Annotated in this window: 86 protein-coding genes (1 of these 86 cut by a window edge); 44 read left to right on the top strand and 42 right to left on the bottom strand. The window is 57.3% G+C overall.

Going from position 1 to position 115,343, the window contains the following annotated elements:
* The 20 genes from EC9_RS12105 to EC9_RS12010 all read left to right on the top strand — a co-directional run.
* Positions 1-514: the 3' end of a glycosyltransferase family 4 protein gene (locus EC9_RS12105; RefSeq protein ID WP_145345498.1), read on the top strand. It extends 617 nt beyond the left edge of the window; the window shows 514 of its 1,131 coding nt (coding positions 618-1,131); the start codon falls outside the window, past its left edge; its stop codon occupies positions 512-514.
* Between the two features lie 138 nt (positions 515-652).
* Positions 653-1,258 carry a polysaccharide pyruvyl transferase family protein gene (locus tag EC9_RS12100; RefSeq protein ID WP_218934755.1) on the top strand — a complete coding sequence of 202 codons (606 nt, stop codon included), beginning with the start codon at positions 653-655 and terminating at the stop codon, positions 1,256-1,258.
* Between the two features lie 445 nt (positions 1,259-1,703).
* On the top strand, positions 1,704-2,876 hold the full coding sequence (locus EC9_RS12095; RefSeq protein ID WP_145345494.1) for a glycosyltransferase: 1,173 nt from the start codon (positions 1,704-1,706) through the stop codon (positions 2,874-2,876).
* A 72-nt stretch (positions 2,877-2,948) separates the two neighbouring features.
* Positions 2,949-3,806, top strand: coding sequence for a hypothetical protein (locus EC9_RS12090; RefSeq protein ID WP_218934754.1), 858 nt, complete (start codon positions 2,949-2,951; stop codon positions 3,804-3,806).
* Between the two features lie 295 nt (positions 3,807-4,101).
* A complete protein-coding gene (locus EC9_RS12085) occupies positions 4,102-5,136 on the top strand; it encodes an O-antigen ligase family protein (protein WP_218934753.1) in 1,035 nt (344 codons plus the stop codon).
* Positions 5,129-6,280, top strand: coding sequence for a glycosyltransferase family 4 protein (locus EC9_RS12080; protein ID WP_145345490.1), 1,152 nt, complete (start codon positions 5,129-5,131; stop codon positions 6,278-6,280). The genes EC9_RS12085 and EC9_RS12080 overlap by 8 nt, the downstream gene beginning before the upstream one ends.
* On the top strand, positions 6,273-7,421 hold the full coding sequence (locus EC9_RS12075; protein WP_218934752.1) for a glycosyltransferase: 1,149 nt from the start codon (positions 6,273-6,275) through the stop codon (positions 7,419-7,421). Before EC9_RS12080 ends, EC9_RS12075 begins: the two co-directional genes overlap by 8 nt.
* A gap of 312 nt (positions 7,422-7,733) precedes the next feature.
* Positions 7,734-7,952, top strand: a complete 219-nt coding sequence (locus EC9_RS12070; RefSeq protein ID WP_145345486.1) for a hypothetical protein — start codon at positions 7,734-7,736, stop codon at positions 7,950-7,952.
* Positions 7,945-8,346 (top strand): hypothetical protein, encoded by a 402-nt coding sequence (locus EC9_RS12065; protein WP_145345484.1) that lies wholly within the window; start codon positions 7,945-7,947, stop codon positions 8,344-8,346. The genes EC9_RS12070 and EC9_RS12065 overlap by 8 nt, the downstream gene beginning before the upstream one ends.
* Positions 8,343-10,523, top strand: coding sequence for a nucleotidyltransferase family protein (locus tag EC9_RS12060; protein WP_145345482.1), 2,181 nt, complete (start codon positions 8,343-8,345; stop codon positions 10,521-10,523). Before EC9_RS12065 ends, EC9_RS12060 begins: the two co-directional genes overlap by 4 nt.
* A gap of 6 nt (positions 10,524-10,529) precedes the next feature.
* Complete coding sequence (locus tag EC9_RS12055) at positions 10,530-11,969, top strand: VanZ family protein (protein WP_145345480.1); 1,440 nt, start codon at positions 10,530-10,532, stop codon at positions 11,967-11,969.
* A 50-nt stretch (positions 11,970-12,019) separates the two neighbouring features.
* Positions 12,020-13,252 (top strand): glycosyltransferase family 4 protein, encoded by a 1,233-nt coding sequence (locus tag EC9_RS12050; protein WP_246106092.1) that lies wholly within the window; start codon positions 12,020-12,022, stop codon positions 13,250-13,252.
* Positions 13,253-13,403: 151 nt separating this feature from the next.
* Positions 13,404-14,147, top strand: a complete 744-nt coding sequence (locus EC9_RS12045) for a YdcF family protein (protein ID WP_218934751.1) — start codon at positions 13,404-13,406, stop codon at positions 14,145-14,147.
* A gap of 896 nt (positions 14,148-15,043) precedes the next feature.
* Positions 15,044-15,307, top strand: coding sequence for a hypothetical protein (locus tag EC9_RS12040; protein ID WP_145345476.1), 264 nt, complete (start codon positions 15,044-15,046; stop codon positions 15,305-15,307).
* A gap of 16 nt (positions 15,308-15,323) precedes the next feature.
* Positions 15,324-16,259: a hypothetical protein gene (locus tag EC9_RS12035; protein ID WP_145345474.1), complete on the top strand. Its 936-nt coding sequence runs from the start codon at positions 15,324-15,326 to the stop codon at positions 16,257-16,259.
* Between the two features lie 136 nt (positions 16,260-16,395).
* Entirely contained in the window at positions 16,396-17,454 is a 1,059-nt protein-coding gene (locus EC9_RS12030; RefSeq protein WP_246106091.1) for a FemAB family XrtA/PEP-CTERM system-associated protein, read from the top strand.
* A 408-nt stretch (positions 17,455-17,862) separates the two neighbouring features.
* On the top strand, positions 17,863-18,861 hold the full coding sequence (locus tag EC9_RS12025) for a hypothetical protein (RefSeq protein ID WP_145345472.1): 999 nt from the start codon (positions 17,863-17,865) through the stop codon (positions 18,859-18,861).
* A 354-nt stretch (positions 18,862-19,215) separates the two neighbouring features.
* A complete protein-coding gene (locus tag EC9_RS12020; protein ID WP_246106090.1) occupies positions 19,216-19,956 on the top strand; it encodes a UvrB/UvrC motif-containing protein in 741 nt (246 codons plus the stop codon).
* Between the two features lie 14 nt (positions 19,957-19,970).
* A complete protein-coding gene (locus EC9_RS12015) occupies positions 19,971-21,362 on the top strand; it encodes a sensor histidine kinase (RefSeq protein WP_246106089.1) in 1,392 nt (463 codons plus the stop codon).
* A gap of 60 nt (positions 21,363-21,422) precedes the next feature.
* Positions 21,423-22,052: a response regulator transcription factor gene (locus EC9_RS12010; protein ID WP_145345470.1), complete on the top strand. Its 630-nt coding sequence runs from the start codon at positions 21,423-21,425 to the stop codon at positions 22,050-22,052.
* 96 nt (positions 22,053-22,148) lie between these two features.
* On the opposite strand, the gene EC9_RS12005 is transcribed toward EC9_RS12010, so the two are convergent.
* Both EC9_RS12005 and EC9_RS12000 read right to left on the bottom strand, forming a co-directional pair.
* Positions 22,149-23,396 carry a cell surface protein gene (locus tag EC9_RS12005; protein WP_145345468.1) on the bottom strand — a complete coding sequence of 416 codons (1,248 nt, stop codon included), beginning with the start codon at positions 23,394-23,396 and terminating at the stop codon, positions 22,149-22,151.
* 208 nt (positions 23,397-23,604) lie between these two features.
* Positions 23,605-25,347: a hypothetical protein gene (locus EC9_RS12000; RefSeq protein ID WP_145345466.1), complete on the bottom strand. Its 1,743-nt coding sequence runs from the start codon at positions 25,345-25,347 to the stop codon at positions 23,605-23,607.
* A 509-nt stretch (positions 25,348-25,856) separates the two neighbouring features.
* Between EC9_RS12000 and EC9_RS11995 the strand changes: the two genes are divergently transcribed.
* Positions 25,857-27,878, top strand: coding sequence for a dockerin type I domain-containing protein (locus EC9_RS11995; RefSeq protein WP_218934750.1), 2,022 nt, complete (start codon positions 25,857-25,859; stop codon positions 27,876-27,878).
* Positions 27,879-27,891: 13 nt separating this feature from the next.
* Here the strand turns inward: EC9_RS11995 and EC9_RS11990 are convergent, their stop codons facing one another.
* The 4 genes from EC9_RS11990 to EC9_RS26960 form a co-directional block, all read right to left on the bottom strand.
* Positions 27,892-28,440 carry a hypothetical protein gene (locus tag EC9_RS11990; RefSeq protein WP_145345462.1) on the bottom strand — a complete coding sequence of 183 codons (549 nt, stop codon included), beginning with the start codon at positions 28,438-28,440 and terminating at the stop codon, positions 27,892-27,894.
* Positions 28,440-29,021, bottom strand: a complete 582-nt coding sequence (locus EC9_RS11985) for an alpha-ketoglutarate-dependent dioxygenase AlkB family protein (RefSeq protein ID WP_145345460.1) — start codon at positions 29,019-29,021, stop codon at positions 28,440-28,442. The genes EC9_RS11990 and EC9_RS11985 overlap by 1 nt, the downstream gene beginning before the upstream one ends.
* A 42-nt stretch (positions 29,022-29,063) precedes the next feature.
* Positions 29,064-29,705: a DNA-3-methyladenine glycosylase family protein gene (locus EC9_RS11980; RefSeq protein ID WP_145345458.1), complete on the bottom strand. Its 642-nt coding sequence runs from the start codon at positions 29,703-29,705 to the stop codon at positions 29,064-29,066.
* Positions 29,706-29,780: 75 nt separating this feature from the next.
* Positions 29,781-30,119: a GIY-YIG nuclease family protein gene (locus EC9_RS26960; protein ID WP_246106088.1), complete on the bottom strand. Its 339-nt coding sequence runs from the start codon at positions 30,117-30,119 to the stop codon at positions 29,781-29,783.
* 334 nt (positions 30,120-30,453) lie between these two features.
* On the opposite strand from EC9_RS26960, the gene pyrF reads away from it, so the two are divergent.
* Positions 30,454-31,362, top strand: coding sequence for an orotidine-5'-phosphate decarboxylase (gene pyrF / locus EC9_RS11970; RefSeq protein ID WP_145345454.1), 909 nt, complete (start codon positions 30,454-30,456; stop codon positions 31,360-31,362).
* A gap of 21 nt (positions 31,363-31,383) precedes the next feature.
* On the top strand, positions 31,384-31,854 hold the full coding sequence (locus tag EC9_RS11965) for a 23S rRNA (pseudouridine(1915)-N(3))-methyltransferase RlmH (protein ID WP_145345452.1): 471 nt from the start codon (positions 31,384-31,386) through the stop codon (positions 31,852-31,854).
* A gap of 150 nt (positions 31,855-32,004) precedes the next feature.
* Here the strand turns inward: EC9_RS11965 and csrA are convergent, their stop codons facing one another.
* The 4 genes from csrA to EC9_RS11945 all read right to left on the bottom strand — a co-directional run bounded on the left by csrA (position 32,005) and on the right by EC9_RS11945 (position 35,042).
* The gene (gene csrA, locus EC9_RS11960) at positions 32,005-32,226 is read right to left on the bottom strand and encodes a carbon storage regulator CsrA (RefSeq protein WP_145097590.1); all 222 of its coding nucleotides are present in this window, start codon (positions 32,224-32,226) and stop codon (positions 32,005-32,007) included.
* 376 nt (positions 32,227-32,602) lie between these two features.
* On the bottom strand, positions 32,603-33,514 hold the full coding sequence (locus EC9_RS11955; protein WP_145345450.1) for an HvfC/BufC N-terminal domain-containing protein: 912 nt from the start codon (positions 33,512-33,514) through the stop codon (positions 32,603-32,605).
* Entirely contained in the window at positions 33,515-34,507 is a 993-nt protein-coding gene (gene bufB / locus EC9_RS11950) for an MNIO family bufferin maturase (protein WP_145345448.1), read from the bottom strand.
* Positions 34,508-34,613: 106 nt separating this feature from the next.
* The gene (locus EC9_RS11945; protein WP_145122016.1) at positions 34,614-35,042 is read right to left on the bottom strand and encodes a hypothetical protein; all 429 of its coding nucleotides are present in this window, start codon (positions 35,040-35,042) and stop codon (positions 34,614-34,616) included.
* 1,039 nt (positions 35,043-36,081) lie between these two features.
* Here EC9_RS11945 and EC9_RS11940 point away from each other — a divergent pair.
* Complete coding sequence (locus EC9_RS11940; protein ID WP_449314242.1) at positions 36,082-38,316, top strand: hypothetical protein; 2,235 nt, start codon at positions 36,082-36,084, stop codon at positions 38,314-38,316.
* 73 nt (positions 38,317-38,389) lie between these two features.
* Positions 38,390-39,199: a hypothetical protein gene (locus tag EC9_RS11935; RefSeq protein WP_145345444.1), complete on the top strand. Its 810-nt coding sequence runs from the start codon at positions 38,390-38,392 to the stop codon at positions 39,197-39,199.
* Between the two features lie 97 nt (positions 39,200-39,296).
* On the opposite strand, the gene EC9_RS27255 is transcribed toward EC9_RS11935, so the two are convergent.
* The 3 genes from EC9_RS27255 to EC9_RS11920 all read right to left on the bottom strand — a co-directional run bounded on the left by EC9_RS27255 (position 39,297) and on the right by EC9_RS11920 (position 43,418).
* Complete coding sequence (locus tag EC9_RS27255; RefSeq protein ID WP_315852326.1) at positions 39,297-39,422, bottom strand: hypothetical protein; 126 nt, start codon at positions 39,420-39,422, stop codon at positions 39,297-39,299.
* A gap of 241 nt (positions 39,423-39,663) precedes the next feature.
* Entirely contained in the window at positions 39,664-41,118 is a 1,455-nt protein-coding gene (locus tag EC9_RS11925) for a catalase (protein ID WP_145345442.1), read from the bottom strand.
* 455 nt (positions 41,119-41,573) lie between these two features.
* A complete protein-coding gene (locus EC9_RS11920; protein WP_145345440.1) occupies positions 41,574-43,418 on the bottom strand; it encodes an SLC13 family permease in 1,845 nt (614 codons plus the stop codon).
* A 738-nt stretch (positions 43,419-44,156) separates the two neighbouring features.
* On the opposite strand from EC9_RS11920, the gene EC9_RS11915 reads away from it, so the two are divergent.
* Positions 44,157-45,878, top strand: coding sequence for an arylsulfatase (locus EC9_RS11915; protein ID WP_145345438.1), 1,722 nt, complete (start codon positions 44,157-44,159; stop codon positions 45,876-45,878).
* Between the two features lie 54 nt (positions 45,879-45,932).
* On the opposite strand, the gene EC9_RS11910 is transcribed toward EC9_RS11915, so the two are convergent.
* The 5 genes from EC9_RS11910 to EC9_RS11890 all read right to left on the bottom strand — a co-directional run bounded on the left by EC9_RS11910 (position 45,933) and on the right by EC9_RS11890 (position 58,777).
* The gene (locus EC9_RS11910) at positions 45,933-51,818 is read right to left on the bottom strand and encodes a hypothetical protein (protein ID WP_145345436.1); all 5,886 of its coding nucleotides are present in this window, start codon (positions 51,816-51,818) and stop codon (positions 45,933-45,935) included.
* A 27-nt stretch (positions 51,819-51,845) separates the two neighbouring features.
* Positions 51,846-54,629, bottom strand: a complete 2,784-nt coding sequence (locus tag EC9_RS11905; RefSeq protein ID WP_145345434.1) for a hypothetical protein — start codon at positions 54,627-54,629, stop codon at positions 51,846-51,848.
* Positions 54,626-56,848 carry a BatA domain-containing protein gene (locus EC9_RS11900; RefSeq protein WP_218934748.1) on the bottom strand — a complete coding sequence of 741 codons (2,223 nt, stop codon included), beginning with the start codon at positions 56,846-56,848 and terminating at the stop codon, positions 54,626-54,628. The genes EC9_RS11905 and EC9_RS11900 overlap by 4 nt, the downstream gene beginning before the upstream one ends.
* A complete protein-coding gene (locus EC9_RS11895; RefSeq protein ID WP_246106087.1) occupies positions 56,845-57,651 on the bottom strand; it encodes a DUF58 domain-containing protein in 807 nt (268 codons plus the stop codon). The genes EC9_RS11900 and EC9_RS11895 overlap by 4 nt, the downstream gene beginning before the upstream one ends.
* Positions 57,652-57,766: 115 nt before the next feature.
* Positions 57,767-58,777 (bottom strand): AAA family ATPase, encoded by a 1,011-nt coding sequence (locus tag EC9_RS11890; protein WP_246106086.1) that lies wholly within the window; start codon positions 58,775-58,777, stop codon positions 57,767-57,769.
* 401 nt (positions 58,778-59,178) lie between these two features.
* Between EC9_RS11890 and EC9_RS11885 the strand changes: the two genes are divergently transcribed.
* Positions 59,179-60,450: a PQQ-binding-like beta-propeller repeat protein gene (locus tag EC9_RS11885; RefSeq protein WP_145345426.1), complete on the top strand. Its 1,272-nt coding sequence runs from the start codon at positions 59,179-59,181 to the stop codon at positions 60,448-60,450.
* 368 nt (positions 60,451-60,818) lie between these two features.
* Positions 60,819-63,212, top strand: a complete 2,394-nt coding sequence (locus tag EC9_RS11880) for an FG-GAP-like repeat-containing protein (protein WP_145345424.1) — start codon at positions 60,819-60,821, stop codon at positions 63,210-63,212.
* A 117-nt stretch (positions 63,213-63,329) separates the two neighbouring features.
* On the opposite strand, the gene EC9_RS11875 is transcribed toward EC9_RS11880, so the two are convergent.
* The 6 genes from EC9_RS11875 to EC9_RS11845 all read right to left on the bottom strand — a co-directional run bounded on the left by EC9_RS11875 (position 63,330) and on the right by EC9_RS11845 (position 70,978).
* A complete protein-coding gene (locus tag EC9_RS11875) occupies positions 63,330-64,844 on the bottom strand; it encodes a hypothetical protein (RefSeq protein WP_145345422.1) in 1,515 nt (504 codons plus the stop codon).
* Between the two features lie 19 nt (positions 64,845-64,863).
* Positions 64,864-65,424, bottom strand: coding sequence for a ribosome recycling factor (gene frr, locus EC9_RS11870; RefSeq protein ID WP_145345420.1), 561 nt, complete (start codon positions 65,422-65,424; stop codon positions 64,864-64,866).
* Between the two features lie 1,191 nt (positions 65,425-66,615).
* The gene (locus EC9_RS11860) at positions 66,616-66,930 is read right to left on the bottom strand and encodes a hypothetical protein (protein ID WP_145345414.1); all 315 of its coding nucleotides are present in this window, start codon (positions 66,928-66,930) and stop codon (positions 66,616-66,618) included.
* Positions 66,931-67,205: 275 nt separating this feature from the next.
* On the bottom strand, positions 67,206-68,126 hold the full coding sequence (locus EC9_RS11855; protein WP_145349116.1) for a DUF1559 family PulG-like putative transporter: 921 nt from the start codon (positions 68,124-68,126) through the stop codon (positions 67,206-67,208).
* Positions 68,127-68,296: 170 nt separating this feature from the next.
* Complete coding sequence (locus tag EC9_RS11850; RefSeq protein ID WP_145345412.1) at positions 68,297-69,646, bottom strand: NAD(P)/FAD-dependent oxidoreductase; 1,350 nt, start codon at positions 69,644-69,646, stop codon at positions 68,297-68,299.
* Positions 69,647-69,712: 66 nt separating this feature from the next.
* Complete coding sequence (locus tag EC9_RS11845; RefSeq protein ID WP_145345410.1) at positions 69,713-70,978, bottom strand: hypothetical protein; 1,266 nt, start codon at positions 70,976-70,978, stop codon at positions 69,713-69,715.
* 558 nt (positions 70,979-71,536) lie between these two features.
* Here EC9_RS11845 and EC9_RS11840 point away from each other — a divergent pair.
* The 5 genes from EC9_RS11840 to ndk all read left to right on the top strand — a co-directional run bounded on the left by EC9_RS11840 (position 71,537) and on the right by ndk (position 75,231).
* Positions 71,537-72,769, top strand: coding sequence for a trans-sulfuration enzyme family protein (locus EC9_RS11840; RefSeq protein WP_145345408.1), 1,233 nt, complete (start codon positions 71,537-71,539; stop codon positions 72,767-72,769).
* A gap of 298 nt (positions 72,770-73,067) precedes the next feature.
* Positions 73,068-73,871, top strand: a complete 804-nt coding sequence (locus EC9_RS11835) for a tetratricopeptide repeat protein (RefSeq protein WP_145345406.1) — start codon at positions 73,068-73,070, stop codon at positions 73,869-73,871.
* Positions 73,852-74,121 (top strand): WXG100 family type VII secretion target, encoded by a 270-nt coding sequence (locus tag EC9_RS11830; RefSeq protein WP_145097372.1) that lies wholly within the window; start codon positions 73,852-73,854, stop codon positions 74,119-74,121. Before EC9_RS11835 ends, EC9_RS11830 begins: the two co-directional genes overlap by 20 nt.
* A 5-nt stretch (positions 74,122-74,126) precedes the next feature.
* The gene (locus tag EC9_RS11825) at positions 74,127-74,624 is read left to right on the top strand and encodes a hypothetical protein (protein WP_145345404.1); all 498 of its coding nucleotides are present in this window, start codon (positions 74,127-74,129) and stop codon (positions 74,622-74,624) included.
* A 148-nt stretch (positions 74,625-74,772) separates the two neighbouring features.
* Complete coding sequence (gene ndk, locus EC9_RS11820; RefSeq protein WP_145345402.1) at positions 74,773-75,231, top strand: nucleoside-diphosphate kinase; 459 nt, start codon at positions 74,773-74,775, stop codon at positions 75,229-75,231.
* A gap of 211 nt (positions 75,232-75,442) precedes the next feature.
* Here the strand turns inward: ndk and EC9_RS11815 are convergent, their stop codons facing one another.
* The 3 genes from EC9_RS11815 to EC9_RS11805 form a co-directional block, all read right to left on the bottom strand.
* Positions 75,443-76,465: a DUF1559 domain-containing protein gene (locus EC9_RS11815; RefSeq protein WP_145345400.1), complete on the bottom strand. Its 1,023-nt coding sequence runs from the start codon at positions 76,463-76,465 to the stop codon at positions 75,443-75,445.
* Positions 76,466-76,952: 487 nt separating this feature from the next.
* The gene (locus EC9_RS11810) at positions 76,953-77,579 is read right to left on the bottom strand and encodes a hypothetical protein (RefSeq protein WP_246106085.1); all 627 of its coding nucleotides are present in this window, start codon (positions 77,577-77,579) and stop codon (positions 76,953-76,955) included.
* 165 nt (positions 77,580-77,744) lie between these two features.
* Positions 77,745-78,638: a phosphoribosylaminoimidazolesuccinocarboxamide synthase gene (locus EC9_RS11805; RefSeq protein ID WP_145345398.1), complete on the bottom strand. Its 894-nt coding sequence runs from the start codon at positions 78,636-78,638 to the stop codon at positions 77,745-77,747.
* A 175-nt stretch (positions 78,639-78,813) separates the two neighbouring features.
* Here EC9_RS11805 and EC9_RS11800 point away from each other — a divergent pair, with 175 nt between their 5' ends.
* The gene (locus EC9_RS11800) at positions 78,814-80,304 is read left to right on the top strand and encodes an endo-1,4-beta-xylanase (protein ID WP_197451214.1); all 1,491 of its coding nucleotides are present in this window, start codon (positions 78,814-78,816) and stop codon (positions 80,302-80,304) included.
* A gap of 137 nt (positions 80,305-80,441) precedes the next feature.
* Here EC9_RS11800 and EC9_RS11795 read toward each other — a convergent pair whose 3' ends face one another.
* The gene (locus EC9_RS11795) at positions 80,442-81,749 is read right to left on the bottom strand and encodes a Gfo/Idh/MocA family protein (RefSeq protein ID WP_145345397.1); all 1,308 of its coding nucleotides are present in this window, start codon (positions 81,747-81,749) and stop codon (positions 80,442-80,444) included.
* A 308-nt stretch (positions 81,750-82,057) separates the two neighbouring features.
* Here EC9_RS11795 and EC9_RS11790 point away from each other — a divergent pair, with 308 nt between their 5' ends.
* A complete protein-coding gene (locus tag EC9_RS11790) occupies positions 82,058-82,783 on the top strand; it encodes an endonuclease/exonuclease/phosphatase family protein (protein WP_218934746.1) in 726 nt (241 codons plus the stop codon).
* A 33-nt stretch (positions 82,784-82,816) separates the two neighbouring features.
* Here EC9_RS11790 and EC9_RS11785 read toward each other — a convergent pair whose 3' ends face one another.
* Together EC9_RS11785 and EC9_RS11780 are read right to left on the bottom strand one after the other, a co-directional pair.
* Positions 82,817-83,932: a hypothetical protein gene (locus EC9_RS11785; protein ID WP_145345393.1), complete on the bottom strand. Its 1,116-nt coding sequence runs from the start codon at positions 83,930-83,932 to the stop codon at positions 82,817-82,819.
* Between the two features lie 100 nt (positions 83,933-84,032).
* Positions 84,033-84,470: a YkgJ family cysteine cluster protein gene (locus EC9_RS11780; protein ID WP_145345391.1), complete on the bottom strand. Its 438-nt coding sequence runs from the start codon at positions 84,468-84,470 to the stop codon at positions 84,033-84,035.
* A gap of 399 nt (positions 84,471-84,869) precedes the next feature.
* Here EC9_RS11780 and EC9_RS11775 point away from each other — a divergent pair, with 399 nt between their 5' ends.
* The 4 genes from EC9_RS11775 (at position 84,870) to EC9_RS11760 (ending at position 89,514) form a co-directional block, all read left to right on the top strand.
* Positions 84,870-85,721 (top strand): formyltetrahydrofolate deformylase, encoded by an 852-nt coding sequence (locus tag EC9_RS11775; protein ID WP_145097338.1) that lies wholly within the window; start codon positions 84,870-84,872, stop codon positions 85,719-85,721.
* A 181-nt stretch (positions 85,722-85,902) separates the two neighbouring features.
* Positions 85,903-86,913, top strand: coding sequence for an endonuclease/exonuclease/phosphatase family protein (locus tag EC9_RS11770; RefSeq protein ID WP_145345389.1), 1,011 nt, complete (start codon positions 85,903-85,905; stop codon positions 86,911-86,913).
* 8 nt (positions 86,914-86,921) lie between these two features.
* Positions 86,922-87,152, top strand: coding sequence for an RNA-binding S4 domain-containing protein (locus EC9_RS11765; protein ID WP_145345387.1), 231 nt, complete (start codon positions 86,922-86,924; stop codon positions 87,150-87,152).
* Between the two features lie 121 nt (positions 87,153-87,273).
* Positions 87,274-89,514 carry a TRAP transporter permease gene (locus EC9_RS11760; RefSeq protein WP_218934745.1) on the top strand — a complete coding sequence of 747 codons (2,241 nt, stop codon included), beginning with the start codon at positions 87,274-87,276 and terminating at the stop codon, positions 89,512-89,514.
* 12 nt (positions 89,515-89,526) lie between these two features.
* Here EC9_RS11760 and EC9_RS11755 read toward each other — a convergent pair whose 3' ends face one another.
* From EC9_RS11755 to EC9_RS11740, 4 genes are all read right to left on the bottom strand, one after another.
* The gene (locus tag EC9_RS11755; RefSeq protein WP_145345383.1) at positions 89,527-89,976 is read right to left on the bottom strand and encodes a helix-turn-helix domain-containing protein; all 450 of its coding nucleotides are present in this window, start codon (positions 89,974-89,976) and stop codon (positions 89,527-89,529) included.
* Positions 89,973-90,545 (bottom strand): DUF6932 family protein, encoded by a 573-nt coding sequence (locus tag EC9_RS11750; RefSeq protein ID WP_145345381.1) that lies wholly within the window; start codon positions 90,543-90,545, stop codon positions 89,973-89,975. Before EC9_RS11750 ends, EC9_RS11755 begins: the two co-directional genes overlap by 4 nt.
* 418 nt (positions 90,546-90,963) lie before the next feature.
* Entirely contained in the window at positions 90,964-94,209 is a 3,246-nt protein-coding gene (gene carB, locus EC9_RS11745) for a carbamoyl-phosphate synthase large subunit (protein ID WP_145345379.1), read from the bottom strand.
* Positions 94,210-94,456: 247 nt separating this feature from the next.
* Positions 94,457-95,773, bottom strand: coding sequence for an MATE family efflux transporter (locus tag EC9_RS11740; protein ID WP_145345377.1), 1,317 nt, complete (start codon positions 95,771-95,773; stop codon positions 94,457-94,459).
* Positions 95,774-95,920: 147 nt separating this feature from the next.
* On the opposite strand from EC9_RS11740, the gene EC9_RS11735 reads away from it, so the two are divergent.
* Positions 95,921-97,006, top strand: a complete 1,086-nt coding sequence (locus EC9_RS11735; protein ID WP_145345375.1) for an acyltransferase family protein — start codon at positions 95,921-95,923, stop codon at positions 97,004-97,006.
* 57 nt (positions 97,007-97,063) lie between these two features.
* Here EC9_RS11735 and tkt read toward each other — a convergent pair whose 3' ends face one another.
* Positions 97,064-99,118, bottom strand: coding sequence for a transketolase (gene tkt, locus EC9_RS11730; RefSeq protein ID WP_145345373.1), 2,055 nt, complete (start codon positions 99,116-99,118; stop codon positions 97,064-97,066).
* Positions 99,119-99,691: 573 nt separating this feature from the next.
* Here tkt and EC9_RS11725 point away from each other — a divergent pair.
* A complete protein-coding gene (locus tag EC9_RS11725) occupies positions 99,692-100,084 on the top strand; it encodes a hypothetical protein (protein WP_145345371.1) in 393 nt (130 codons plus the stop codon).
* Between the two features lie 131 nt (positions 100,085-100,215).
* Here EC9_RS11725 and EC9_RS11720 read toward each other — a convergent pair whose 3' ends face one another.
* Genes EC9_RS11720 through EC9_RS11700 form a run of 5 tightly spaced genes read right to left on the bottom strand, consistent with a single transcriptional unit; the run spans position 100,216 to position 105,354 of the window.
* Positions 100,216-101,349 (bottom strand): ABC transporter permease, encoded by a 1,134-nt coding sequence (locus tag EC9_RS11720; RefSeq protein WP_145345369.1) that lies wholly within the window; start codon positions 101,347-101,349, stop codon positions 100,216-100,218.
* A 16-nt stretch (positions 101,350-101,365) separates the two neighbouring features.
* The gene (locus EC9_RS11715; RefSeq protein ID WP_145349114.1) at positions 101,366-102,055 is read right to left on the bottom strand and encodes an ABC transporter ATP-binding protein; all 690 of its coding nucleotides are present in this window, start codon (positions 102,053-102,055) and stop codon (positions 101,366-101,368) included.
* A 22-nt stretch (positions 102,056-102,077) separates the two neighbouring features.
* Positions 102,078-103,637, bottom strand: a complete 1,560-nt coding sequence (locus EC9_RS11710; protein ID WP_145345367.1) for an HlyD family efflux transporter periplasmic adaptor subunit — start codon at positions 103,635-103,637, stop codon at positions 102,078-102,080.
* Between the two features lie 12 nt (positions 103,638-103,649).
* Positions 103,650-104,168 (bottom strand): hypothetical protein, encoded by a 519-nt coding sequence (locus EC9_RS11705; RefSeq protein ID WP_145345365.1) that lies wholly within the window; start codon positions 104,166-104,168, stop codon positions 103,650-103,652.
* A gap of 31 nt (positions 104,169-104,199) precedes the next feature.
* Positions 104,200-105,354, bottom strand: a complete 1,155-nt coding sequence (locus EC9_RS11700; protein ID WP_145345363.1) for an ABC transporter permease — start codon at positions 105,352-105,354, stop codon at positions 104,200-104,202.
* 882 nt (positions 105,355-106,236) lie between these two features.
* Here EC9_RS11700 and hmpA point away from each other — a divergent pair.
* From hmpA to EC9_RS11685, 3 genes are all read left to right on the top strand, one after another.
* On the top strand, positions 106,237-107,463 hold the full coding sequence (gene hmpA / locus EC9_RS11695; protein WP_145345361.1) for an NO-inducible flavohemoprotein: 1,227 nt from the start codon (positions 106,237-106,239) through the stop codon (positions 107,461-107,463).
* Positions 107,464-108,404: 941 nt separating this feature from the next.
* Positions 108,405-109,868 (top strand): hypothetical protein, encoded by a 1,464-nt coding sequence (locus EC9_RS11690; RefSeq protein ID WP_145345359.1) that lies wholly within the window; start codon positions 108,405-108,407, stop codon positions 109,866-109,868.
* A 75-nt stretch (positions 109,869-109,943) separates the two neighbouring features.
* A complete protein-coding gene (locus tag EC9_RS11685; RefSeq protein ID WP_145345357.1) occupies positions 109,944-111,236 on the top strand; it encodes a hypothetical protein in 1,293 nt (430 codons plus the stop codon).
* A 539-nt stretch (positions 111,237-111,775) separates the two neighbouring features.
* Here EC9_RS11685 and EC9_RS11680 read toward each other — a convergent pair.
* Positions 111,776-113,221: a Gfo/Idh/MocA family protein gene (locus EC9_RS11680; RefSeq protein ID WP_145345355.1), complete on the bottom strand. Its 1,446-nt coding sequence runs from the start codon at positions 113,219-113,221 to the stop codon at positions 111,776-111,778.
* Positions 113,222-113,285: 64 nt separating this feature from the next.
* The gene (locus tag EC9_RS11675) at positions 113,286-114,386 is read right to left on the bottom strand and encodes a dihydrodipicolinate synthase family protein (RefSeq protein WP_145345353.1); all 1,101 of its coding nucleotides are present in this window, start codon (positions 114,384-114,386) and stop codon (positions 113,286-113,288) included.
* Between the last annotated feature and the right edge of the window lie 957 nt (positions 114,387-115,343).

The following is a 115,343-nucleotide window of genomic DNA, read 5'->3' as shown; positions in this document are numbered from 1 at the left end:
GGTTTCCGATTTGATCAAGGCTTGGTCGTTGTTGGCGCATCCTGTACGTGAAATGGCCGAATTGTTGATTGTGGGCGACGACATTCAGCATGCCGGCGCCTACCGACAGGCCATGGAGCAACTGGCTGCCGAACTTGGGGTCGTGGCGCAATTCAAAGGTTTTCGCAAAGATGTACCTGCGTGGCTGACCGCATCCGATCTAGCGGTTGTGCCTTCGCGTATCGAACCGCTTGGCAATGCCACGTTGGAGGCGATGGCTTATGGACTGCCTGTAATCGGCGGCGATACTGGAGGGATACCTGAAATGATTGTTGACAACGAAACCGGATGGTTGTCGCCAGTCGCAGACTCTCCTGCGTTGGCCGCTCTCCTGACAACTGCCATAAAGAACCGTGCGGAACGGGAAAAGATGGGACGGAATGGACGTCAGCGTTGCGAAACGCTTTTCAGCCTACAAGCCCATGTACGGTCCGCGGTCGAAGTTTATAGCAGCGTTAGAGTAAGAGTTGAATGATTGTGCTAAATGACTCTGTCGCAGACTGCGTGTCGATCGTAAAGACCAATCGCAAGGTGAACTCCGGGCGCGGCGAGAACTCCGCCGATCATGTGTTGCAGAACAATAGTGTTGGGTGAGCAAAGCAAGGTGGATTCAGTGAAGTTATTCTATTATTGCAACAAAAAGTTTCCAAACTTCGGCGACGAGATCAATTCATTTTTGTGGCCACAACTATTCGGTGATGTATTTGACGAACGGGACGAAGATCTCTTTATTGGAATTGGTACGATTCTGGATCAGCGCATTCCGGCGCTCGATAAAAAAATTGTTTTCGGAGCCGGAGTTCGAAGTATTGCATGCTTACCAGCAATAGACGAAACGTGGGACATTCGCTTTGTGAGAGGGGAAAGGTCCGCTGCGGCACTTGGAAATTGTGAATCGATCTGTGATGGTGCATATTGTTTGCGGCTATTGCCTTGGCCGGTTTTGAAAAAAAGACACAAAGTCTCTTTTGTACCGTGGTTTCTTAACCGGGGACTAGAGTGGAAGCTTGCCTGTCGGAAAGCTGGTTTTCACTACATTGATCCATGTAGATCCGTCTGTGATATCATAGATGAGATTCGGTCGAGCGAGTGTATCATTGCAGAAGCGATGCATGGCGCCATCGTTGCTGATTGTTTTCGTGTCCCATGGATACGTATCAAATCATTGCAGCACCAAATTGAGGCAGAAGGTGTCACGGAGTGGAAGTGGGCAGACTGAGCAAGCGGCGTTGGGGTGTCAAGTGAAGTTGAGTCGCCTGTAATCTCGCCTCGAATCCGTAAACGTGCTTGGGTGAATCCCTTGTGCGTTCAGGACGCTGTAGTTGAAAAAGCCACCGCGCTCAAGCTGGCGATTCGAAGCCGTCCACAACTTAGCACGGACTTTCGTCTAGACGAAATTTTGGAAAAGCTCGACGCAGAGGTCGTAAAGTTGCGAGCCGACTGGAATTGACCGTGGACATCGGTTATGAGATTTCACGCGTTTGATTGGTGGCTGCATACAATAGTATTATCACTTGTTATGTAAGTTGCTTCAAGTTCTGAATAATATTTGCGGACTTTGCACAGGCAAGTATTTTCTTTTCACTGCGAAATGTGAAGCGACTGAGCCAGGCCGGAAATGGCATTTACGCGTTGGCTCAAAGTTCTCACAAGACTTTGTTTGCATGGACAACCTTAGCGAAAATCGATCCGTACGGGCGGTAGAATCCGATAGCGACATGCAGGTATTTCTGATCACTTCCTGGAAACGCAACGAGCCTCCACGAAACGGTTCGGACTTGCGGTTGCTATGTCTTGAACAGGCTTGCATGTCTTCCGATCGGATTGACACGCAAGTCGTAGATCATTTTCCCTATGCTGCTAACGGTGGACGAGCGTCCGAGTTGGCGGCGCGTTGGGGGTGGTTGTTCTTCCCCAATTCGCGGTTCGCGGCAAAGGTTGCCGCAGCCCAACGAGACAGTGATGTAGTGGTATTGCATCGCTTGGGAGCCGCGTGGGCATCGGCTCCATCTGACCTGGCGAAGTGTATCGTGGATGTCGATGATATTCCGTCGCAGATTTGCGAACAGGGACTCTGTCGTGGCCCCAGGATCCTTGCGCCGCTTAAGTGGTTACGTTTCTGCTGGGTCCGGCAAGCCGAAAAACAAAGCCTCAAGCGGTTTGGGGCAGTTCTCGTTTGCAGTGAGGACGATGCGCGGTATTTAGGGCTTGATAACGTTCACGTCGTACACAACGCGTTCCCGCGTGAAGCAATTGTAAGTGACGATTCAACTGCGATTGAACCCTCCGATTTGCTGTTTGTGGGCGAACTAGCGTACAAGCCCAATGAGCAGGGATTGCGTTGGTTTATAGAGCATGTGTTCCCGAAGATTCGACGGAAGCGACCTGGGACGACGCTGCGTGTCGTGGGGCGAGTACCTGCCAAAATACCGGATGCTTGGGACTGGCGGTTCGCTGATGGAGTGGAGTTCGTCGGCTCAGTTCCCTCGATTCCCCCCTACCTCGATTCAACGACCCTCAGTATTTGCCCGCTGTTGGAGGGCCGTGGAACGCGTATCAAAATATTGGAATCATTGGCGCTGAAACGATGTGTGGTGAGCACGACCATCGGGGCATACGGCCTAGCACTTGGGAAGGATTCGGGAGTTTGTCGTGCTGACGCAATAGAAGACTTTGCTGAGTGTTGCGATCGACTCCTATCCGACCCGGAAACTCGCATTCGAGCCGCGGAACAAGGACAACGTATCGTGCGTGAACTATATTCGCCGGAGTCAGCGATGCGTTCGTTTTTGTCCGTTGTTAAAACTGTGGGCAGAAATCGAGAGGCGTTGCAATGACAGTGTGCGTTACATCTCAGGGAGATCTCCTACGGCAGGGTTTTATTTTTAGACCGTCCTGCTCCTTAATTCATGGCTGAGCAAGCAATCGACCACCACACCGGAATCGGCAATTGGCATGCCTTTCCGTTCCCGCTCGAACGTCTCTACCACGCCGCTGCGGATTGGCAGGCGGCAGTACGGGGCATCGAACGGCCCTGGTTGTGCTGGCACGTCAACGACCACTGGACGATGCTGCAAACCCGCCTCGTCCAAGCCGTTGGCTGGACGCCTGTCGTCGGCTTCGACCCTCGGTTTGGTGCCCCGTCGGCAGCGCTCGATGCCGTGGTCGTGGACTTCAATCGTGGCTTCGACCTGCCACTGATGTACATGCATTTTCCGCTGGAATTTGCCTTTCTCTGGACCCCGCGGCTTGCGTTCTGGCATTCAGATCTACTGTGCCGCATGGATGTGATGGAAAGACTCGCCAGAACGTTTGAAGCTCTGACCGATGGACAGATCGCCGCCGTGCGAGATCTGGGGGGGCGACGAAATTGGCTGAATTTTCGAAAGCATCGGTATTGGGAGCTGGCAGCGTGCACGACGGCGGCGGCCAGCGAAGATCAATTTCGCCACGGTACCGGTTGGTGGCAACGTTTTGATTGCCATCCGAATTGCCCCAGCGACCGTGAACGCCGACGGAGGGCGAAACACTACTACGACCACGGTACCGGAATCATGTACTGGCGCCGGCACTGCGGTGGGGACGTTGTGCCGCTCGATCGCCCCTCCTTGGAAGAAGGGCACTGTACGTCGATCAACCATCCGGATTATAAACGTTTGGAACACGTTAGCCGTAAATTATTGGGCAAGGAGCTGACACTGAATTTTGACCTGCAGGAAACGGCCCAACGGTTAGATATCGGCCACCTGGTTGACTCACCGCGATAGCTTTTCCAATCCTATGCTTGGTCTCCTCTTCATCTATCCCGCCTTCCTGGGAATCTGCCTGGCCGCAATCTTCCGCCCATGGATCGGAGTGGTAGGGTTTTATGGATTTGTCCTTCTAGAACCGAATTGGAACTGGCGATGGTCGATTCCTCAGGACCAGCAATTTCAACCCTACATCGCCGCTGCCACGTTGATTGGATTCATGTTGTCTGGCATGCAAGGGAACCGCCTCTGGGGCAAATCGCAGTCCGCGTGCCTGTGCCTCGTTGCGTTCCTCGCATTAGCCTTTGTCAGTATGAACCAGTCGATCGCCCCCGAGGCGAGTGCGTTTTACATGAGCAATTTTTGGAAGATCGTGCTGATGGCCCTCATGGCCGTCGTATTGCTCGATTCACCAAAAAAGATCTACATCATGTTGTGGGTTATGATCCTGGCGCAGGGGTATAGCGCATTTCGAATCAATGAACAGTATTTCCAAGACGGGTTTTCCATGTACGCAAACCGGCCATGGGGGACCAAGGGGGACAACAATCTGTACACGATTATGACGGTTCCGATTGCCGGTTGTTCCGCGGCGATCGCCTTGTTTGCGACGGGATGGTGGATGCGAGGGATCGCAGGTGGAATCTTCCTTCTGCAAATTCATCAGATCATGTTGATGGAATCTCGCGGCGGCATGTTGGCTACGGTTGGCATGATGGGCATTGTGGCCGTTAAGATGCCACGCAATCGCTATACGTTGAGCGCCGCTGGGCTCGGCGTGGCGGCAGCCATGGTGTTGGCGGGACCGCCGGTTGTCAAAGAATTCATGTCCAGTTTTGAATCAACCGAAGATCGTGATGGATCGGCAGAGAGTCGGTTTAAATTGTGGAAGGCTGGGGCTGCGATCACGTTAGACCATCCCCTGCTGGGCGTGGGGCCCTACGCAGGAAGTCGTCTGGTGCCTAAATACTACGAAGGTGGACTCAAGACGGAAAACAAGGGGCTGCATAATCTGCTGTTCGAGATTTCCACGGGTTGTGGCATACCAGCGGCGATATTGTATTTCTCCTTTTTTGGGATCGCCTGGTTCGCGGCCTTAAGTCTCTCAAAGACGCTGGTCTTCGATGGCGAAGAGGGGATATGGATCGGCACGGCAATCCTAGCGGTTGTGGCGGGATTGCCTGGTTACCTTGCCGCCAGCATGTTTTCCAGTGGCGCGATGTTGGAGTCGTCCTATCTATTGGGTTCGGTTGGCCTCGCGACTTGGATTGTCGCAAACCGCATGGCCGTTGAACCCGCTCTAACCGATTTCGGCGACCAGCCTGCCACAGAAACGCTTGATGCATAGGGTTTATTTGTCGGAGATTTTTCCGCCGACGCATGGCGGAAGTGGACGCTGGTTGTATGAGCTAGCTCGACGTCAGCCGCGCGATTCGACCCTTGCGATCGTCGATCGGTTAGCGTCTGGAGCGGACGAACTTGTGGACGCAGATAGCTGGATTCGGCGAATTGTTTTTTCACTTGCAGACACCGGCGGATTGTCACCGCGCGGCGTTTGGGGGTATTGGCGTCTGCTACGACGTATTGCAGCCGAACTGCCATCCCAAGAGAATGTCGTGCTCCACGCCGCTCGTGTGCTCCCCGAGGGTTGGTTAGCCTATCTGCATTCGATGCGAACCGGAACTCCGTACCATTGTTACGCGCATGGCGAGGAATTGAACCTCCAGGGAAGCGAGGACGGAGGGGTGATGGCCAGTCGGCAACATCGCTGGATGGCGCGCAAGGTACTCTGCCGGGCTCAAGGGATGATCGCAAACAGCGAAAACACGCGACGGATACTGACCGAGCAATGGAACGTTCCTGCGGGTAAAATCACCGTTCTAAATCCGGGCGTTGATACGCAAACATTTTGTCCCTCCGTTCGAAACTTGAGCGTCCGGTATGCTTTAGGCTGGAACGATGCTCCCGTCGTCCTGACGGTGGGGCGATTACAGAAACGCAAGGGGCACGATCAAATGATTCGTGCCTTGCCTGAAATCCTTTCTGCGATTCCCAAGTTGAAATATGCGATCGCGGGCGATGGCGAAGAACGCCAAGCACTTCACGCTTTGGCAGCGGAAACGGGAGTATCGACGTCGATCTGTTGGCACCCCAAGGTGTCCGACAGCAGCTTATTGCAGATGTATCAGCAATGCGATTTGTTTGCGTTACCGAATCGCCAGATCGGAAGCGACGTGGAGGGCTTTGGGATGGTATTGCTGGAGGCCGCGGCCTGTGGCAAAGCAACGATTGCAGGCCGTTCGGGAGGAACCTACGAAGCGATCGAAGATGGCGTGACCGGCCGGTTGGTCGATGCACGTTCGCCTCATGAAATCGCCTCCGCAACCGTTCAGTTACTCCAAGATTCGACGGTCAAAGACTCGATGGGCCGTGCCGGCCGGCAACGGGCCAAGCGAGAATTCGATTGGTCGGTGCTGGCGAACCGTGTCTGAAACGACGAACCAGTTGCTGGTCTTTTCCGATGATTGGGGGCGGCACCCGAGCAGCTGTCAGCATCTCGTCGGCGAGCTGTTGCCCGAGCTCTCGGCGACCTGGGTCAACACGGTTGGGATGCGCCCGCCGCGATGGGACCGAATGACGGTTGCACGTGGCGCTGAAAAGCTGCATCAATGGTTGTCGGCCGCAGACCAAGTCTCTGCCGCCCCGCTCCCCGCCGCCCTGGCAATTCGCAATCCAACGATGTGGCCCTGGATGTCGCACCGCTGGGACCAGGCGTTGAACGCACAACTGTTGACACGGCAGTTGCACGATGTCTCCGATGGGGCGATCGCGGTGACGACAATCCCAATCGTTGCCGATCTCGTCGGCCGGCTGCCGGTCCGGCGTTGGGTCTATTACTGCGTCGATGATTTTTCCGTCTGGCCCGGGCTCTCCGCCAATGCGATGCGGATGATGGAACGCTCGCTTTTAGAAAAAGTCGATTGTGTCGTCGCCGCTTCTGAAAATCTCGCCGATGCGATTCGTCCTCTGCATCCCAACGTCTCGATCTTGACCCACGGGGTCGATTGCGATTTCTGGGCGAAACCAACCGGGGAACCGCCGGCGGAGATCGCTTCATTGCCGGGTCCGCTGGCTGTTTTTTGGGGTGTCGTCGACCGGCGGATGAATGCCGAATGGGTCCTCGCTCTGGCCGATCGGATCAACTCGGGGACGATCGTATTGGCGGGACCTCAACAGGATCCCGATCCGCGGCTCCTTTTGCATCCGCGGATCGCCGCGATCGGTCCCGTCCCATTTGCTCAATTGCCCGCGTTGGCTCGTCAGGCGTCGGTGTTGATCATGCCTTATGCCGACCTGCCGGTCACCCGCGCGATGCAGCCATTGAAACTGAAAGAATACCTGGCGACAGGTGTTCCCGTCGTGGCGGCCTCGCTGCCAGCGGTCAGCGATTGGCGAGATTGTCTGGAGATGGTCACCAATAAACAAGAATTTGTCGCCGCTACGATTCAGGCGATGCAACAGCGCGAAGCGGGATCGTCAAAACGAATTGAGCGGCTTGCTGCGCGGCTCGCCAGCGAGAGTTGGCAAGCGAAGGCGGCACAGTTTCGAACTCGGATACTGCCCACCAGTTAAGTTGCGTTTGCAGTGTCGCATACGCAGTGGCCCCGGGGGGATGGCGATGACTCGACTCTACTTTCATGTGGCTTCCGGCCGCCTGCAATCGTCTCTTCGTTCCTACCGGTTGCTGTTTGCGAATGCCAACACCGTTTTGTCGAACATGGAGAACGGGGGCGCCCAGCCAATCGCCTACTTCCAATTGGGCGTTATCTCATCCATTTTTGTTGTAAGTGGCTGACAGGTTGCCCCTCTTGTGGTATGCTGCTGCAACGCCGCTTCGCCGACCGATCTACCGTTTCCTTTCCGTCTTCTGCAAAGTGTGATGCTATGAACGTGAAAAAAGAGAATCTACCGATCAAATCGGAAGACGAATGTCTGTTTGCGGACTCCGACAACATCAAATCGATGAAGCAACGCCGGCGGATGTTGCTCACCGCCGCGATGGCGGGCGGACCTTTGATCGTGGCTGGATCGGCTCAAAAGGCCTACGCCGACGGAGGCGGTTCAGGCGTATCGGGCGGCACGATCACCGACACGGATGACTAGTCGATCCGTTTCTCAGCTTCTTCAACATTCAAAACCACTGATGCTCTCCGAACAGGAAGCTTCACAGGGTCCACCGTTGGACTTAAAGTCATCGACAGCGTCCTTTCGCTGGCGAATTCTGGTCGACGACTTGGTCGTTGAAGCACTCTCGGAGCATGAATTTGCCGTTTATAATCCGCGTTTTGCGGATGCCTTCTTGCTCAACGCCATCGATGCCGAAATCCTTCGTATTCTGAACAGGGTCCCCTCTTCCGCTGCCAACCAGCAAACGTTGGTCGGCGAAGTATCTGTGGCGCTCGACCTGCCGATTGACCATCAGCTGTCGCAGTATGTGGAGTTGTCGTTGGGCCAGATGGCGGAAATCGGAATTGTTTATGTGGAAGTGACAAATTGAGCATTGGTGAGGCGACGCTTCGTGAAGTCCGGCGGCGATTGAGAGGCAACGGGATCGGATTGACCCTGGGGCTCTATGAGTTTCGATTGCAGTCTCCCATTGCTGAAATTGCCGTTGGCGTGCACCGGTTGTATCCCCACCATCCGCTGAGGGATCCGGCCGATTTCTCAACGTTCCAAGTGCGACACGATCCGACAATCGTTCGTGGAAAACGAGGGGTGATATCAACGGTCAATGGTAAAGTTTGGCACCAATGGCCAGCGCGGCTGACCGTCGGTGCGATCGAGTGGATATTCAGCCACTGCATATTTCGCGGTGCGGATGATGCATTGGCGGTACATGCAGCTGCAGCGGTGCGTCCCGGTGGAAACGGCGGCGCGATCGTTTTTCCGGGGCAATCGGGAGCGGGGAAAAGTACGCTGGCGTCGACGCTAATGATGTCGGGCTGGGGCCTGTTGAGCGACGAGATCTCGCTGTTCGATCTCGCTGACTTTCGAATAACCGGCCTCGGTCGCCCGACGATATTGAAGGGGCATTCATTGGAGATGATGTCCCAGCGTTATGGAGAAAGGGCCGTCTTTGGTCCCTCGGGAAGGATTCTCGATCCACCAGTGCGGGTCGCCCATCTATTGCCCACCGAGGAGACGCGGAAGCTCTCGGGTCAACGTTTTGCGCCCGTCGCGATCGTCTTTCCACACCGTTCTCCAAATGTCGAACTGCAACTGAGTCGCGTTGAACGGGGGACGTTGTTTTCCAGGCTATTGCAACATGGATTGAACTTCCGCTTGCTCGGGAAGCGAGGGTTTGAATTTGCTGTTGAACTTGCCAAGCACTTGCCCGCTTACGATTTGGTCTACGACGACGCCGCCGATGCAGAAAAATTCCTGCGTGACAACTCTCTATTCGATGACATTCCATCCTTGGGCTTGACCGAGTCTTCAACGGGTCGTGCTGCACCGCGGAAAGGGCCAGCATCATCTAATATTCGCAAGCCGCAGACGCGTGAAACGCCGTCGCAAAGCGTTCCAAAGTTGCATCGATCGGCGAGTCCTCCACACGGTCCGGCGATTCGCGATGTTGGCGGAGTGGCCGATGGTTTGCAATTGTTGGTCGAAGCTCTACATACGCCGGATTTACTTGCAGAGCTGACACTTAAGCAATGGAATCATTTGATATTAATCGCCAATCACACCGAGTTGTTGCCTCGGATTGCCCGGCGGCTCTCCGATCCTGAACTTTTCTCTTTACCTGAGGTGGTTCAACACGTTTTGCTGCGAGTGAATCAGCGAGAGGAATTGATTCGCAAGACGGTCGAATTCGAATTGCTTCATCTGCGGCAATTTCTACTTGCGGTTTGTGACCGGGTCGTCTTGTTGAAGGGAGCTGCCTATATCGCCGCCGATCTTCCGTGGGCACGGGGACGAAACACCAACGATCTCGACCTGCTGGTTCCCGAGGAATCGGTTGCTTGCGTCGAGCGTGCTTTGGTCGATGCGGGATATCAATCGGACGAAAAGATATCCGACGCGGATGCTCGGTACTATCGACGCTGGCTTCACGAAACGCCACCACTGCACCATCCCTATCGACGATTAGAACTCGACGTTCACTTCCGTTTGTTGCCCCGCGCTGACCCAAACAGTTTTTGTGCGGACGAATTCATCGAACGCTCGGTCCCGATCGCTGGAAGTCCATTTCGGATGCTCGATCCGATCGATCGAACACTGCATGCGATCATCAATATTGCTCACATCGGCGATTACCGACGCGCTTATCGGGATCTATGGGACATCTATTGCTTGATCGAAGGTGGACCAGGAAATCCGCACGGGAACTCCGCGACGCCGTTCGATTGGGACATTTTCGCAAAGCGAACCACCCAGCTTGGCATTGGTCGCGCTGTGGCGACGATATTGCTTTTGGTCGCTGACCTAGTCGGACGTGGTCGGCCCCAGCACGTCTGTCAGCTGTTGCTACAGGAAAGACCAGAGAGGATGCGGCGCCGGCGATTATACAAAGACATGCGGCGAGCCGCCGTACCCGACGGACCCACATTGCGTTCCAGGGGCCGCCGGTTCGCGATGTGGAAGATGGAGCACTACCCGTTGCCTCGCTTCCAAACCTGGTTGGATCCTTTGACTTGGACAAAACGCATCCAATTTACCAAAGACGTTTGATCCACCTTGGCTACCAGCACAAGCGACCGCCAGACCAACATGCTTTCACCAGCACCCGTCGCTGTTCATCGACTCCGCTGTTGGCTCGGCTGGGGCGGGATGTTTGCTGTTTTGGGATTGATCTACGCGTCGATTGTCCCGCTGGAATTCCAGCCCCTTTCGTTTGCCGAGGCGATCAAACGGTTCCCGGAAATCCCTTGGTTGAACCTGGGTGTCTACCGAAGGGCGGATTGGGTCGCCAACGGTTTGGTGGCATTTCCGTTCGGTTTCCTGCTGGCTGGAGCTGCCGATCGCGATTCCCGCACGACGGGCCGGTATGCGTTGGCGCTGTTGGCGATCATCGTTTTTGGCAATGCGCTCGTCGTGGCGATCGAATTCCTGCAACTGTGGTATCCACGGCGGACCGTTTCCCAAAACGATATCGCAGCCGGCTGTATCGGGGCCACGATCGGTCCACTGGCCTGGATGTTTGTTGGACGCCCGGCTGTCGCCGCATGGCGGCAAGTCCGTCGACTGACCTGGGACGGTCCTTCATCGCGACGGATCACGGGTTGGTTGTTGCTGATGTATCTATCTCTGTTGATCGCGTATTCGGTGTTGCCTTTGGACATCATGTTTTCGGGGAACGAATGGCAAGCAAAGTGGCAGGCAGGCCGTTTTGCTTGGGTTCCGGAACTGAATTTGGTTTCGATCGATCTGCAGCGAGGCACATTGCATCTCGCGCTAAGCCTAGTACTCTCCGCGGCTCGCATGTTACCTGTCGGTTTGTTGTTGGTCGTGTCGGGCTGGCGACAACGTGGCTTAGCGCTGTTGATAGGAGTTCCGATCCTGATCGAACTGTTGCAGGCTCCCATCTTCACACGTTTTACAACCTTTGCAGACGCGTTGTGCGGTTGGGGTGGAGGTCTGTTGGGGATGGTTGTCGGGCTGCAATTGGAACCGATCGCGCGTTTCAATGACCGGCTGGCCGTGCGTGTGGCTGCCGTTGTTACCGCATTAGCGGCCGTTGTGATGGCATTTCTTGGCCGCTACGAACGGATCGCCAGCGATGCGGAAGTCGCCTACGCGTGGTCCCAATTTTGGACGCCGCCATTCGTAAAATATTATTACACAAGCGAGTTTATGGCAGGTTCAAATCTGATGGGCAAATTGATCGCGTTTAGTATATTGGGGGGGGCGTTGTGCAACGCGTTCTCGCGACCAGGTCAGCGCGTTTCACCTCCCCGACTTGCTTCCTGTTGCGTGTCGCTTGCGATTGTCGTTGGGGCCGGGGTTGCCATCGAAATCTCGCAAATCTACCTGGTACCGTTTTACGGCGACGCCGCGGATGTATTGATCTATGCCGTGGGCGCCTTCTGCGGATGGGGCTTCTATCGATCGATAGTGACCTGGGGTTTGACACCCGATCCATCCAGTAACGGCTCTTATTCTAGACTTTATCAGTAGTCGGCGCGACGATACTATTTTCCGTGTCGATTGACTTGAATGTTTTCCCAGTGACCAACGATACCCTGCCGACCGATTTGCAACTGCCAGCGGGCGTGTCGTTGAATTCTCGCGCCGCTGCGTTGATCGCGACGCCCGGTTCGTGGCCGTTGGTGCTGCATACGCGGGTCGTCAATGGTACCGGAGGTGGTCCGGAGAAGACGATCCTCCATTCGCCTCGCTTCCTGAACGATCTGGGGTACGACTGCTTGTGCGTCTACTTCCGTGATCCCGCCGATAGCGGGTTTGAATCGATCGAAGCGCGAGCCCAAGAGGCGGATGCGCCGCTGGTGGCGATCGATGATTTTGGACCTACCGATCGCGGTATCTTGCGACGCGCCAAGGGGCTGCTCTCCTTGGTCGGCAACAGGCCGTTGATTTGGCACGGCCACGACTACAAAAGCAATCTCGTTGGGATCTGGTTGCGCAGAACCCATCGAATGCGGATCGTCTCGACAGTCCACGGATGGGTGCTCAAGACATGGAAGACGCCCCTTTATTACGCGATCGATCGCTGGTCTCTGCGACGCTGCGAGGCGGTGATCTGCGTTTCCACCGACCTGTTGGAGACGTGCCAGGGGATGGGAGTGAAGTCGAAGTCGTTGATGCTTGTCGACAATGCAATCGATCTAATGCAAACGCGGCGCAGCCAATCGATAGCCCAGGCCAAGGGGGAACTCGGCTGGCCTGAGTCCCGATTGCTGGTCGGAGCGGTGGGGCGATTGTCGCCCGAAAAAGGTTTCCATCTGTTGATCGATGCGGTCGCCCAGCAGATCCGCGCTGGAATCGATGTCGGCTTGAGCATCGTGGGGGAGGGGCCGGCGCGGGGCGAGCTGGAACAACAGATCGCCGACCTGGAGCTGGGGGATAGGATCCATTTGGCTGGATTTGTCGCCGACCCCGCCATGCACTACCAAGCGATGGACATCTACGCGCTCAGTAGTCTACGGGAGGGATTGCCAAACGTTTTGTTAGAAGCGATGGCGTACGAAGTGCCGGTCGTTTCCACGCGTGTCGCCGGTGTCCCTCGGCTTATCGATGGCCAGACCAACGGCCGTCTGGTCGATTGTGGCGATCGTGAAAAGTTATCGGCGGCGATCGGCGAGTTGCTGTGCCAGCCCGAGTTGCGGCTGCAACTGGGGCAAGCGGCTCGCGCGACGGTGGAACAACGTTTTTGTTTTGCAAAACGGATGCAAATGATGGCGGCCGTTTATGATGGCCTGCAGCAACCGGTCTCAGTTTAACTTTGCTATGAATTTGGAGACACTCGCTGCCGTGAACGAACAATCCAAAACTTCAATTTTCATACGGCGCCGTTGGTGGGTCCTGCTGGTCGCGGGTGGACTCTGGCTCGGGTTGCCCGGTTGGGGATGGTTCCAACAAGGTTGGCAGGCCGTGGAAAAAATCCTCACCCATTTTGTCATGCCGGTGGGGCTGATCTGGAATCTCGCCATCGCCGGCTGTCTGGTTGCCTTTTGGCGGCGACAAGACCGGCTTGCCTGGCACTATTTGGCGTTTGTCGTGCTATTGGGGGTTGCGGGAAACAGCTGGGTGGCGGCGCGGATGAACTACTTGCTGGAACGCCCCGTGTTGCCGTTTAAGCACTCCGCAGATCAGTCGTTTGACACGGTCGTTTTGCTGGGGGGAAGCACAAAGATGGGGCTCAGTGGGCAGCCGGAGCTATTGTGGGACGGTCAGCGCCTGATCTTGGCCGCTCAAATGTATCACAGTGGCCGCACATCGCGGATTCTTGTAACCGGCGGTAACCCAGCATTCTCCGACGGGGAAATATCGCATGCGCAACAAGCTCGGATCCTCCTTGAATCGATCGGCGTGCCAGCTGCGTCGATCGAGTCTCTTGAGGGAAACAACACCCGGGAAGAGATTGCGCTTCTGACAACACGGTTTGATGCAACCGATGAAGAGCAGCGTTGGGGGATGATCACCAATGCGGGTCATATGCCGAGAGTTTTGAGACTGACAAAGCGAGCGGGACTGTCAATCGAACCGCTGCCGATCGTTTTCCTTGGTCGGGGCGAGGGATCATTGGGACCGGTCGGTATTGTGCCGAAGGCGTTCGCTGTGCACCAGACAACCGTTGCCGCCTACGAAATCCTGGCCGGGATGGTCGGGCAATAGACGCGGCGCAAATCCGGTCCGCGAGTGCGACCTAGCGGTTTGTCCAACTTTGATTTTAGGCGTGATGGTAGTGGACGAGGTCACGAGCTGTCGATTACCCACAAGTCGCAACTACGCCTCAGGCGCCCGCAGCCATTCGCCAGTGGCTGAGCGTACGCGATACCACCGGAATGTAGCGAGTCGCGACGTTTCGCCCCCGCAGGCGGTCGCAGCGCACCTGCATATGATTCTGTGACCGGCTTCGCGGTCACAGAGGCGATGGATTTAGGAACCGTAGGTGGCGTTTGCGCCTACCTACGGCTAATTGCCCCAATCCCTTCGAGGCTGTGATTCTTTTCAAATGAGCGGCGAGACGCTAGCCGCCGGTTCGGAACTCAATGCATTCATCAGGGAAAAACCGGCGGCTAGCGCCTCGCCGCTCACGGATCTCGAATACGGCTACTCACTAAGTCACAGCCTCTTGGGGATATTTGTGGGTAATCGACAGGAGGTCACGAGTCCCAATAATCTATGGCGCGAAAGGACTCGTGACCTCGTCCACTACCCCAAAATGCAAATGTGGATGAAGCGCTAGGTAGGAAGAGTTCTCAGAGAGGTTGAGCGTCAAAATTTTCAAGAGCAAGCTGCGGCTGGACCGGGTGATGGCGCTCGGTCGGGCGATTCGAGGGAACGCACTTTTGCGGAGCGAAAGGCCACAAGCGAGCGGGCAACGAAGAATTTCCGGCAGATGCAAAATTTAACGATGAAAACGATTGCACCCACCTCCTCTGGGGGTTAATGTTTGGCATATGGAACTCCTTCGAACTCGAATCGTCTCCCGCACCCTGTGGATCGCTGTTGCGCTCTTCTGCAGCGCAGCGGGGAGTTCGTCTGCGCATGCTGCGATCGATGTGGGGTTGGATTCCAATTTGCCCGACGTGGTTTCGATGGCTCCTGCGGCGGACGACGCGCCGAATGTTATCGAAGAGGCGCCGATCGATTTTGGGTTTCAGATGGTCGACGGTTCGACGCCAAGCGGCCCCTTGTTCGGATTGGCGGCCGGTCGAACGAACGTTGTCAAGGATCACGACGGTCGTTGGATTCGCTGGCGTCGTGAGCGGGTCGACGAGCTTCGCAGAGTGCAACTGTTAGACGACATACCTCGGCTCATTCTTGTTTGACACAAGACCAAACAGAATGACTTTCTTTACTAACGAAATGACGAGGATTCTTCTTATGACTAAATATTTTGCTTTACTAGCCCTACTGCTGGCGTCGACATCCGCCAATGCTGCGAGTCTTTTTCCTTCAATTGTGGATCCTGGTGGGTATGACGGAGTTCAAGATGACTTAACTTTTGCGGGAGTTAAGGGAACATACGTGCATGGACCAGCAACCCAGCCATTTTTGAACAGCTTAGCCGTTCATGGTGATACGCTTCTTGGCCTATATTCGCTTTCAACGATTGGTGGGGATCCACTTGCTCCTGGAAGCTATGCTGCACTGATTGTATCGGCAGACTTTATAGGAATCGGACCTGGGGAGGTTGCTGGTTTGCTGGAGGCAACCACCCGTTCCGGCTACTCTATTGGCGATGTACTTCCAAACGCCCAGCTTTCTCCGCTCTTCACTAACGGTGATATAGCAGCGTCCTCTGCTGCCTTGCTGACAAGCACGACGTTAGACTTTGGTTCGATTGATGCAGCTAATTTGGATACTCTCGGCGAATTTGTGTCTACTTTCGATAGCACTGATTATCAAGTTGAGGGGCTTTTTGACCTGGCAGCAGGTGTTGGTGGTGGCGTGTTGACGACATTGAATGCTGAGTTTGGCTTTACTAAATTGGCCACAACTTTTGAGCCTGTTACATTCTTGCCGGCAACAATGCCCGGTAGCGGTTTGCCCGGATCGTACGATCTTTTCGTAGGGTCAAGCGGATCATTGCCAGGACCGCCAGGTACGTCGCTGTTTACTACAGCGCCCGCTTTAGGCGGGGTTGGTTCGCTATCCGGTGCGGCTGTGGGGGCTGTTAATCCCATTCCCGAACCCGCTTCGATGCTGACTCTTTTGGGTTGCGTTGGTGGAGCTTGTGCGATGGGACGTCGTCGTCGCAAAGCTGCACGCGCCGCTTAAGGCTTCCGATGATTCGGGGCCTCCTTGGATGAGGAGGCGTTGATCGAGTTTTGAAGGCAGGTTCTCGCATCGAGGACCTGCCTTTTTTTGTTCCGAGGTTTCTAAGTTTTGCGATGGTTTTGAGGTGGTTGTGTCTGTGTCGGTGACCGAGCTGATCGTCGAGGTTGAAGACCTGAAAGACTGCGATCGGCTGCGGCTCGATCTATCGTCCGATGACGACGCGTCGTGGCCTCGCTTGGCAGCCCATAATCCCGCCTGGTGGGATGCAATTCGGTTGGGGCTGGGGCACTCGGGATACCTGATCACGGACCGCGATGGCGATCGGATCGCCGGCATGCTGCCGCTGGTGCTCGTCAAAGGGCCGATCTTTGGCAGCTTTTTGGTCTCGCTCCCCTACATCAATACCGGCGGCGTCTGGGCGAGCGATACTGATGCGGCGACGCGGTTGATCGATCGAGCGTGCCAGTTGGCCGACGATCTGGATGTCAAATACCTGGAACTCCGACACGAGCTGCCTGTTGAACATCCGCGGCTGAACTTTCAACGGACCGAGAAGGTCCACATGCGGTTGCCCTTGCCCGCCACCGATGATCTGCTCGACAAATCGTTTAAATCGAAGCTCCGCAGCCAGGTTCGCAAGGCGGACCAATCGAATCATCGCATCGCTTGGGGAGGCCGCGAATTGTTGGACCACTTCTACAACGTCTTCGCCGTCAACATGCGCGATCTCGGGACGCCTGTCTTCTCCAAAGGGCTGTTCGCCAAGATCCTCGACGCCTTTGCCGGCGATGCGGAGCTGTGTGTTGTCAGCGGCGATCGACAGCCCCGCGCTGCCGCATTGTTGGTGCACGCCGACGGTGTGACCGAGGTCCCCAGTGCGAGCTGCCTGCGATCACAAAATCATACGGGAGCCAATATGTGGATGTACCGGCATCTGCTGCGCCGAGCGATCGAGCGTGGCAGCCACACATTCGACTTTGGCCGCAGCAGCCTCGACAGCGGCACGCACAGGTTCAAAGCGCAATGGGGAGCTGTGCCGACGCCCGCGATTTGGCAGTACTACGTCCGCAATGGGGATGTCGATGCGATGCGTCCCAATTCGCAAGCGAATCAGCGGCGGATCAAGATCTGGCAGAAGCTACCCGTTTGGCTGACAAAATCGATTGGACCGAGCATCGTTCGCGGGATCCCCTAGCCGTCCGAGGAGAGGGGCTTTCGCGCGGTCGTGAGACGGCGCCGAATCGTCCGCAAAATCGAATCGGTCGGCCGCTGCACCCCAGTCAATCTGCAGCCCTTCCCTCACCAGGTGTATGGGATCTTTCACTGGGAGGTTAACATACGCGAGGGCTCTATCGTTTTTGTGTTTTGGCGAACTCGCCGCGTCCTAGCGGATTGTCGTTTTCGTTGCCTCATCGCGATTGGCCTGACGCGTTCAGGCCCCACACGAAAGTGCTGGGTTCGGATCAGTCACTCACTGACGCTTCGGATTGCGAAACCGACAAACCGGTGGCGTCTGCTGGCCGATCGAACCGAAGCATTGTTTTTCCCCGGGGCGTTCAAATAGTCGATGTGATTTGCTGTGCCGTTGATGGAACCACCACGCTTGAAACTCATACGGTCGCAATCGCATGATTTCAGCCGATTTTGGCCTGTCGAGCCTTGGGGGGTGCAAATCGCCACCGCCAGCGGTGCACGACGGGTTTCGCAAGCCTTCCCCTTTCCGTTTGCGTTGGTTGGTTCCCATCCTGGTTGCCAGATCCATCTGGCCGACAGTTCGCTGCCCGATGTCGTCGGTTTGGTCTGCGTTTTCGGAAGCCAAGTGGAAATCACTCCGCTGGTGCCGAAGCTGCAAATCAGCGTCGAAGCGTTTAACGGCGGGGTGAGCTTTCATGTTGGCAAAAATCGAATCACGGTTCGCGTTGAAACGCCCCCCAACGGTTCGCGCCCCGCGGTCGCGTTCCAGCCGCCCGATCTGGAACTCACCTACCTGCATCGTCGTCGTCGGTTGCGCTTGCACCGTCGGGTGACTCTGATCGGCGCCGATCACCCCAGTTCGCTGCGGCTGCGTTCGGTCGGCTTGCAACCGTGCCAGGGGGCGTTGATCGTCGTCGAAGACCAACTTTGGTACCTATCGCTGTGCCCCGCAGACCACGCTGTCCCACGTGCCGGCGCGACATGGCAAAATTTGACCGATGTAATGTTTCAAGTCGGCGCTGTCGGAATCGGTCGATTCCATCGTCCTGCCGACCCGTTTGTCGTACGCCCATGGGCAGTAGCGCGTCGACACCGTTCCGCACCTCGTACGCAGGAGGGAGATTTAGTCTTGGCAAAGTCGAAGAAAAAAGGGCGTCCAACACCGCCTCGGCAATCGATCGACCCCGATCTGTTGACAGCCCAAATTATGCGACGGACCCAATCGCTGGGCCGCTGGCGTTGGCTGAAGCAACGCTTCCTCTGGGGGATCATCATCACGCTCACAACAGCGCTGTCGACCTATACGATCGTCGAGATCTGGAAGGCGGTGCGGCGACGGAACATGGACATCGAATTGGAACTGCCCGCCCTGGAGATGATCAAGGAGTGGATCGCCAGCCACCTCTAAGAACCGAATCGTACGTGGCAACGACCTGACATGTCGTCGCCCATCGACTCTTGGCGGATCACGTGCGTGGATCCCCATTGTGGCTGCCCCTTCATTTGCGATCTCCCTTTGCCGGCCCAGGGCATTTTGCCGGCAACCTCGCGTTCGGTTAGCGATATCGGCCGCCGTGGGATGGCGGTTTGACCGATTGCTATTTTCACCGACGCTTCCGTTTGAAGCCCTTGAGAGCCCCGGGGATCCAACGGTCCTTCTTTGAACCAGGCAATCGGTTATATTTTATATTAGCGTAGGGCGATTCGAAGGGTCGCCAGGATATGGAACGCCGGGCCGCTTGGACACAGATTGGATATCATCTTGGGGACAAATCAAAAGCAACATCTCGATCCGCTGTTACGCAAATGGCCTTTCGACTCGCAAAATCTGAGCGTTCGGATGGTCAAAGGAGAGGATGGCCGCGATGTCATCCAAATGCGGGTCGACATGGGGATCTTGCAGCTGGAAACGACCGACCGCCCCGATGGTGAACATCCCGAGGGTTGCAGTTCGATTCTCGAGGCGATTCGCAAGCAGGAACTCGATGAAGTCGGCTTTACGCTCAGCGACGAACAATGCAATCAGGTCGATCGCGAGTTCATGCAGTTCTACCATCGCCGCATCTGCTGGCTGCGTCTGCAACACTATCGCCGCGCCGTCCTGGACGCCGACCACACGTTGCAATTGATGGATGCGGCTCGCTTGCATTCGCCCGACGAGGATTGGTCGACGACACACGAACAGTACCGTCCTTTTGTCTGGTTCCATCGCACCCAGGCCCACGCCCTCGCCGAACTCGAAGACGACGGGGCGGAACAGGCGGTTTCAGCGATCAATGCGGGACTGGAATCGATCCAAGAGATATTCGACCAACACGACGCCGAAGAGCATTTTGAAACCGACGAATTGGTCGTTCGATTGCGTGAGCTGCGGGAGTCGTTGCGGCGCGAGTATTCGGTCGGCCGCACCTTGCAAGAACGATTGCAAGAGGCAGTCGAGAGCGAACAATACGAATTGGCCGCGCGATTGCGCGACGAATTGGCCAAGCGATCGATGAATTAGGGCGGATTCCAATCATGCCGTTCGCCGCCCTCACCCGGCTGTTTCATCCTAGCGTGATGCTTCGGTCTCCGCTGGGGACATCGACCTGGCTGTTGCAGCTGAGATGGTTTGCTGTCGTGGGCCAATTGGTCACGATCACTGCCGTCGCCCGATTTTTCCCGATCGAATTGCCGCTGGAGCCGTTGTTCGCGCTGATCGGCTTCACCGCCGCGTCGAACTTGGCCTACACGATCTGGCTGGGAACGCGCGAACCGACCGAACCGCAAGCGACCGACGATGCGCTCTATCGCACCGAAGTCGCCTCGCTGTTGATGACGCTGGATCTGTTGACCTTGGCGGCGATGCTCTACTTCTCCGGCGGCGTCGACAATCCCTTTGTCTTCTTCTTTTTTGTCAATCTTGCCGTCGCTGGCGTCGTCTTGCGGCCCGTCTGGGCGTGGATCTTGACCAGCATGTCGATCGCCAGCTTTGCCCTGTTGACCTATTACCGAACGCCGATCGAATTGCTTTCGATCGATTCGCACGCGGCCGGATATCGGATCCGCGAGCATGGAATGTTGATAGCGTTTTCGACCTGCGCTGCGGTCGTGACCTATTTTGTCTCTCGGATCGCCGAAGAACTGACCGTTCGCCAAACGCAACTGCGGACCGCGCTGCAACAACAATCGCGCAGCCAACGCTTGGAAGCGCTGACGACGCTCGCCGCCGGCGCCGCCCACGAACTCGCCTCACCACTTTCAACGATCGCCGTGGTCGTTCACGAAATGCAGCGGCACGCGGCCGATGCAGATGTTCCCGCGGCGGTCCGCCAGGATCTCAGCCTGATCGAATCGGAAGTCAATCACTGCAAGGCGATCCTGTCGCGGATGCGAAACGCTGCCGGCGATCAAGCGGCAGAGCATTGGGATCGGATCACGCTGGTCGATCTGGTCGATGCGATTCTCGAAGGCGTTCGCGATCCGCACCGTGTGGAGGTCTCCGACGACGTCGACAGCTTCGAAAACTACACGCTCTGGATTCCGATGGAAGCTGTCGCCCAAGCGATTCGGAATTTGATCGGCAACGCGTTGGATGCCAGCCCTGCAGAAGCCTCCGTTGCGATGGAAGTCAGCGCCGAGGAGGAGCACTTCATTTTGGAGGTGATCGATTCGGGAGAAGGGATGCCGGACGAAGTCGCCCAACGCGCCGTCGAACCTTTCTTCACGACGAAGCAACCGGGCAGCGGAATGGGGTTGGGGTTGTTCCTGACTCGCAACGTGATCACGCGACTGGGCGGCACCTTGGAATTCGACACCCAGATCGGCCGCGGTACCCGCGCAATCGTTCGTCTGCCTCGCCGCCAGCAGATCAACCCCGAAATCCATGGCGACGACGCATCGCAAATAACGCACAATGGTTTAGAATAGGAAAAGCCTTGCGAATCGCGTCGGTTCGCCCTACATCAGCCCAAGGATCACTGCAGCGACATGACCGAGCCAACGAGTTCCGCAAGTCTCGAATCCAATGCGGATCCCATCACGCGTGGGCTGGATGCCGAAGCCTTGGGGGCGTCGAGCATCATTGTTGTCGACGATACCTTTGTGCTTCGCGATCGACTGAGCCTGGCATTCCAGCAGCGTGGGTTTCGCGTCGAACAAGCGGGCGATTACGACGAAGCAATCGCTAGATTCAGTTCACGGCCAACCGATCTGGCGGTCATCGATTTGCGGATGCCCGGCCGCAGCGGTTTGGACCTGTTGATCTCGATCAAACGAATCCACCCCGAGACCAAAGTTGTGATCCTATCGGGATTTGGCAGCATCGCCGCGGCGATCGACGCCGTCCGCATGGGAGCGACCAATTTCCTTTCCAAACCGGCCGATGTCGATGACATTCTGAACGCCTTTGTCCGGGGCGATCAACCGCAAACCCACGGCTTGGATGGTTCGGAATTCCCGGTCCCCTCGCTGGCTCGTGCCGAATGGGAACACATCCATCGCGTTCTTTCGGATTGCAGCGGCAACATCTCCGAAGCGGCACGCCGCTTGGGGATCCACCGCCGATCGCTGCAACGCAAATTGCGAAAACGAGCCCCAGATGATCCGACCAGCGAGTGATCGTGTCGGCACTTCCATCGGTCGTTCCATGAAGGTCTCGATAAAAAGACGCGACGGCCAATCGGCCGCCGCGGTCTGAATCTGCCGCGGGGCGGTTTACAGCTTCTGGGCTTCTTTCTCTTGAGCGTGTCGGGCGACCGTTTCCTGGAAACGCTTCTTCCCCTTCTCGACAACCGCGCGAATCTGTCGCGTACTCTCTTCGCTCTCTTTCCGCAGTTCGGTGATCATCGTCAGCGATTCGATTTGGAAGTCGCTGATCGCATCGACAAGTTTCTGAACCGATTCGGGGTCGACAGTCGAACCGTAACCGGCACGCAGCGCGGCGCGTTCGAGTTCACGGCCAAGATCCGCGACATCTTCGAGCCCCTTGTTGACTCCTTCTTTCATCGCCTCGGTCGCCTGTGTGACTTCGTGCAGTCCCTGTTGCGACGTGTAGACGGTTCCCAAGATCGTGAAGACGTGTTCGTTGGTCGTGAAGAAGGTGACCGAACGCCGGAAGACACGGTCTTTGACGTCGTGTGTCTGTTTCAGTTTCGTGATCAATGTCTCGCCGACGTCGTAACCGATCGATAGGTTCTCGGTAATGTCTTTCAGCAATTGGAACGTCCGATCCTCTTCCTCGAACTTCTGCCGCGCTTCGTCGCGAGCCAATTCAAGCCGCGAGCGCGACCCTTCGTCCTCTCCTTGGAAATCATCGATCGCCGATTGCGCTTCGGCCAGGCTCTGTTGCGCCGCGGCTAACGTGGGACCATGTTTGTCCAACAGTTCGCTAGCCAACACCTCCGCTTCCTTCAGGGCAAAGCGAAAATCGATGTAGCCATCCATGATCGCTTCTTCGCGGCTCAATTGGTCCTTCGTGTCGGCCGTTACATCCCGGTAGACATCGATGATTTGATCGAACCGATCCGAAGGGGTTCCACGACGGATCTTCATCCACCAGTTCTGCCACTTTTCAGTGAATCCTATCCGCCCATCGTCCAATTGGGCGATCAACATCTTGCTGTCCTCGCGGACCGAATCGAACATCTGCGTGATCTCCAGATAGCGATTGCCGACCTGGATGTTTTCGACGTTCTCGCGAACCAATTGGTTGAACGTGCTCATGTGTTGGATCACTTCGGCGATCGCCAACACGCGGGCTTCGTCGACATGTTTGACGCTCTCCAACAAATGGATCATCTCTTGCGGCGTATCTTCCCGTTTCGACAATCCAAATTTGTCGAGCACGTTCAACGCTCGATCGAGATATTTATGCATCGATCCGCTGGTCGCCGACGCAGGACTGGTGGACGCTTCCGCACCGGCCGTCGTGGGTGCCTGGGCTTGTTGGTTTGCTTCGCTCATATCCGCTTTCTCAACTAAAATTGTTTCAGTAAAAAGACAAAAGACGCCTCGCCCGTCTGCCGGCCGCCCCAATGCGACAGGCACTCGATTGAGGTTAACATTTCCGACCGCCGAAACAAAGCGCCGGCGCGAACGGTTCAGGGGAAATCCCTGTTCAGAAAAGATGAAATTGCGCGGACAGCGTTCGACGCAACCGAACCGGGTTCGATTAATAAGAAGTCAGCTTGGGCGCAAACGGTTCGATCAACAGCACCCGTTCTTCCATCGGTCCGGAAGCCAAGATCAGCCCATCATCCCCCATGATCAGATCGAATGCCAAATAGACCTGATCTTCGGTCATCAGACCTTGGGATGCGTACAATCGCACCTCAGCCAAGGCGACCAATGGATTTTCGGGAGGACTCATGATCAACGAACCGACCCGCGCGGTGACCATTTCGGGTGTCAACGCTGGCAGCGGTTTGAGTCGCAGATCCTCGCTCCCCCCTTTGAAGACACCTTGCAAATCGTCGAGGACCAATTCGCGTGGATCCAACTCGCGGCTCTCCATCGCTTGGTGGATCGATTTGTTGTTGATCTTCTTCGACGCACGTCCGATCGGCCGGCCCGTGGAGACCAAGATCCAGCGGACGCTCGAATCGTTGTTGACCCAACCGTTGACTTCGTTCTTGTTCACCGAAACATCGATCTGCAAGTAGGCGTCCAATCCCGCCTGCTTCGCCTTTTCCAACAGCTCTTTCGGCCGCGCGGCGCCCAGATAGACCAACCCCGGGCTAACGCGAGGGGGCCCCGCGGCCATCCCCAGCATTCCTGCCATCCCCCCCGGCGCAGCGGCCGCGTCACCAGCGGGCCCTTCCGCCGACATCTCTGCCGCCATGTTCTCCAACCCCCCTTCGGCCATCATCTCCGCCGCCATGGCACTTTCCATTCCCTCTTCCATCCCCCGCTGCTCGGCCGACCGTCCCTTCGGTTCCTCTTTGTCGGGAGCGATTGCCGTGACCGACGAAAAGATGCTGCCAAAGTCTCCACTGCTGAAATTTTCAGCGAACAGATCCAGTGCGATCTCCCCGACCAAACCGACATGTTGTTCGATCTCCCCCGCGGGCCCCGCTGCGCTAGCGGTTGCCCGTCCACCAGCCATTCCTTCGCCCATTGGAACCGATTCAGACAGGCCCTCCGCGGGGCCGCCATTTGGGTTTCGCCCCGCTTCTTTGGGGGCCTTCATGTTCTCGCGCACCGGATGCAAGTTCCCGGTGTGTTTGACCGCCGCGATGTTCAATCCGACGCCGACGCGCAAGCCCCAAGTGGGACGCTTGGTCGCTTCGGACCATCCGACCTTTTGATACGACTGGGACGCAGCGGCCAGTTCCGGCTCGGCAACGAGATGGGCTAACAACAGGTCATAGGCACGCGTCTCCATCCCGGCGGCAAACGCCAACTTGGCTTGCGACATATAATCGCTTGGCAAAGGCTCGGGTTCCGGCTCGCTTTCGGATGCTGCCCCGTTCGCAATCCCTTGAATTTCCCCCTCGGCCCCAATGATCATCTCGCCCGAGGCCGGCGCCATCCCATCCATCATCCCGGGCTCCATCGACGCCATCATCGCTTCTTCGGAGCCAGCGGGGTGCCCCGAAGCGGCCATCTCCATCGCCATCTCGGGACTGCCAGGAATCATTTCGGGGGATTCGGAAACGCCCTCCGACTCCATCGCCATCTCTTCAGTCATCGCTGGGGATTGCTCTCCCGACATGTCGGGAAGAGGAGCCTCGTCCGGCATCACCGCCGCGGGATCCATCACCATCCCCGGATCCGATTCGCTCGGCGCGTCGGGAGTCATCGCAACTTCCGCGGCTTCCGGTTCGCTAGCGGTCGGAGCGGGCTCGGAACTGCATCCGGCCAACGCGAGAGTCGAAAGCAACAGAATACCTAAGCCAACGGAATGCAAATGCATCGTTATTCCCTGAAAAGAGTCGACGTAGCCAAAATCTCCGCCATAAAAGCGGTAAGAAAGTAGTATGCCGACTTTATACCAAAAAGTCGAGCAAATCGGGGGATTCACGCCTCTAACCCCGCGAATTGCTTGCAATACAAACGACGGGGAAGCTTGCAAACGCTGCCAGTCTCCCCGACAACCCGGTTGTCTTTGCGATCGGCGCAAAATCGGGAGCAACGTTTCGGGAACTAAATCGCTGTAATCAGCTTCTAAGCATCGAGCCCCTATCTACAATAGGGATGATCGCCCCCCTTAATGACCTGGAAAACGACCGGACCATTCGAAGCCGTCGATCGAAGCGATCTCCCTACGTAATTGCGGCTCCCCAACAATCGCTTCTAATCCGCGCGTAATGCTCCCTTAAAATTGGCACACGCGTTATATTTAGGATGCGGGCAGAAACGTCACGGGCCGAGCAACACATGCGAAGTGCTATGTTTTCACGACAACCATCGAATAAAGAAACATTGCGTCGACAACGACGCCGGGCACGAATTTTGGCGTTAGGCTTTGAGAGCTTGGACTCGCGGCGGGTACTCGCGTCGATCACCGGGGTTGTCTTTGCCGACGACGACCTTTCCGGTCTCCAGGACAACGGCGAATCGGGACTGCCAAACCGGATCGTCTACATCGATCAAAACCATGACAATCGCTTGAACGGTGCCGAACCGTACCAGTTGACCGATGGATCGGGATCGTTTGCGTTCGAAGATCTTCCCGCCGACGCATATTCGCTGCGAATGTTCGATGGCACCGGCACCCAAAAAATCACCGCCCCCGAATCGGGCGTTCATTCGATCTTCCTGACCGCCGACGCCAGCGTGGGGCAAATCGATTTTGGCGTCCAGATATCGGGCGAAAACGAGGCACCCATCTCCGATCCAGTCCATTACGCGACCAAACAAGGGCTCTCCTTTGTGCTGCCGTTTCCCAACGGTTTGGTTTACAAGCATGGTGCCGATACCCCCAATCAGACATTTGTCGCATTGCAAACGTCCGAATCGGAAAACAGTTTGGTCGAGATCAGTCTCGCGGGGGGACTGCACTACATCCCGGCCGATGATTTCGTCGGCCAGGACACCGCGACGTATGTGCTGCACGACGGACGCGATGCCTCTGATCCGATCACGTTGACGGTCGATGTGGTCGACAAAGACGCTCCGCTACAAACCGTAGTCTTCGATGGCGATCCGCTGCCCGAGAATTCACCCGCAGGAACGGTGATCGGGAAATTGTCGGTCCTCGCCCCCAGCCTGCAAGGAAACATTGTTTTTGCACCGCTAACCCACCATGTGCAAATCAACGACAACCTGTTGATCCTAGCCGATCCCGCCTTGGTGAACTTTGAAGTCGCTCCCGAGGTGAGAGTCCTCGTCCAAGTGCTCGACCTCGATCTTGGCGAGGAGGTTTCCCAAGTCGAAATCGTGATCCCCGTCTCCGACGCCGATGATCCCATCCGGTTTTTGGGTGGCCCCGAATACGGCGACACCGACGAACATGCGACCGGAACCTCGTTCGGAATCGTTTACGTCGAGGATGAAGACGTTGGCGAACAACATACGATCGAGGTCGAAGACAGTCGCTTTGAAATCGTTAACGGGATGCTGAAACTTCGCGACGACGAAGCGTTGACTTATCCCGACGACGATGGTTTGGTCGTAAACTATACGGTCGACGATCCCGCCCCAGGTGGGACCCAACATACCAACCAGATCACGATCACTGTCTTCAACCTCAACGACCCGCCTACCGCATTGAACGTTAGTGGCGGGCTGCGGGAGAAGATCTATGGTGCCACCGTCGGCCCGGTGACCGTGATCGATCCCGATCCGCACGATACTTACCATTACACGATCAGCGATCCACGATTTGAAATTGTCGCCGGTGTCTTGAAGCTTCGCGACGATCAGACCGTCGACTACGCCGGGCCCTCGTCGTCGATCACGATGAATATCACCGCGACAGAAAATTCGGATGCGAATTATTCGGTGGAATCCGAGGTCACGATCCCGATCCTTGAAAACGCGTCGCCGTGGCAGAACCTTCCCGAGAGTCTCGATGTCAACAACGACAACGTGATCACTCCGCAAGATGTCCTGATCATCCTCAATTCGCTTAACGAAGGTGGCCCACGACCGCTGAATTCCCCCTTCGACGGCGAATACTATCTCGACGTCAACGGCGACGGTCTGCTGACCCCACTGGACGCTTTGATCGTCGTCAACGAACTCAATACGATCAGCAATCTGAAGTCGATCCCAGGTGGCGGTTTCCCGCCGATCGGCGAATCGGAATCGACCGAGGATGCACCGCCGTCACCGGAAGGTGAATCGATTGCCGAGGCCGCGCAAACCGAATCGGCTGCGAATCAAGATCACTTCGCCGCGCCATCGATCGCTCAACCGTTGATGGTCGCCGACGCGGATCAAGAGCCGTTCGACGAGGACGAGGATTGGTTGGAGACCGACCTGGAAGACTTGTTCGTCTAACGTACGCCGCCACTCAACTGCGATAGAAATCGATCCATCGCAGCTTCAGCTCCACCGGATTCGTCAGGAAGATCGCTTGGGGCAATCGCAAGTCGAAATAGCGTTCTTCGGGCTTGCCATCGTCTTCGGATCGCACGTCGCCTGATCCCCTCCGGATCTCGATCCAATAGGGGTTCGACCGATCGATCTCTCTCGACGCATCTCCTTCGATCAACACGGTTTTCGCTGCGGAGCCATCCTTGTCGGACGAAGCAACGAAGGCTTGCAGCACGATGCTGCCATTGTCGATTCGGAAATCTTCAAGCCCTTTCAAATACAGTCGAATCGTCACGTCGCTTGGCCAGGCGTCGGCGGTTCGTCGAATCACCGCTCGACCGATTCCGAATGGGCATTGGATCGCAAACCGCGTCTCCGCCCCCTGCTGTGATACGACCACTTTGTCGTCCGATCGTTTTGTCGTGATGATGAATTGCGGCATCGCTCCTTCGCTCGCCGGCAGGTCGCAGGCGATGCCTTCGGTTGCCATGAGGATCGCAATCAGAAGAGCGAGTCGATTCACCATCAGTTTGTCTCCATGGCAATTTGGCGAAACGTCAGATTGATCCGTTCGCCGACATCGGCTTTTGTCTTCGGGACATCATGTTTGCAGAACTGCTGCATCGTTCCCGCCATGATGATCAGCGTACCATTTCCCGCCGGGAAAGTTCTCGTTTCTTTTGTCCTGTTGTGCCGGATCCGAAACGATCGCGACGCCCCCAGCGAAACCGATCCGATCACGTTTCCCATTCCCGGTTCGTCGTCGGCATGCATCCCCATGCTGTCGGCCCCCGAACGATAGCGATTCAGCAGACAGAAATTGTAGCTGCCGAAAACCGATTCGATCCGCTGCTTGATCTCCAACAGCGGCGCGATCCAGGGCAATGCGATGTTGACCGTCCCCGAATAGCGGTACGTGACACCGACGTCTCCAAAAGATGCCGACAGCCGCGGTTGCATGTGACCGAAGAGCGCCGGCTTCTGATGCCAATCGACTTGGTCGCGGAGCTGTTCAAAGCAGCGATCTGAAACTTCGGCCGGCAGAAAGTTGGGCTGGAAATGCAGCAGCCCGCCATCATCTAGTTCCAAGAAGTCCAACACATCCACCTCGTTCTCTCGACCACAGGTTGGGACGAACCGACGCCGCGACTAATGATCCCCATTGGCCTGCATCCGTTTGTCGTGCTCCAACGACTGCCAACAGTACCAACTGGCGACCGATGCATAAGGTCGCCAATTGGCCGCGATCGACTGGCTGGTCGCAACGTCGGGCAGTTCCTCAAGACCGTAGCGTTTCCGAATCGCAGCGCGAACGCCCAGATCGTCGTGCGGAAAGACGTCCATTCGGCCGAGCGAGAAGATCAAGAACATTTGCGCAGTCCATTTTCCGATCCCTTTGACAATCGTTAACTGTTCGATGATCTGGGCGTCCGAAAACCGGCCGATCGGTCGCAAATTCAATTCTCCACCGATAACCTTGTCGGTCAAATCCAACAGGTATTTTGCCTTCTGCATCGAGATCCCGGCCGTTCGCAGGTCTTCGGCGGAGAAGCGAGCCAAATTCTCGGCGGTCAGCCCCTCGTCGCCGGCAAGCTGTACCAACCGGGCATGAATCGACCGCGCCGCACCGGTTGAAATCTGTTGCGAGACGATCGATCGAACCAGCATTCCGAATCGGTCTCGCTGACGGCGCATCTTAAACTCACCGACATCATCGATCATCTGGCTCATGATGGGATCGGCGGCTCGCAAATGAGCGATCGCTAGATCGGTCTCAGATTGTTTTGTCATCAGTTAGTGTCGTAACCAGCATGTGAGAGGAGATCGACGCAACAGGGAGCCGGGCCAATTCGTGGTCCGCTCGGTTCACGGCGAACAATCCAGTTCCCCAAGTCGATTGGTTTCCGAACCGATCAAACGATCTTTCGCCGGTCGCGTGAGCGCTTTGATCGCCAGTTCTCGCTTTAGTGCGGAACTTTGATCCGGCTGCGTCTCCTGGTAGACAAACGCCACGGGCAACCGAACCCGAGTGTAGCGCGAGGCGGTTCCGGCATTGTGCTGTTTCAGCCGCCGACGGAGATCTTTGGTGATACCGGTGTACAGCGAGCCATCGCCGCAGCGCACGATATAGACGAACCACCCCGACGGGGATGACGACGGTTGGGAGGATTCGGATGGCGTTTGCGGCGAGGATGACGTCGACACGTGCGGGATGCTCGTAACGGTTGCGTGTTTGGAGAGAGAAGGCGACAACAGACATCGCAAATCGAAAGCGAAGTCCTGGCGGTCGCGGAATCGTAGCAGAAAGGGAATGCTGGCGATGACATCGTTTTGCCAAAAAACAACGGACACTTTGAGAAAATCGACCGGCAACTGGAGCTCCCAATCCGACCAGCGAGACTCGCTGGTGGATCCGCAGCAAAGATGTGGGGTTTCAACCGCGTCGATGACTGATAATCTAATGCTGTCGCTTTCGACGTGGCGGATGTGGCAAACGGGTGTTTGATTTACCGCGGCAATCAATACGAATTTAGAGATCATGAGCGAAAACGCAGCATTTGGCGATCGATTGGCACAAGCGGTTACGGACAAGAAATCGGTTGTTTGCGTCGGGTTGGACCCGCGATTCGAGCAATTACCAACCGGTCTACGCGATGCGGCAGCCGCCAGTCCGCAGGGTCGCGCCGCGGCGTTCAGCCAATTCTGCCGAGAGATTATCGACGTCGTGGCCCCTTTGGTTCCGGTCGTCAAACCGCAAGCTGCCTTCTTCGAACAATTGGGGCCCCATGGCACGATGGCGCTTGCCGAAACGATCGAATATGCCCATCGCAAGGGTTTGATGGTGATCCTGGATGGCAAGCGGAACGATATCGGTTCGACCGCGGCCGCCTACGCTTCGGCCTATCTCGGTGCCGGCGACCGCAGCGCATGGGGCAGCGACGCATTGACGGTCAGTCCGTATTTAGGGGCTGACAGCATCGAACCGTTTGTCGAGATGTGCGACTCGCGGCAGGCGGGGATCTTTGTCTTGGTGAAGACATCGAATCCCGGCGGCGGGCTGCTGCAAGATCGCCGCGGCGAAGACGGCAGCGTCTACGAAGCGGTTGCCAATCTGGTCACTCAACAGAATGCCGACCGGCTGGGAACCAGCGGCTACGGACCGGTTGGAGCGGTTGTTGGGGCGACGTACCCCGAACAACTCGCCGAACTGCGTCAACGGATGCCGTCGGCTTGGATCCTGATCCCGGGCTTCGGCGCTCAAGGCGGATCGGCTGCCGACGTCGCTGCCGGTTTTGATGACAAGGGACTCGGCGCGATCGTCAACAATTCGCGTCACATCATCTTTGCTCACGCCCGTCCGGAGTTCAAAGAGAGCTTTGGCGACGCGCGTTGGCAGGAAGCTGTCGAAGCGGCGACCCGTCAGATGAACGAGCAACTGCAGCGATAGTATTGCGAAGAGGCAGCCAGGTTGAAAATCAAGCTCGTTTGGATCGGTCGCTCCAAAGACAAGAACTTTGCCGACTTGATCGATCAGTATCGCAAGCGTTTATCGCACTACTGTTCGCTGGAGATCGCCGAGATCAAAGAACTCAAACCCGGCCGCTTGTCGGCTGGTGAGCTGATGAAGAAGGAGGCGGATCTGCTGCTGCGTCAGGTTGCCGACCAAGATCTAATGGTCCTGATGGACGAGCGCGGACGTCAACTGACGTCGATCGAACTGTCCGAGTGGGTGCAGGCGAAGATGAATATCGCCACACCGCGGATGACGCTGGTGATCGGAGGGGCGTGGGGCGTTGATCCAAAAGTGAACCAACGGGCCGACTGGGTTTGGTCGCTGTCAAAGCTGACATTGACTCACGACATGGCTCGCATTTTTCTGATCGAACAGATCTATCGCGCGTTCACGATACTGCGAGGCGAGAAGTACCACAACGAGTAGGTTGGGGTGGTAGGTGTGAACCAAGGACGGGTGCCCTCAGGTCCAAATGTCGAGCGGATCGCAACGATCGGTTCTATCGAACCGTGGAGCCCAGCGGTAAATTACGACGGCTGGCGGCCTCGCTTTTTCACAGCGACACGCTCGACAAGACTACTCTTGCCCGCGTACCGATTTCGTTGCGTCGGTTCCCAATTGCGATGCGCGTTGATTCTCGCGTTGGATCGCATCGTACACCTCTTGGCGATGCACCGGGATGCTTTGTGGGGCATCGATCCCCAACCGTACTTTATCACCACGGATGTCGACGATAGTGACCACAACGTCATCTCCGATCATGATGCTTTCGTCGCGGTGGCGTGATAGAACAAGCATGGTGCTCTCTTTGAATGTTCGGGTTGTGTGAATATATGCAAAATTCCATAACGCCGAGCAGAGCGGCACGCGCTCGCAAGATGGTCATGGGAGACTGTACGGGAAGCGATTGAAGGTCCCCGACAAGTAATTCTATCGGCCCCCCGTTCACACCAATTCAAAGAGTTCCATGCGATGGCGGTTTCGCAGGTTCTGCGGGCGCTACCGGCCAACGCTAGCATCGGTTGGTCGAGATCGCACAACTCGCACGATTGCTACAGATCGCACGCCGAACCGAACGAACCTCCGCTTTCGTCTGCGCCAGCAATCGATTGGAACAGGACACATCGACCGACGCTCAACCTTTGCTGCCTACGTTGGCGAGCTTTCGACGCCGTTAGCATGAGGCGACGCGAAAGTCGACAAACATCTGGTCGGTCGCCCACTTCTGGAACCACGCTAGCAGCTGTTGTGCCAGCACAGTATCGTCCAGAGCGTCCAACACCGCGACATTTGCGATCGCCGTTTCCAACGAAATGCCCTCGCACAGCTGCTGCAGGATTTGAAACTCGCCAGGCTCCAGCTCGATCGTGCGGACGACGTAACGGATCCGCGTGATCGCGAGGTAGGTCGGTCGTACCTGCGGAAACGCGCCTTCGAGATCAGCCTGTTTGCGAACGGCAATCGCATATTCATGCGCCGCACAGTCCAGTTGCAACAGCCGCAGGCATGGAGCCGGCGTCAAGCAGATCCGCCCCATCGACTGCGGCGGGACCGTCGCCAACGCATCACCGAGAAGAGTGTCCATCCGTTCGATCCCTGGTCCGCTGAAAACCTCGCTGTAGGTTCGCTCCAGCTGGGCAAGATCGATCATCAAGTCGCTCCACGACCGTTCCTGCGAATCGGCGTCTGTATCCTCCTGAGCGGCGTCGCGATACTGGCTGAGGAAGTGATGAAAGTTGGCACCAAGATCGGCCAGTGTGTAGCTCTGCGACGGAAAGAACTGCAGATACTCGACAGCAAACGCGTTGAACGTCTCCTCGCCCAACAGTTGCACCAAAGCGGGAAACTCTTCGCTTAAACACTCCAACAGTCGCGCATAATACGCGTTGGCGTAGACTTCGATTCGCTGCTGGCTGTCGAGTCTTTGCGATGGCAGGATCAAGTCTTCCAAGCTCGCCTCGGCGGCTTCTCCCAAAGCGTCTCGGGCCGTCTCCGACCGCGAACCGCTCTGCACCCCCTCGGGATGCGTGATCACCGCCTGCATCCATTGCTGAACGCTCTGCAATCCGCGTGACTGGGATTCCATCTATTCGACCTCCGCTCGGCTGAACAACGCAGGCTGCGGAATCGCATTGCGACGCGTCGCCGCCGCCCGATCGACGGTCGTCTCGACGGGAATTGTCGGACGCACGCTGGCCAATTCCGGCGAAACATCATCAACGTCCGACGGCTCCGCTTGCGCCGACATCAGATAAGCCTTAGCCTTCAACACCTCGGCATGCAGCACGTCGAACTCGGGGATATTGGCGTCCCATTCCAATAGCGTCGAAGCCCGGATGCCGCGTTGGTAAGCGTATCGAAACAGCTCCCAGACGCGATCGACAACGCGGCCATCGTGCGTATCGATGCAGTGGGTTCCCAGGTCGGTGTGCCCCGCCAAATGAAACTGAACGACGCGATCTGCGGGGATCGAATCGAGGTATTCGGTAGGTGAAAAATCGTGGTTGACGCTGGAGACGTAGACGTTGTTGACGTCCAACAACAACTGGCATCCGCTTTCGATCGTCATCCGGCGGATGAACTCCCATTCGCTCATCGTCGAATCGCGGAAGGTGACGTAGGTGCTTGGATTCTCCAGGACCAACGGCCGCTCGAGGATTTCCTGAACGATCCGAATTCGATCGCAGACGTGCCGCAGCGATTCTTCGTTGTAAGGGATTGGTAACAGATCGTGTGTGTTTTTTGCTGCGATCCCGGTCCAACAGACGTGATCCGAAACCCAGCGTGCCCCGATCTCATCGGCCAGTCGTTTCAGCTTTCGCAAGTATTCGAGGTTCAAGGGATCGCTGCTGCCGATCGACATCGAAACCCCGTGCATCACGATCGGATACCGCTCGGCGATTTGATCGAGAACGTAGCGTGGACGCCCCTGGCAATCCATGAAATTTTCCGAGATGATCTCAAACCAATCGACCGCTGGTTGGTGCTCTAAAATATGTGCAAAGTGGGCGGTCCGCAGCCCGACGCCAAGCCCCAAGCCGGATGTGGCAGACGACGGTTGTCGATTCGAATCGGTCATTGGTTCAAGACTCTCGGAGGTGTAGCAACGAACAACGGCTGGTCGTGACGAAACAGGACCAGCCGTTGGAATCGGTTAACGAACATGGTTTGCTGCGTGTAACGCTTTATTTAGGTGCTGGACCGACCTTCTTGTCGGCAGCTGTCATCAATTGCTCGAACTGCTTGCGAGCCAATTTCCAAGCGTTGGCGTTCAAAGGCACACTGCAGCTGCCCTTGCCTTTGCAGGTGTTCTGTCCGGGATAGCCGCCGCAGCCGCCTGCTCCCTTGCACTCATTGGCACCCGCGCAGTCGTGTTTTGCAACGCTTGCACAAGATCCCATACCGGCGCAATTGTGATCGCCTTTGCCTTCGCCCTTGCAAGTGTTCAAGCCCTTGCAAGTGTTCGGAGCGGCGATCAACAACGCTGGATCGACTCCCAAGTCGGCCTTGCCACCTTCTGCAGCCGAAGCCATTTTACTGCCGGCAACGAGCCCGCCGGTTGCGATTACTGCCATGCGTCCAAAATTACGGCGTCCGATGTTTGTGTCACTCATAGCTTGTACCTTCTTTCGGAATATTGAAGTAAACAACAAACGGCCTGCTGCCAGTTCATCCTTCGAATCGTTGATGCATCGGCTCGATCGTGCCGCTCAGCGGCGCGTCGCACCAAGTTATATAGCGCACGATCCGACTGCTGTCGGAGCGTGCGCCCAACGCAGGATCAAGGGGCGACGATGCGTCGTCATATTAAGACACGTCGCCAGCCAGTTCGTTGTTTCGCAGTCTACCCGGCCTGCGCAATCCCAATTGTGCGTTAGCTAACAGAACTCCAGGCAACGCCAAAAGAAGTAGCTGACAAGCTATCCCGCCGCCCCGCTCCAGAGCGATCTCGATTAGGACATCGCGAACAGAACCAACACGACCGATCCCGCAGCGTGCGAGCGAGCGCTCGGTTGGTTTGAATTGCGGTGAGCGAATCGATTCCCGAATTCCGCGAAATCGAAACCTCGGCGAGCCAGGGCTTTGAAGTCTTGGACCACCGCCCAAAACAAACGCTCGAAGCTCCGCTAGCGTACGCTAGCGAACAAGCATCGGTCGCGGCATTGCGGCCCACTATGCTGAGGGGACAGTATGCCCCATAATCCCCGACAAGCCTTCTGAATTAGTAATCCCTATCTCATCGATACGTTGGTTTTGTGAGTCTTCTTGCAAGACTTCGTGATCGCGGCAGGACGGTGTTTGCAACGGCGAGAATCCGCCGCCACGGGCGCGTGTGGCGAAGGATGCGACAACGTCGCGAACCCGATTCGCCTTGCAACCTGAAAGGGAACTTCAGCATTTCAGTATTGGCTTATCCGCATCGCTCCGCCCCAAATTATCCCTCAGGCGACACAGCGTTGAACGATTCAAGCGGGGATGGAGCGAAGCATGAACAATAAAAAACCGACACCCCCCCGTTCGTCTTACAAAACGATTGAGAGAGCAATTGTTGGCGTCATCGTCTTGCTCCTTTTTGGGCTCGCGATTTACTGGAGTTACCGTTCGTACCGGCTGGTGTCGCAGGGTACCGTTGTCCAAGCGACCTGCACGAAAGTGGAAACACGCACTTCCGGTACAGGAACCAATCGACGCAGCCGTACGACGTACTCCATCAGCTACCCCGTCGAGGGGCGTGGGAACATGCAGGGAACGATTAATGGAGAGTTCACCGGTCTGCGCCAAGGTGGAACAATCGAAGTCCTCTACGATCCACGCGATCCAACTTTTGTTCAAGCGAATCGATTTTGGAGCTTGTGGGGATGGTCCATCATCATCGGTGGGATAACACTTACCATGGGCAGCATCCTGTTGCGCCCCAAACGCAAGCAAGCTGTCGAACAAATAGCGCTCTCCCCACAGCCAACGCCGTCCCCCTCGCAGCGGGAATTTGAAGCGAAGAAGTCTCCATGTTCACCGTTGACATGGATCGCTTTGGGGACGGTTGCGGTCCTTCTGCTCGGTGGCGTGGCTTGGGGATTCGTTCGCAACCAAGCCGCCCACGCGTTTCCGATTCGCGCTATCGATATCAGTCCCGACGGAACCAAAATAGTATCGGCCAGCACTGGCGACGACTTTGCTGAAGTCGTCCTCTGGGATCTCGAGGAAAAACGCAAGGTTGCAAAGTTGGCGGCGGGCGAAGGGGGGGCCATCTGGGTACGATTCTTAAATGGTTCAGGTTCCGCCGCGCTAATGCACTGCTTGCTCAAGAGCGACTCATCCTACGGGATCACCCCCGGTCAGCTTGTTCTGTTGGACCTTGAAACCGGTCGGGAATTGGCCAGTCGATCAACGCAAGGTTATCTCACGAAAACCGTCGTCTTGCCCAAGTCGGATCGCGTCGTCGTTCTCTCCTGGGACTCGATCGAACTGTTGCAAACCGATCTCCAACCGATCACCACCTTGAGCAGCGGTTCGGACCTTCAGTTTCAAGCGGCCGCAGTCGATAGCGACGAAAAAATTCTTGCTGTCAGCGGCAAGGACCAAGTTTATGTCTGGGATCTGGAGACACAAACCCCGCTCCCATCGCTTACTGCCGAAGGGACGCGGTTTGACAAGCTGGCGATCAGTCGCGACGGCGATTGGATCGCAACCACCATCGACTCGAATTCCATCGATCAGACGCAGTTCCCAGTCCAGTTGTGGAACCGTAAGAATCCCAAAGATGAAGTTCGCACGATCATGTTCGAGCATGAGATCAGTCACTTGGCATTTGTGCCAGGCGATCCAGATCGTTTGCTGATCGTATCGGGACGCGATCGCCTAACTTCTCAGACCACGCTCTATTCGCTGGCTGGTGAACATCAGGAAACACTTCACTCGGGAACGACCGCTGTCGATACGATCGCCCTATCAGCCGATGGCACCGACCTACTGCTGAATTTCAAACGAGCTGGGGGGGCAGAACTTTGGGACCTGTCGGCCAACTCAGCGACCCAGGTCTGGAACAAGCAACCATTCCCATTGGAAAATGTGATCTTTTCTCCGGACGCTTCATCCCTAATCGGATCTCGCGATCAGTCGACACTCCGTGTCCTCGACACCTCCAGTACAACGCAAGAATTCGAAGGAGTTGGATACCACCGACCCTTCTGGGTGTGGCCGGTTGGAACTTCCGCTGCGGGAGTGCTTTTCTTTCTGTGTGTTCTTCAATTATCCAAGCTGGCTGATGGAAAAACCCGCGAGAAACGCGAAGCGATTATCGACCAAGTGACCGCTCGATTAGGATGGGAACAATCGTCTTCGATCTCAGTCGAAGCGCTTCCAGATTTTGAGTTCCTGAAACAACGCGCCGGTGGTCATTTTGAATTCGCGGTTGTTGGCCCTTCGCTCGATCGCGAGATTTTGATGGGGTGGTTTATGTGGACGACGCGATCGAACGACAGGGACCGTACCCATCGTGAGTTCTGTTTCATTTATCCTGATACCGATTCGAAGCTGCCCGATCTCTACATCTTTCCGGAAGACCTTGTCGCAAAGATCACCGCCTTGGCGGGTTGGCAAGACATCGATTTGGATCGCACCGAGAGCCTACGGAAATTCTCCATCAAACATGTACTTCGCAGCTCGCAACCCGATCGCGCGGCCGACGTCATCACAGACCAATTTGCCGAATTCCTGTGCGAACATCCGGGATGGAGTATCGAATCGCTCGACGGTTCGCTGTTGCTATCGTGGAAAAATGTAATCTCATTCAACTATTCGAGGTCGCGCCAACGCGATCCGCAAAGCATCATCGGTTTGCAACAAGAGGCCGAAAGTATCGCTGGGTTGCTATTTGGGATCCGATAGTCGCAAGACGCATGACCGAACACCAAACGCGAAATCTAAATCTAAATCTAGAGTCCCAGAAGTTGGCAATCTGATGCAGTCAATTCAAGTTGAATACAAAGCTCCAAAAAACATCCCAAATCCTCGGCTATTGGAATCGGAGATCGAACGACAGCTTCAAAGGCATCTAAAATCAATCACCGAGCTCACGATTCGCGACGTGGATCTAAGGCTTCAAGTCACGCAGCTTGATATTCATGCAGGGAAGGGAACTGTCGGCATGATGGTTCAAGGGACGATCAATGGATTACCAGTCGAAGGAATTGTCACACGGAGCGATTGGCCCAACAGGCGTCTGGGGCAAAGTGGTTTTGACCATCTTGTTGCCAGAGCGTTCGCAAACTTAGCAACTCTATTGGTTCGGCTCATCTTTCCGTCGACGATGACGCGGGCTATTGGCAACCGCCGAGTCAGCGAATACGCAATTCGCGCGTTCAATGAATGCATGGCCGAAGTCCGAATCGAAATTGACGCAGCGATCGGTCGTCGCCCGACGTCAGGAGTGCATCAGTGGCAAATGACAAAGTCGATCGCATGGAAAGCCTGCCTGCTGATGGCGGCCGTCGTCGCCCTCGTCTACTGGTATCGCCAAGATTCTTTTGTGGATGAGGTCCGCCCTGGTTTTGGATGTATCTTGATAACGTTTGGCACCTTGGGCTGTGTCATCGGAGCGGGAATCGCCACGCTTCCCACGCGGTTCTTTCAATCAGAAAAAGCGGGGCGCAATCTGGTGAAGTTAGTCGGCGTGAAAAGCCCAACAGCTATCCGTGTCGTCGCATCGGGCATCGCGTTGGTTTCCACGCTTCTCGTTCTTATCGGCGGTTATTGGCTTCTATTGGAATGAACGAAAGCAGTTCCATCGCATAAAGTCCTCTGGCATCCGCTGTTTTGACACGCCACGTTGCTTGTAGCGTAACGAGGTTGTTCAAGGTTCCAACGCCTCAAAACCAGAAACGACGTCGAAGACGTTCTTCGTCGATACTGCTTTGTCGCTGACGACAATAGAAGACGTTGAGCGACAGAAGCAGCTCTCCAATATTCTTGTCGGCGCGTTGCATCGCAGCCAACCGACTAGCGTTCTCGCTAGCCAAGGACTCCGCACACGCGCGAAACAGCGAAACAGCGAAACAAATAAGTATTCGCCCGTCAGTTTACGCATCGCTTGGATAGCGTCTCCCAAATGCACCCTCGTGCATTGGCGCGTCCCGCCGGTCGTCTCACCCAACGCAACGCCAGACCTGTCGCAGAAGCAACCTCGAGCAGACTCAAAGAGCGAGCATCATTGCCACCGGCCGTATCGCCTGGGATTCAGGATCCTTTGACTCCGTTTGCGATGCGATTGCCAATCTCTTCGTCCACGTTTCGCCAGTAGGTGAACGCACGTTCGAGTACCGGATCCGTAACGCCCGCCTTCAGATGGCCAACCACATTGGAAACCAATCGATCGCGCGATGCGTCATCCATCACCTCTCGAACGAGCGTGCCAGCCTGACTAAAGTCATCGTCGTCCTTTCGCAGCGTATAGGCCGCGCGGGTAAACTCGCCGTCGGCGGCCCAGGTTGTATCCTCGGGATAGCGCTCGCAATCCGCCGCCGGACCACCTTTCGAGTTCGGTGCGTAAACCGGATCCGAGACGTTTTGCGTTCGACCTTGTCCATCCTTGCTGTAGCTGAACACCGGACATTGCGGAGCGTTGACGGGAATCTGTTTGTAGTTCACGCCGAGTCGATGCCGGTGGGCATCGGCGTAAGCAAACATGCGGCCAAGCAACATTTTGTCTGGGCTGATGCCGATCCCCGGCACAAGATTGTTCGGCTCGAATGCAGCCTGCTCGATCTCCGTATGGAAGTCGGTCGGGTTGCGATTCAAGGTCAGACGACCGACTTCGTGAAGCGGATAGTCGTCATGCGGCCAAACTTTGGTCAAATCGAAAGGGTTGATCCGATAGGTCTTGGCCTCCTCGAACGGCATGATCTGCATCTTCAGTGTCCAACTCGGATGCTCTCCTCGCTTGATGGCGTCAAACAGATCGCGTCGGTGATAATCGCCATCAGCTCCTGCCAATCGATCGGCATCGTCTTGGGTGAGAAAGTCGACTCCTTGGTCGGTTTTGAAATGATACTTGACCCAGTAGCGTTCTCCGGAAGCGTTGACCCACATGTAGGTGTGGCTGGAGTAGCCGTTCATGTTTCGCCAGGTCTTGGGGATTCCGCGATCGCCCATCAGCCATGTGACTTGATGAGCCGACTCGGGCGACAATGACCAGAAATCCCATTGCATATCGTGGTCGCGCAGACCGTTGTCAGCGCGTCGTTTTTGCGAACGGATGAAGTGCTGGAATTTCATCGGATCGCGAAGGAAGAAGACGGGCGTGTTATTCCCGACCATGTCGTAATTGCCTTCGCTGGTGTAGAACTTCACCGAAAAGCCGCGCGGGTCACGCCAGGTGTCGGGGCTCCCACGTTCGCCGGCCACAGTGGAGAACCGAATCAACGTGTCGGTCTTCGTCCCCGGTTGGAACACCGCCGCCTTGGTGTAGGCACTGACATCGTGGGTCACTTCAAAATGCCCAAACGCCCCGGAACCTTTCGCGTGCGGTTGTCGTTCGGGAATGCGTTCACGATTGAAGTTGGCCATCTGCTCGATCAAATAATGGTCGTGCAGCAAAATTGGGCCATTGGGTCCGACAGTCAACGAGTGCTCGTCGCTTGCGACGGGGCAGCCCGCATCCGTTGTAGTCGGCTTCGAGTCGTGCTTTTTCATGCTGAGAGTCCTTTGATTTGGGAGTACTATCGCGCGACCGATCCGCCGGTCGGAGCTGCGTGAACGAACCAATACAAGTCACTGACTAAGTGGATCAGGTCGCGAGTCCCACAGCACCGAACTCGTGACATGATCCACGACTCATTGCAGCACCTATTGTTCCGCTGGTCGTCTCGACTGATCCAATCTATCACACCTTCATCCGCTTCGGGCGATTTGCCGCAACGGCTATCTGGGATTACCGCGTCATTTGCATTCGACGTCGAGCTCGCCAGGACCGATGCGATGGAAGAACGCCAATAAAACCGTGCCAGTGAACGGACGGCGAGCGATGCAAATTCGTATTTGTGATGTCGTCCACCACGATGGACCACATCGCCCCCAGGGATAACGACGGTAAAGATTTCCAGCACCGCGCAGCGGAGACCGTCAAGCCGAACGTGTTTCAGCCGCGGTCATGGACTAAACGGAAAAAGCAACGGCACAATGGCGATTGTCGCAATGAGAATCAGCAGTTGAAGCGGGACGCCAACTCTCAAGAAGTCTCCAAATCGATAGCTCCCTGCACCAGCGACCAGAGCGTTGATCGGCGATGCAACGGGCGTGGAAAATGCCGTCGACGCCGCTAGCGCGACACCCATCAGCAATGGATAGGGCGAGACGTCAAGCTGCGCGGCGAGTTCGAGTGCAAGCGGTGCGATCAGGACACTGGTTGCGGTATTGGAGATCGCTTGACTTAAAACCGAAGTCACCAAGAAGAGCAACAACAGAAGTATCCACGGACTCGTCAGGCCAGGACTCTCCACAATCGCGTCCACCACCAAATCGAATGCCCCCGTCTTATCCAGCGCGGTCGCAAGCGGCATGACGGACGCAATCAGCACAATGCTCTGCCAGTTGATGCTCTGGTAAGCATTGGTTCCCCGAAACGCTCCAGCAATCACCATCAAAGTAGCAGCCACAAGCACGGCGGTTACGTTTTCCGAGAGGCCGGTACTCATCGCAATCAGCATTCCAATCAGGATGCCGATGACCCAGTAGGCAACCGGCTTGAGCGGCGCGTCTCCTTCTTCGGATTGCTCGCTGACCAGCAAAACATCGTTTCGCGATTTCCCAAGCCGCTTCAACGCACTCGCATTGGCCGCGACCAGCAACGTGTCACCAGGATGCAGCGGCGTGTCCGATGTCCGAGTGCTGACGGGTTGGTTTCCTTTGCGTAGCGCCAGCACCACCGCCCCATACACACGAAAGAAATCCAAATCCCGTACGGTCCGGGCGACAAATGTTGAACGCGGCGGAACGATGAGTTCAGCTAGATGGACGACGTTTGGCAAGCTCGCCGACGTGGTCACCATCTCGACCAGCCCTTCGCGGATCAGTTTCGCGATGGCTTCCTCGTTCGCCGACTTGATGAACAGCGTATCGCCAACACGGAGAAGCGTTTCAGGAGAGCATTTGCGTACAATCGCCGACCGCACACGGGAGCGATTCTTGTCGGGCGTGGAAACGGCCAGCACGTTAATATGAAAGGTGCTACGGAGGCCAAGATCGCGCAGCGTGCGCTCGGCGAAGTTCGATCCGCGTGGGATACGGATTTCGCAAATCTGACCGTCGACGCCGTAACTGTGAATGAGTTCCGGACGCGACACGAGACCTTGATTTCGGCCAGCGTCTGCGGCAGTGGTCGCTTGCGCTGGCAGCAAACGCGTGCCGAGGGTACACATAAAAACAATGCCGAGAGCCAGCATTAGAAGCCCGGCAGGGGCAAATGAAAAGAATTGAAAGGTCTCCAGTCCCGCGCCGCGTAGTTCCTGATTGACGACCATGTTCGGCGGTGTACCGATCAGCGTCAGCATGCCTCCCAGCGAAGCGGAAAACGCCAAAGGGATCAGCAACTTGGACGGCGAAACTTCGGCGCGGCGACAGAGACTGAGGACAACGGGCAACATCACCGCGACTGTCCCGGTCGAACTGAGAAATGCCGAAAGCAACGCGCTGGCTAGCATCACGGCGACCGTTAGCCGGGTCGTGGAAGTACCGCCAAGTCGGCCTAACCACCTGCCCGCGACATCGGCGACGCCAGACTCCAGGATCGCTCCCCCCACCACGAAGAGTCCCGCGATCATTAGGACCAGCGAGTTTGAAAACCCCGCTGTTGCTTCCGCTGGTGAAAGGATGCCCGTGAGCAGAAGCGCCAACAGCGAAACAAAGGCAACCAAGTCCATCCGGAAACGGTCGAGCACAAATGCAATGATCGTCGCCAGCAGAATACACGTCACTATCCAGATGTCAGTAGTCATCTGCAGAGATTAACGCCCTGGATCGAATTGCGTAAGAGCAAGCCAGAGAACCAAATAATATGCGGCACGTATCCGCAATGTTTGTCTACGTCTTCTGTCGCAATGGAGCGAAAAATGACTGCACTGGAGATGCCGATGCATTCTACGCGTTTGCGTTTCATCACCTGCCATCATAGCAATCGCCCGGTGAAGAGAGCGGTCGACCGCTGGTCGATCTTCGCACGGACTGGAGAGTTATCGGGGACGCGTTGGTAACCGGTGAGCCATGACGAAACGTACCATCACAGATGATGTGCAGTAACAAAATCGCGCGATGTGGATTGCGTGATGGAGAGCGTCTGGATGCGTGACATCGCCTGCATTTGGACATGCTCCGATTGCCGCCGGGAATTGACTTGTGAAATCCAAGAGAAGACACTTTGGACGGGAACGGAGTTCGGTTCGTTGCCACCAAGGGATCGGCGTTCGGTTTTCCGACCGTGGTCTCCTGAATTTATATGCGCAGAAGTCGCCACCAAGAGTGGCGGGCCGCGTGCTCGAAACGAATGCCATTGACCGATCGTCCGTACGGCATCCGCCATTCCAACAAGGGGATTCAACATGATTCAGTTCCTTGCCACGTCGACGCGTGTTTCTAGAACGTCCGGTTGCCGCCAAACATTCCCACGTCGTTTGCTACACAGAGTGACGACACTCTTTGTTCCGACGCTTGCAGCCCTGTTCGCACAAACCGTTTTCATGTCGTCACTTCGGGCCCAGGCAAGCGACCGACCCAACGTCATTGTCATACTGACCGATGACCAAGGTTGGGGCGATCTTAGCGTCAATGGGAACACCAACCTAAACACTCCCAACATCGACAGCTTGGCGCGCGATGGGGCCAGTTTCGATCGCTTCTACGTCTGCCCCGTCTGTTCGCCAACGCGAGCCGAATTTCTGACGGGGCGTTATCACGCGCGAAGCGGTGTCTACAGCACGTCGGCTGGTGGCGAGCGTATGAATCTCGATGAGCGAACGATCGCGGAGACCTTCCGCGACGGAGGCTACGCCACCGGGGCGTTTGGCAAATGGCACAACGGGATGCAGTATCCGTATCATCCCAATGGCCGCGGATTCGATGAGTACTACGGTTTTTGCAGCGGTCACTGGGGCGACTACTTCAGCCCGCCATTGGACCACAACGGACTGATCGTTCAAGGCGAAGGCTTCTGTATCGACGACTTCACCAACAAAGCGATCGCGTTCATGGAATCCAGCGTCAAGCAGAACAAACCGTTTTTCACCTACGTGCCGTTCAATACGCCGCACGCCCCGATGCAGGTTCCCGATCCGTATTGGGATCGCTTCAAAGACAAGCCGCTGGCGATGCGTTATCGCGATCCGAAAAAGGAAGATGTCGATTTCACCCGCGCCGCCTTGGCGATGTGCGAAAACATCGACGACAACGTCGGAAAGATGTTGGCCAAGCTGGACCAGTGGCAGATCGCCGACAATACGATCGTGATCTATTTCTGCGACAACGGCCCCAACAGCTGGCGTTGGAATGCAGGGATGAAGGGACGCAAGGGAGCGACCGACGAGGGAGGCGTCCGGTCGCCGCTGTTTATCCGCTGGCCCAAAAACATTCCGGCAGGGAAACAGGTTACCGAAATCGCCGCGGCGATCGATCTGCTGCCGACGCTGGCCGCTTTAACTGGACAAAAGGTTGGCGGTTCAAAGCCGTTGGACGGACGTTCACTCGCACCGTTGCTGACCGGCGACGCCGCCGACTGGCCCGATCGCAAGATCGTCTCGCACTGGAAGAACCGAGTCAGCGTTCGCAATCAACGGTTCCGATTGGACAATCGAGGCGAGCTGTTTGAAATCGCAACCGATCCGGAGCAACGCGTCAACGTCGCGGAAAAGTTCCCCGAGGTCATGGCGGACCTGAAAGCGGAAGCCGAATCGTTTAAGACGAATGTCGCGGCCGGCTACGACGACGACCAACGCCTCTTCCCGATCGGGCACGCCGATTACCGGTACACTCAAGTCCCCGCCCGCGATGCGACCTACAACGGCGAGATTCAACGGTCCAATCGCTATCCGAACTGCTCGTATCTGACGAACTGGACCCGCACCGATGAATTCATCTCGTGGGATGCGACCGTTGGCGCAAGCGGCACCTACGAGGTGCAACTGCACTACACCTGCCCCGCCGAAGACATCGGTTCGACGATCGAGTTGTCGTTTGGCGACAGCAAACTGACTTGCAAGTTGACCGAAGCTCACGATCCACCGCTGCGTGGATTCGAGAACGACCGCGTCAAACGCCCCGAATCGTACGTCAAAGATTTTAAAGTCGTCACGCTGGGGCGGATCGAATTAGCCGAGGGTCCCGGCCAATTGCAATTGAAGGCGTTGGAGATCCCCGGCGATCAAGTGATGGATTTCCGCCTGCTGTTCTTCACCAAGATTCAATGATCGCCGCCGCGAGATTTCCGACGCGGCAATGCGATTGAATCGGTTAGTTGCCGTTTATTTACGAGACCGTTCGGCGATCACTTTGAAGTACGCTTTGATTTGATCGCTGTACTGGCTCGCAAATTCACTGCGATTTCCGGCAGTTGCGTTCTCCACGTTTTGTTCACGCAACTTACCCCAGTCGCTGCCACTGCGATCGAACTTACCAGCCGCGAGGGCTTGATCGGACATCTGATCCAGTTCAGCCCCTTCTCCTTCGGCAACGGCCGCTTCGCCAGGAGGTGTCGGCGGACTTGAAGGTTGTTGGTTTTCGGAGCGGCGTTTCGACATGGCCGCGGCCTGGTTGGCCGCCATTTCGGCGATGCTGGGCAACGCCGCACTCGGCGTCGACGTGGGTTGCCCCGACTGACCCGAAGGTTCCGATTGGCTGGACGCTGCCACAATCGCACGATCGAGATCGTCTAACATCTCCGCCAAACGTTGGCCTCGGGCTGCCGTGGATTCATTCGGCCGGGAGGCTGTTGGCGATTGGCCCCCTTGGCCAGCAGGCGGACTTGCCGACGCGGTCTCCTCGCCGCTGGGTGAACCCGCGGCTGCCGCAGGCTCATCATTCGCCGGGGAATCGCCCGTCGGATTTGCTGCGGGGGAATCGGCCGATTCTCCCGATGGCGGTTTGGCCGATGCGGTTTGACCGGCAGGCGGTTGACCTGTGGGAGAAGCTTCGTTGGCTTGATTCCCGTTCGACGGATCGGCAGGATCGCTAGCGGGTGTCGCCGCGGATTCCGCTGTCGAGGGATTCGTATCCGAAGGGCTCGCGTCCGATCGTTGTTCAGCCGCCGCTTTGGCAGCCTGTGATTGAGCCAACATGTCGGCAACGCCTTCGGCTTGCTCGCCGATCGCGTCCCGCGCCTGCTGGATCGCTTCGGCAGCTTGCGCCGCAGGTGTGGCCGCATCACCCTCGGGTTTGTCTTCTCCCTTGCGAGCTTTTTCCGCTGCCTGCGCCGCCTTATTCTCTGCCGCAGCGATCTGGTTCTCCGCCACTTTCGCGACCTCTTGAGCCGCTTTGTCCAACTTCGCCGCCGTCGCCGGGGACTGATTCATTCGTTTTTCGTGGCGCGCTGCCCGCGCGAGGTCTTCCGATGCGACCTGGACGTCCTCACCAAGACTCTCCTGCTTCCGTTGGGCCGCTTCCAGTTCGGGAACCGTCGAGGCCAATTGCTTGTCATCGATCGCACTATCTGCGACCGCTTCCATCTTTTGGGCCAGCTGCTCGATCATCTCCGCCGACTTTTCCGTGACCCGCTGAGCCAGCTGCGCCGCCGGATTGGCCGCATCGAATTTTCCCAAATCCATCTTTTCCATCTGCTGCTTGCTTTCGCTGGCCGCCTTTTTACGCTGCTTGGCATCTTCGCTTAATTGCTTCTCCGCCTCAGCGACTTTCCGTGTCTCTTCCACGCGTTGTCGCGTGTTTTCGGCATTCTCTTGATGCCATTGGCTATCGGGATATTTTTTCGCCTCCTGCTCGGCTTTGGCCGCTTCGCGTTCTTGATTGCGGAGATTCGCTTCGGCGCTACGGATACGTTGGTCCGCCTGACGCTGGTAATTGTCCGCGTGCTGTTCCGCCTGACGTGCTTCCTGAACCATCCGGGTTTTCAATTGTTTCGCATCGTTCTCGGCATCGCGTTTCATTCGATCCTTTTGTTTCTGATCGGAAACCTCTTTGTCGGCCGCTTGCTTCGCTTCCTGTGAGACCTGCTTGACCGATTCCATCGCCTCTTGAAGCTTCTTGTTCACATCAGCAGCCGCCTGTTGCATCTCGCTCAACAGGTTGTTCTCCGAAAGTTGTCGCGCCTCGTTGGCTGCGGATTGCAGTTGTTCGCGAGCCTGGTTTGCCTTCTCGGCGGTCTTCGGCTGATCGGCCCGTTTCGCTTGGTTATTGGCGACCGCAAGCATCCGATCGGCGACCGCCGAGGCTTCGCGAGCGACTTGTTGCAGGTCTTGCTGCAGCTTCTGTTTCTCCGCTCGAATCGTGGGATCGGATCGCTCCAACGCCCGCCGCGTTTCATCCTCTTGCTGTTTCGCAAAGTCCAACGCCTGCAGTGCTTGCGCCGTCGCTTCGGCCGCGATATCCGACAGCGCCGCCTGCATCTCGGGGCTCTTCTGAAGCTCTCGCTCCAATTGAGCCAACAACTTTTCCTGTTCGGATTCAGCCCGTTCAGCGATGTCACTCAACCGCTCCAACCGCGCGTACTCCTTCGCCAACTCGCGTCCGTTGGGCAATTCAGTTTCTGCCTGCCGAAGCGTTTCACGACTCTCGGCGACATCCTCTCCCGCGTCCAGTTTCTCAAAATGCTCGCCGACCTGATCTAAGGCGTCGGCCAGTTGTTCCTGTTGTTTCGCGGCTTCCTGCAACGCCTCGGCTTGTTTGCTGGCAGCGGGGGATTCCGCAGCGGCCTGCAATTCCTGAGCACTCTTTTCCGCCGGCTGTTGGATCATGCCGATGCTGTCGTCGGCGTCGCGCGCCCGTTGGCGACCTTCATCGTCCATTAGATCTTGGTTGCTGGCGTCTTCGGCAAGCGCGGCCAACAACGCCTGCAGCTCCTCCGTCAAACTCTGTTGCTCCTCCTGCAACGCCTCCAATTTTTCTTGACGCGCCGCCTCGGTCGCTGCTTTTTCGGCGGCCTGTTCTGCGGCGGCTTCGGCCGATTTTTCCTCCGCCTTGGCTTCCTGTTCCGCCTTCTCCGCGTCAGCCTTCGCTTCTTCGGCGAGGGCCGCCGTTTCTTCTTCCAGCTGGCGAGCCTTGTCGGCGAGCGTTTCGGCCAACTGAGGAATGCTTGGGATCAGGTCGGCAATCCGTTTCCGAGCGTCGGCCATGATCGGTGCGATTTCGACCATCCGTTCTTGGAAGCGATTGACCATCGTTTCGACACCGGTCGCCGCCGAGACCGGCTCACGCCGCCAACGGCGCATCGCGATCAACTGTCCCGCTTTGCCCAGCGGTCCGCCCCAACGCAATTCATTGATGCGATTGCCCACGTCGTCGGGATACCGCGCGGACTTCGCATCGGCCGCGGCGATTTCAATCTCTTTAGAAATTCCGTCCCACAAGCGTGGCCCCTCGACCCGCGAAGCGAAGGCCTGCGAATCCCATCGTTCTTCAGCTAACAACTTTCCGGCCAACGGTTGCGCCGCGGCAATCCGATGTCCCACTTCCAGTTGCCGAAACGCATCGCGAATGATTCGCATGTTCTGGAGCGTCTGCTGTGTTTCAGTTTCCGACGCCGCTGCGTCCCATTGCGTGAAGACATGGTCGATCGCCCGTTGCAACAGACTCAGATCGGCCACCATGCTGGGCAGCGGATCGGGACGCAATTCGTTCGCCTTGCGACGGTCGGCGACTTGATCGCGCATCGAAGCCAACCGCCAATCGAAGGCAGCCCGTTGCAGACGATTCGCTTCGGTGGCGAGGGCCACGTCTTCCGAGTCTTTCGCTGCTAACAGCTTTTTCTGAGTCTCGGCGAGTCCTTGAGCTTCGCGGTTTGTCAGATCGATCGGATCGGCCAACGTCCGTGTCCGCTGAGCCAAGTCGCGCCGCGCGTTACCCAGATGTTCGGGTAGGCTTCCGTCGGGCAGCGATTGATTCAACCGATTGTGAAGCTCATTGGAAAACTGTTCGGTCACGCGTTGCAACGGACTGTGATCGTCTGCGTTGTCCAAAGCCAATTGCATCTGTTCTCGGAAACGAGCGACCATATCTTGGACGCCGCGATAGGTCCCTTCGGATTGCCGCCGAAGCCGTGGGGCATGCGCTTCCATCAGGTCTTCCAACGCATGGACGTAGTTGATGGCAACGTGTTGTTGACGGCGAAGCCGCGTTTCAGAGAACCGATCGCCCGAATCGACGATCGCTTTTTGCAGTTGATAGATACCATCGAGATCGATCGCGACGCCCGCCATCAAATCATGCGAGACAATCGTGCGGAAGCGATCATCCAACCAACGTGCCGTTTCGCCCGCCTGTTTGAAGTGATGGTGATAGTGTTTGTAGCGGTCCGATTTGATCTTCCAATCGGCTTCGACAACGTTCATCGCAGGGATAAATGACTTCAATTCCCCAGCCAATTCACGCTGGATTTTAGACAACATCCGAAGGGTCAATTCCAGGTCGTAGGCGTCCAGGCCCGGCGGAATCTTTGGCATCAACGTCGCCACGACGGCGGCGGCGTCGGCCGATTCCTGTTCGATCTTGTTCGCAATATCCAGCAACGCAACTCGGTCGACTTGCGAAAATTGACGCGTTTCTTGGTTGCGTTTGAAGATTTCGTCGGCGTTGTCGGAACTGGCGGTCAAGGCGAGCGTGAGCTGTCCGAGACGATCTGCGACAAACGCTTTGACCGTCAATGCGTCGTGGCGGTTGGCATCGAAATCGTCCGAAGTGATCACAATTTTCAGAGGAACCGATTCGCCGCGTTGTCCTTTGCGGTCGATCGCAACCATTTTGGTCGAGACCGTATCGCCGCTTTTAACCTTCAACGCCAAGAGATCCATTTCCCAGTTCTTGGTGACCTGAGCGGCAGGAGTGATCTCAAGCGGCGTGGCGATCCAACGCCCGCCGTTGACCGAGACCATTTGACGCAGGGTATCGAGCGGCAGGTCGTCTTCCGCCATGGCCATTAGCGGCACGATATCGTTGGCCGGACGCAGCAGCGTCGTTTCCTGCTGCTGCAGAAAACCAACGCGTGGGATCATGTCGGGTTCCGGGCGGATCTCGTATTTCGGGCTGAACGTGTTTTCGAAACCGGTCTCTTCCGATTCCAGATGGACCTTAAAGACACCGGCTTGGCGGATCGGAACGGTTGCCGCCAGCAAGCCATCGTCGCGGCGGATCGCATCGATCGTCCAAAGGTTGTCGGTCCCCAAGGGCTCAATCACCAGTTGAGCTTTCGTGACCGGTTGATCGGTACCAAGCAGCAGATCAACTTGCGTTCCTTCCAACGCGATCAGATCGCCGTTGGTCTCGGTGATCGTTTCGTCTTGCAGTTGCGTGTAATCGGGATAGTGATAGATCTTTTGAAACGCTTCGACACGCGGACGCGGACGCGATTCCAGCGAGTAGTGCCGCGTGATCGCATCACCCGCCAGAATTTGATAATCGACGCGCGGATCGCGAACGGTGATGTTGGCCGCAAATCGCCGCTCCCCTTGAGCACGCATCATCTGACGATTCAGCCCCGTCGATTCACTGTACGATTCCAACGTGACCTCGTTGACTTCGGGCCCCGATAATTCGACGACGACGCCCACCGTCTCGCCGCGAGGAACGATCTGCGACGCGGGACTCGGTTGCAGCACCCGGACCTTCGTGTTCGAAACCCGATCCAGGTTCGCCCCCGGTATCATCGCCCGCGTGATCAATTGCCGAAACGACCAACCCGGCATCGACACCAGGATTCCAAACAGGCACGCGATCGCAATCGCACCGACCAGCCAACGCCCGATTAAACGAACGGGCAACAGGCCGCGGACATCGACACTGCCGATGTTCCTGGCGACTTTGTCTTGCAACAACTGACGGAACTGGCTCGATCCGTTCGACGCAGCCTCCTCTTTCGACAGCTCGACCGCCGCCAGAAGATTCTCCCGCAACTCGGGCTCCGCCACTTCAAAACTAGCCGCCAACGACTCGGGATCTTGCGGTGCGAACCATCGCCGCAGTGAAGTCCACCAAACCAAGCCGATGACGATTGTATAAGACGCCAGGCTCAGTCCCCACCGCGTTCCGCTGGAAAGGATCCACAGCCAATCGACGACAGCGACCAACGACATCAGAACCAATAGGCTCACGATGCCGACGCAGACGGCGCGAAGGATCAGCAAGCGTTTTTGGCGGCTTCCGAATTCCGAAAGCTTCGCCGCGGTTTGTGGGCTCAGATTCGACATCACCAAAATCCTTCTGTATCTCTACGACTACAACAATCCGCTGCGTTTACGGAGCAGCCATTCGACGCTCAACAGGCCGACGATGGTTAGGAACCACGGCCAGCTTTGCCACAACAAAGTCTCCGACTGGACGACGCGACCGGAACTGAGCGGTTGCAACAGTTCGACGATCTGTCCCAGCTGCTCTTCTCGCAGGTACTGGCCCCCGCCGGCGGTCGCCATGTCCAACAACAACGCTTCGTTGCAGGCAACCTGATCGAGTTCCTTGTTTTGTGGCGCGGCGACCACAAACTGCGTCTTCGCTTCAAAAGCGGATTCGTTGAAACCACTCGCCCGAATCGTGACTTCATATTCCCCTGGATCCAACGCCGCGGTTTCGGCGGCATAGGTGCCCGGAAGATTTTCCTCCGGCTGCAAACTGACCGTGGCAACGATCCGCCCTTCGCGCCAAAGGAGTGTATCGACGGTCGCATCGGAAACAAGGTTCCCATCGGGGCCCCGCAATTGCGCACGAACCGGAGCCGATTGGCCTGCCTGATACCGCGGCGGACCACTATCCAACGCAAGGTATTGATCGCTGACGGCAAACGGTCGCGGCATCACCCACCGAGCCACTTGGTTCCAGAACCGTTGGTGGATGTGATCGGCCACGCGATACCGCCACCGCCACGTTTCGTCGAAGGCGAAGTAGAGGACGCGGCCACCGCCAAAACTGCGACTGACGATCGCCGGAAAGACTTCCTTTCCAACAACCGCTTCGGCCAACACTTCCGCTCCCGGCGCCGCTTCGACCGATGCGATGCGATGCGGTGGAGAAAATTTTTGCCAGAATTGTTCGTTCTCGCTCCCCGTTCCCTGCATGGCAAAGGCAGGCGTCTGGCTGCCGAGGTCGGTCAATTGCAAGCGGTCGGTTTTCTGAGGCGGTTCGGCCGAACTCCACGTGACCGGCAACAGCACCCCCAAGGTCTGCGGATCCAGTTGAGAAAGGGCCTTGTGGGCGCCGTCGATAAAGATCATTCCGCCCCCGCGTTGATCGACGAAGTCGCGCAGCCACGTCGTTTCGGTGGCGTTGAAGACCTCCGACGAAACATCGCCGTAAATGATCAGGTCGAATTCGAACAACGCTTGCTTCGAAGTGGGGAAGGTCCCGTCGAGATCCCCCTTTGGCAATCGATGTTCACCGTTTTCGTTTTCGAGGATGACCGAGCGGATCTCCCAGCCCGAGTCACGTTCGAACAGGTTCTTCAAATAACGCGTTTCCCAACGGCTGCGGCTGTCGATCAACAGCACCTTTTGCCGCTGGGTGACCGCGGCAAACCGGATCGTTTGTGCGTTGTTGTTGACTTCCGTTTCGCCATCGGCCGGCACGATCTGGGCCGTCAGTTCCAACGGCATGCTGTGGTGTTCGATCTTGGCGTCGAATCGCTCCGTCGCCGATTCGACCAATGGTTCCACGGCCAAATCGAAATCGATCCGGCGTTGGGCGACATTTAACGACTTCAGTTCTTCCTGCCACACGACCGTTTCGCCATCGCGGATTTGAACGACAAACGGCCGTCCTTCGGGCATCCGATCTTTGATGATCAAAGTACCACGCACGCGATCGGTTTTGTAAACCGTGTCGGGATACTCGGCGTTCAACATCACTAGGTCGGTCGGTTCGTTGCCGGTGCCAAAGCCAACCGTATAGACCGCGTTGTGTTGCGACCGCGCGACACCCGCCAGCTGAGACGGCGAAGGCCCCGTGTTGTGTTGACCGTCGGAAAACAGAACCGTCGCGGCCCCGATCGATGCCGTCGCGCTGTCATCGCCGGTTGCCTCAGCGGTTTCTAAGATCAAACCGCTCGCCAGATCGGTCTCCATCGCCGAACGCAGATCGTCCCAAGATGTAGGAACTTCGACATCACCACGCGAACTCCAGATCGGCACTTCTCCCTGGCCGACCAATGCAGCCAGATCGACATGATGATGATCCTTCAGCCGCGCAACGAGGCCGTTTTCACGATCCAACAGCTGCGATTCGATCCGCCGAATCCGCATCGATTGATCGAACAATTGCAGGCCAGCGAGCGCGGCGTCTCCTTGTGATTGGATCCAATCTTCGCAGTAATCCGCAAACGCATCGCTGTACGCTTCTTCAAAGCCTTGCAAGCGATTGGCCGCTGCGATCAATTGATCGCGGACCTTGGCCGCTTGTTCGGTGTTTTCGATCGCTTCCTTTTCGAGTGACTTCACTTTTTCCAAGACGTCCACGTCGAACGACTTTTGTAACGCAGCGTGGTCGGCGTCGGATCCTTCGCTGGGATAGGACGTCGCTGCGATGGACGTCGCGAGATTCGCGGTTTTGTCGGAGAATAGCGATCGGATGGAAGTTGCCCGTTCCTTCGTGATCGCGTCGTTGCCAAGGGCTGCGACCGTGTCGCGTCGCACCGTCGCGATGCGATTGGAAAGATCGTAGAGTGCGGTATCGAATTGGCCTTGCGGCAGCCAGCCCTGTTCGCGCGCGATCATCAACTTGCGTGGCAGCGGCATCTGAGGATCCGATGCGGTCATGCTTTGCGATGTGTCGACCAACAATCGCACGCTCCCCAGCTGGCCGATCTCTTGACGGTGATGCAGTACCGGACCGGTCAGACTGACGATCACCATCCAGATCGCCAACGCTCGCAGACAGGGCAACAGCCAACGCAATCGGCCCGGCAAATCGAAGCTCTCGCGACGGTAATAGGCAAACGCCATCACCGCGCCGACGACGGCCAATAGTAAACCAAGCCAAACGGGCAGATCGCCCACAAATCGTAAACTTGTCATCCGCGAACTCTTGAAAACCGTTGTTGGAAAAAGAGTTCTACAAACAGTAGCCCTAACAATCCCAGCAGCGCCCACCGCCAGACTTCACGGCCGTGGCGGCGGCTGGCATCCAATGCGACGTACGCATCGCCATCGGCGACGACTTCGGCCCCCAAAGCGTCGGCAAGTTCCTGCAACCGTTCGTCATCGATCGACGTGAGGTTCGATTCGCTGCGATCGGTTTCGACGGCAAAGTGGCGTGGCGAGGCGTCGGGCTGGGTCAAAGTGTAGACGCCGGGCTGCGTTGTGCCGGGATAACGGATCACCGAACGATGCTCTTCCACCACCGGACGCAGCGACCGCTGCTTATTGCCGGGCAAGGAGAGGACTTGCGTCGTATCGGCAGCCGACGATTCATACAACGCAACCAAGGTTTCTCCCGCAGCGAGGTTCGACGCGGGGACGCCTCGCGTGGCGATCGACGTGACCAATTGTTGGATCAGCGGCAGGTAGACGGGCCGCAGTGGAAGGTTGGTCCAATCGGCATCGGCCGTGGTCGCACAAGCCAAGACATATCCCTTGCCGACCGGCTTTTCGACGAACAACGGGTCGCCGCTGTCCAACCGAATCAAGACCGATGCCAACGGATCGTCTTTCGCGTTTGCAGATTTAGCTTTGTTCGATACCGCTTGGATGCGATTGGCCGACGTGTCGGTCGGTTTGCCCAACACATACCACTGGGCGATGTCAGCTTGTGCCAGTTCGTCGCTGCCCGATTTGCCGCTGTTAAAAATTTGCAACGCGGGGTGATCGAAATATTGCGCGACGATCCGCGCTCCCGCATCGCTTTTGTCGACTCCACCACCAATCCCTTCGATCGGCAACGGGAACAGTCCGCGCTGTTCGTAGAACGTGCGGTTGTACCAATCGACGTTCACGTTGTTGCCGGCAAAGACGATCAGTCCGCCTCCACGCTGGACAAATTCTTGCAGCTTGGTCAAGCGGCCGTCGTCGACTTTGGCAACGTTGGCCATGATCACCACGCGTGCCCAACGCAACGTGTCGTCATCGATTTCGTTGACGCTGACGATCTTCGTTTCGACAAGATCGGCCAACTGCATCCGCCCCAACGAAAACGGGGTCAGCGCGACCGACAGGAAGTCGGTTTCCCCACGCATCGGTTCGCGGCTGGGAGCGCCGTCGATCATCAAGACTTCGATGCTGTCGATCACATCGACGACCGCGACGTATTGGTTGTCGGTCTTCAGATCGTCCCTCGCGTCGACATCGAACTTCAAGACGTGCGAGCCGGGCTTTTCAAATTTGTGGACGAACAGCGCTTGGGCCGTCGCATCGCCAGCGACTGCCAATTCCGTAACCCCAACCAAACGATCGTCGACCGCAAATTGAAGTCGGGCTTCAGAAACATCCAGCGAGCCGTAGTTCTTGATCCGCACGCGGACCTTGAGCTGTTGTCCGACGCCCAGGGCCGTGGTGGAGAGTTCGACGTCGTCGATTGCCAGGTTCTCCGTCCGGTCGCCACGACGTGGGATCAACGTGATCGATGGCGGAACGGCTTGCCCGGCGATTTGCTCGCGGAACTTCGCAATCTGCGAATCGGTCAACGCATCGACGTCGGCCTGCTGGAAGTCGCTGATCAAAATCAAATTGCGTCGAGAACTGGCCATCCCGGAAACCAGCGACGCGCCGAGTTCCAATGTTTGCGACAGCGACGTCGCCCCGCGGCCGGTATCGAGGAAGCTCAGTTGGTCGGTGATCGCTTGCGTGTCAAAAACCGGCGTGTCGAACAGCGGTGCCGGGACGCCGCCGGTCAAAATCAACGAGGTGTCCGACCCTTTGCCGATGCTGTCGACAATCCGCTGGGTATCGTTGGTCGCTTCAGCGATGCGGGTTCCCGATTCACCCATCGCATCCATCGAATAGCTGTTATCCAACAGGATCACGGTCGACGCGGGAGCATCGCCGGGCAACGATTGCCACTGCGTCAGGACGGGGCGTGCCAGGCAAAACGCCAACAACGCGGGGATCGCACAACGGATCAACAGCAACAACAACTGCTCCAACCGGATTCGCCGGCTGTTGCTGGCGACGACTGAATCCAACAGATGCATCGCGCCCCAATCGAGCGTCTTGAATTTGCTGCGGTTGAGTAGATGGATGATCAGAGGGATCGCAAAGGCAGCGATTCCACCTAACAGGGCGATGTTTAAAAAGCTCATCGCAGCCGCCTCCTTGTCGCCAGATACGATGCCAACGCTTCGGCGTACGGTTGATCGGTGACGACGGGGACCAAGTCGATGCGATTGCGATGGCATCCGGCGGTTAAGGCTTCGCGAAACGTCTCCAGATTTTTCAGATAGGCCTTCCGCAGATGCGCAGGATCGATCAGCCGGCGATGGGATTTCTGTTCCAGCGATTGAAACTGAGTCCACTGTCGGAAGGGAAAGTCCAGTTCGTCGGGATCCCAGATTTGGAAGATCACGATCTCGTGCTTGGCGTGTCGAAAATGAGCCAACGCCTTCATCAGTTCGTCGATATTGCCGAACAGATCGGAGATGATCACCAGCAGCCCGCGCCGCGGAATCTTGGGGACCAGTTGATGAAAAACGCTGGCCAGTTCGGTTTCGTGTTCCGCTTTCAGGCCACTCAATTCGTTAACAATCGCCGTCAGATGCGTCGGCTTGGAGCGTGGCGGGATGATCCGTCGGACCGCATCGTCAAAATGGATAAGCCCCACGGCATCCTGTTGAGCGAGCATCAGATGCCCAAGGCAAGCGGCAAGCCGAACGGCGTAGTCGTGTTTGCTGACGCCGCCGGAGCGGGAGCCGCAGTAGCCCATCGAACCGCTTTTATCGAGCAGGATGTTGCAGCGAAGGTTCGTCTCCTCCTCGTACTCGCGAATATACAAACGATCGGTTTTGGCAAACAGCTTCCAATCGATCGTGCGAATCTCGTCGCCATGGACGTATTGCCGGTGCTCTTTGAATTCGACGCTGAAGCCTTTGTGAGGCGATTTATGCAATCCATTGCAAAAGCCTTCCATGACCTGTCGCGCCAGCAGCTGCAGGTTGGTCGTCTTCGCAAGATCTTGCGGCGTCAGGAAATCGGTGAGCTTGGTGATGGCAGCAGGATCCTAATTACAGCAGCTGAGCTTTGGGGCGGGGAACATCGGCAAGCAACCGTTTGACGATATCGGCAACGTTGATCCCTTCGGCTTCGGCGTTGAACGTGGGCACGATCCGATGCCGCAGCACCGGCAGTGCGAGCGCTTCGATATCGTCGAGCGTGACGTGATGGCGTCCGCGCAGCAAGGCCCGCGCCTTGGAAGCGAGCACCAATTGCTGACACGCTCTCGGACCGGGGCCCCATTCGACCAATTGGCGAACCCACGGCAGACAGCTCTCTTCGCGCGGCCGCACGCTGCGGACGATATCCAGAACAAAGTTGCGGACGTGTTCGGGCAACGGCACCATCCGCACGGTTTGCTGGAAGGCGATGATCTCGTCGCCGGTGACGACCGGTTCGACCTTGCTGTCGAATTTGCCCGTGGTCCGATCGATGATCATCGCTTCTTGATCGCGAGTCGGGTATTCGACGTTAACTAAGAACAGGAAGCGGTCGCGCTGCGCTTCGGGCAGCGGATAGGTTCCCTCTTGTTCGATCGGGTTTTGCGTCGCCAGAACGAAGAACGGTTCTTGCAGCTTGTAGGTCGTCCCGCCGACGGTGACTTCGTGCTCCTGCATCGCTTCGAGCAACGCGGCTTGGGTCTTCGGTGGCGTGCGGTTGATCTCATCGGCCAACAACATCTGCGTGAAGATCGGCCCTTTGTCGAAGACCAGTTCGCGATGGCCGGCATCCGATTCTTGGATGATGTCGGTGCCGGTGATATCGGCGGGCATCAGGTCGGGTGTGAACTGGATGCGATGAAACGCCAGGTGCATCGCGTCGGCCAACGAACGGACCATCAAGGTCTTGGCGAGGCCCGGCACCCCTTCCAACAAACAGTGACCACGGGCAAGGATCGCGATCAAAATTTGTTCGACCACGGTGTCCTGTCCGACGACGACTCGGCCGACCTGGTCGCGGATCTTTTGACAGGCTTCGACAAGTTGTTCGGCGCGTTCTGGATCTGAAAAGGTTTCCGACACGATAGACGGTTCCTCGGGCTAGGCGTGCGACGGTGGTTCCCTACCAAGGGTGGCATCCGGCTTCGATGCTTCCTCGCCGCGGCGTGGACAAAACACCACGCCCGCGGCCCCGTGGGGCTTGCTGGGGCATCCTGAACAACATAAACGAGCGGGCCTCGCGATGCACGTTACAAGCCGCGGGGCACGCCGATTTTCGAGGAATTCTTGCCCCGTAGCGTTCGATAGGGCGGTGTTGGCAATCGCTAATGGCGTTGGAGGTCGCGTGCCAGCTAGCACGCCAAGAATCTTCCGATCGGGCAACTCAGGCAGCAACAAGCCATTGCGGTACGTTATACTCGCTTTTCCATTGCCGCACGCGGCAACATGCCTGATCAAACTTCCCAACCTAGGATCGTTCATCGATGAAAAAAATCGTCTGGTCAATTGTTACCGTGTTTGTGGTCGCAAGCAGTGTTGTTGCCGAGGATTGGCCGCAGTGGCGCGGGCAAGCACGCGACGGCAAGAGTTCCGAAACCGGCCTGTTTGGGAACTGGGGTTCCGACGGGCCGCCAGCGGTTTGGACGGCTGAAGGACTGGGAGAAGGCTATGCCAGCGTTTCGGTTGTCGACGGAACGATCTATTCCACCGGTAATTTCGAAGACGGACAAGCGGTTGTTGCGATCGACGCCGCCAGCGGCAAGCGGCTGTGGAAACAAAGCGTTACCAAAACGCAGCCCAAGCATGGTTATGAGGGGAGCCGATCGACACCGTCGGTCGACGGAGACCGCTTATACATCGTCAGCAGCGACGGCGCGATCGTCTGCCTGAACCGTGGCGATGGGTCGATCCGCTGGCAACGCGAATTCAGCGACTGGAAAGGGAAGATGATGAGCGGCTGGGGGTTCAGCGAATCGCCATTGATCGACGGCGACCGCGTCCTCTGCACTCCCGGCGGACCACAGGGTCTCGTCGTGGCGTTGAACAAAAACAGTGGTGACGAAATCTGGGCTTCCCAGCTGGAGGCTGGCGACGACGATTCCTTGAAAAATGGGGCCGGATACTCGTCGATCATGATCAGCCAAGGTGGCGGACTGAAACAATACGTTCAATTGGTCGGTCGCGGTTTGGTCGGAATCCGAGCCAGCGACGGAAAACAAATGTGGCGATACGCGCGTGTCGGAAACACCACCGCCAACATTCCGACCCCGTTGGTCGATGGCGATTACGTTTTCACCAGCACAGGTTATGGGACCGGTTCGGCCCTTTTGAAACTGACCGCCGATGGATCTGGCGGCGCTAAGGCCGAGGAAGTTTATTGGTTGGAAGCCAATGAACTGCAGAACAAACATGGCGGGATGATTCTGGTCGATGGCTACATTTATTGCGGCACTGGGAATGGCAACGGCTTGCCAATCTGCGTCAACATGAAGACGGGCGAAAACGCATGGGGACCGGAACGTGGCGAAGGCAAAGGAGAAACGAGCCTTGTCTACGCCGACGGACACCTGGTGATGCGACGCGATGACGGGACGGTGATCTTGGTGCGTGCGAATCCTAAAAAAATGGATGTCGTTTCGTCGTTCAAACCCGAGTTCCAACAGGGCAAGAGCTGGGCGCATCCCGTGATCAGTGGTGGCCGGTTGTACTTGCGAGAGCAAGACAAACTGATGAGCTTTGACGTTGGTAAACAATAGGTAGATCGGCTTGTTCGGTCTTTTTAGAAGCTGGAAAACGTAGCGGCTCGGAATCGCTTGCGTGTGAGCGCGCGGTCACTTGGCGAAACCAACCCTTCGCCGATCGCGCCGACGGCCCAAAGCGGCGGCGATTCGCCAAACGTGGAAACGAAGCTCGTACGGAAACGATCGAAACAATGAGCTTTGACGGGTTCGACACGATTCGCAGCTCAGGAACGGGTTTATCGCCCCAAGGGAATGGTGCCCGGCGATCTGCGGCAAACGAGAGCGATTCCACGCGCAGACGCTCATCTGCACGAGTGCCTCCAAAAATCGGATAGAATAGCGGCCGCAATTTCTGTAGAGCGTTCCTAAGCGAAGGTTGGATCATGAAGAGTTTTCAAACGCATTGCGGCGGGTGGAGCGGGCTAGCGCTCGTGTTGATGGCAGCATCGTTTTCGCTTCCCGCGCGTCACGCTTTGACAGACACTCCCTTTCGCGTCCATACGCTCAGTTCTGACAGCGAGTTTAGCGCGGCGACGGTGATTGATATCGACGGCGACGGTCGGCCGGATGTGGTCTCTGGGGCGTTTTGGTATCAAGCTCCCGATTGGGACAGGCACACGCTGCGCGACGTAACGATGATTCGCGGACGCTTTGATGATTATTCCAACTTGGCCATGGACGTCGATGGCGACGACGATTTGGATATCATCAGCGTTAATTATCGTAGCAAGAGCTTGTACTGGTGCCGCAATCCTGGGCCGGCTGCCATGCGGGCAAACCTCGATTTGCGTTGGCAACAAATAGAGATCGATCGACCAGGCAGCAGCGAGACAGGGCGGCTAGTGGATATCGACGGCGATGGGCATTTGGATATCCTGCCCAGCGGAACGACCTTTGCCGCTTGGTATCGTCTACAGCCGGTCCCGAAAGCCGCATCGAAGGCAGCCGCAGACGCTCGCGAAGTGGTGAGTTGGCAGCGATATGATTTGCCCGCCGAGCTAATCGGGCACGGCGTGGGAGCGGGCGATGTGAATGGAGACGGGCGAGTCGACGTGGTTGGCCCCAGCGGCTGGGCCCTGGCTCCACCCGATCCACTCACCGGGCGATGGCGTTGGCAGCCCGAATTCAACCTCGCCAACGACTGCGGTTTACCCATCCTCGTGCATGACGTGGATTCCGATGGTGACGCGGATCTGATCTGGTCGCGAGGCCACAACTACGGGATCTACTGGACCGAACAAGTTGGAGAATCAGAATCTTCGTTGCAGGCGACGCCGGGGGGTGATCTCGATGAGGTGGAACCGCTGATCAGCAGCCGCAAGTGGATAACGCATGCGATTGATACGCGTTGGTCCTGTGCCCACACCCTGGTACTGGCGGACATGGACGGCGATGGAAACGACGACTTGGTCGCTGGTAAGCGGTTCCTAGGTCACGATGGGAAAGATCCAGGCGAGAGTGATCCATTGCAAATCGCCTGGTACGGCTTTGATTCCGGCACGCGAACTTGGCAAAAACATCTCGCGAGCATCGGGGGAACCGTTGCCATTGACTTGGACACTGTCTGCGAGGATATCGATGGAGATGGGGACGTCGACATCCTGGCCCCTAGTCGCAGTGGCCTGCATTGGTTGGAGAACACGAAGGGAGAGCAGGGAAATCCCGCCGCCCCGACGCAAGACAACGAGGTTCAAAAGGGCGATTCGCCCGGTCGCAAAAGCCAGCATCGGGATGCGAGCGCACTACCACTCAACCCCGCGAGGCGGGCTCCGGAAGCGGCGTTCGATTTGTTGCGGATCGATGCCGGCGGTGGAGAAGCGCAGCGGGCGGAAACGCCTGTCGCGTTTGGACCTCGCCGTCAGCAGATCCTTGCCGCGTTTGAATCGATCGCCGGCGCGTTGCCCGGCCCACACCGACGCCGGGATTTGGATGTCCAAATCTCCAGCGTCGAACCCACGGATAAATACTGGAGGATCAAGCTGTCTTTCGCTAGCGACAATGTCAGTCGCGTTCCGGCGTATCTTCTTGTCCCGATGCACATCCAGCAGCGGATGCCAGCGATGCTGTGCCTGCATCCCTCCGACGCGGAACTTGGCAAGGCAGAGATTTGTGGGCTGGGTGGAGAGCCAAGTCGGTTCTATGCGCATGAATTGGCCGAGCGTGGGTTCGTGTGCCTTGCACCAGATTATCCAAATTTCGGGGAATACGAATTTGATTTCGCAGCGAATCGTGAAGCGTACCCAAGCGGAACGATCAAAGCGGTGTGGGACAACGTCCGGGTACTCGATTTGCTCGAAAGCTTGCCCTGCGTGGAACGCGATCGAATTGGCGTTATCGGGCATTCACATGGGGGACGCAGCGGATTGTTCACCGCGGCGCTCGATGGCCGTGTGCGGGCAGTCGTCACCAGTTGCGGCTTCACCGCTCTGGCAGACTACCGCCGCGGCGACTTAAGTGGTTGGACAGTCGACCGTTATATGCCAGCCATCGCTGGTTTCCAAAGTGGTTCTGCGCTGCCGTTCGATTTCCCGGAGCTGTTGGCCACCATTGTGCCACGCCCCTTGTTTGTTTCGGCCCCGTTGAGAGACGAGACTTTTGATGTCGCTGGCGTGCGTAAGTGTGAGGCGAGTTTGAAACCGGTCGTGGAACTGTATCGCCGGAATGAAAAGCCGGGTGATGTGCGGTTCGTCTATCCGGACAATGGGCACGAATTCCCAAAGGCCGTGCGTGAAGAAGCCTATCAATGGCTCCGCGACGTAATGCTTGGCAAGGATTAAGTCACGCAAAACCAATCGACAACGCGACCAACAAGCGTCACGTCAGCGGGAATCCTGCCTTAAAACACGAGTGTGTGATCGGGCAAAATCAATATCCGGCGTGGTCGTTGCACTCGATCAACGCGACTTCGGCTTTGACTTTTCATTGGTTTCGGCGATCGCCTGGACGACCTTTCCCAACATCCGCGATTGGATGAAGGCGAGGCCAACGAGCCCAAAAGCGGTGATGATCGATTTGATGATCCCGTCGTAAGGCGGAGCGGCGAGCAACATAAAGTAGGCGAAGAAAAACAGGCCGGATGAGAAATACATCCCGCCCCACGGCTCCATGCAGCCCTCAAACGATTTGATCACGTTTTGCGAATAGACGCCAAACATCGTCCCGTTTTCGAGCATCGAAAGCAACACGATCGGCATCAGCCCCCAAACGCTCAACATCACGAAGACTCCCCATAACAGGGTCATCGGTTCGCCTAGCATCGCCCCGATCAATTGCCCCGGCACCGAAGCAACAAGAGCCGCAACCAACACTAATCCGCCAAGCTTCAGTGGGCCACCGGCGTCGGCATAGGGCCAATGCGATTGCCCCGATTCGTCCGCGGTGGCACTTCGCATGATCGTCAAGTATCGCGTTCCCAGCAGGACGCCACAAATCGCCAGACCGCCGAACCCAACCAACACAGCGAGCGCCGGGCTGACCCCCTCGGCAAACGACCAAAGAATCATCGCCGCACTGCAGATGCCGGTCAGAACCGCAAACTGCATCACGCTATTGGGATCGGCAAACACGGAAAAGACATCGCGGAACCAACCGGCGACGTCTGGATTTTCATACAGCTTGTCGAGATCTTCATCCAATTGCGTCGACTCCGCATCGCGGAGCAGGTCGGCGGCAGATTTCGTGAATGGAGAATTGTTCTGGTCGGGGCGATGGACCGATTCTCGTAGCTCAAACGTTGCGGCGGTGTCCAATGAAGGAGAGTATTTTGGAACAATCTTCGGCGGTTCCGGAACGGTAATCATCGACGTGCAATCACCACACTTGATCCGTTTTCCCACTTGGGTCGGCTTGGCGTAATGAGCCGATTCACAAACCGGGCACGGAAATCGAAACTCCGTCTCGGGAACCTCGGGCATCGCGTCGGGGACGACGTCTTCGGTCCCCAACCAATCGTCGATCGACGTGCTTTGTCGCCGAGGTGCCTCCGACAGGGAGAGCGAAAACGGATCGGAATCCTGGGATTCGTCAGCGGATGAAAAGAGATCATCCGACGCATTGTCGGCTGCCGGAATCGACTCAGCCAGTTTGGCAAGCATATCGTCCGCGTCGGCATTTGCTGGTTTTGCCGACACAGGCACCGTCGGCTTCTTATCGACGTTCGGTGCGACGGGTGCTGCTGCGGGCGGAACCGGCAGGGGCTTGCCAAAGTCCGGCGCAACGGACAGTTTGTCACCAGCGGTATCGCCGAGATCGAACCAATCGTCGTCATCGTTTTGGGACGACTTGATACCTGGCACTTTAAAAGTGCTGTTGCAGCTGGGGCAACGAACGCGCGAACCGGCCATCTGCTGGCCGGCTCGCACCGCTGCATGACATTTCGGACAATTTACAACTTGGGGGCTGTCGCTCACCGCGACCTCTCAATCGTGATTACCCTTCCATGACTTCGGTTTCGCGCGCCTTGGCGACTTCACCAACCTGAGTCTCATACTTCTTCGTCAGGTCTTGAATGTCGCTCTTAACGCGATCGCGATCGTCTTCGCTCATCGTCTTCTCTTTTTCTTCCGTATCGGCTGCCTTGTTGGCATCGCGGCGGATGTTGCGGATCGAAACCTTCGCCTCTTCGGAAAGTTCCTTGATTCGGGCGACCATCTTCTTGCGAACTTCGGTCGACAACGCGGGGACGTTCAGACGGATCATGTGCCCATCGTTTTGGGGATTCAATCCCAAGTCGCCCGCCACGATCGCTTTTTCGATCTCTTTGATCGTCGATTGGTCATAGGGGCGGATCACGATCTGTTGCGGTTCGGGAGTACCGATCGAAGCGAGTTGCTTGAGCGGAGTCTGCGAACCATACACCTCAACACGGATCGAATCGACCAAACCGGGCGTGGCGCGACCGGTGCGAATTCCCGTCAAGCTGTGCTTGAGGTGGGCAACCGCTTTTTCCATGCGTTCTTCGGCATCAAGTTGAATTTCTTCCGCAGACATCGATCGTAACCTTTCCTTGCGAACTTATACATGTTTTCTCGATCGTGGGCGTCGCCCAACGGGGCGTCGGACCCCATCGAATCGTGTGAGCGTGAACAAGGCTCTATCTTACCCGCCCGCCGTTGCAGCGGGAACTAGTGCGGCGAAAATGCCGTTGCACAACTGTTTTCAATTTTTCGATTGCTCCACCCGCTGGCAAACCGTGTGGTGCCATCGATCTCACCGTCTGAAGCAATGAAAAAGCCTCGGTCACAAGATGCGACCGAGGCTCTTTTGGATTGGAGGTGTGTATGCGATGTCCATCAACTCACGAACGGTGTGAGTTCCATAGGCCGCGCTGCACACTCGTTTTCCGAATTACATTCCGCAACCACAAGCTGGTTCGCAACCGCATGCTGGCTCGAAGCCACATGCTGGTTCGCAACCGCAAGCTGGTTCGCAGCAGTTGTTGTTCTTCTTGAAGATCTTGCCGAACAGACCGCTCAGGCAGCACTTCTTCTTAGGTGCACAGCAAGCGTCGATGCCACAAGCTGGTTCGCAACCGCAAGCTGGTTCGCAGCTGTAAACAGGTTCGCAACCGCAAGCTGGCTCGAAGCCGCAAGCTGGTTCGCAGCAGTCGTTCTTCTTGAATACCTTGCCGAACAAACCGCTCAGGCAGCACTTCTTCTTAGGTGCACAGCATGGGTCGACGCCACATACTGGCTCGCAACAAACCGGTTCGCAACCGCATGCTGGCTCGAAGCCACAAACTGGCTCACAAGCGTCACATGGGCTGTCGCAACAGCTGTTTTTTCCGAACAGTTTGTCCAAACAACCAAAGGCTTGAACGTTGGCAGCACTTGCACTGATGAATGCAACGGCCAGGAAAGTTGGTAGGATCATTCGACGCATCGCCGATCTCCATAATTTAAAAGCGAACGTAATCTTTCTCACCCACGCATGACCACGGCTTGTTCCAAACAACGATTTTTATCGACACTGCTGGAGGGCAGGAGGTGTCAGGTGCCAATCGTCGTGCGGTTCAAGACGCTGTTATGCGTCACACCGCGCGGTGCTTACTGAATGCTATCGTCGCGGCGGGGCGGTGTTTGATAGCTAAACCGCCCTGCTTTTCTAACCCGACCCTCTTTTCCAGCCGGATTCTCTTGCCAATAGCGATCTTGCGGATTATCCGTCCGTTTTTAACATCGATCAGAACTGTAGATCCCCTTCATTACTGAGTAAACGCTCCGAAAGCCCTTCGGAAGTCAGTTCGATCCGCAGGTCCGGGGTCGGATCGGTGACCTCGATCGAAAGCTCCGATGAGGCGAAATCGCTGTAGCGTTCCGGTACCAAACGACGAATCGCGGCTCCATCGTCGACCATCTCGCTAGCCGTAATCGAGATCGGGTGCGTGCCAACGACGCAACCAACCCCGTCTCGGGTCTGCAAGCTAAATCGCCCCTCGCTATCGATCGTTCCGTAGGCAACAGGCCCTGACGCGGGAGCGACCATAATATTGCCCATTGGCAACGGTTCACCGTCGAGCGCCACGGTCCCGGCCACAGGAACCAAAGGTGTTCGCGATTCGCAGCCAAGCACGACCGCGAAGCACAGCCCAACCGCCCACGTGCCCGTCGCACGAAGAAGTATCCTGTTCCGACAAAACGTCAGCCAATTCGTTTGAACATGCGCAGATCGATGCATGATAACAATGCCTATCCGTAATGAATGCGTAGCGGCGCGGCGAGATGTCCACGCCGCGGCCGAGGGACCTGGAGACGACCGATAGAGACGAGCGGCTAGGGAAGTCGAACGACTTCGCCTCCATCTCGCGTTGAGATCGCACGGTAGATCGTCATGTTGACAGTCTCCGAAATGAACGCGACGTGTCCATCACAGAAGGTGAACATCGATCCGCCGGGATGTCGACTGCCCATCGCGCCGTTGAGTGTCGATCCATAGATGGTCAACGTGATCGGGCCGGTGCCCGGTGGCGTATTGATCGGATTTTCCGTCGAACGCAACGAATCGAGATGCCGGCCCGCCAAGGTCCAACGGTTCACCGATTCAGGCTTGTCAGCTCCCAACACCTCGCCAAACGCTAACGTTTGAGCGGTGCCATCGGTGATGTCCGACATGCTGTAGGTCGACAAATAGTTGAACACGCCGGTGTTGCCATGTTTCAACGAGACTTGATCGGTTCCCGATCCAGGACCGCGCCGGCCATGAACGAAAACATAATTTGCGGTCGCTGTGCCGTTGTAGATTGGTGCAACGATTTCGCTGGGGCAGACGAAAACGGCGGGGCGCTCCTTCATCGCGGCGTCGACCTGGGGCGTTCGCCAATCCGCCGGACCACCCGATGGTTCCAAACCTCCCGCTTGGAAGCCGCCGAACTGATCGTAGAGATTGTTCAGTTCCATGAATGGCAACAGCATCACCATCCCGCTGGTTCCCGGCTTCTCCATCCACGTTTTCCCAGTACATGGCCCACCGGTCCATCCATCGCAGCTCATCCGTCCGGGCGGAAAGACTTGAAATGTATCGTGGTAATTGTGCAGCGCAAGGCCCAGTTGCTTCAGATTGTTGGAACACTCCATCCGCCGCGCCGCTTCCCGCGCTGCCTGGACCGCGGGCAGCAGAAGTCCAACCAAGATTCCAATGATCGCGATCACAACCAGCAATTCCACCAGCGTGAAGCCAGTACTTCGCCTGTTCATAACTGCGCTCCCAAAAGGATTCCGAATAAGAGGGACCCTTTATGGTACCCGCCCCACCACAGCGGGTCCACAAAGGCGGCCAATGCGCAATTACTAAATCACCGCAGCAGGCGCGATGCACCAAAAACATCGCCAAAGCGGTTTTGATGCCCCCAGTGTTGTGAACGCGATCATTTCGTGGCGCGTACGAGGAAGTCGGGCCAGACGACGTCGTTCAGCTTCTCGTCGGCCAAGTCGATCGTTTCGTTGACGTTCAAGTTCCCCTTGGTGATGTGCGCCCCGTTGAGCGCATAGAATCCGGGCAGCGATGTCACGATCGGTGGCAGCTTTTGGGAGTAATCGATCGTCGGCAGAGCCATCACATGTTTGGCCCGGCTTATTTGAAACGCTTTCACGTGATCGCGCGAAAAATGGGAGTACATCTTTTCCAACGTCGATAGGAAGCGGTCTTGGATCTCTGCGTCGGGTTCTTGCAGCCCGAGATCGCTGTCGGGCAGATACTTCGGTAGATAGACCAACGCGTGCCCGCCAAGTTCCTTGCGGTCGACGATCGTCGACATCTCGATCACCGCCGTCAACGGGACCCAGTCGTCGGTGATGTTGGTCACATAATAAGGACTGATCGATTCGCTCAGCAGCATCGAAGCGCAGACGACTCCGATATATTCGACGCCCTGTAAACGCTGGTGCTCGTCTTCAGTCAACTCCGGACAGTGCTGGCTGATGATCGGCGAAGGGATCGTGCTGATCACGTTATCAAACCGCTCGATCCGCCCGGCGCCAAAGTCGACGTCTAACCCGCCCGCCTCGCACTGAGTGATCGATTGCACCCCATGGCTGCTCAACAACCGCACCCCGTTACCGCGCAACGTCTCGACAAACCTGTCGATGATCCGCGCGTAACCGCCGGGGACATACCCAAACATCTCGGTTTTGATCCCGCTGCGGCGGGCTTTGTACATCCGCGAGATGTAGGACCAGATAAAGGCGGCGGAAGCTTTTTGATAGGTCTCGCCCAACTTGGCCCGCAGCAACGGCAGCCAGATCTTTTCAAAGGTCCCTTTGCCGCTGAGCCGTTTCAGAAAATCGGCGACGTGAATCTGTTCTAATCGCCGCCAATTCCGCAGCTTGGACGTATAGAAGATCGTCCCCCCGAGTCGCAGCTTTTCGATCAGGGTCAGCGGCGGGAAGTTTAGGAACTCCCACGAGTTCGACATCGAATAGAGCCGGCCGCCGCTGAAGAATCCCGTTTTGGTCGTCACCCAACGGATCTCGTGTTCGAGATCGAGTTCATTCAACAGACCGCGGAGATGCGAATCCGACAGCAGCGTGACGTGATAGAAGCGATCCCAGACGACATCGCCCAGAGAACAAGCGGAGGTCAGCCCGCCAAAACTAGGGGCGGCTTCGCAAACGCTGACCTCTTGGCCGCGCTGCGATAACCGATGGGCCAGCGTCAGGCCCGCCATCCCGCCGCCGACGACAAGCCACTTCGATTTTTCAGGTGCATTCTGGGACATCAATGCCTCGACAGTTCCCCATCGCAATCGCCGGGAAACCAATGGCTGAGCGGATGGAATGTTGGGTTACTGCTTGGAGATCAGATCGGCCAGATACTTCGCCGGCTTCGATCGCAGTTCGTCCCCATCCCCCGGAAAGCCCAACGAGGCGGTGAAGAAGACGACGGTGTTGTGTTGCCGAGGATTGATGTATCCGGCATCGCGCAAATCTCCGTCCAACAGTTTGATCGATACGGCAACCGCGATATCGCGAACGTGAACCCGGATCACATCGGTTGCATCATCGGGTTGGTCGACGCCAACGGGCATCCGGCGATCGTCGACCGTCAGTGGTTCCAAACGCGTCAGATCGCTGGCGTCACCATATTTGGCGATCACCAGTAAGGCTTGTTCCAACGATTCGCTGTATTTAGGGTCGACCGTGTCGGTCCCGATCAGATCCTCGCCGGTCGCGATGAATTCAGCCACGACATCGCGTGCCAATTCGACCGCTTCGGGAATCCGATGCTGCAACGCGAAGAACATCGCTTGGGGTTGGTACGACACGCTGGCCCGACGCATCCAAAAACCAACCAGCTTCTGATAGACCGGCGCCAACATCGCATCCTTTAATGTAAGGCTGGTAACTTGGCTGTTCATGATCCGCACGATCACCCGTTCGACCCCCGGGGGGATCGGAGCGGATCGATCGCCGCAGGTTAACAGCAACGCCACAGCATCCCCACGTTCCGGCGGAAGAAACTCCAACATCATTCGGCGGACTACCAGATCGGCGGCTTTGTTTGCCGCAACCATCCGCGGACCGGGGCCTTTGTCCATTTCGGCCATCAGATCGCGATGCTGTCGCGCCGCTTCGACAAACAACTCGCGAGAGGCTTTGCTGTCACCGATCATCCGGCGGGCATAATCCCAACCTTCCATTTCATCGCTCGCACCGGACACAAACGCTGCCACCGTCGATTCAAAGTCGCTGTTACTCAACCGCGACAACAGGATCCGAATCCGCAACCGCACCTCGGGATCGGGCGTCTCCGCCGCCGCGGCCAACATTGGGATCGCACGTTCACCAAACTCGATCAAACCGGCAACGGCTTCCTCTCGCGTGGCGAATTTGTCCGAAGAAAGTTGGGCGATCAATTCCTCAATCCGCTGGAGGTCGGCAGCGGTAAGAACGGTCTCCGAACGCCCCGGTTGCTCGCTCGCTTGTGCCGCGCCAGCCTGTCGACTGGGGGCTGCACCGGATTGGGCCGCGGCGTTTCGAACTGACAATGAAATCAAAAGACCGGGCAACGCGGCGGTCGCTAGCGAAATGAAGATTGCGCGAGTATTCAATGAAGCATGCCTCGATGGTTTGCTCGTATTGAGCCGGTCGATATTCCGACGCCCGACGTTCATCGCGCCGAGGAACGTCAGCTATCCCCCACGGCTTCGCATCCCGAAACCGCAGCATCATACGATGTCCAACGTTACGCAACGGCCTTGCGAAGGCAATCACTGGCGGTGGCAAGGGGGGAATCGAAAACGGTGGCGACCGTAAACGGTCCGTCTGGCGGTAAACTATGTCAACTTTACCAGTTAATCTTAGCACGGGAAGCGTTGCCAGCGCAGATTCGTCGCCGTCTCCAGATTAATGGGTTGTCCTGACGCAAACCCGTGGCTAGATTGAGAGGGTACAGGGATTTGCGGCCGCTTGCAGCCTTCACTGCTAAACAGCCACTCGAATGCTTGGTATACCGACCACGGTCTACCCACGATGCTATCGAGTCTCGCACAGCCGCAGCCCTTGCATGGGACGAGCGGCTTTTTTCGTAAGCAGTTTGAGATGGTCCAACTGCGGCACGCTGCTCGCCCGCGGTTCAACACACGCGTTACGGAAAGCGATACCTCAGCATGGCTACCGACACAGTGGAACAAAACAGCGAAAAGCAAACTCCGGCGAAACAACCTCCGGCGAAGCAGGGCATGAGCACCAAAAGTGTGCATGCGGGCGAAGACCGGCAGAAGCCGGGGGACGCGATCGCCGATCCGATCTTCTGTTCATCGACCTTCACCTTTCGAACCACCGACGACGTGATCGATTACTGCGAAGGACGCAGCGACCGCGAGGAATATGGTCGTTACGGCAACCCGAACGAACGGAGCGTCGAACGCAAACTGGCGGCGCTCGATTGCGGCGAAGCGGCGATCGTCTACGGCAGCGGGATGGCGGCGATCGTGGGGCTGTTGATGGCCAAGCTGAACGCCGGCGACGAAATCGTCTTCTTCGATCAATGTTACCACCGCAGCCGCGAATTCTGCAGCAAGCATCTGGCCCGCTTCGGTGTCGTCACGCGTCAAGTTCCCACCGGCGACTACGATGCGATGGAAGCTGCGATCAACGAAAACACGCGAATGTTGGTCAGCGAATCGCCGACCAACCCACATCTGACTTGCATCGATCTAGAACAGTTCGTGGCGTTGGGCAAGGCGCACGAAGTCGAAACGTTGATCGATGCGACGTTGGCAACTCCTTACAACATCCAACCACTGGAATTTGGCGTCGATTACGTGTTGCACTCGGCGACCAAATATCTCGGCGGCCACAACGATCTGTTGGCGGGCGTGATCGTCGGCAGTGCCGAAGCGTTGGACCCGGTCCGCAATCTGCGTGGCATCATGGGAGCCGTGAACTCTCCTCACAACATGTATCTGTTGGAACGGGGACTAAAGACGTTTGAACTGCGCATGCAGCGGCACAATGCCAACGGGCAAGCGATCGCCGAATTTCTGGAATCGCACCCGCGTGTGGAGCGAGTTTATTATCCCGGGCTGAAGTCGCATCCGACTCACGAGATCGCGACCCAGACGATGCGTGGCTTCGGCGGCTTGGTCACCTTTACGATCAAAGACGCCGATATGCGTCAGACGGCGAACATCGTCGATGCCGCTCGCATTCCACGGATCGCGCCGAGCCTAGGTGGAGTCGAATCGCTGATCGAGCAACCGCTTGTGATGAGCTACTACAAATGCACGCCAGAGCAGCGGGCGTCGTATGGCATCGCCGACAACATGATCCGCATGTCGTGCGGCATCGAAAACACCGAAGACCTGATCGCCGATCTCGACCAAGCGCTGCAGGCGTAGCGATTCGACCTTCGGTTTCCTATCACGGTACAAAGGCCAGGCTTATCGCAGCCTGGCCTTTTTTATTGCCCAGTCCGCCGAAGCCTACTCACGGGCTGATAACCCGCAGCCCAGCGACAGGTACAGGGTTTCAGATGCCGCATGAACTGGCAGCACCCGTCTGCCGAAACTCAAAAACCGAGCTCGCTCGGCACGCGTTTCGCGACGCAGGCCAAAACATCGGGTAGACTCAAGGTATGCTGCGGCGGCCGCGCCACGCCTGCCGCTCACTTTTCGTCATCCACAGGAAACGCAACGCATGTCGGCGGACGCTTCAGGATCTCCCAACTTGGACACCTCGGTCCAGCGGCGACAGACGCTCGAGCTCAGCATTCGAGACGCGCCCGCAGACGTTGAGCCCTATTTGGAATTGGCCCAGATCCACCGCGCGCTCGACAAACCGATCGAAGCCCAAAAGGTGCTCGAGAAAGCGGTTCGCGTTTCCGGCGACCATCCCGAAGTGTTGTGGCAGCTCGAAGAAGCCGAACTGGCTCGCAGCCTGCAGCGGTTAAAAGAGTTCAAGGAGCTTCACAACAAGCATCCAACGCCCGATGTGACCAGCGATCTCGAACGCGCTCAAAACGAATGGGCGATCCGTCGCGCGGAGGTCTGTCGGAAGCGTCTGCAACGCGATCCCAGCCAAACCAACCTGTGTATCGTGATGGCCGAAGCGATGTACGAAATGGGGCAATTTGCGGAGGCGATCGCGGCTTTGGAACCGGCGCTGAACGATCCGCAAGAATGCAGCAAAGCCCATCTGGTTCGCGGGATGTGTCTGCAAGCGATCAACCAACCGCTCGAAGCGCTCGCTTCGTTTCGCGGAGCGGCTTTGCGGCGGGCGATCCAGCCAACGCCGAACATCAAACTGGCGGCGCTGCGTCACGCGGCCGACCTCGCTTCGCGACTGGGGCTGCGGGCGACCTGCAAACGCTATCTCCGCGGCATCCTTCAATTGAATCCCAACGATCACGTTGCAACCCAAACGCTGGCCCGATTGGAAGCCAAAGGGGCGTCCGACATTCACGACCTGGAGACCACTGAAAATGTCCCAAGCAATCGTTAACCCCGACCACCTGCGCCAATTCGCCGGGAACCTCAAAGTGTTCACCGAGGAGCTGCAACAACGGGCCGGATCGCTGTCGTCGCAGATGAATCAATTGGGCGAATCGTGGCGCGATCAACAACATCGTCGCTTCGCCGCCGAGTTCGAAGATGAACTGCGACAGATGGCGCGGTTCGTTCAATCGGCAGAGCAACACATCCCCTATCTGCTTCGCAAAGCGGATCAGATCGATGCCTACCTAAAAGGATAACCGCTGTGTCGAGCGATGTGAAAAGCGTCGACGCACTGCGCAATCTGCACGCGGCGCTGTTGCAATTGTCCGACCACTGCGACGACCACGTGACTCAGCTGCGGCAGTTGGCTCACCGTTTCCACGATCAGATCACTGTCCAACGTCGGCAGTATTGGCAGTCGCAATTGCAGCTGGCCGAACGCCGCTTGCAGATGGCTCACGAAGCGATGGCCCGCGCCAAGATCTCGCAAGATGCTGCCGACGGGACCCGCAACACCGAGGCGGAGATCATGTTGGCACGGAGCAAAAAGCGGGTCGGTTATTGTCTGGACAAGCTGAACGTTTGCAAGCGGATCGCGGCCGAGGTCGACCGCGTTGTCGATCGTTTCATCGGCGAACTCGGTGCGATGTCGGAGCTGTCCGAAAGCGGTCTGCCCCAGTCGGCGAATCGACTGGCCGTCTGGATCGATGCTTTGGACCTCTACACCGACAACTCGGGATCCCCACCGCCGGGACCGTAACGCGGATCGCAAATTGTCGGCCAGCGGAGGCGGTTGGCGTTCTTTCGACATTTTGTATCAGCTGATACGATACCGGGCTCTCGCACAGCCGCCCGCCTGGCGGCTGAAATTGCGAATCAACACCACACAAAACTCAGGAGACTGAAGGATGGAGCGTACGCTTGTACTGCTGAAACCCGATTGCGTTCAACGCCGTTTGATGGGCGAAATCATCAGCCGATTCGAAGCCAAGGGGCTGAACATCGTCGGCATGAAGATGATGCACGTGACTCCCGATCTGGCCAAACAACATTATGCAGAGCATGTTGAGAAGCCATTTTACCCAAGCCTGGAATCGTTCATCACCAGCGCGCCGATCGTCGCATTGGCGATCGACGGGATCGAAGTCATCCGCGTGATGCGCGATCTGCTGGGTGCGACCAACGGTTGCAATGCAGCTCCCGGAACGATCCGTGGCGATTTCAGCAACAGCCGCCAAATGAACCTGGTTCACGCGTCGGACGGCCCCGAAGCTGCCGCTCGCGAACTGCACCTCTACTTCGGCACTGGCGATCTCTGCGATTTCGACCACGTCACCGAAGAGTTCATGCGCGCCGCCGACGAATAGGTCGACTCGCGATCCAATCGCTAAATTCTTTAGGGCCGGTTCTAGCCGGCCGATCAAATCGAGCAGCCGCACGGCGCTCGATGTGCCGCTGCGGTTGCCCTTGCTTGATCGAAGCCAAAAAGTCGCTCCTGCGCCAGCGGTGAAGATCCAACTTTGTGAGGAGCGAACCTTCGAGTGCCGACGCAGGAGCGGTGATTCCGTTGCGGGCGGTCTACAGTTCGCCCGCGATCTCGCCTCCGGAACGTGTTCCGGCAGCTCGCCAAACGCTTAAGTCGACTGTCTCGCCGACAAACCGCACGCTGCCATCGACCAACGAAGTCTGCACGCCGCCGGGATGATTGCTGCGGGCGCTAACCAAACCGAAATTGTGGTAGCCGTTGTGGCAATCGGGCTCTTTCGAATTCGGCGTGTAGTAGAGGTTGAACATCGAATCGGCCAAGTGACCGTTGACCCATTTGGCCCCTCGCTGTCCCGACCACGCCGGTGCCGATCCGGGATCACAAGCCGCGGTTGTCGTTTGCGTCGCCATTGGCAATTCGACGACACGGCGGCGGAAATCGTTGTTGGCGGGAACTGTGTTCTGCCCGTCCCCTAACAACTGCTCGCCAAACGCAATCGTGTGGCTAGTTCCATCGGTGACGTCGCGGAACCCGATCTTTGATTTTGTAAAGAAGATCCCGTCGGCGTTGGAGACCGAACCATCGTCGCTGGCATCGCCGACATTGTTGATTCCCGAACCGCTGGAACCGGGATAACTGATTCCGCCGTAATCAGATCCGGGAACCGATTCTCCATCGCTGGGACAGGTGATAAATGGCAATCGCTGCTGGGCGGCTGAATCGTTCTGAGCGACTTGCGCCGCGTTATACCCCCCGCCAAACGCAACCATCGGAGGCACTTCGTAGATCAAAAGGTCCTTCAAGCTGCCCTGTTCGACAAACGGCAGCAGTTGCGATTGGGGCGACCAGACAAACGGATAACCGAGGCTGCCCGGCGGAAAGACGCGATGCGTCGATTCGTAGTTGTGAATCGCAAGCGTCATCTGTTTCAAATTGTTGGAACACTGCATCCGCCGCGCCGCTTCGCGAGCCGCTTGGACTGCGGGCAGCAACAGCCCGACCAGGATCCCGATGATCGCGATCACGACCAACAGTTCGACGAGTGTAAAACCACGCAAAGGTCGCGGCGCGGTGACGCGACACAATGTTCGAGAGCCATTGAAAGGAAAGTTCATGTTTTTTGTATTGTTAGTTTTGAATTGATTTGTTCGGTCGCAGAGTTGCCACTGGGACAACGCCACGGGATGCGGGAGCGATCAGCCGCGCAAGCACCGCCGATCCCTATGCCGAATGCAGTTCCGCAAGCCCAACGGCTTGGAAAACGCAGCAGCGTGGACCGGGAACAGCGAGGGCACTGCCTGGTGGTAACCGTTCCGCATCGCGATGAAACGCGACGGGAATCCGTTACGAACTGGCGCAGCGGCTGACGATCAAGTGTTCGTTTCAGAGGGATAGCAGCCAGGCGAACGCATCATGCGGGATCGCGCGGTCACAACGAAGCTTCTCCGTCCACTTCTCACAACCAAACGTCCGGCAAGCGGAAGCGTGATGTTGCGAAGTCGCAGACGTCAGAGAATGCAAACGTGCTGCCGTGCAGTTCCAGACCGCGGGATCGCGGTCATTCGGTTCGCACCGGTTTGCTAAACACGAAGACTGCCGGACTTAGGGAGCCGGCGGATCGGGACAAGAGACGACCGAGATCGCTCGATCGTTTTGAATGCAGAGAGTGAATAACAGCGGCGGGTCGAAGCTTTCCAACAACGGCTTCGGCCAAGCGACAACAACGCTCGACAAGACCGACCAAAACATTTCGACGCCGCGGCACTTGGCGGCATCTTCTAGTCGCACGACTCGCAACGCGACAGAACCCTCGTCGCCAGTGGCGTCTGATTTTTCCGTAGGCTGACCCGCCCCGGTCGAACAGACCGATCGATCCCCCGAACAGCAGCAGCTTTTCTTAGGCGTCGCCGATTGAGCCAGCTGATCCGCGGTGGTGCGTTGCTGGGCAGCGACGCGCTCGACGAGGAATCGAGGCGGGTCGACGTCGTTTTTCGCCGCCCACTGCAGCTTTTCGACATCGGAGTGACAGCAGCACTTGTCCCAACAATATTCGGCCGTCGCACAGCCGCAGGCGCAGTGCTCGCAAGGAAACCGACCATCTTTGGGTGCGGTGGGAGCGACGACTGGAATTCCCACGATGCTGCACGAAACCGCGATCAGCAAAACGATGCTGACGACGCGTTTCCAGCGAAAGAATTCGCGCAAGCGTGCTAGGGAAAATGCAAACAAGACAGGCCAGACGTATTTAATAACGAACCAAATCGATAGGGCTCGCTCCTCACACTCGCCATCCTACTCACGACGGCAGCAATCGTAAAGCGAAGGTAGTTCGCCCGGCTCCGTGGTCAACTGTCGCATCGCAGCCGGTCGGTCTGCCGTCGCGATCGCCCGCGATTAGGTCAAGATGTCGAGCGCTTCGCGATACTTTTCGCCCGTTCGCTGCACCACATCGGCTGGCAATGATGGCGGCGGGCTGTTGCGGTCCCAATCGGTTTCCGAAAGCCATTCGCGAACATATTGCTTGTCGAACGACGGTTGAGAGTGTCCCGGCTCGTAGCTCGACTTGGGCCAGAAACGTGAGCTATCAGGCGTCAAAACCTCGTCGATCAGGATCACTTCGCCATCGACCAGGCCCCATTCAAACTTGGTGTCGGCGATCAAGATCCCGCGCTCGGCTGCATGATCCGCTGCGGTGGTGTAGACCTGAAGACTCAACCGCCGCAGCAGTTCGGTCTGTTCCGCACCGATCGCAGCCGACATGACCTCGGTCGAGACGTTTTCATCATGCCCGGTCTCCGCTTTGGTCGCGGGAGTGAAGATCGGTTCGGGCAAACGATCGCACTGACGCAGACCAGCTGGCAGGTCGATCCCGCAGATCGCTCCGCTTTGCTGATACTCGGCCCAGCCGGATCCCTCGATAAAACCGCGGATCACGCATTCAAAAGGGACGACTTGCGCCTTGCGAACGACCATGATTCGGTCGGCGAGGACCGACGCATCGATCCCGAGATCGACCACCTGCTGCGGCACTTCGCAGCTGATCAGATGGTTGGCGACCTGCAGATGATCGAACCAAAACCGGCTCATCGCCGTCAGGATGCTCCCTTTGTGAGGAATTCCATTGGGCAGGATCCAATCGAAAGCACTGATTCGGTCGGTGCTGACGATCAGCAGGCTGTCGCCGAGGTCATACACATCGCGAACTTTTCCCGATTGCCCCGGAAGTGGCAGATGCGTTCGTAACAGGGCACCGTTGGAATCGAATTCGAATGGGTCGTTGCTGGTCAACGTGAGCGTCCTAATAGCGTTGAGGAGGGATGCGGGGAGACGATTCTAGCATTTGAGCCAGCGATTGCACGAGTAGCGCAAGCGGTTGCGGAATTGAAAAATGGTCCGCGCTACGTTAAATTTTCCTAGGCAACCGCATTGGCTTCTGTTCGTTAACATCACCGCAAGGCACCGGATGGGTCTGTTCCGTTTTGAAGTTCCCGAATCATTTCGGGCATCAGTACCCCATTGGGAAGCTGCGTATATCTCAGGAATCGAAGGCATTCCTTGGTTTGGCAGAGTCACGTGGAAAGATGACCAGCTGCTGATTCAACGCAATATCGACGAGTCGGGAAAGATCTCCATTCCCTGGCCGATCGCTGACAGCGGCCCCCGCGTGTTGCAATCGTGCAGTCTGCGACAGCGCGATACTCCCTATTTCCTGCCGCTGGAACTGGCTCGCGGGGCGTGCAGCAACATTCGCGGCCAAGCCGATCAGTGGCAGCGGAGCGGGATGCGATTGCCCGATGCGTACCAGTCGCGGCTGACCGAAGGAATCGACCGATTTCTCGATGCCGCTCAAAGCTATCCGCTGAGCGCCCGAACGGCTGAGTTGTCCGACGCCTCGCTGGCCGCGCTGCAACAAGCCTCCGACGCCTTAGTCGACACCTACGCCGCGCAAGCGTTGGCCTACCGCAAGAACAACGAACGCCAGTTGGGAACTCTCGCGGCCGCCTACATCGCTCCCCCGGGACCGATGACGCCGGGGCTGGAACAGGCCTATCTCGACGCCTTCAACACGATCGCCATCCGCACCAATTGGACCGCTGTCGAAAGCGACATGGGCAAATTGGACTTCGAGCAGTTTGATCCGCTGTTCGATTGGAGCCACCAGCACGGGCTGCGCGTCTGCGCCGGGCCGCTGTTCGATTTCCAGCAGAAACAATTGCCCCACTGGATCTATTTGTTAGAAGAGGACTTCGACGGGCTGCTGGATACGGTCAGCCGATACGTCGCAACGGCGGTGCAACGCTACCGCGGCAAGGTCCAACTGTGGCATGCGGTGTCCGGATTAAATACCGCGGGCCCAATCAAATTGGACGAAGAACAGGTGATGCGTTTGGCGGTTGCGGTGATCCAGGAGATCCGCCGCCACGACAATCGCACGCCGATCCTGATCAGCGTCGACCAACCTTGGGGCGAATATCTCAGCAAATCGTCCGACGGCATTTCTCCGCTGCACTTCGTCGACGCCTTGGTTCGTTCGAACCTGGGTATCGCGGGCATCGGCCTCGAGATGCGGATGAATTATTGGCCCGAGGGGACACTGCCACGGAGCATCCTGGACGTCAGTCAACAGATCGACCGCTGGGCTCAATTGGGACTGCCGCTGCTGGCGCAGATCTCCGTCCCCGCGATCGCGGAATCGGAAGCCAACACGCCGCGAAACGCGTTGCCGATCGCCTTGGGGCCCGAAGGTCAATCAACCGCCGCGGATCAACTGGCCTATGCGAGTCGGTTGACGCGGATGCTGCTGGCGAAACAGATGGTCCACGGCGTCTTTTGGGAAAGCTGGGACGATCGCCAAGCCCATTCGATGCCGGGGGCAGGGCTTGTCGATTCGCATGGCAAACCGCGTCCGCTGTTGAACGAACTGGCAAGTCTCCGCCGCCAGTTTTTGTTTTAAGCCCTATCCGCTCGCGGGCCACTGTTTCGTGCCGCAACCGACGGCGACGGCACTCTACAAAAAACAACGCCATCGAATCGTGAGACTCGATGGCGCTGTCGGCATTAGCGTTCGTTAGGATTGTCAATCGCAAGCGATTAGCTGACTTCCCAACCCTTGCGGTATTCTTTGCTCAGGTACTTGTCGGCTTCGGGGCAATTGGTCGCCTTCAGCGCCGCCGCGTCCCACTGCAGTTCCTTGCCGGTACGGTAGGCAACGTTGCCCAACAGAACCGTTTCAGTCAGAGCGCCCGAATAATCGAAGTTGCATGTGGTTGGCGAACCATCCTTGCACGCTTTGATCCATTCGGCGTGGTGCCCGATCGATTTAGGGATCGTTTGTTCGGGCGGTTGGAAGCCGGCAAACTTCTCTTTCGGGAACAGCTTGTAGCTGCCGTAGTTGGCAAACAACTTGCCTTCGGTTCCGACAAACATCACGCCGCTGCCGGGAACGCGTTCGCCCGCAACTTCGCGAGGCGTCATGTTGCCGTCGTACCAAGTCAGTTTGACAGGAGCCAAGTCGCCGCGTTTAGCGAACTGGTATTCGACTTTCAAACCGAGCGGGCAGGTTTCTGGATGAACCTCGGGGCCTTCAGCGCTGATCGTGGTTGGGTGCTTCAGATCCAAAGCCCAGAATGGCAGATCCATGTAGTGGCACGCCATGTCGCCCAGGGTTCCTTGGCCGAAGTCCCACCAACGTCGCCATTGTGCAGGGTGGTAGCGTCCAGCGACATAAGGACGTTCGGGAGCTGGGCCCAACCACAGATCCCAATCGAGGCTCGCTGGTGGTTGTTCGCCACCTTCGGGTCGCTCGCCGCCACCCCAGCCTTTACCGACCCAAACGTGGACATCGGTCACATCGCCCAGGATGCCAGCTTTGACGATCTCGGTCACGCGGCGGTAGTTGTCGCCGGCGTGGATCTGAGTTCCCAACTGCGTCGCGACGCCTTTGGCGCGAGCCGCTTCGGTGATGATGCGAGCTTCGGTGACGGTGTGGGTCAGCGGTTTTTCGCAGTAGCAGTGCAGGCCGGCGTTGATCGCTCGTAGCGAAGCGGGAGCGTGGTTGTGGTCGGCGTTACCGATCACGATCGCGTCGGCGTTGCCAGCTTCCTTGTCGATCATCTCGCGATAATCGCTGTACAGCTTGGCACTTTTGAATTGAGCCGCGGCGCGATCGAGGTAGTTCTTGTCGATGTCGCACAGACCCACAATGTCTTCGCCCTTGACCCCCTCGACGTCGGCAGCGGCGCGGTTGGCGGTTCCGACGCACAAGATTTTCAGTTTGTTGTTTGCCGAGGTCGACTCTTTAGCGGAGGTTTCGCTCCACACGCCGCTCGACAGCACAGCCGCCGCAGCGCCGGAGGATTGCACGAATCGTCGTCGATTCAATGAGGATCGTTTTGTCATCAGGTAGGGTTCCAAATATCGAAGGTAGGAAAAACGGCAGGAGTTTGAAGCTGTCAACGGAACGACAGTTGCACCCATGATAACGTAAAATTTTCATGAGGTTTGCCAGCTCGCGCAACAAAAAGCCCAATTTTTGCTCGCTCGCCCGCCTGGGTAGTCCACCAATCCGCAAGCGGGACAGGCCGTCAGCGGATCGTCTCCGCTATGGTATAAACATCCCCAAATCTCAACTCCGCGACCGTATCGCTTGTAAGTTTGATCGGCTCGGCGAGACTTCCAATCCACTGCAACCCGTATCGATCCGCCTCATGCAATTTCGATTGACGACCTACAACATCCACAAGGGCATCGGCGGAGTCGATCGTCGCTATGATCCCGACCGGATCGTGCAGGCGGTTGGACACTGCAATCCCGACATCCTGTTTCTGCAGGAGGTCGACGATGGCGTGCCGAGATCGCGACACGATCGCCAAGTCGAGGTGCTGGGAGAGGCGTTGGGGCTGAAGCACCACGTCTATCAACGCAACGTCAAACTGAAAGTCGGTCACTATGGGAACGCGATCTTGAGTCGCTTTCCGCTGACGGATCATCAGGATATCGATTTGACGATCCCGATGAAAAAGAAGCGGCGGGCGCTCGCGGCGCACTGCCGAATGCAGATCGATGGGCACAGCCGCACGGTTCTGCTGTTGAACGTCCACCTGGGGCTAGCCGGTTTTGAACGCAAGATGCAACTGCGTCGACTGCTGGCGACCGAATTGGTTCGTCGCACGCATGAGGAAACGGCGGTGCTGCTGGCGGGCGACTTCAACGATGTCTGGGGCAACTTGGGGCGTGGAATCCTCGACACCGGCGGCTTCCAATCGGCGACTGGACTGCACAAGACGTTCCCCGCCTTCATGCCGATGCGACCGTTGGACCGGGTCTACTTCCGCGGCAACATGAGCATCGACCACGGCTTTGCCTCGCGAACCGATATCGCTCGGCGAGCCTCCGACCACCTGCCGCTGGTCGCCGACTGTATCCTGCAATAACGTCGACCGCCCGTGCCCGAACAACCGCCGCGATCAATCGATCACCGATTGCGGCTTTCTGGGCGGCGGCGGGTTTGGATTTTTCGGTAGCGGTGGTCCCAGTTCGACACCGCCGACGTGCGTCGTGTAGAGCCAGTCTTGCGGTTGCGGATCCCAACCGGCCAGCATCCCGGCGTCTTGGAAGATCCCACGAGCTGTCAGGTAGATGTCGAAGCTGTCGGGCAGGACGTAGAACCGAGCGTAATATTTGGTGACGTCGAGGTTCGATAGATAGTCTCTTCGAATCACCGAGCGCTTGTTCAAAAGTGCGGTTGCGACGGCGCCACGCTTTTCCTTCGGATGGAAACGCATCCGTGGATAGCGGTTCGATTGGACGTAATATTCCACGTCGAAGAACGCATCCTGGTCCTTCTTCTCGCCGGCGAAGATCGCTGAAAATTTCTCGGGGTCGATGCCGACTTTAGGATCCCGGTCCATGTTGCCACGGGCGACGATCGCCTTGGCAATCTTGACGGCTCGCTCGCGAAACGCTTCGGCATTGATCGGGTAGACGGCATTGCCGCTGCACAAAAACGAAGCCTGCTTCGCCCCCGGAGGTGCCGGACGCGGGTTGGGAATGCTGACCTTGATGTCGGCCGGGCGGGCCCGGATCGGAGTCTTGTCGAGCATCGCTTCGACTTGAGCTTTGCGTTCCAGAGATGTGCTGATCAACTTCGTCAGCTCGTCACGCTTGCCCGTCGTTTCGGCAATCTTCTTTTTCGCCTCGTCCGCCGCCTTCTGCTGCTGTTCGATTTTTAACGCGATCTGCTCCTGTTCCTTCTTAGCATCTTCGCGAACCTTTTTCTGTCGCGCCAACAGATCCTTTAACTTCTGCAGCTCTTCCTTCTGCTTGTCGGCGTCGATGTCTTGGGGAGCGACCAGGATCCGCTCGAGTTCGTTTTTCTCTTCCTCTTTCTCGGCGAGTTCCTTCTTGGCCTGCTCGAGCTTCTCGGCATCGACGACAGTTTCCGAACGGATGCGAGAGACCACTTCGGTGACACTCATCTGCGTCACGATCAATACAAGCACCAAGATGCCGACGACGTTGGTCATCGTATCGAGCAGCGAATCCAATCCGCCGTCATCATCATCTTCAGCGGGGCGTCTCATCTATCGGGTTCCGAGCGGATTTGAAAAGAGTGCAAACGACATCTAAGTATTGTAACTAGGCCTGCCCGCTTTGCAGCCTTTTTGTCGACGAGCGGGAGGGTTATGCGATCGGCAACGCCGCCGGTTTGCGGCTGCGGAGCGATTCGTATTCGTGCCCGTACAAAGCGTCCATATAATCCTGGACCTGTTCGGGCGTTTCAAAGTATTGGTCGTAGACCCAGGTATCTTCGTATTCGCATTCCGCGGTCGTGTAGTCGCGGCAGATCTGAGGCCGGGTTTCGTAAATTCCGCAGCGATTGTCCTCCTGCAGGTGCTTGCAGGTCGTATGGACCAACAGATACCAGGTATCCCCTTCGACAAACATGCTCGCCCGGTCGTGCAACAGATACCAGCGGATGAAATCGAGGTCCTGGCGATTCTCGGGAGTGTCGATCGGCAGTGCGAAATAGCGGCAGCACTTGGCGCTGCAATAATCGCACAGGCTTTCCCCTTTGGGAACAAGTTCACGCGGGATGCGTTTGGGTCTCGGTGCGGTCATGGCGTGGCGACGTTTTCGTTGCAGGCGGTTAGGCTTCGATGGAAGTTCCTGGATGTTGTTGTCGGCCATTATAAGGTGGCTGATCGAAACCGGCTACAGTCGATATACTTGGCGTCAGCGCAACTCGGTTTCACTGCGTGCACAAATCAGCCGCCACGCGTTAGCGGCTTGTCGGTTTAGTCACAACGAGCTTGCTTGCATTAGCCGTTTGGGCGTTAGCCCCAGTTTAGTGGCAGCGGAACCGGGGCTAACGCCCAATCGGCTGATTAAACCGACAAGCTGTTAGCGTCCGGTTGCGGCAAGAACCGGACGCTAACGCGTGGCGGCTAATACCTTAGGTTGGCACCGGGCACGATCCCCGTTGCGACCTCCTGGCTGGCAAACGAGAGAACCAAAATCATGGACGTTGTTATCACCGCCCTTGGCCCCGACAATGTTGGGCTCGCCGACCCGATCATTCACTACGTGACCGGCCAAGGCGCATCGCTTTCCGAAATCCAGATGTACGACCACGACGAGGCGCAGTTGTTTGCGATGCTCTGCCGGCTGCACCTGCCCGACGGCCGACTGGATCTGCTGGAACAAGCGATGCAGAAGATCGCCGAACAAACGGGGCTGGCGATCCGGGTTTGGAGTCCCGACAAACGAGCCGACCGGCCGCGGATCGCGCTCTGCACCACCTACCGCACCGAAACGCCGCGGGCCGTTTTGCAGGCGGTTCGCGATGGCCGAATCCGCGCCGAAGTGGCCGTTGTGATCGGCAATCGCAAGAAGTGCCAACCGTTGGCCGAGGAGTTTGGCGTTCCGTTCGAACTGATCGGCGAGGCGGACGGCAGCGCCAACGAAGACGCGATGGTTCAAATGTTCGATCGCTACGAGATCGATTACGTCGTCTTAGCACGCTACATGCGGATCCTGCCGCCGGAGACGTGCTGGCAGTTCGCGGGGGGGCGAATCATCAACCTGCACCATGGATTGTTGCCCGGTTTTCCCGGCTTCCGCCCCTACCACGACGCCTACGCCGCCCGGATGTTGACCTTTGGTGCGACGTGTCACTTCATCATCCCCGAACTGGATGCGGGGAATCAAACGATCAATCAAGAGACCTTTGCGGTCCGGCCGGGGACGCCATTGGAAGAGGTGATCCGGCGAGGCGAACAGGTCAACGAGCCCTCTTGCCTGGTCGAAGGGGTTCGCCGCGTGATCGATCGGGAAGTCAAACTGCACTTTCACCGTGTGGTCGTCAGCTGATCGCCGCAGGGTTACAGCCGGTCTTCCCACCGGAGGTATCAGCCGCCACAAAAACTTATTTGCTCTGCCTGATCACCGGTACCTAAGCTTCCGCCGGTAGCCGTTGGACTATACTGGGGCGTTCCCAAATCGCTGCACGTCGCAGCTGCGTTGTCCGCCGCCGCTTGCTGGAGAGTCATCGATGCACCGTTTGATCTGCGTCCTGTTGTGCCTGCAAGCTGTCGCCGCTGGCGCCGACGAATCGGCGGACGATTTCGTCGTCATGTCGTGGAATCTCGAATGGTTCTTCGACAGCCAGCCGCGCGACAACCGCAGCGATCTGGCCCGCGAGATGTCGGCTCCCGATCGCCCCAACTGGGATTGGCGCCGCGATGCCGTCGCCGCATCGATCGCGTCGGTTCGGCCCGACGTCGTCGCGCTGCAAGAAGTCGAAAGCAGCAAAGTCATGGGCTACCTGACGACAACTTTGGAAGACGATCACGACCAGAAGTTTCGCGTCGTCTGTTTCGATGGCGCCGAACCGTTCACCGAACAGGACGTCGCGCTGCTGTATGCCGACAACGTCTGGCTGCGCCGGTCGGGGCTCAACGGCCAAACGCGAAAGATGTACGCCAGCGGCGACTACTACAACGTTTTCAAACATCAGGAAGCCGAACTGGAGATCGGTCGGCCGAGCGATCCGGAAGTCGTGACGGTGATCAATCTGCATCTGCGAGCTCGCGCCGAACGGGCCGACATCCGCGTTCGCCAAGCTCGACTCGTGCACACCTGGATCGCCGACCGCGTCGCCGCCGGGGAGAACGTGATCGTGCTGGGCGATCTGAATACCGAAGAACCTGCCGAAGGGATCCGCGACGGCAGCGACCTTGCCATCTTGTGCGGAAAACATACACCGCAGACCGACGACGACCTGATCGACCTGCACCCGCGGTTGCCGGTCGACCAACGGCAAACGCATCTGTTGGCCGGGAAAGCGTTCGATCGGATCCTGGTCAGCCCCGCCATGATCGAAGACGATCCCGACCGCGTCGACCTGGTCCTGCGATCGGTACAGCGGCCTCGCGAGTTGGCGGTAAAAGGAGATGGGCCCGACGAACAGGATGCCCACTGGAACGCCTACTGGCAAATCGATTCAAATCAACGCGATCTCAGCGACCACTGGCCTGTGGTCGCTCGCTTTCAACTCAAGTGAACCCCCCCATGAACCAAGATGTTTCAAACGACCCCAGCACGGACGATGAAGATTCGATTCGGTTGGACAACTTTATCAAATTGACAGGCGTCGTCGGCACCGGCGGCCAAGCCAAGATGTTGATTCAAAATGGCGAGGTCACGGTCAATGGCGAAGTCGAAACGCGGCGTCGCAAAAAGTTGACGATTGGCGACGAGATCGAAGTCTTGGGAGAAGTCTTCCGCGTCGAACAGGATTAGCTAGAATCAGCAGCTTGTCGCTGCAAGCTGCTCCGTCGTCGTGACCGCTTGCGAAACGATATCCTCCGCCTCCCACCCCGCCCTTTCCGCTCTGGAACGAAACCACTCAAAGGATCCGTCCGTGACCCAAGAAGAGAATCTATTGGATCGCACTCGACGCTTTGCGATTACCGCGTTGGGCGTGTTTTTGTGCTTATTCACGCTGTTCGAAGTCAATTACAACTTGATGCAACCTCAGTCGTCGCTGGCTGTGTTTGTCGGTGTTGGACTTGCGCTCTGCTATCTGACGTTCCCGCTGAACAAACGATTTGCCAACGTCCGATCGATGCGTCTAATCGACGTCGTGTTAGCGATCGCCGCGGCCGGATGTTGCGGGTATGTCGTCGTGCAGACCGAACCGCTCTTCGAAAGCCTGTGGTCCGATGGGATCTCGCTAGGCAATCGCGCGGGGGCCGAAACGTCCGCCGACTTTGTCGTCGGTCTGATTGGGTTGGCGTTGGTTCTCGAAGCAACTCGACGCAGCATCGGCCTGATCGTTCCGCTTCTGGCACTGTTTTTCGTCGCCCACTCTTATTACTGCTACGGCAGTCTGCGGTACGACTGGGTCGCAATGCCCGATTGGATGCTGCCTCACGCTGGCCAGAACGTCAAGGATATCGTCAGCACGACGTTCCTGCAGTCGCTTGGCGTATTTGGCCCCGCGGCGAGCGTAATGTTTAAATATGTCTTCCTGTTTGTCGTCTTCGGGGCCTTCCTGGAGATGTCCGGAGCGACGCAGTTCATCATCGATTTTGCGACCAAAGTGTTCGGAAAAATCCGTGGCGGACCAGCGATGGTTTCGGTTGTCGCCAGCGGCTTGATGGGCTCGCTGTCGGGCAGTGCGGTCGCTAACGCGGTGACGACCGGAACGTTTACGATTCCGATGATGCGAAGCGCTCGGTTCCCGAATTATATCGCGGGCGGCATCACCGCCGCGGCAGCTTCCGGCGGCGCATTGGTCCCACCGGTGATGGGTGCCGGTGCTTACATGATGCTGGAATTGGTGCAGCCTCAAGTCACATTCCTGACGATTATGAAAGCCGCTCTGCTGCCGGCGATCCTCTATTACGTGTCGATCCTGGCGGTTGTCTTCTTGTACTCGCGGCGTCTAGGCGCCGAGGGGCTCGACACGCAAGAGGTCAGCAAAAAGAAGCTCTCCGGTTTCGAAGCGATGGTCTTTTTCGGAGCCTTGGGAACTTTGATCGGCCTGCTGATCGCTGGCTTCTCACCATTCCGCAGCGTGACCGGTGCGTTGGCCGTGATCTTGGTCTTCGCCACGCTTCGCAAAGAGCTTGCGATCAGCGCGTCGGCTCGTTGGATGGCGTTCTTCAGCTTCTTCGCCGTGCTGTTGCTGCACCAAGCGACGATCTTTATCCACGATTCGGTCCCCTCGGGACTACAAACATTCATGGCCAGTTCATGGATCCATCCGACCAGTGGAGAGTTTAGTCCGCTGTTGATGGTTGGTTCGCTGCTGGAATCGGCGATCGTTGGCATGTTCGGCTTGCTGATCTTTGGACTGATCCACCCCGCCTGGCGTCCGGAGATGACGTCGGCGATGACCAAATCGGCCAAGAACGGGATCTCGCTGGTCGCAGCGAGCGCGTGCGTTGGAATCATCATTGGGATCGTGCAGCAGACCGGGATCGCAACCGATTTTAGTTCGGTAATCAAAGGTGTTGTCGAAACGAATCTGTTCCTCGCCCTGCTCGGCATCATGGTCTGTTCGTTGATCCTGGGAATGGGGGTTCCCTCGGTCGTCTGTTACCTGTTGATGGCGACGTTGATGGGATCGTTGTTGGGCGAATTGGGAGTGATCCCATTGGTCGCTCACCTGTTCATCTTCTACTTCGGCATGATGTCGATGGTCACGCCGCCGGTGGCACTTGCCGGTTACGCGAGCGCTTCGATTGCCGAGGCGCCGATCATGAAGACCTCGTTTGCCGCGTTCCGCTTCTCGTTGGTCGGATTCACGCTGCCGTTTATGTTTGTCTACCGACCGGCGTTGTGCCTGTTGGCTCCCGATGGCCAATCGCCCACCGCGTTTGCAATCGCGCACGCGTTGACCGCCGCGACGATCGGGATCCTTGCCTTGGCGGGCTGCATCGCGGGCTATTTCCGCAACAGTCTGTCGGTCTTCGAACGGGTGTTGATGTTCATATCAGCCGCGCTGTTGTTGGCACCGATCACCAAAATCGGCGAAGTCCGCGTCGGATTAACCATCGACATCGTCGGCGCGATCCTGTTTATCGCCGTCGTCACGATCAACGCGATGCGTCGACCGACAACAACCAACGGCCAGTTAGACAACGCGACCGCATAACGAAAACCGTCGCTAGGCGTCGGTTGTTTCGCGACCTAGGGGAGCTTCGACCACGGTGGTCTGCAGGCGGACATCGAGCGCATCGAGAATTCGGTTCGCACGATCGAGCGTGACGCCGTGGTATTCGTTGCGTTCATCGCGAGAGACCTGCGATTCGTGAACATCCAACTTGGCAGCAAGCTCGCGCTGCGTGATACCGCGAGCGATACGCAACGAAACGAGCAGCACTCCCAGTCCCCGGAGGTTTTGGAGATCGGGAAAGACGCCGCGTTTTAAGTTTTCGTAGTGAGCGACCTCTTCTCTCAACTGCTCATGGAACGAAACCAAGGGTTCCATCGCACGTGTCAGCTCTGTGTCGCCCAGCCCCGATTCACTTAAACTCTTGCGATGTGCATCCAGACGGTTGCGTTCGGCTTCAATCCGATCGGACGCCTCGCGATACTCTTGTTCATTGCGAATCATGATCCTGTCGCCTTTAGCAATCGGATAATTCCTTTAGGCTTCCCATCGCGCCGGCACTGCCGAAAGGCGGCGGGGAATTCCAATTCGTTCCCACGCGCGTCGCGAATCCCCGAACCAAGCCCGGAGAAATGCGGATAGAGTTCCACGCGGTAGACATGCCACATCGGCAATTGCTTCTTCGGATATCCTGGATAAGCTCGGCGGAGCGAATGGTCCCACGTCCACACCTTCTGCGGGTCCAAACGATTCAATGCCGCCACCAAGCGTCCACTTACAAATTCATCGCGGTCACAAACAAAGTAACCGTCGATATCGTTGGGATGATCCTTGTCTTCGACAAATGATCCATCGACAAAAATCGATTCCACACCAACTTGCCATAGCTGCTGTGCCATAATCGCAAGTTGCTCAACCAACCAAACCCGCCATGCCGAATCCCAGTTCGGATACGCTTGGCGATCGTCCGGACCGCAGCACAGAACGGACCCGCGTAGATCAAACAACGAGACGTCGTAATCTCCCATCGGGAGCAAACCGTTGCGATCAAACGCAGGGATCTTCTCAACCATCCTGCACCTACACTTTAACTATGTGTTCAGTTAGACACATTTGTCAAGCCAACACTGTGGGGGAACGCTGCATAACCACAGCAGCAGCGTCATCGATAAACCAGCGATTTCGCTCAACAAACGCCAGGGGGACGCCGCCCGCGGTTCCCCCTAACGAATCGCGAAAAAGAAAGAGACGAGCCACCCCAAGCTTCGCCCCGTGTCAGAGAAGAACGCGAGATGAGGCGCCACCCCACCAGTAGCGAAGCGACGGCATGAGACAGCCTGGCGACGCAAGTCCCAGGTCTGTGGCGATTTGGATTCGCGCCACAGATACGCAAAAGACCACCGCGATCGTGTTTCGATCGCGGTGGCCTTTGTTTCCATTTCGGCGGATTGCGTTCAACACATCGGCGCCTTCAATGCGCCGTGCGGAACTCTACAGTCCGAACCGATCTTGCAGGCACTCGACGTCCAGGGCGCCTTCTTTGAGCGCCTCCATCGCGCCGACTGCGGCTTCGGCTGCGGCGATCGTCGTGATGCATGGGACGCCGTGTTGAACGCCCGAAGCGCGGATGCGACCTTCGTCGGTGCGAGCCCCTTTGCCGTTGGGCGTGTTGATAATCAACTGGACCTCTTCGTTCTTCAGGTAATCGATAAGGTTCGGATGCCCTTCGGCAAGCTTCTTGATCGACGTTACCGCCACGCCCGATTCCTCGAGCAATTTCGCGGTACCCGAGGTCGCCAGGATGCTGAAGCCGAGATCGCGGAGACGCGAGCCAAGCTTGATCGCAAAGTCCTTGTGACGCGACGACAGGCTGATGAAGATGTTCCCTTCGCTTGGAAGGACCGTGCTCGCCGCGATCTGACTCTTGGCAAACGCCAGCGAGAAACTCTTGCTCGTTCCCATCACCTCGCCCGTACTTCGCATCTCCGGTCCGAGCACGATGTCGACGCCAGCAAACTTGCGGAACGGAAAGACGCTCTCTTTGATCGAGACGTGCGACGGGATCGTTTCCCCGGTCACACCGACTTCGGCAAGCGTCTTGCCGCACATGACTTGAGTGGCCAATCGCGCCACCGCGACGCCGGTCGCTTTGGCGACAAACGGCACGGTACGGCTGGCTCGCGGATTGACTTCGATGATGTACAGCGTCGGCTTGCCATCTTCCACTTTGACAGCGTACTGGATGTTCATCAGGCCGACGACTTTCAGTCGCAGTGCCAATTGTTTCGTTGCGACGCGGATCTCGTCGAGGATCGATTCGGGCAGGCTGTGAGGCGGAATCGCACAAGCGGAGTCGCCGCTGTGGACACCCGCTTCTTCGATGTGCTCCATGATCCCCATCAGCACGCAGTCCTTGGAATCGGAGAGCGCGTCGACGTCGACTTCGATCGCATCCTCTAGGAACCGATCGATCAGAACCGGTTGCCCTTCGGCGACAACAAACGCTTCGGCGACGTAGCGATCGAATTGCTTGTGGTCGTAACAGATCTCCATCGCTCGGCCGCCCAAGACAAAGCTGGGTCGAACCAACGCGGGGAACCCGATCCGATCGACTTCGCCGCGAGCTTCTTCCATCGTCCGCGCGATGCCGCTTGGCGGCTGACGCAGCCCCAGTTCATCGATCAGTTGTTGGAACAGCTCGCGATCCTCGGCCGCTTCGATCGTGTCGACGCTGGTTCCGATGATCGGCACGCCGGCGTTGGCCAATCCGCGAGCGAGATTCAACGGCGTCTGGCCGCCGAACTGAACGATCACGCCGTCGGGTTGAACGTTGTCGCAGATGTTCAACACATCTTCGATCGTCAGCGGTTCGAAGAACAGGATGTCGCTGGTGTCGTAATCGGTACTGACAGTCTCCGGATTACTGTTGACCATGATCGATTCATAGCCCATGTCGCGGAGCGCGAAACTCGCATGGCAGCAGCAATAATCGAACTCGATTCCCTGGCCGATCCGGTTTGGACCGCCACCAAGAATCATGATCCGCTTCTTATCACCCTTGGGCGGCGCCTCGTTCTCGTCTTCGTAAGTGCTGTAGTAGTAAGGCGTGAAGGCCTCGAATTCCGCAGCACAGGTGTCGACCGATTTAAAGACCGCGTGAACCCCTTGTTCCTTGCGGTATTCGCGAACCTTGAGTTCGCTGGAGTCGAAAATAATTGCCAGCTGGCGATCGGAGAAACCTAATTGTTTCGTGTATTTCAGATCGGCCGGGCTGAGCGATTCGAGCGATTCCGCTTGCAGCAAGAAGTTCTCATGCTCGACGATCTGTTGCAATTGGTCCAAGAACCAGCGGTCGATCTTGGTCAGTTCGAAGATCTCTTCGATCGTCATCCCCATCTTCAGCGCGTACCGCAGATAGAAGATCCGTTCGGCGTTGGGAGTCGACAACTTGGCGATCACTTCGTCGCGGTCGGGCTGCGATTCGCCACCCCACATATCCTTGCTGCCGCCGCCAAAACCGAAGGCACCAACTTCCAGTCCGCGGAGCGCTTTCTGGAACGACTCTTTAAAGGTTCGTCCGATCGCCATCGTCTCGCCGACGCTCTTCATCTGCGTCATCAAGGTCGGATCGGCTTCGGGGAACTTCTCAAACGCAAACCGTGGGATCTTCGTAACGACGTAATCGATCGACGGTTCGAAACAAGCTTTTGTCTTTTGCGTGATATCGTTGGGCAGTTCCCACAAGCGGTAACCGACAGCCAGCTTGGCAGCGATCTTGGCGATCGGGAAGCCTGTCGCCTTGCTCGCAAGCGCCGACGATCGGCTGACCCGCGGATTCATCTCGATCACGATCATCCGACCTGTTGTCGGTTCGATCGCAAATTGAATGTTCGATCCACCGGTCTCCACGCCGATCTCGCGAATCACCGCCAACGATGCGTCGCGCATCCGTTGATACTCTTTGTCGGTCAGCGTCTGCGCGGGTGCGACAGTGATCGAATCGCCGGTGTGAACGCCCATCGGATCGAAGTTCTCGATCGAACAGATGATCACACAGTTGTCATCCATGTCGCGGACGACTTCCATTTCATATTCTTTCCAACCGATGATCGACTCTTCGATCAAAACTTCGGTGACCGGGCTTTGGTCCAAGCCGTTTTGCACAAGGGCGTCGAAGTCGTCGCGGTTGTAAGCGATCGCCGAACCGGAGCCGCCCATCGTAAAGCTGGGGCGGACGACGCAGGGGAGACCAACATCGTTCATCACGCGGCGGGCGTCGGTCAGATTGCGGACCGTTTCGCCGCGGCAGACGTCCAGGCCGATCTTGTCCATCGCCTGTTTGAACTGTTCGCGTTCTTCCGCTTTGGCGATCACATCGGCGCGAGCACCGATCATCTCCACGCCGTACTTCTCCAGCACGCCGTTGGCTTCCAGGTCCATCGCGGTGTTCAGACCGGTCTGGCCGCCGAGCGTTGGGAGCAGCGCATCGGGACGCTCCTTGGCGATGATCTTCTCGACCATTTGCCAGGTCAGTGGTTCGATGTAGGTCCGATCAGCTGTTCCCGGATCGGTCATGATCGTGGCCGGATTGCTGTTGACCAAGATGACCTCGTACCCCTCCTCACGCAGAGCTTTACAAGCCTGCGTGCCGGAATAATCGAATTCACAAGCTTGGCCGATGACGATCGGTCCGCTACCGATCAGCAAGATTTTCTTGATGTCGTCGCGACGTGGCACAGGAAGGGAACCTTTGATGGAGTGGAAGAGATCAGGACGGGCGCAAAACCCCGGCAATGTTAACAAACCACCGGAAAAGTGGTAGGGCCCGGAGAACGCTTCTAGGCTGCAAAACCTTGCTCCACACTTGCGGCAATCCCCCAATCGCTAGGGTTTCGACGATCGTGCGAACGCATCCAGCGCTCAGAAAACGGGAAGGAATCCGCTCACCATACCGCCACTCTCTGGAAATCGACTGCCGCCAACGTTAATCGATCGCAACGGGATCGGTTTCCCGCAGGTTCGATTTGAGTGTCTGGAACTCGCGATTGGCAAAGTAGAGGTTCGACAATGAATACGAAGTGACGCAGACCGCATATGCCGCGGCCGCTCCGGTCCCACCAAACTCCCAGTACAAGATCACCGTCAAGACCAGCAGCAGCGCCGCGTGGAACCCCAGCAGCCAGGTGAGCAAGCGACGACGGCCGGCGTACAACAAAAACGTGGGTGCCAGCGAAAACAGCGTCGTCATGCTCGAACCGACGGCGACCCAACAGAGCGCCGGATAAGAAGCGACAAAGTCGGGTCCGTAGATCCCCAGAATCGTTTTCCCGAAAAACAGGACGACCAACAAAAACAGGACGATGCCGGCTCCAATCATCAAGCCGCGGTCGCGCCGCAGGATCGACATCTGCCGCCAATCGTTCGCCTCGAGATACAGCGAAACCGCTGGCTGAAAGAACTTGTCGGTCGATTTGCTGAGCAGCAGAATCAAGCCGCCGGTCTCAAAGGCGGGTGCCAACAGACCAACCCCAATATCGCCGTGTGGCATGTGATGGGTGATCACCAAGGTCGAACGAAACAGCCACGAGACCATGAACGTGAAGAACATGAAGGCCAGACTTTCGCTGATCCAACCGCGGACGTTGGTCTCCACCTCCGCATCGCCCACCAGCGGACTCGCTTGCCGGTAGCAGAACAACATCCCCAACAGCAACGCCAGCACGCTGCCGCTGGCGAAACACAACACGGCGTGGCTGGCGTTGAAGTGCATCGTTTGCGTTAGCGTTAGAATCAACAGCAACGTAGTCGCCGGGATAACGATCCGCGAGATCACCATCGCGATGATCGGCATGCGAAACGCCAGCAGCAGATCGATCACCACCCCAGCGCCCGCCATCGAGGGAAGATAGACAAACGCAAGCGTAACCACATCGCGACGGTTGCCCGAGTGCAAGGGAGCGGCCAAGAAGATCATCGCGATCGCCAATAACAAACTCAGCAGCAACGTCCCCAGGAACGCAAATCGCAAATAACCGGCGATCCGGCCACCATCTTGCGCTTCGTTGTAGATCGGAATCACGCGCAGGCCGTATTTGCCAAACCCGCCTTCGGCGAGCGCCGCGAACAGTCCCAGCGTTGCGATCGCCCCGATGTATTGGTCGAACGCGAGATGCGACAGCTCGCGGGCCAAGATGATCGTCGCCCCATACGCCAAGAAGATCCCGACCACGTTCAGCGCAACCATCACCAACGGGACGACTTGCCAACGTCGTGGTTCAGTGATTGGGGACGCCGCATCCAAGTCGTTGTTACTCCGCGACCGAATTCCCAAAAGATCCTCCAGCGGTCGGCGTGCTAGAGTTTCACAGCGGCTACCAAAGTAATCCGCGCTGTCGCCGCGGACGTCCGCGCAATCGCTTCCTTCGCCCCAATTCCACCATCGCAATCCATGCAACCGTCGCAGGAATTAAAACAGTCGTTCCGCACCGCCAGCCTCTGGGCGACGGTGCTGGTCGTACTGATTCACTATCGCTCGGCCGCAGCCACGGGTGGGAATCTAAATGGCTGGCTTCAAGAATTTTTAATCAATGGAATCGCCCGAATCGCGGTCCCAGTCTTCGCCTTTGCCGCCGGGTTCTTCTACTTTCTAACGTTCACCGGCAGCTACAACAACTACCTCGCCAAGCTGCGGCAGCGCGCCGCCAGCTTGTTGGTCCCCTATCTGTTGATCTCGTTGATCGCGTTTGCAAGTTGGTCGACGATCCAGATGCTCAGCGGCAAGCCGACGCAATTGGAACCGTCGCAGTTCTTCGCCCGGATCCTACTGCATCCGCTAGCCGAACAACTGTGGTTCCTCCGCGACCTAATGCTATTGGTCGTCGCAGCGCCGTTGGTCCAGTTCGCCGTCCGCCGCGCACCACGCATCATCTTAGGCATCTTGGCGGTTCTGTGGACGATGGAATGGCAACCCGCTCCGATCGTCGCCGGATGGTACGCCCTGAACGTCGAAACGCTGCTCGGCTTCACCCTCGGTTGCTGGGCCGTCACGCGGATCGATCTTCTGGAGAGCCTGATCCGCGCCCCGAAGCGCTTCAGCTTCGCGCTGCTTGCGACCTGGATTCTGTTGTTGACGATTCGCGTCGCGATCGATCCCAGTTTCGATAACTGGTACATTCGCGACTTTACAACGCTCTCGCTGTTGCTACAGAAAGCCGCCATCGCAACGGGTTGCTTGGGGCTGTTGAGCATCACACGGCGGATCGAAAATCAGCGACTCAGCCGGTTGGCCGAGTTCAGCTTTTTCGTCTACCTGGTACACGAGTTCCCGATGCGGGAAGTGCTCCGCCGGATCACGAGCAGGATCGTCGGCGAAGAGTTCAGCTTTTGGATCGCCGCACCAGCCGCAATCGTTTGCAGCTTGCTGCTGGCTCAATTCGCCAGCCGCTACACGCCAACGCTGATCGCCGTATTGACCGGCGGGCGAACAATGAAGCCGGTCTCCTTGTCCGCTGCGAGACCGCGTTGGCGCTACTAGTAACGCCAGTTTTCGATGACGCCGCGAGGTTCGCAGCGTCACCGATTTCCAACGGCGTTACGCCAACAAAGCTTTGGCTTCGGCAACGATGTTTTTGGTCGTGATGCCAAACTTTTCGTACAGCTGAGGAGCCGGTGCCGAAGCGCCGAAGCTGTCCATGCCAACAAATTCGCCTTCGCTGCCCAAGTAGCGATCCCAGCACTGGCGGATGCCCGCTTCGATAGCGATGCGAGCGGTGCACGACGCAGGGAAAACGCTCTCGCGATAGGCGGCGTCTTGGTCTTCGAACAATTCGAAGCAAGGCATGCTGACGACGCGAACCTTGACGCCGGCGGCTTTCAATTGCTCGTAAGCTTCGACGGCAAGCGACAACTCGCTGCCGCTGGCCATCAGGATCAGTTCGGGTTCGCCATCGGAATCGGCCAACACGTAGCCACCCTTCGCGGTTCCCGATGCCGGTGCAAACTTCTCGCGGCACAGCGTTGGCAGGTTTTGACGCGAAAGGACCATCGCGGTTGGATGATCCGACAATCCGACGCTGGCACGATACGATTCGGCTACCTCGTTGGCGTCGCCGGGACGGAAGACATACAGCCCTGGCATCGCACGGCACGCAGCCAAGTGTTCGACAGGTTGGTGCGTTGGTCCGTCTTCGCCCAGGCCGATCGAATCGTGAGTCAGAACGTACAACACGGGCTGATGCATGATGCTGCTCAAACGCATTCCGCCACGCATGTAGTCGGTGAAGACGAAGAAGGTCGCACCGTAGGAACGCAGTCCCGTCAGCGACATTCCGTTGCAGACGGCGCTCATCGCGTGTTCGCGAATGCCGTAGTGCATGTTGCGACCGCAAGGCGTTGCCGCTTCGTAATCGCCCGCACCTTCGAACTTCAACAGGGTGTTGGTGCTTGGCGCGAGGTCAGCCGAACCGCCGACCATCCAAGGAATGTTCTTGGCGATGGCGTTGAGAACTTGACCACCGCTGACGCGCGATGCCATTCCCTTTTCATCCGCTTCGTAAGTTGGGATTTCCGAATCCCAGCCCTCGGGCAGATCGCCAGCGAAGAAGGTTGTCAGATCAGCAGCCTTCTCGGGATTGGCGGTTTGATAAGCAGCCCAAACGTCTTGCCATTGCTTGTAAGCTGCGGCGCCACGGGCTCCGATACCTTCTTGGAAGTGTTCTTTGACGCCTTCGGGAACGAAGAACTTCTCGGTCGTTGGCCAACCGTAAGCCTTCTTGGTAAGTTCGATCTCGTCCCAGCCAAGTGGTGCGCCGTGAGCGTTGTGCGAGTTGGCTTTGTTCGGCGAACCGAAGCCGATCACGCTGCGAACGACGATCAAAGTTGGCGCGTCGGTGTTCGCTTTAAATTGTTCCACCGCAGCGGCCAGAGCCGACAGGTCGTTGGCGTCGGCGACTTCGATCACGTGCCAACCATAGCCCTTGAAGCGATCGACTTGGTTCTCGCTGAAGGTCAGGTCGGTGTGCCCTTCGATCGTGATCTTGTTATCGTCGTAGATCCAGCACAGATTCGACAGCTTCAAGTGACCGGCCATCGACGCCGCTTCACATGCGACACCTTCCATCATGTCGCCGTCGCCGCACATCGCGTAGACATCGTTGTCGAACAGCGTATGTTCTGCGGTGTTGTATCGCGCCGCCAACCAACGCGATGCGATCGCCATTCCGACGCTGGTCGCGATGCCTTGGCCCAAAGGCCCCGTGGTGGTTTCGATGCCGCTCGCTTCGCCATATTCAGGGTGCCCGGCGCACGGACTTTCCAACTGACGGAAGTTGCGGATGTTGTCCAACGAGATAGCTTCTTGACCAACCGGTTCGCCCGCTTGATCGACCTCTTGAACGCCCGTCAAATGCAAGATGCTATAAAGCAACATCGATGCATGGCCACACGACAAAACAAAGCGATCGCGGTTGGGCCACTGGGGATGCTGTGGATCGTAACGCATCGCTTCGTTCCACAATTGATAAGCGACCGGCGCCAGCGCCATCGGCGTGCCAGGGTGACCGCTATTAGCCGTCTGAACGGCATCCATACTCAGGGTGCGGATCGTATCGATTGCGGTTTGACGGATATTTGTGGTTACTGCTGACATCGGTTTTGTGTCACCTTAAGTTCGAATAGTGGCCTTTAATCGTCGCCAAGAGCTTACCCAGGATCGCCCCCGGTGGCAACAATGGGAACGTTTAAAAGCGATGAAGCCCGCCCACCGTTATGGCCTCGACCCCGCCCTTGGCATCACCCTATGGCTCACCGGGCGTCCTCCTCTACTCGATGGGAGAATTCGAGGATTGACGCTAGTTTTCTATAGACATTCCGCGCTGCAAACGCTTTCAGACAGGGAGCCCATTGAGGGCCGGGATTGCATCGCGTGGAAACCTTCCCAGCCGCGATCGCGTCGCCGATTTCCAACCCGGCGCGAGCCGAAACGAAGCGAGTGAACGACGTCTGCTTCGCTTCAACCTTCCGGACGATCGGACTCTTCGCCCGAATCGGCATCTTCCGACCTGCGATCCAAACGACGACGGCCTGTCATCGGATCGATGACATATCTATCGGGCCAAATCGCAAATTGCAGGGAATCTGCGTTTGGCACACCGCCTGCATTAGGTGAAGTCAGCGGCCGAGTCCGCTCGATCACCTCCCCCCTTTTTGAATGGAACGACAGATGAAACGAATTTTGACAATCGCCGCACTGGTAGCTGGCATCACGGTTTTGGCTGGCACATCGGACGTGCAAGCCAGAGACTATCGCGACAACGGGCGTTCGGGAAAGAACGACCGATCGGCGCATTACAACCAATCGCACAATCACTCCAGCCACCAGCGATCCAACCGACGTCCCGCGGTTGTCGTTCCCTACAGCAGCCACGGTAAAGGACACAGTGCCAATTACCGTGTCGTGCCGCAAAGCCCTCGAAGGGTCTATCAACCAAACCGTTATGCCGCACCGGCACCGTACGTTCCCGTCCCCGTTCCGACCTATCCAAGCACAAGCCACAACCACGGATTCCACCTGGACCTCGGCCCGCTGCACCTTGGGATTGGCAGCCATCACTAATCCGCTGATCTCGCCAAACGTGGCGTAGCACAGCCTTCGACCGTAGCACCACCCTCGCTACGGCGAAGCCCACGAGAACTCCAAACGATCGCGAGCGTCTCGGCTTTCGCGATCGTTCCTTTTTTGTTCAGCTACTCCTGACGCAGCGCCCGCACAATCGGCACCGTCGCGGCTTGAATCGCCGGCGCAATCCCGGCCGCCACACCAACACCTAGCGACACGATAAGGCCGGACCACAGCAGGCCCAACGATGGACGGAACGCGATCGTTGCCCCTTCGGCACCGATCGAATATCCACCGACAGCCAGCGCGGTCACCGCCAACAACGTACCGCTGGCGCCGCCAATCAGGCATAAAATCGTGCTCTCGGTCAAAACCAATCGCATCGCCCGCAGCGGTCTCACGCCGATCGTTTGCAAGACGGCGTATTCTTTGATCCGATCTTGAACGCTCATCACCGTCGTCGTCGCCACAAGCGAGAGAACCAAGCCGACGCAGGCGTATCCCAACCAGTGCGCGAATCCGATTAGATCGACTAGGTCCGACAGCGTGCTCGCTTGAAACGCTCCCTTCCGCCGAGTCGTCGTCGCCACCGAACCGGCTCGCAAAACTTGATCGATCTCCGCCGCGACGCGGTCTGGTTCGGCGTTCTCGTCGAGCATGACTTCGTGCTGAGTCACAAGCCCCGCGTTGTCCAGACCGCGGGTGTATTGCAGGAACTGCAGGCTGGTGTAGATCAAGTTCTCTTCCGATGGGACCGTCGAACTAAAGACTCCCGCGACCTGCACCGAGATCTCGCCGATCGAAAATTGATCTCCGACGCCAAGCCCGCGGCGCTGCGCGACGTTGCGTCCGACGATCGCCGCATCGCGCCGCGATTCGAAGTCGCTCCATGAACCGGCGACAAGTTTCACCGGACGACTCGCCTGGATCTGTTTTGGATCGGCACCGTTAAAGACGACGATATCGAGGCTCGCCCGGCAGTTGTTTGTCCAAACCTGGATCGGCATCACATCGCGCACTCCGTCAACCTTCAAGATCTTTCGCGCATAATCCTCGGGCAACCGACTGCTGGTCGGACAGAACCGATTCTCCTGAAAGACGATCAAGCTGCGGTTTGCATCACTTCCAGTCGTCAATCGCTCCAGTCCCTCCTGCACCGAACCGACGCAGCAAAAGACGAACATCGCCACCGCCGCACCGGTCACGGTTAATAAGGTCCGGGCGCGATGACGCCATAAAGTCTTCAGGACGTAGGTCAACATGAAGCACCTCTTTTCCTTAAACGGTCGCCGCTTGCGATTCGATGAATTTCCCGCGGTCCAATACAAGTTGCCGCGACGCGATCGCGGCGACATCGCTGTCGTGCGTGACCATCAGCATCGTGATGTTGAGCTCGCGGTTGAGTCGCTGCAACAACAACTGGATCTGTTCGCTGGTCTGCGTATCCAGGCTACCCGTCGGTTCGTCGGCGACAACAACTTTGGGATGAGCCACGATCGCCCGCGCGATCCCGACGCGTTGCTCTTGGCCACCGGACAGCTGCCGCGGGTAGTGGTCGGATCGATCGGCAAGCCCCACCGCTTCGAGAGCCAGTTCGACGCGTTGCCGCCGCTGTGCCCGCGTCAGCTTCAACAACATCGTCGGCAGCTCGACATTTTCGTAGGCCGTCAGCACCGGGATCAGGTTGTGCGTTTGGAAGATGTAGCCCAGGTTTGCCGCTCGCCAATCAGCCAACTGGCCCCGCGACAACCGAGTCACCTCGGTCCCATCGACGATGATCGTGCCGCTGTCTGGGCGATCGATCCCGCTGACCAGATTCAACAGCGTGCTCTTGCCGGTACCGCTGGGCCCCATCAACGAGACAAATTCCCCCTCGCCAATTTGCAGGCTCACGTCGTCCAGTGGCGTGATCGTTTCGTCCCCCTTGCTGAAGGACTTACTGACGTTTTTCAGTTCTACCAAGGTCATCATCGTCTCGCTTGTTCTCGAATCATCGCCCCAACGACTGCTCTTCGCCGCTAACCTGCACTCCATCGCCAGGCTGCAAATTTTCGATCCCCGACGCGATCAATTTGTCGGTGACCTGCAAACCTTCCAACACCGGGACGAGTCCCTCTTCGCTGCTCTTCCCCGCCTTGATCGGTCGCCGCTGAGCGAGTCCGCTGGAATCGACGAGCCAGACAAACGGGCCCGATTCGCCGGTTTGGACCAATGTTTTTGGGATCATGATCCGCACCGTCTCGGTCGGTTCGGATTGCGACTGCGGCAATTCGGGAGCCAAAAACGTTGCTGTCACCAACATCTCAGGGCTCACGCTCGACGGCGGATCGATCAATTCCACCTTCACTTCCAACGTGTTCTTTTGAATGTTGGCGATGCTGGTCGACTGCAACACGCGGCCGCGCAGGGTGCCGGCTGCCGAAGCTGTCTCAATCTCGACGCTTTGTCCGGGGACCACCATCGGCACATCGTCCAGCCGCACGTCGGCGCGAACCTGCAGCCGCGTGGGGTCATACATCTCGATCACCGTGCTGGAACTCTGCCGCGAGTTGTGCTCCAGTCCCATCACGCGCGTCCCCGGCGACGCGATGACGCGCAACACACGACCGGCGATCGGAGCGGTGACAACCGTTCGTTTGAGATTCAGCTGCGCCGCGCGCAACAGCGATGCCGCTTCGTCCCGCAGCGCCGCGGCCGATTCGACTTTGGCGTGCGCCTCTTCCAGTTGCCTGCGTTCCTCGACCAACAGCTTCAGCTGAGTCTCCAACGCATCGACTTTGCTTTGCACCGCATCGATCTCGCGCTGCAGGTTCGGTTCCCGATCTCGCAGCTCGCGCAGCGTCGCATCGGCTTGAGCGTGTTCGCTTTGAGCGCGTTGCAACACGATCCCCGCGATCGCATTGCGGGCCGCAGTTTTGCCAGCAACGCTGTCGGCGGTAAATTTCCGCGCCGCCTCGGCTGCTTCGATCAAAAACGGCAGCGCGTCGCGCTGCGTCTTCGCTTTCGCCAACACACTTTTCGCTTCCGCCAACGCAACTTGTAAATGGACAGGTTGTTCGACGCGGATCATCGCCGCGTCGCGTTCCGCTTCGGCACGCCGCAACTCGCCATTGCGAATCGCCAACGTCGCCTGGGCTTGTTCGACAGCCAATTCGGCATCGATCGCGATCAGCCTCGCGATCGGTTCGTCTTTGGCAACCTGCTGGCCTTCGACGACCAGCAGCGATTCGATCACGCCCGGTGCGAGCGCCGCGACGCTGATCGCGCTCGGACGTGGTTCGATCCATCCAGCGGCCTGGAACAACGCGGTTCCCGCCTGCTGGATTTCACCGCGTTGAACGATCACCGGGACCACCGTCACCGATTGTCGGGGCAACCATTGGCGGCCCGCCGAAGCGAGCAGCAAGCCAAGGAAGCCCAGAAGAATACCGATTGGCAATGCGTAACGCAGCAACCAAGGTCGCGGCTGTCGACGCGCACTGGTCGACTCGCCGGGCGATGGCCCGCGTTGGAGTGCCAATTTGCTGAGATCGAGTGGTCTATCCGGCATCGTCCCGCATCCTTATTCCGAGCGAACAAAAACTTTGTTGGCCGCAACGGTCAAGTTGCCTTGATCGTCCCGCTTGGCAGTCCCTTGGACCACCACGGTCGACAGTTCTTTAACGTTCAAAAGTTTCCGCGCGTCGTACGACACGGGACCGCCATCGGCGTCGACAACCTTTACTGTCGCGATGTTCTCTTTCACTTGAGGTTGGGTGCAGCAGTAATCCCACGGCGTCGGACAACCTTCGTCGGCCGAACAGAAGGGAACTTTGGGATCGACGATCGTAAACGCCGCCATCCCTTCGACAAACGGTTTGCGCGATCCGCCGATCGTGCCGACCAATGTCACCGCTTGCTCGCTCTCGACCGATTCACGCGCTTCGCCAACGCCAACGGCTCCCTCGGGTTCCGCTTCGGCGACATACAACGCGCTCGCCGCAGCGACCTCTGCTGCATCGGGACCTTCGGCAGTCGGCGCTTCGCCGCAACCAACAACCACAGCCAATGCAACAACCCAGATCCAATTCATCATCTTCATTTCAGACTCTCCAAAAAAGTGAAACAACGTGTTAAACAGCTTTCAAACTGATCGCCACCGATTCGCGAAGAGCCTTCAGCGCCGGTGGCAACGCTCCCAAGACTCCTAATAACAATCCAACGCCGCAACCAACCAAGATCGCGACGCTATCGATTCGTAATGTGAAGGCTCCCATCGTGAACCGAACCGCCAGGCCGTTGAGCATCGTCAGGGCGATCACGCCCGACAACAACGAAGCCGCGGCAGCCAACAAGACGCCCTCCTGCACAAGGCTCAACAAAATCGCACGCCGCCGAAAACCGATAGCTTGCAGCGTCGCTAGCTCTCGAATCCGCCCGGCGACGGCGCCATACATCATGTTCAATCCAGCGAAAACGCCAGCTCCAGATACCAACGCGACAACAAACCAAGCCAACAACCGAACCGGACGATAATGCTGTTGAAGCGATGCGTAATAGTCGCTCTCGCGGAGTGCTCTCAGCTCCAGATCGGTTCTCTCTTTACAGAACAATTCGATCTCCGCGGCGCTCGCTCCGGGTGCTAACAGCATCGCGACGAGGCTGAGATCTTGGCGTTTGGTCACGGTTTGAAAGGCGGAAAGATCGCACCAGATCTCCGATTCATAGGCAGCACCCTCGGCGGCGAAGTGCCCGCTGACGGTCCACGTCGCCCCTTCGAACTGAATCGTTTGCCCGATCGCCAACGCGTCGCTGTGGCTGCCCAATTTGGCCGACGCCAAACGTCCGACGATGACTTCACCTTGCTCGGGCCACGCGCCATCGACGATCTTCACTCCACGCCGCACCAACGGCGCCCGGTACGTGACACCTCGAACCAATCCCAGTCCGTTTTCTTGGTCGGAGGTCGAGACGCGTGTTCCCAGATACAGTTCAGGCGATACGTGATCGACTCCAAATCGCTTCCAGGTTCCTCCCAAACTGGCTGACAACAACGCGGGAGACCGGGCAGCGATCGACGAGTTTTCGATGTTCTCTTCGGAGTTGACCGAGTAGACCAAAACCACGTCGTCATCGCCGCTGACCGATAGCGATTGCTCCAGTCCACGAATGAACCCGACGACGACAAACACTAACATCACCACCGTCGCCAGGGCGAGCAGCGTGAGGCCGGTGCGGACAGGACGACGCGCCAAGTTGCGGACGCCATATTCCCAGGGAAGCAGCATGTGTGAATCAACAACGGGAACCCAGAAACACCATTCTCCGAACATGCTTCTGGCGCACAGCGCGCACCAGCAAACACATCATGGAAACCAAAGAACGCCGGAACGCGTTTCAACAGTTCGAGCAACTCAAGGCGAGGGCAGACCGAACCAAGTTAAACGCTCTCCGCGAGCGAGAACTGGGGTGGTGTTAGATCACCCAAGATTGGTGCGCAATTCGCGCAACACGTCCCCAAACATGGGACGGACGTTCGATGTCTTCGAGAGAGTGCTTTCGCAAGCCAACCTGAGAGGTCAGCAGCAGCGAAGCCAACGGTGCCGGGAGCCACACGATCGTCGCGGATTCCGCGTCGGGAGCCTGCGGGGCGTCTTGAAGCGTTGCTCCCTCGCAGATGCAGTTGGGACAAGAGCAATCATCGCCAGCAGGATTCTCGGATGATTCGGGCGATGATGTCGCAGCGTTCTCCTGACAACAGGCACATCCAACTGCCGACGCCTGCGAAGCGTCTGCCGACGCAGCATGACAATCCATGCAGCGCAACGGGCAGGCCAATAAATTGGCGATCAACAGGAGTGCAAGGAGCGTTCGAATCATGAGTCCATATTAGCGTCGAGGTGTGGTTGCGACAACAGGAACTGCAGGAACTATCCGGCCTAAACCATCGCTCCCCTGCTCTCCCCCAGAATGGTATAGCAGAAGAACCCCTACACCTAGTATATCTTCCCTATGTCGCAAGGGAGCTGATTGCGAATCGAAAATCGGACCTCCCGAACAACATCCACCTTGACATGCAGGTTTGATTCTCTACCTTTGTATGCAGATATGGAGTTGTGGCGTGTAAGATTAGCCGCCAACCGCGTTCACTCGACTAGGAAATTGGAAAAATGCTGAGCGAAAAGACGATTGAAATTGTCAAACAGATCACTCCTTCGGTAGCTGCCAATGCGGAGACGATCACCTGCAAGTTCTATCAACGGATGTTTGCGGAGAACCCCGAAGTCAAAGCATTTTTCAATCAGGCCCATCAGCACAGCGGTGGCCAGCAGAAGGCGTTGGCCGGCGCGATCTGCGCCTACTTTTCGAACATCGACAATCTCGAAGCCCTCGGCCCGGCAGTCGAACTGGTTGCACAAAAGCATTGCTCCCTCGGGATTCAACCCGAACACTACCCGATCGTTGGCAAACACCTGTTGGCCGCGATCAAGGAGGTGATGGGAGACGGCGCGACCGAAGAGGTGCTTGGCGCCGCGGGCGAAGCCTACGGCGTGTTGGCTGAGATTTGTATTGGCCGCGAAAATGAGATCTACCAACAACAGAAATCGCAGCCCGGTGGATGGAACGGTTATCGCGAACTGGTTGTCGATCGCAAGGTTCCCGAGAGTGACGAAGTGACTTCGTTCTACTTGACCGCCGACGACGGCCAACCGCTCCCCGACCATCTGCCCGGTCAATACATCACCGTTCAGATCGAACATCCGGTCACGCCGACCTCGCCGCGAAACTACAGTTTGTCGGACCAGCCCGGCACGGGGTACTATCGGATCAGCGTTAAACGCGAAGCGGGCGCCGACGACGACACTCCCGGCGGTCTGATTTCGAACTACCTTCACGACGCGATCAGCCCTGGCGACCGAATCTCCGTCGGGCCTCCGTGTGGCGAATTCACAATCTGCCCGATGCGAGCTGCCGACCGCCCGGTGGTCTTCCTGGCCGGCGGGATCGGAATCACGCCTCTGTTGTCGATGGCGAAAACATTGGTCGCCGCCAAAACCGAAGCCCCGATCTACTTCCTGCAAGCTGCTCGCAACGGCAACGTGCACGCTTTGGGCAGCGAAGTCCAAGAACTAGCGACGCAAGGTACCAACGTCCAGACACGTGTGCTGTACGACAGCCCCTCCGAACGCGACTTGGCGGATAAGAAGTGCGATTCCGCTGGCATGATCAGCAAGGAACTGATCCAAGACTGGACGCCCTTCGCCACTGCCGATTTCTACTTCTGCGGACCGAAGCCATTCATGGCCAGCGTGCACTCGATCCTGAAAGATTTGGTAGTCGACGATTCGCGGATGCACTACGAATTCTTCGGCCCCAAAGCTGAACTGACAGCGTAGTCATCGAACCTCGATCCTATTCGTGGAGCTACGAATCCCCAGCTCCGCTACCGAGCCGAGTAAACAAGGTCCGAAGGATCGGCCATTTACATAGCCCAGGCCAAACGGAGCGAGCTCCGCGAGCGAAGTGCCGGCCTGGGTTACGCACAGCGATAATTCAAGCGGAGGACCAACGGTCCGGCCATTTGTTGTCCGAACCGATTTGCCGGGGGAGCACTGGCATAGCCAGTGGCACACGAAGGCCGTCCACCTCGCCTTCCCCAGCTCCATTACCGAGCTGAGCCGCCAAGGTCCGAAGGATCGGCCATTTGCATAGCCCAGGCCAAACGGAGCGAGCACCGCGAGCGAAGTGCCGGCCTGGGTTACGCACAGCGATAATTCAAGCGGAGGACCAACGGTCCGGCCATTTGTTGTCCGAACCGATTTGCCGGGGGAGCACTGGCATAGCCAGTGGCACACGAAGGCCGTCCACCTCGCCTTCCCCAGCTCCATTACCGAGCTGAGCCGCCAAGGTCCGAAGGATCGGCCATTTGCATAGCCCAGGCCAAACGGAGCGAGCACCGCGAGCGAAGTGCCGGCCTGGGTTACACACAGCGATAACTCAAGCGGAGGACCAACGGTCCGGCAATTTGTTGTCCCCCCCTGCTATTTCGCTAGTTGGAGCCTGGTGCTACCGATTTGCCGGGGGAGCACTGGCAAAGCCAGTGGCACACAAAACCGTCCACGGTACATGCCACCACGTCCCTCATCGACTCCACTACCGAGCCGAGTCGACAAGGCCCGAAGGTCCGGCCATTCACATAGCCCAGGCCAAATGGAGCGAGCCCCGCGAGCGAAGTGCCGGCCTGAGTAAATCTCCCAAACAGTCACTTCGGGTGTTGCAATACGCTAGAATGCGTCGCAACCACCCTTCCCCCGAAGCTTCTATTGGAGACCCCACCATGCTTCTATTGGTATCTCACCTGCATCGCCGTCTGGCAATCATTGCATCCACCGCGTCGATCCTGCTTGCGTCAGCATCGCCGCTGTTGGCTGCTGAACTATACGTTGGCGGCGCTTCGGTCAGCATTACACCCGACGAGCCAGTGGCATTGACCGGGCAGATGCGAACGCGGATCAGCGCAAATGTCGAAAGCGAAGTCACCGCGACAGCGCTCGCTCTCGAATCGCGTGACGGTGACAAAGTCGTCGATCAGGCGATCATGGTATCGTGTGATCTCATTGCGATCCGCGAAGGTGTGCTCGATGCGGTTCGCAAACGCGTGCAGGACCGGATCCCCGGTTTTGATCCTAAAAAGCTCGTGATGAACGCCACCCACACGCATACCGCGCCGGTTATCCGCGAAGGGATCTACGAACTGCCTGACAAAGGAATCATGCGTCCCGCCGAATACCTTGAATTCCTGGCCGACCGTGTCGCCGATGCGGCCGTCGCGGCGTGGGAAGCGCGTCAACCGGGCCAGGTCGGCTGGGGCCTCGGGCATGCCGTCGTCGCTCAGAACCGTCGCACCGTTTATTCCAACGGAACCGCTGCGATGTATGGTGCGACCGCCAAGGATAACTTTCTCGAGATCGAAGGCTACGAAGACCACGGTGTCGAGGTGCTCTTCTTCTGGGATGCCAAGGACCAATTGATCGCCACATGTGTCAACGTCGCCTGTCCCGCTCAAGAAGTCGAAGGCCGCTCAGCCGTCAACGCCGACTTTTGGCACCCGGTTCGCAATACGCTGCGCGAGAAATACGGCGAGGATCTGCACGTCTTGGCGTGGACCGGCGCCGCCGGCGACCAATCGCCTCACCTGATGTACAGCAAACCTTCCGAAGAACGGATGCGGAAACTGCGTGGCCTGACGCGGTTGGAAGAGCTGGCGCGGCGGATCGTCGTCGCCTGGGAAGAAGCTTTGCAGGGGGCCAGCCAAGAACGCCACACCGACGTTCCTTTTGTTCACACGGTGAAGACTATCGAGTTGCCCGAACGAATGGTCACGCATGAAGAATCGTTTGCATTGAAGGCCAAGGTCGCCGAACTTGCAACCGACCCCAAAAAGAAGCGACGGATGCAGTGGCATCAATCTGCCGTCGACCGCTTCGATCGCCAACAAGCGGGCGAACTGCAGCCCTACGAAATGGAGCTGCATGCGATACGGTTGGGCGATATCGCGATCGCGACCAACGATTTCGAACTGTTCACCGACTTCGGGATCCAGATGAAGGCTCGCAGCCCCGCCCTGCAAACCTTTGTCATCCAACTGGCCGGCCCCGGAACCTACGTCCCCAGCGCGCGGGCAGCTCGCGGCGGTGGCTACAGCGCCATCGTGGAGAGCAACCTCGTTGGCCCCGAGGGAGGCCAGGCGCTCGCCGATCAAACGGTTGAGCAACTGAAGTCGCTGTGGTCCGACAAATAGCGTTTCGGACTTACTACAATGTCATAGAAGCTCACCTTCGCCATCCCACCTTGAATCCGTTCTGGAGAACCATCAATGAATCACTCTCACGATCCGCAACGTCCGCTCGGACCATCGCGTCGGACCTTCCTGGCCGCATCCGCCGCAGCGTCGAGCAGTTTATTATTCCCGGCGGATGACAACCTGCGGGCCGAAGCCGACGGTGTTCGATCGACCGATCATTTCTGGTATCGCCTGGCTCCCGAAGGGCCGTACATCGATTCGCAGCGCGACAACAAAGCGTTCGGCTTCGGTCTCGGAAAGGTCTACCTGTCGGAAGACAATGGCAAAACGTGGGCTCACGACGCGATCTTCCGCAACGCCGACAACATCACGTTCAGCGTCATTCTAAAGAATGGCAACATCCTGTTCGCCACAAGGACCAAGCTGTATCTGAGCACCGACAACCTGAAGTCCTACAAACAGATCACGGTGAAAAATAGCGACGGCAGCGATTACCTTCCCCACACGCCGATCGATCCCGCCAATCCAGGCTGGTACTTCCATTCGCTCGACGGAGTTCACACCTGGGATGTCGACGGATCGGAGATGCTCGTTTGGGGGAACTACTGTAACGTGATGGGCGGCGCCGTCCCGGTCAACATCTACTACTCGACCGATCAGGGCGAAACGGTCAAGTTGGCTTATTCGTTTGGGCAAAACCCGAGCTTCCAACAAAAGGGCGGCGACAAGTCGCATTGGGTTGGCGATCCCAGCAACCCTGTGATCTGCCGACATATCCACACGGTTGCGTATAATCCCGCGGAAAACGCGTTTTACGCCTGCACCGGCGACCACGATCGCGTGATCGATGGCAAGGCGCAGCAGGAGTGTCATTGGTTACGAGGCACCTACGACGCGGCCAAAGACACTTGGGATTGGAAGGTCTTGGTTTCCGTTAACTCCAACTCGCGATACAAGTCGGGAGGGATTAACTTCGTCGACGGCCAGCTCTACTGGGCCTCGGATGCCAACGGAAACAACGGCACGATGCCACACGATCGCGGCATCTTCCGCTGTGATCCTGCGGACATCGCCGATCCCAGCAAACACACGATGTTGTTCAATCCGCACTATGAATCGGCCAACATGATCATCGAAGACGACGTGATGCTGTCGGCGCACTACGGTCCCGCGTCGCCGTTCACTACCGGCTTCATTATCTCGACCGACAAGGGGAAGACTTGGGCGGAATACGACTTGCCTCAATTTGGCAAGCGTTCGCCGCTGAGGTTCCACAAAAAGAATAGCGACGGATGGTTCCGCGTCGATCTGCGAAAGGGTTGGATCGAACGGGGCGAAGTCCTGTTCATCAAGCCGAAGGTGTAGGATTCTGCAGCACCGCTGCACTTTCAAAGCAAACGATCGGGTCGAGTGATTACATTTGCTGCGGGTGAACACGTTCGGTTCGCCTTGCAACTGCACTCTGCCGCTTAACGCAATAGCGCACTCAGATGAATCACCGCGAGCAGGTTGGCATTTGCCAGCCTGCTCTCTTCTTGGGGTTATGCCAGTTCCTGTTTGATGCCGATCGAACGGAGCTTCTTCACCGGCGCAAGCCTATCCACCGATCTGCTTCCAACGCCACTTCATCTCCGCGACGCTTGCGGGAAACGCTCCATCCAACCAATCCTGATGTTTGATTCGGTCGGTTGAAAATTTGCACAGCTCACACCGTCGGCGGCAGAATCTTCTGCTAATCCAGTCTCCCCATCGCACGGCCCGGCGATCACGAAATCCCGCAAACAGCATGTCGTTATCCCAACGAAATCAGTGCGTTAACCAATGCGTAAAATACCAGAAAGTGTAGGTGAGCATTTCGCAAGGTTCCCAAGAATCGAAGGCGCAGCCTACCCCCGTGCGCCTGCTTAAACGACGTCTGGCATCTGGAACGATTCACGGTAGCTACCGCGAGCCATTTGATTCGCCTCTGCGGCGGCGACAAACTCTTCGGCTTGTGCATCGAACCGAAGCAACGGTCCAAGCTGATAGGAATCCTTCGTAAGATTGACTCCTCCGGCCTCGACCAGATGACGTTTCATGTCGTCAAACGATTCGCTGGCGAGGCTGTGCGCGGCAATTCCTTCGGGCGGACCGCTGAACGACATCGGCTCGCCAAGGCGGTACGAGATGTTGCCGAGATGAGCCAAGACAGCGGTGCGATGCCCGTCGAGAACATCCGACGCGAGTTCCGATTGGTTTCGACTGCGAACACAATCGATGAAGTTCTTGAAGTGTGCTCGCGCGTGATTTTCCGGCAGCCCGCTCGGCGGCGCTCCCACGATCGCTTCCCCTTGCGTCTTTCCATGGGGATAAAAGTGCCCCTCTCGGATCACTCCATCCGCCGTATGGAAATCGATGCTCATTTTCAGCGGCTTGTCGAAGTGAAGCCCACGCTGTTGGCAGACGAGTTTGGTTTCGCCAAAGTCATACAGCGTTAACTGAGTATTGGGTGTCTCGGCTTGATCTTTGTATCCGTACCGGCCTCCCAGACTGATCACCGACTGCGGGCTGGCATTTTCCGGCATCGCCCAGCGAGCCATTTCGAATTCGTGGGAGCCTAAGTTTCCGATCTCTCCATTGCCGTATTCCCACATCCAATGCCAGCGGTAATGGACCAAGTTGTCTCGAAAGGGACTCATCGGGCCGGGGCCAACCCACAGGTCGTAATCGAGCTCGCGCGGTGGCGTCACGTGCATCTTGATGCCAATGCTCTTCCGCGGACGGAAGATTTGAATGTTTGCGGTTTTCAGCTTCCCATATTTCCCCGCCCGAATATCGGCGGTGTATGTCCGCCACTTTGGATCCGAACGCCACTGCGTGCCATGTTGGACGATCCGGTTGTACTTTTCCGCCGCCTGCACCATGCGTCGGCCTTCGTAAATGTTGTGACTGCATGGCTTCTCGACGTAGACGTCTTTCCCCGCCTGACACGCCCAAACCGTCATCAGCGCGTGCCAATGATTGGGAGTGGCGATCGAGACGGCGTCGACTGTCGGGTCCTCCAGCACCCGCCGGATGTCTTGCACACACTTAGGCTTTTGCCCCGTCTGTCGCTCCAACCGCGCGCTACGCGATGCAAACAACCGACTGTCGGGATCGACGAGATGCGTGACCTCGACATCTTTGATCGCGGCGAAGGATCCCATGTGGATCTGCCCGCGACCGTTGATTCCGGCAACCGCAACTCGCACGCGGTCGTTAGCACCAATGACTTGGCCGGACGATTTAGTTCCGGAGATCGTTACCGAAGCCGCAAATCCGCTTGCCGCCGCTCGCTTTAAAAAACTCCGCCGTGAAGGTCGACTCATCATGGATCAATTCGCTTGCAAGGTATGGTTCGTTGGTCTGAATCCGAGCTGCCGGGTATCCAATCCGTTACGCAGGGTTGTCCAGATCGGGAGTAACCGTTTTCAAATAAGGCCCCAGAGCAGCAAACTTCGCGTCAGCTTCCGCGATCTGAGCTTCACTCATTTTGAATTCGGACAGCTTCGGTTCGGCGGGGATCGATTTTTTGGGGCCGTAGTTGCGAGACAGCAGGTTCTTGAAGACGCCACGCTTTTTCCAGATGTACAGATTGGTACCTCGCAGGCTGCCCGGTTTCAGTTTCACCATCTGAGTGAACTTATCGAACAGATCCTGCAGCGCCGCGGGATCATCTCCACTTTGTTGCAACTCCCAAAACCGAGTCAACACATCGGCATAGACGGCTCGTTCGGTGATCACACCCTCGGAGCCCAGACGCGATTCCTCCAACCAATGAAATCCGCCTCGCGCACTGAACACGCGTCGCACCGGCGGCATCGCGGCCAGCGAGACTTTCATGCGTGCAAGGACGTTGCCAGCTTCTTCTTTGATGTAGCCGAAGTGCGGAAATTCGCGAGCCAGGTCGATCATCAACTCGGGCGATGGGAGCGGTCCCTTATAAGCAACGCCGCCGGTCGTTTGCAGGATGACAGGCCGGCGGGCGACGGCGGCAAGAGCTTTCCAGTACTGTCGAAGATCCTCTTCGGACTTGCCCGAGTCGGGCGGCCGCGAGATGATCGCTTCGGGTTCCAGCTTTTCAGCATGCTCGGCGAAGGCGAGCATCTCGGCGGTGTCTTTACCCTGGACGCCTAAGCAGAGCGATGCAGGGAGATCGCGCGTGGTCTTGGCCAACACCTCCATCCCCTTCATCTTTTCTTCCGTCGTCAACAGATCGACGCTGTCGCCCGACTGCGGCCAAATCATTCCGGGGCACCCGCCCCAAGACACAAACTTTGCTTGCTGAGCCAAGACGTCGTAGTCGACTTCTCCCGATGCAGTGAAGGGAGTCGACAGGATGGGGAAGGGCCCGCGGACCTTGGGATCCGCAACCGCCGCATCGTCTGCCCCCTGCAAAGGAGACGCCGAGAGCAAAGATCCGGCGGCCACGCTCGCTCCTCCCGCAGCCGTTGCTTTGATGATCGTCCTTCGCGAAATCCGTCGTTCAATATCCATGGTCCACCTTATGCTGCCAGAATCAATGTTGGCTAATACGTTAACATTGTGCTTGTGTCGGAGCAAACAAATCCATTGAGAAATGGATTGCACAGCCGGTTCCAATGCCACTGGAAAACCGGGGAGCCTCACGCGGCGTTCCAATCGCTCGACCAACCACTTCGTCGCCGTCGCTTCGCCAGACGCATTACTCGCTAACAGCAGTCCGACCAGCGACGTTCGATCTTTCGGAGACGTTGTTTGAGTCTTAGATCTTTGCACGCTAGCGGTTTGTCAAACTTTGATTTTAGGAGTGATGGTAGTGGACGAGGTTACGAGCTGTTGATTACCCACAAGTCGCCGCAAAAATAGCTCGTTTTGGCACGGTATTTGCGCTTGTAGTATTTCATTTTGCACAATGAAATCTCAAGGTGAAAGCATGCAACCGACCAGTATCGCATACGAATTTCAAGATATTCAACTTGGAGACAAACGTCTCAACGATCCTGCCAGAATCAATGTTGGCTAATACGTTAACATTGTGCTTGTGTCGGAGCAAACAAATCCATTGAGAAATGGATTGCACAGCCGGTTCCAATGCCACTGGAAAACCGGGGAGCCTCACGCGGCGTTCCAATCGCTCGACCAACCACTTCGTCGCCGTCGCTTCGCCAGACGCATTACTCGCTAACAGCAGTCCGACCAGCGACGTTCGATCTTTCGGAGACGTTGTTTGAGTCTTAGATCTTTGCACGCTAGCGGTTTGTCAAACTTTGATTTTAGGAGTGATGGTAGTGGACGAGGTTACGAGCTGTTGATTACCCACAAGTCGCCGCAAAAATAGCTCGTTTTGGCACGGTATTTGCGCTTGTAGTATTTCATTTTGCACAATGAAATCTCAAGGTGAAAGCATGCAACCGACCAGTATCGCATACGAATTTCAAGATATTCAACTTGGAGACAAACGTCTCAACGATC

It is taken from the genome of Rosistilla ulvae (assembly GCF_007741475.1).
In the GTDB taxonomy this organism is placed as follows: domain Bacteria; phylum Planctomycetota; class Planctomycetia; order Pirellulales; family Pirellulaceae; genus Rosistilla; species Rosistilla ulvae.
The sequence above is the reverse complement of the archived record's forward strand: the minus strand, read 5'-3'. Positions and strand labels throughout refer to the sequence as shown.

What these genes read in the sequence shown, in the direction of transcription:
- EC9_RS12095 (WP_145345494.1), top strand. Translation starts at nt 1,704, where the DNA reads ATGGACAACCTTAGCGAAAATCGATCCGTACGGGCGGTAGAATCCGAT.
- EC9_RS12090 (WP_218934754.1), top strand. Translation starts at nt 2,949, where the DNA reads ATGGCTGAGCAAGCAATCGACCACCACACCGGAATCGGCAATTGGCAT.
- EC9_RS12085 (WP_218934753.1), top strand. Translation starts at nt 4,102, where the DNA reads ATGAACCAGTCGATCGCCCCCGAGGCGAGTGCGTTTTACATGAGCAAT.
- EC9_RS12080 (WP_145345490.1), top strand. Translation starts at nt 5,129, where the DNA reads ATGCATAGGGTTTATTTGTCGGAGATTTTTCCGCCGACGCATGGCGGA.
- EC9_RS12070 (WP_145345486.1), top strand. Translation starts at nt 7,734, where the DNA reads ATGAACGTGAAAAAAGAGAATCTACCGATCAAATCGGAAGACGAATGT.
- EC9_RS12065 (WP_145345484.1), top strand. Translation starts at nt 7,945, where the DNA reads ATGACTAGTCGATCCGTTTCTCAGCTTCTTCAACATTCAAAACCACTG.
- EC9_RS12035 (WP_145345474.1), top strand. Translation starts at nt 15,324, where the DNA reads ATGACTTTCTTTACTAACGAAATGACGAGGATTCTTCTTATGACTAAA.
- EC9_RS12015 (WP_246106089.1), top strand. Translation starts at nt 19,971, where the DNA reads ATGCCGTTCGCCGCCCTCACCCGGCTGTTTCATCCTAGCGTGATGCTT.
- EC9_RS12010 (WP_145345470.1), top strand. Translation starts at nt 21,423, where the DNA reads ATGACCGAGCCAACGAGTTCCGCAAGTCTCGAATCCAATGCGGATCCC.
- EC9_RS12005 (WP_145345468.1), bottom strand. Translation starts at nt 23,396, where the DNA reads ATGAGCGAAGCAAACCAACAAGCCCAGGCACCCACGACGGCCGGTGCG.
- EC9_RS12000 (WP_145345466.1), bottom strand. Translation starts at nt 25,347, where the DNA reads ATGCATTTGCATTCCGTTGGCTTAGGTATTCTGTTGCTTTCGACTCTC.
- EC9_RS11990 (WP_145345462.1), bottom strand. Translation starts at nt 28,440, where the DNA reads ATGGTGAATCGACTCGCTCTTCTGATTGCGATCCTCATGGCAACCGAA.
- EC9_RS11980 (WP_145345458.1), bottom strand. Translation starts at nt 29,705, where the DNA reads ATGACAAAACAATCTGAGACCGATCTAGCGATCGCTCATTTGCGAGCC.
- pyrF (WP_145345454.1), top strand. Translation starts at nt 30,454, where the DNA reads ATGAGCGAAAACGCAGCATTTGGCGATCGATTGGCACAAGCGGTTACG.
- csrA (WP_145097590.1), bottom strand. Translation starts at nt 32,226, where the DNA reads ATGCTTGTTCTATCACGCCACCGCGACGAAAGCATCATGATCGGAGAT.
- EC9_RS11955 (WP_145345450.1), bottom strand. Translation starts at nt 33,514, where the DNA reads ATGGAATCCCAGTCACGCGGATTGCAGAGCGTTCAGCAATGGATGCAG.
- bufB (WP_145345448.1), bottom strand. Translation starts at nt 34,507, where the DNA reads ATGACCGATTCGAATCGACAACCGTCGTCTGCCACATCCGGCTTGGGG.
- EC9_RS11945 (WP_145122016.1), bottom strand. Translation starts at nt 35,042, where the DNA reads ATGAGTGACACAAACATCGGACGCCGTAATTTTGGACGCATGGCAGTA.
- EC9_RS11935 (WP_145345444.1), top strand. Translation starts at nt 38,390, where the DNA reads ATGCAGTCAATTCAAGTTGAATACAAAGCTCCAAAAAACATCCCAAAT.
- EC9_RS11925 (WP_145345442.1), bottom strand. Translation starts at nt 41,118, where the DNA reads ATGAAAAAGCACGACTCGAAGCCGACTACAACGGATGCGGGCTGCCCC.
- EC9_RS11920 (WP_145345440.1), bottom strand. Translation starts at nt 43,418, where the DNA reads ATGACTACTGACATCTGGATAGTGACGTGTATTCTGCTGGCGACGATC.
- EC9_RS11915 (WP_145345438.1), top strand. Translation starts at nt 44,157, where the DNA reads ATGTCGTCACTTCGGGCCCAGGCAAGCGACCGACCCAACGTCATTGTC.
- EC9_RS11910 (WP_145345436.1), bottom strand. Translation starts at nt 51,818, where the DNA reads ATGTCGAATCTGAGCCCACAAACCGCGGCGAAGCTTTCGGAATTCGGA.
- EC9_RS11905 (WP_145345434.1), bottom strand. Translation starts at nt 54,629, where the DNA reads ATGACAAGTTTACGATTTGTGGGCGATCTGCCCGTTTGGCTTGGTTTA.
- EC9_RS11900 (WP_218934748.1), bottom strand. Translation starts at nt 56,848, where the DNA reads ATGAGCTTTTTAAACATCGCCCTGTTAGGTGGAATCGCTGCCTTTGCG.
- EC9_RS11885 (WP_145345426.1), top strand. Translation starts at nt 59,179, where the DNA reads ATGAAAAAAATCGTCTGGTCAATTGTTACCGTGTTTGTGGTCGCAAGC.
- EC9_RS11880 (WP_145345424.1), top strand. Translation starts at nt 60,819, where the DNA reads ATGAAGAGTTTTCAAACGCATTGCGGCGGGTGGAGCGGGCTAGCGCTC.
- frr (WP_145345420.1), bottom strand. Translation starts at nt 65,424, where the DNA reads ATGTCTGCGGAAGAAATTCAACTTGATGCCGAAGAACGCATGGAAAAA.
- EC9_RS11860 (WP_145345414.1), bottom strand. Translation starts at nt 66,930, where the DNA reads ATGGGCAATATTATGGTCGCTCCCGCGTCAGGGCCTGTTGCCTACGGA.
- EC9_RS11855 (WP_145349116.1), bottom strand. Translation starts at nt 68,126, where the DNA reads ATGAACAGGCGAAGTACTGGCTTCACGCTGGTGGAATTGCTGGTTGTG.
- EC9_RS11850 (WP_145345412.1), bottom strand. Translation starts at nt 69,646, where the DNA reads ATGTCCCAGAATGCACCTGAAAAATCGAAGTGGCTTGTCGTCGGCGGC.
- EC9_RS11840 (WP_145345408.1), top strand. Translation starts at nt 71,537, where the DNA reads ATGGCTACCGACACAGTGGAACAAAACAGCGAAAAGCAAACTCCGGCG.
- EC9_RS11835 (WP_145345406.1), top strand. Translation starts at nt 73,068, where the DNA reads ATGTCGGCGGACGCTTCAGGATCTCCCAACTTGGACACCTCGGTCCAG.
- EC9_RS11830 (WP_145097372.1), top strand. Translation starts at nt 73,852, where the DNA reads ATGTCCCAAGCAATCGTTAACCCCGACCACCTGCGCCAATTCGCCGGG.
- ndk (WP_145345402.1), top strand. Translation starts at nt 74,773, where the DNA reads ATGGAGCGTACGCTTGTACTGCTGAAACCCGATTGCGTTCAACGCCGT.
- EC9_RS11815 (WP_145345400.1), bottom strand. Translation starts at nt 76,465, where the DNA reads ATGAACTTTCCTTTCAATGGCTCTCGAACATTGTGTCGCGTCACCGCG.
- EC9_RS11800 (WP_197451214.1), top strand. Translation starts at nt 78,814, where the DNA reads ATGGGTCTGTTCCGTTTTGAAGTTCCCGAATCATTTCGGGCATCAGTA.
- EC9_RS11795 (WP_145345397.1), bottom strand. Translation starts at nt 81,749, where the DNA reads ATGACAAAACGATCCTCATTGAATCGACGACGATTCGTGCAATCCTCC.
- EC9_RS11790 (WP_218934746.1), top strand. Translation starts at nt 82,058, where the DNA reads ATGCAATTTCGATTGACGACCTACAACATCCACAAGGGCATCGGCGGA.
- EC9_RS11785 (WP_145345393.1), bottom strand. Translation starts at nt 83,932, where the DNA reads ATGAGACGCCCCGCTGAAGATGATGATGACGGCGGATTGGATTCGCTG.
- EC9_RS11780 (WP_145345391.1), bottom strand. Translation starts at nt 84,470, where the DNA reads ATGACCGCACCGAGACCCAAACGCATCCCGCGTGAACTTGTTCCCAAA.
- EC9_RS11775 (WP_145097338.1), top strand. Translation starts at nt 84,870, where the DNA reads ATGGACGTTGTTATCACCGCCCTTGGCCCCGACAATGTTGGGCTCGCC.
- EC9_RS11770 (WP_145345389.1), top strand. Translation starts at nt 85,903, where the DNA reads ATGCACCGTTTGATCTGCGTCCTGTTGTGCCTGCAAGCTGTCGCCGCT.
- EC9_RS11765 (WP_145345387.1), top strand. Translation starts at nt 86,922, where the DNA reads ATGAACCAAGATGTTTCAAACGACCCCAGCACGGACGATGAAGATTCG.
- EC9_RS11755 (WP_145345383.1), bottom strand. Translation starts at nt 89,976, where the DNA reads ATGATTCGCAATGAACAAGAGTATCGCGAGGCGTCCGATCGGATTGAA.
- EC9_RS11750 (WP_145345381.1), bottom strand. Translation starts at nt 90,545, where the DNA reads ATGGTTGAGAAGATCCCTGCGTTTGATCGCAACGGTTTGCTCCCGATG.
- EC9_RS11735 (WP_145345375.1), top strand. Translation starts at nt 95,921, where the DNA reads ATGCAACCGTCGCAGGAATTAAAACAGTCGTTCCGCACCGCCAGCCTC.
- tkt (WP_145345373.1), bottom strand. Translation starts at nt 99,118, where the DNA reads ATGTCAGCAGTAACCACAAATATCCGTCAAACCGCAATCGATACGATC.
- EC9_RS11725 (WP_145345371.1), top strand. Translation starts at nt 99,692, where the DNA reads ATGAAACGAATTTTGACAATCGCCGCACTGGTAGCTGGCATCACGGTT.
- EC9_RS11720 (WP_145345369.1), bottom strand. Translation starts at nt 101,349, where the DNA reads ATGTTGACCTACGTCCTGAAGACTTTATGGCGTCATCGCGCCCGGACC.
- EC9_RS11715 (WP_145349114.1), bottom strand. Translation starts at nt 102,055, where the DNA reads ATGACCTTGGTAGAACTGAAAAACGTCAGTAAGTCCTTCAGCAAGGGG.
- EC9_RS11710 (WP_145345367.1), bottom strand. Translation starts at nt 103,637, where the DNA reads ATGCCGGATAGACCACTCGATCTCAGCAAATTGGCACTCCAACGCGGG.
- EC9_RS11705 (WP_145345365.1), bottom strand. Translation starts at nt 104,168, where the DNA reads ATGAAGATGATGAATTGGATCTGGGTTGTTGCATTGGCTGTGGTTGTT.
- EC9_RS11700 (WP_145345363.1), bottom strand. Translation starts at nt 105,354, where the DNA reads ATGCTGCTTCCCTGGGAATATGGCGTCCGCAACTTGGCGCGTCGTCCT.
- hmpA (WP_145345361.1), top strand. Translation starts at nt 106,237, where the DNA reads ATGCTGAGCGAAAAGACGATTGAAATTGTCAAACAGATCACTCCTTCG.
- EC9_RS11690 (WP_145345359.1), top strand. Translation starts at nt 108,405, where the DNA reads ATGCTTCTATTGGTATCTCACCTGCATCGCCGTCTGGCAATCATTGCA.
- EC9_RS11685 (WP_145345357.1), top strand. Translation starts at nt 109,944, where the DNA reads ATGAATCACTCTCACGATCCGCAACGTCCGCTCGGACCATCGCGTCGG.
- EC9_RS11680 (WP_145345355.1), bottom strand. Translation starts at nt 113,221, where the DNA reads ATGATGAGTCGACCTTCACGGCGGAGTTTTTTAAAGCGAGCGGCGGCA.
- EC9_RS11675 (WP_145345353.1), bottom strand. Translation starts at nt 114,386, where the DNA reads ATGGATATTGAACGACGGATTTCGCGAAGGACGATCATCAAAGCAACG.